The sequence below is a fragment of the Saccharothrix longispora genome, from assembly GCF_030852425.1.
Classification (GTDB): Bacteria; Actinomycetota; Actinomycetes; order Mycobacteriales; family Pseudonocardiaceae; genus Actinosynnema; species Actinosynnema longispora.
This window is the reverse complement of the sequence record NZ_NSDM01000010.1, coordinates 229774-343878: the sequence shown is the minus strand read 5'-3', so window position 1 is coordinate 343878 and position 114105 is coordinate 229774. Positions and strand designations below refer to the sequence as shown.

General features: G+C 73.7%; 106 protein-coding genes and 3 pseudogenes (1 of these 109 only partly in view). 52 read left to right on the top strand and 57 right to left on the bottom strand.

From position 1 onward, the window contains the following. Together CKY47_RS23870 and CKY47_RS23865 are read right to left on the bottom strand one after the other, a co-directional pair. A protein-coding gene (locus tag CKY47_RS23870; RefSeq protein WP_306748260.1) for a cellulose binding domain-containing protein crosses the window boundary here: on the bottom strand, positions 1–503 show its beginning. Its footprint begins 517 nt before the window's first position; the window shows 503 of its 1020 coding nt (coding positions 1–503); the start codon lies at positions 501–503; the stop codon falls past the left edge of the window. A 368-nt stretch (positions 504–871) separates the two neighbouring features. After that, positions 872–2200, bottom strand: coding sequence for a glycoside hydrolase family 6 protein (locus CKY47_RS23865; RefSeq protein WP_306748259.1), 1329 nt, complete (start codon positions 2198–2200; stop codon positions 872–874). 713 nt (positions 2201–2913) lie between these two features. Here CKY47_RS23865 and CKY47_RS23860 point away from each other — a divergent pair. Next, complete coding sequence (locus CKY47_RS23860; RefSeq protein WP_306748258.1) at positions 2914–3936, top strand: LacI family DNA-binding transcriptional regulator; 1023 nt, start codon at positions 2914–2916, stop codon at positions 3934–3936. Between the two features lie 18 nt (positions 3937–3954). Here the strand turns inward: CKY47_RS23860 and CKY47_RS23855 are convergent, their stop codons facing one another. The 4 genes from CKY47_RS23855 to CKY47_RS23840 all read right to left on the bottom strand — a co-directional run bounded on the left by CKY47_RS23855 (position 3955) and on the right by CKY47_RS23840 (position 8844). Then, on the bottom strand, positions 3955–4806 hold the full coding sequence (locus CKY47_RS23855) for a sugar phosphate isomerase/epimerase family protein (RefSeq protein ID WP_306748257.1): 852 nt from the start codon (positions 4804–4806) through the stop codon (positions 3955–3957). 8 nt (positions 4807–4814) lie between these two features. Next, complete coding sequence (locus tag CKY47_RS23850; protein WP_306748256.1) at positions 4815–5423, bottom strand: substrate-binding domain-containing protein; 609 nt, start codon at positions 5421–5423, stop codon at positions 4815–4817. Positions 5424–5722: 299 nt separating this feature from the next. Beyond that, the gene (locus CKY47_RS23845; RefSeq protein ID WP_306748255.1) at positions 5723–7045 is read right to left on the bottom strand and encodes a CE1 family esterase; all 1323 of its coding nucleotides are present in this window, start codon (positions 7043–7045) and stop codon (positions 5723–5725) included. A 743-nt stretch (positions 7046–7788) separates the two neighbouring features. After that, positions 7789–8844: a LacI family DNA-binding transcriptional regulator gene (locus tag CKY47_RS23840; RefSeq protein ID WP_306748254.1), complete on the bottom strand. Its 1056-nt coding sequence runs from the start codon at positions 8842–8844 to the stop codon at positions 7789–7791. Between the two features lie 92 nt (positions 8845–8936). On the opposite strand from CKY47_RS23840, the gene CKY47_RS23835 reads away from it, so the two are divergent. From CKY47_RS23835 to CKY47_RS23820, 4 genes are read left to right on the top strand one after another with little or no spacing between them, the layout of a single operon-like run. Further along, on the top strand, positions 8937–10277 hold the full coding sequence (locus CKY47_RS23835; RefSeq protein WP_306748253.1) for an ABC transporter substrate-binding protein: 1341 nt from the start codon (positions 8937–8939) through the stop codon (positions 10275–10277). Between the two features lie 2 nt (positions 10278–10279). Next, entirely contained in the window at positions 10280–11110 is an 831-nt protein-coding gene (locus CKY47_RS23830; RefSeq protein WP_306748252.1) for a carbohydrate ABC transporter permease, read from the top strand. Next, positions 11107–11910: a carbohydrate ABC transporter permease gene (locus CKY47_RS23825; RefSeq protein WP_306748250.1), complete on the top strand. Its 804-nt coding sequence runs from the start codon at positions 11107–11109 to the stop codon at positions 11908–11910. Before CKY47_RS23830 ends, CKY47_RS23825 begins: the two co-directional genes overlap by 4 nt. A 21-nt stretch (positions 11911–11931) precedes the next feature. Further along, on the top strand, positions 11932–12948 hold the full coding sequence (locus CKY47_RS23820) for a LacI family DNA-binding transcriptional regulator (RefSeq protein WP_306748249.1): 1017 nt from the start codon (positions 11932–11934) through the stop codon (positions 12946–12948). On the opposite strand, the gene CKY47_RS23815 is transcribed toward CKY47_RS23820, so the two are convergent. Further along, entirely contained in the window at positions 12939–13850 is a 912-nt protein-coding gene (locus CKY47_RS23815) for a hypothetical protein (RefSeq protein ID WP_306748248.1), read from the bottom strand. The two genes, CKY47_RS23820 and CKY47_RS23815, sit on opposite strands and share 10 nt — an antisense overlap. A 251-nt stretch (positions 13851–14101) precedes the next feature. Here CKY47_RS23815 and CKY47_RS23810 point away from each other — a divergent pair, with 251 nt between their 5' ends. From CKY47_RS23810 to CKY47_RS23800, 3 genes are all read left to right on the top strand, one after another. Next, the gene (locus tag CKY47_RS23810) at positions 14102–15325 is read left to right on the top strand and encodes a PP2C family protein-serine/threonine phosphatase (RefSeq protein WP_306748246.1); all 1224 of its coding nucleotides are present in this window, start codon (positions 14102–14104) and stop codon (positions 15323–15325) included. Between the two features lie 201 nt (positions 15326–15526). After that, positions 15527–15862: a M14 family metallopeptidase gene (locus CKY47_RS23805; protein ID WP_306748245.1), complete on the top strand. Its 336-nt coding sequence runs from the start codon at positions 15527–15529 to the stop codon at positions 15860–15862. 480 nt (positions 15863–16342) lie between these two features. Beyond that, on the top strand, positions 16343–17194 hold the full coding sequence (locus CKY47_RS23800) for a hypothetical protein (RefSeq protein WP_306748243.1): 852 nt from the start codon (positions 16343–16345) through the stop codon (positions 17192–17194). 1 nt (position 17195) lies between these two features. On the opposite strand, the gene CKY47_RS23795 is transcribed toward CKY47_RS23800, so the two are convergent. After that, complete coding sequence (locus CKY47_RS23795) at positions 17196–20441, bottom strand: AfsR/SARP family transcriptional regulator (protein WP_306748241.1); 3246 nt, start codon at positions 20439–20441, stop codon at positions 17196–17198. Positions 20442–20598: 157 nt separating this feature from the next. Here CKY47_RS23795 and CKY47_RS23790 point away from each other — a divergent pair, with 157 nt between their 5' ends. Together CKY47_RS23790 and CKY47_RS23785 are read left to right on the top strand one after the other, a co-directional pair. Beyond that, a complete protein-coding gene (locus tag CKY47_RS23790; RefSeq protein ID WP_306748240.1) occupies positions 20599–21726 on the top strand; it encodes a trypsin-like serine peptidase in 1128 nt (375 codons plus the stop codon). Between the two features lie 286 nt (positions 21727–22012). Further along, positions 22013–23143: a cytochrome P450 gene (locus tag CKY47_RS23785; RefSeq protein WP_306748239.1), complete on the top strand. Its 1131-nt coding sequence runs from the start codon at positions 22013–22015 to the stop codon at positions 23141–23143. Between the two features lie 10 nt (positions 23144–23153). On the opposite strand, the gene CKY47_RS23780 is transcribed toward CKY47_RS23785, so the two are convergent. Then, complete coding sequence (locus CKY47_RS23780; protein ID WP_306748238.1) at positions 23154–24299, bottom strand: oxygenase MpaB family protein; 1146 nt, start codon at positions 24297–24299, stop codon at positions 23154–23156. Between the two features lie 204 nt (positions 24300–24503). Here CKY47_RS23780 and CKY47_RS23775 point away from each other — a divergent pair, with 204 nt between their 5' ends. The 5 genes from CKY47_RS23775 to CKY47_RS23755 all read left to right on the top strand — a co-directional run bounded on the left by CKY47_RS23775 (position 24504) and on the right by CKY47_RS23755 (position 30139). Then, a complete protein-coding gene (locus CKY47_RS23775) occupies positions 24504–25445 on the top strand; it encodes a Leg1-related protein (protein WP_306748236.1) in 942 nt (313 codons plus the stop codon). Between the two features lie 93 nt (positions 25446–25538). After that, positions 25539–26336 (top strand): MOSC domain-containing protein, encoded by a 798-nt coding sequence (locus CKY47_RS23770; protein WP_306748235.1) that lies wholly within the window; start codon positions 25539–25541, stop codon positions 26334–26336. A gap of 186 nt (positions 26337–26522) precedes the next feature. Further along, positions 26523–28700, top strand: coding sequence for a cytochrome P450 (locus CKY47_RS23765; RefSeq protein ID WP_306748234.1), 2178 nt, complete (start codon positions 26523–26525; stop codon positions 28698–28700). Continuing rightward, the gene (locus CKY47_RS23760) at positions 28697–29482 is read left to right on the top strand and encodes a class I SAM-dependent methyltransferase (protein WP_306748233.1); all 786 of its coding nucleotides are present in this window, start codon (positions 28697–28699) and stop codon (positions 29480–29482) included. The genes CKY47_RS23765 and CKY47_RS23760 overlap by 4 nt, the downstream gene beginning before the upstream one ends. Positions 29483–29587: 105 nt before the next feature. Next, on the top strand, positions 29588–30139 hold the full coding sequence (locus CKY47_RS23755) for an EF-hand domain-containing protein (protein WP_306748232.1): 552 nt from the start codon (positions 29588–29590) through the stop codon (positions 30137–30139). Between the two features lie 99 nt (positions 30140–30238). Here CKY47_RS23755 and katG read toward each other — a convergent pair whose 3' ends face one another. Both katG and CKY47_RS23745 read right to left on the bottom strand, forming a co-directional pair. Then, positions 30239–32512 carry a catalase/peroxidase HPI gene (gene katG, locus CKY47_RS23750; RefSeq protein WP_306748231.1) on the bottom strand — a complete coding sequence of 758 codons (2274 nt, stop codon included), beginning with the start codon at positions 32510–32512 and terminating at the stop codon, positions 30239–30241. Further along, positions 32509–32964 (bottom strand): Fur family transcriptional regulator, encoded by a 456-nt coding sequence (locus CKY47_RS23745; protein ID WP_306748230.1) that lies wholly within the window; start codon positions 32962–32964, stop codon positions 32509–32511. Before CKY47_RS23745 ends, katG begins: the two co-directional genes overlap by 4 nt. A 341-nt stretch (positions 32965–33305) precedes the next feature. On the opposite strand from CKY47_RS23745, the gene CKY47_RS23740 reads away from it, so the two are divergent. Further along, complete coding sequence (locus tag CKY47_RS23740) at positions 33306–34019, top strand: putative universal stress family protein (protein ID WP_306748227.1); 714 nt, start codon at positions 33306–33308, stop codon at positions 34017–34019. Positions 34020–34107: 88 nt separating this feature from the next. Further along, complete coding sequence (locus CKY47_RS23735; protein ID WP_306748225.1) at positions 34108–34929, top strand: AAC(3) family N-acetyltransferase; 822 nt, start codon at positions 34108–34110, stop codon at positions 34927–34929. 7 nt (positions 34930–34936) lie between these two features. Here CKY47_RS23735 and CKY47_RS23730 read toward each other — a convergent pair whose 3' ends face one another. Together CKY47_RS23730 and CKY47_RS23725 are read right to left on the bottom strand one after the other, a co-directional pair. Beyond that, a complete protein-coding gene (locus CKY47_RS23730; protein ID WP_306748286.1) occupies positions 34937–35200 on the bottom strand; it encodes an STAS domain-containing protein in 264 nt (87 codons plus the stop codon). After that, a complete protein-coding gene (locus tag CKY47_RS23725; protein WP_306748224.1) occupies positions 35188–35943 on the bottom strand; it encodes a SulP family inorganic anion transporter in 756 nt (251 codons plus the stop codon). The genes CKY47_RS23730 and CKY47_RS23725 overlap by 13 nt, the downstream gene beginning before the upstream one ends. Between CKY47_RS23725 and CKY47_RS23720 the strand changes: the two are divergent. Further along, positions 35923–36548, top strand: a pseudogene (locus CKY47_RS23720) (response regulator). The gene CKY47_RS23725 and the pseudogene CKY47_RS23720 overlap by 21 nt on opposite strands. A 35-nt stretch (positions 36549–36583) precedes the next feature. Here CKY47_RS23720 and arsB read toward each other — a convergent pair. Next, positions 36584–37648, bottom strand: coding sequence for an ACR3 family arsenite efflux transporter (arsB, locus tag CKY47_RS23715; protein ID WP_306748223.1), 1065 nt, complete (start codon positions 37646–37648; stop codon positions 36584–36586). A gap of 127 nt (positions 37649–37775) precedes the next feature. Between arsB and CKY47_RS23710 the strand changes: the two genes are divergently transcribed. After that, positions 37776–38456 carry an arsenate reductase/protein-tyrosine-phosphatase family protein gene (locus CKY47_RS23710; RefSeq protein WP_306748220.1) on the top strand — a complete coding sequence of 227 codons (681 nt, stop codon included), beginning with the start codon at positions 37776–37778 and terminating at the stop codon, positions 38454–38456. Between the two features lie 25 nt (positions 38457–38481). Continuing rightward, the gene (locus CKY47_RS23705; RefSeq protein WP_306748219.1) at positions 38482–38892 is read left to right on the top strand and encodes an arsenate reductase ArsC; all 411 of its coding nucleotides are present in this window, start codon (positions 38482–38484) and stop codon (positions 38890–38892) included. 64 nt (positions 38893–38956) lie between these two features. Here the strand turns inward: CKY47_RS23705 and CKY47_RS23700 are convergent, their stop codons facing one another. Next, entirely contained in the window at positions 38957–39622 is a 666-nt protein-coding gene (locus tag CKY47_RS23700; protein ID WP_306748217.1) for a response regulator, read from the bottom strand. Next, the gene (locus CKY47_RS23695; protein WP_306748216.1) at positions 39619–40755 is read right to left on the bottom strand and encodes a sensor histidine kinase; all 1137 of its coding nucleotides are present in this window, start codon (positions 40753–40755) and stop codon (positions 39619–39621) included. The genes CKY47_RS23700 and CKY47_RS23695 overlap by 4 nt, the downstream gene beginning before the upstream one ends. Before the next feature lie 119 nt (positions 40756–40874). On the opposite strand from CKY47_RS23695, the gene CKY47_RS23690 reads away from it, so the two are divergent. Together CKY47_RS23690 and CKY47_RS23685 are read left to right on the top strand one after the other, a co-directional pair. Further along, on the top strand, positions 40875–41621 hold the full coding sequence (locus tag CKY47_RS23690) for an ABC transporter ATP-binding protein (protein WP_306748214.1): 747 nt from the start codon (positions 40875–40877) through the stop codon (positions 41619–41621). Then, entirely contained in the window at positions 41621–44023 is a 2403-nt protein-coding gene (locus CKY47_RS23685) for an ABC transporter permease (RefSeq protein WP_306748212.1), read from the top strand. Before CKY47_RS23690 ends, CKY47_RS23685 begins: the two co-directional genes overlap by 1 nt. 712 nt (positions 44024–44735) lie before the next feature. On the opposite strand, the gene CKY47_RS23680 is transcribed toward CKY47_RS23685, so the two are convergent. From CKY47_RS23680 to CKY47_RS23665, 4 genes are all read right to left on the bottom strand, one after another. Further along, complete coding sequence (locus tag CKY47_RS23680; RefSeq protein ID WP_306748210.1) at positions 44736–45134, bottom strand: ATP-binding protein; 399 nt, start codon at positions 45132–45134, stop codon at positions 44736–44738. A gap of 64 nt (positions 45135–45198) precedes the next feature. Beyond that, the gene (locus CKY47_RS23675; protein WP_306748209.1) at positions 45199–46773 is read right to left on the bottom strand and encodes a PP2C family protein-serine/threonine phosphatase; all 1575 of its coding nucleotides are present in this window, start codon (positions 46771–46773) and stop codon (positions 45199–45201) included. After that, a complete protein-coding gene (locus CKY47_RS23670) occupies positions 46763–46996 on the bottom strand; it encodes an STAS domain-containing protein (RefSeq protein WP_306748208.1) in 234 nt (77 codons plus the stop codon). The genes CKY47_RS23675 and CKY47_RS23670 overlap by 11 nt, the downstream gene beginning before the upstream one ends. Next, a complete protein-coding gene (locus tag CKY47_RS23665; protein WP_306748207.1) occupies positions 46993–47178 on the bottom strand; it encodes a hypothetical protein in 186 nt (61 codons plus the stop codon). Before CKY47_RS23665 ends, CKY47_RS23670 begins: the two co-directional genes overlap by 4 nt. A gap of 143 nt (positions 47179–47321) precedes the next feature. Between CKY47_RS23665 and CKY47_RS23660 the strand changes: the two genes are divergently transcribed. The 5 genes from CKY47_RS23660 (at position 47322) to CKY47_RS23640 (ending at position 51961) form a co-directional block, all read left to right on the top strand. Next, on the top strand, positions 47322–47738 hold the full coding sequence (locus CKY47_RS23660) for a hypothetical protein (RefSeq protein ID WP_306748206.1): 417 nt from the start codon (positions 47322–47324) through the stop codon (positions 47736–47738). A gap of 269 nt (positions 47739–48007) precedes the next feature. Further along, positions 48008–49057, top strand: coding sequence for a cellulose binding domain-containing protein (locus tag CKY47_RS23655; RefSeq protein ID WP_306748205.1), 1050 nt, complete (start codon positions 48008–48010; stop codon positions 49055–49057). A gap of 208 nt (positions 49058–49265) precedes the next feature. Further along, complete coding sequence (locus CKY47_RS23650; protein WP_306748203.1) at positions 49266–49553, top strand: putative quinol monooxygenase; 288 nt, start codon at positions 49266–49268, stop codon at positions 49551–49553. Positions 49554–49967: 414 nt separating this feature from the next. Further along, positions 49968–51308, top strand: coding sequence for an NADP-specific glutamate dehydrogenase (gene gdhA / locus CKY47_RS23645; RefSeq protein ID WP_425566451.1), 1341 nt, complete (start codon positions 49968–49970; stop codon positions 51306–51308). A gap of 101 nt (positions 51309–51409) precedes the next feature. Then, a complete protein-coding gene (locus CKY47_RS23640) occupies positions 51410–51961 on the top strand; it encodes a carboxymuconolactone decarboxylase family protein (protein ID WP_306748200.1) in 552 nt (183 codons plus the stop codon). On the opposite strand, the gene CKY47_RS23635 is transcribed toward CKY47_RS23640, so the two are convergent. Next, positions 51943–53367, bottom strand: coding sequence for an amino acid permease (locus CKY47_RS23635; protein WP_306748199.1), 1425 nt, complete (start codon positions 53365–53367; stop codon positions 51943–51945). The genes CKY47_RS23640 and CKY47_RS23635 overlap by 19 nt on opposite strands. Before the next feature lie 245 nt (positions 53368–53612). On the opposite strand from CKY47_RS23635, the gene mbhE reads away from it, so the two are divergent. The 7 genes from mbhE to CKY47_RS23600 are packed head-to-tail and all read left to right on the top strand — an operon-like array spanning position 53613 to position 59287. Further along, positions 53613–55895, top strand: a complete 2283-nt coding sequence (gene mbhE, locus CKY47_RS23630) for a hydrogen gas-evolving membrane-bound hydrogenase subunit E (protein WP_306748198.1) — start codon at positions 53613–53615, stop codon at positions 55893–55895. Next, on the top strand, positions 55892–56356 hold the full coding sequence (locus CKY47_RS23625; protein WP_306748197.1) for an MnhB domain-containing protein: 465 nt from the start codon (positions 55892–55894) through the stop codon (positions 56354–56356). Before mbhE ends, CKY47_RS23625 begins: the two co-directional genes overlap by 4 nt. Continuing rightward, a complete protein-coding gene (locus CKY47_RS23620; protein WP_306748196.1) occupies positions 56353–56808 on the top strand; it encodes an NADH-quinone oxidoreductase subunit K in 456 nt (151 codons plus the stop codon). The genes CKY47_RS23625 and CKY47_RS23620 overlap by 4 nt, the downstream gene beginning before the upstream one ends. Beyond that, the gene (locus CKY47_RS23615) at positions 56808–58190 is read left to right on the top strand and encodes a complex I subunit 5 family protein (RefSeq protein ID WP_306748195.1); all 1383 of its coding nucleotides are present in this window, start codon (positions 56808–56810) and stop codon (positions 58188–58190) included. The genes CKY47_RS23620 and CKY47_RS23615 overlap by 1 nt, the downstream gene beginning before the upstream one ends. A 13-nt stretch (positions 58191–58203) precedes the next feature. After that, a complete protein-coding gene (locus tag CKY47_RS23610; RefSeq protein WP_306748193.1) occupies positions 58204–58695 on the top strand; it encodes a Na+/H+ antiporter subunit E in 492 nt (163 codons plus the stop codon). Between the two features lie 5 nt (positions 58696–58700). Continuing rightward, positions 58701–58970 (top strand): MrpF/PhaF family protein, encoded by a 270-nt coding sequence (locus CKY47_RS23605; protein WP_306748191.1) that lies wholly within the window; start codon positions 58701–58703, stop codon positions 58968–58970. Beyond that, positions 58967–59287, top strand: a complete 321-nt coding sequence (locus CKY47_RS23600) for a monovalent cation/H(+) antiporter subunit G (protein WP_306748189.1) — start codon at positions 58967–58969, stop codon at positions 59285–59287. The genes CKY47_RS23605 and CKY47_RS23600 overlap by 4 nt, the downstream gene beginning before the upstream one ends. A gap of 63 nt (positions 59288–59350) precedes the next feature. Here the strand turns inward: CKY47_RS23600 and CKY47_RS23595 are convergent, their stop codons facing one another. The 5 genes from CKY47_RS23595 to CKY47_RS23575 all read right to left on the bottom strand — a co-directional run bounded on the left by CKY47_RS23595 (position 59351) and on the right by CKY47_RS23575 (position 63374). Beyond that, on the bottom strand, positions 59351–60523 hold the full coding sequence (locus tag CKY47_RS23595; protein ID WP_306748188.1) for a TerC family protein: 1173 nt from the start codon (positions 60521–60523) through the stop codon (positions 59351–59353). Positions 60524–60700: 177 nt separating this feature from the next. After that, positions 60701–60997 (bottom strand): DUF3040 domain-containing protein, encoded by a 297-nt coding sequence (locus CKY47_RS23590; RefSeq protein ID WP_306748187.1) that lies wholly within the window; start codon positions 60995–60997, stop codon positions 60701–60703. 58 nt (positions 60998–61055) lie between these two features. After that, positions 61056–61553 (bottom strand): TraR/DksA family transcriptional regulator, encoded by a 498-nt coding sequence (locus CKY47_RS23585; protein WP_306748186.1) that lies wholly within the window; start codon positions 61551–61553, stop codon positions 61056–61058. Between the two features lie 154 nt (positions 61554–61707). Beyond that, entirely contained in the window at positions 61708–62340 is a 633-nt protein-coding gene (locus tag CKY47_RS23580) for a TNT domain-containing protein (protein WP_306748185.1), read from the bottom strand. A gap of 146 nt (positions 62341–62486) precedes the next feature. Continuing rightward, complete coding sequence (locus CKY47_RS23575) at positions 62487–63374, bottom strand: helix-turn-helix domain-containing protein (protein WP_306748184.1); 888 nt, start codon at positions 63372–63374, stop codon at positions 62487–62489. Between the two features lie 130 nt (positions 63375–63504). Here CKY47_RS23575 and CKY47_RS23570 point away from each other — a divergent pair, with 130 nt between their 5' ends. After that, the gene (locus CKY47_RS23570) at positions 63505–64371 is read left to right on the top strand and encodes an oxidoreductase (protein ID WP_306748183.1); all 867 of its coding nucleotides are present in this window, start codon (positions 63505–63507) and stop codon (positions 64369–64371) included. Between the two features lie 102 nt (positions 64372–64473). Here CKY47_RS23570 and CKY47_RS23565 read toward each other — a convergent pair whose 3' ends face one another. Beyond that, positions 64474–67203: a hypothetical protein gene (locus CKY47_RS23565; protein ID WP_306748182.1), complete on the bottom strand. Its 2730-nt coding sequence runs from the start codon at positions 67201–67203 to the stop codon at positions 64474–64476. 127 nt (positions 67204–67330) lie between these two features. Further along, the gene (locus tag CKY47_RS23560; RefSeq protein ID WP_306748181.1) at positions 67331–67696 is read right to left on the bottom strand and encodes a DUF1330 domain-containing protein; all 366 of its coding nucleotides are present in this window, start codon (positions 67694–67696) and stop codon (positions 67331–67333) included. A gap of 181 nt (positions 67697–67877) precedes the next feature. On the opposite strand from CKY47_RS23560, the gene CKY47_RS23555 reads away from it, so the two are divergent. Beyond that, positions 67878–68225, top strand: coding sequence for a helix-turn-helix domain-containing protein (locus CKY47_RS23555; protein ID WP_306748180.1), 348 nt, complete (start codon positions 67878–67880; stop codon positions 68223–68225). A gap of 12 nt (positions 68226–68237) precedes the next feature. On the opposite strand, the gene CKY47_RS23550 is transcribed toward CKY47_RS23555, so the two are convergent. The 6 genes and pseudogenes from CKY47_RS23550 to CKY47_RS23525 all read right to left on the bottom strand — a co-directional run bounded on the left by CKY47_RS23550 (position 68238) and on the right by CKY47_RS23525 (position 71641). Then, positions 68238–68828 (bottom strand): ClpP family protease, encoded by a 591-nt coding sequence (locus tag CKY47_RS23550; RefSeq protein ID WP_306748179.1) that lies wholly within the window; start codon positions 68826–68828, stop codon positions 68238–68240. Beyond that, a complete protein-coding gene (locus CKY47_RS23545; protein ID WP_306748178.1) occupies positions 68825–69451 on the bottom strand; it encodes a ClpP family protease in 627 nt (208 codons plus the stop codon). Before CKY47_RS23545 ends, CKY47_RS23550 begins: the two co-directional genes overlap by 4 nt. A 187-nt stretch (positions 69452–69638) precedes the next feature. Continuing rightward, entirely contained in the window at positions 69639–70127 is a 489-nt protein-coding gene (locus CKY47_RS23540) for a ricin-type beta-trefoil lectin domain protein (protein WP_306748177.1), read from the bottom strand. A 232-nt stretch (positions 70128–70359) separates the two neighbouring features. Then, positions 70360–70815 (bottom strand): annotated as a pseudogene (locus CKY47_RS23535) (hypothetical protein). Between the two features lie 3 nt (positions 70816–70818). Beyond that, positions 70819–71410, bottom strand: a pseudogene (locus CKY47_RS23530) (molybdopterin dinucleotide binding domain-containing protein). 33 nt (positions 71411–71443) lie between these two features. Beyond that, positions 71444–71641, bottom strand: a complete 198-nt coding sequence (locus CKY47_RS23525; RefSeq protein WP_306748176.1) for a hypothetical protein — start codon at positions 71639–71641, stop codon at positions 71444–71446. Positions 71642–71753: 112 nt separating this feature from the next. Here CKY47_RS23525 and CKY47_RS23520 point away from each other — a divergent pair, with 112 nt between their 5' ends. From CKY47_RS23520 to CKY47_RS23510, 3 genes are read left to right on the top strand one after another with little or no spacing between them, the layout of a single operon-like run. After that, the gene (locus tag CKY47_RS23520) at positions 71754–72425 is read left to right on the top strand and encodes a winged helix-turn-helix domain-containing protein (RefSeq protein WP_306748175.1); all 672 of its coding nucleotides are present in this window, start codon (positions 71754–71756) and stop codon (positions 72423–72425) included. Then, positions 72425–73786, top strand: a complete 1362-nt coding sequence (locus CKY47_RS23515) for a sensor histidine kinase (RefSeq protein WP_306748174.1) — start codon at positions 72425–72427, stop codon at positions 73784–73786. The genes CKY47_RS23520 and CKY47_RS23515 overlap by 1 nt, the downstream gene beginning before the upstream one ends. Beyond that, positions 73783–74010, top strand: a complete 228-nt coding sequence (locus CKY47_RS23510) for a hypothetical protein (protein ID WP_306748173.1) — start codon at positions 73783–73785, stop codon at positions 74008–74010. Before CKY47_RS23515 ends, CKY47_RS23510 begins: the two co-directional genes overlap by 4 nt. 61 nt (positions 74011–74071) lie before the next feature. Here the strand turns inward: CKY47_RS23510 and CKY47_RS23505 are convergent, their stop codons facing one another. Genes CKY47_RS23505 through CKY47_RS23495 form a run of 3 tightly spaced genes read right to left on the bottom strand, consistent with a single transcriptional unit; the run spans position 74072 to position 75094 of the window. Further along, positions 74072–74260 carry a hypothetical protein gene (locus tag CKY47_RS23505; RefSeq protein ID WP_306748172.1) on the bottom strand — a complete coding sequence of 63 codons (189 nt, stop codon included), beginning with the start codon at positions 74258–74260 and terminating at the stop codon, positions 74072–74074. Continuing rightward, positions 74257–74715, bottom strand: coding sequence for a hypothetical protein (locus CKY47_RS23500; protein ID WP_306748171.1), 459 nt, complete (start codon positions 74713–74715; stop codon positions 74257–74259). Before CKY47_RS23500 ends, CKY47_RS23505 begins: the two co-directional genes overlap by 4 nt. Positions 74716–74719: 4 nt before the next feature. Beyond that, entirely contained in the window at positions 74720–75094 is a 375-nt protein-coding gene (locus tag CKY47_RS23495) for an ATP-binding protein (protein WP_306748170.1), read from the bottom strand. A gap of 288 nt (positions 75095–75382) precedes the next feature. Between CKY47_RS23495 and CKY47_RS23490 the strand changes: the two genes are divergently transcribed. The 3 genes from CKY47_RS23490 to CKY47_RS23480 are packed head-to-tail and all read left to right on the top strand — an operon-like array spanning position 75383 to position 76670. Next, complete coding sequence (locus tag CKY47_RS23490) at positions 75383–75601, top strand: hypothetical protein (RefSeq protein WP_306748169.1); 219 nt, start codon at positions 75383–75385, stop codon at positions 75599–75601. Next, positions 75598–76074, top strand: a complete 477-nt coding sequence (locus CKY47_RS23485) for an SRPBCC family protein (protein ID WP_306748168.1) — start codon at positions 75598–75600, stop codon at positions 76072–76074. Before CKY47_RS23490 ends, CKY47_RS23485 begins: the two co-directional genes overlap by 4 nt. After that, a complete protein-coding gene (locus CKY47_RS23480; protein ID WP_306748167.1) occupies positions 76071–76670 on the top strand; it encodes an acyl-CoA-like ligand-binding transcription factor in 600 nt (199 codons plus the stop codon). The genes CKY47_RS23485 and CKY47_RS23480 overlap by 4 nt, the downstream gene beginning before the upstream one ends. 19 nt (positions 76671–76689) lie before the next feature. On the opposite strand, the gene CKY47_RS23475 is transcribed toward CKY47_RS23480, so the two are convergent. Next, positions 76690–77283, bottom strand: a complete 594-nt coding sequence (locus CKY47_RS23475; RefSeq protein ID WP_442638270.1) for a pectate lyase family protein — start codon at positions 77281–77283, stop codon at positions 76690–76692. Positions 77284–77331: 48 nt separating this feature from the next. Between CKY47_RS23475 and CKY47_RS23470 the strand changes: the two genes are divergently transcribed. Continuing rightward, a complete protein-coding gene (locus tag CKY47_RS23470; RefSeq protein ID WP_306748165.1) occupies positions 77332–77520 on the top strand; it encodes a hypothetical protein in 189 nt (62 codons plus the stop codon). Here the strand turns inward: CKY47_RS23470 and CKY47_RS23465 are convergent. Next, positions 77517–77768: a hypothetical protein gene (locus CKY47_RS23465; protein WP_306748164.1), complete on the bottom strand. Its 252-nt coding sequence runs from the start codon at positions 77766–77768 to the stop codon at positions 77517–77519. The two genes, CKY47_RS23470 and CKY47_RS23465, sit on opposite strands and share 4 nt — an antisense overlap. Positions 77769–78481: 713 nt before the next feature. Here CKY47_RS23465 and CKY47_RS23460 point away from each other — a divergent pair. Next, positions 78482–79417: an acyl-CoA desaturase gene (locus tag CKY47_RS23460; protein WP_306748162.1), complete on the top strand. Its 936-nt coding sequence runs from the start codon at positions 78482–78484 to the stop codon at positions 79415–79417. 25 nt (positions 79418–79442) lie between these two features. On the opposite strand, the gene CKY47_RS23455 is transcribed toward CKY47_RS23460, so the two are convergent. Continuing rightward, entirely contained in the window at positions 79443–80069 is a 627-nt protein-coding gene (locus tag CKY47_RS23455) for a MerR family transcriptional regulator (RefSeq protein ID WP_306748160.1), read from the bottom strand. 17 nt (positions 80070–80086) lie between these two features. Then, positions 80087–81073, bottom strand: a complete 987-nt coding sequence (locus CKY47_RS23450) for a hypothetical protein (protein WP_306748159.1) — start codon at positions 81071–81073, stop codon at positions 80087–80089. Positions 81074–81749: 676 nt separating this feature from the next. Here CKY47_RS23450 and CKY47_RS23445 point away from each other — a divergent pair. Further along, positions 81750–83291 carry an acyl-CoA carboxylase subunit beta gene (locus CKY47_RS23445; RefSeq protein WP_306748284.1) on the top strand — a complete coding sequence of 514 codons (1542 nt, stop codon included), beginning with the start codon at positions 81750–81752 and terminating at the stop codon, positions 83289–83291. A gap of 50 nt (positions 83292–83341) precedes the next feature. Here the strand turns inward: CKY47_RS23445 and CKY47_RS23440 are convergent, their stop codons facing one another. Beyond that, positions 83342–84121, bottom strand: a complete 780-nt coding sequence (locus CKY47_RS23440; protein ID WP_306748158.1) for a TetR/AcrR family transcriptional regulator — start codon at positions 84119–84121, stop codon at positions 83342–83344. Positions 84122–84202: 81 nt separating this feature from the next. On the opposite strand from CKY47_RS23440, the gene CKY47_RS23435 reads away from it, so the two are divergent. Beyond that, positions 84203–85369: a carotenoid oxygenase family protein gene (locus CKY47_RS23435; RefSeq protein WP_306748157.1), complete on the top strand. Its 1167-nt coding sequence runs from the start codon at positions 84203–84205 to the stop codon at positions 85367–85369. 225 nt (positions 85370–85594) lie between these two features. Here the strand turns inward: CKY47_RS23435 and CKY47_RS23430 are convergent, their stop codons facing one another. The 3 genes from CKY47_RS23430 to CKY47_RS23420 form a co-directional block, all read right to left on the bottom strand. Further along, positions 85595–86386 carry a TIGR03084 family metal-binding protein gene (locus CKY47_RS23430; protein ID WP_306748156.1) on the bottom strand — a complete coding sequence of 264 codons (792 nt, stop codon included), beginning with the start codon at positions 86384–86386 and terminating at the stop codon, positions 85595–85597. Positions 86387–86524: 138 nt separating this feature from the next. After that, entirely contained in the window at positions 86525–86998 is a 474-nt protein-coding gene (locus CKY47_RS23425) for a flavin reductase family protein (RefSeq protein WP_306748283.1), read from the bottom strand. Positions 86999–87096: 98 nt separating this feature from the next. Further along, positions 87097–87252, bottom strand: coding sequence for a hypothetical protein (locus tag CKY47_RS23420; protein ID WP_306748154.1), 156 nt, complete (start codon positions 87250–87252; stop codon positions 87097–87099). 299 nt (positions 87253–87551) lie between these two features. Here CKY47_RS23420 and CKY47_RS23415 point away from each other — a divergent pair, with 299 nt between their 5' ends. Beyond that, entirely contained in the window at positions 87552–88550 is a 999-nt protein-coding gene (locus tag CKY47_RS23415) for a DUF1702 family protein (RefSeq protein ID WP_306748153.1), read from the top strand. 130 nt (positions 88551–88680) lie between these two features. On the opposite strand, the gene CKY47_RS23410 is transcribed toward CKY47_RS23415, so the two are convergent. Next, positions 88681–89427: a helix-turn-helix transcriptional regulator gene (locus tag CKY47_RS23410; protein ID WP_306748152.1), complete on the bottom strand. Its 747-nt coding sequence runs from the start codon at positions 89425–89427 to the stop codon at positions 88681–88683. Between the two features lie 307 nt (positions 89428–89734). On the opposite strand from CKY47_RS23410, the gene CKY47_RS23405 reads away from it, so the two are divergent. Further along, positions 89735–90304 (top strand): DUF5987 family protein, encoded by a 570-nt coding sequence (locus CKY47_RS23405; protein WP_306748151.1) that lies wholly within the window; start codon positions 89735–89737, stop codon positions 90302–90304. Next, positions 90301–91935 (top strand): FAD-dependent oxidoreductase, encoded by a 1635-nt coding sequence (locus CKY47_RS23400; protein WP_306748150.1) that lies wholly within the window; start codon positions 90301–90303, stop codon positions 91933–91935. Before CKY47_RS23405 ends, CKY47_RS23400 begins: the two co-directional genes overlap by 4 nt. A 92-nt stretch (positions 91936–92027) precedes the next feature. Here CKY47_RS23400 and CKY47_RS23395 read toward each other — a convergent pair whose 3' ends face one another. The 7 genes from CKY47_RS23395 to CKY47_RS23365 all read right to left on the bottom strand — a co-directional run bounded on the left by CKY47_RS23395 (position 92028) and on the right by CKY47_RS23365 (position 102168). Further along, positions 92028–92831, bottom strand: coding sequence for an AfsR/SARP family transcriptional regulator (locus tag CKY47_RS23395; protein WP_306748147.1), 804 nt, complete (start codon positions 92829–92831; stop codon positions 92028–92030). Positions 92832–94522: 1691 nt separating this feature from the next. Beyond that, entirely contained in the window at positions 94523–95569 is a 1047-nt protein-coding gene (locus tag CKY47_RS23390) for a carboxymuconolactone decarboxylase family protein (protein ID WP_306748145.1), read from the bottom strand. Between the two features lie 13 nt (positions 95570–95582). Then, positions 95583–96761, bottom strand: a complete 1179-nt coding sequence (locus tag CKY47_RS23385; protein WP_306748143.1) for a class I SAM-dependent methyltransferase — start codon at positions 96759–96761, stop codon at positions 95583–95585. Positions 96762–96794: 33 nt separating this feature from the next. Next, positions 96795–98174, bottom strand: coding sequence for a cytochrome P450 (locus CKY47_RS23380; protein ID WP_306748142.1), 1380 nt, complete (start codon positions 98172–98174; stop codon positions 96795–96797). Further along, positions 98171–99202 carry an enediyne biosynthesis protein gene (locus CKY47_RS23375; protein ID WP_306748141.1) on the bottom strand — a complete coding sequence of 344 codons (1032 nt, stop codon included), beginning with the start codon at positions 99200–99202 and terminating at the stop codon, positions 98171–98173. The genes CKY47_RS23380 and CKY47_RS23375 overlap by 4 nt, the downstream gene beginning before the upstream one ends. Positions 99203–99210: 8 nt before the next feature. After that, positions 99211–101172 (bottom strand): CRTAC1 family protein, encoded by a 1962-nt coding sequence (locus CKY47_RS23370; protein ID WP_306748140.1) that lies wholly within the window; start codon positions 101170–101172, stop codon positions 99211–99213. A 6-nt stretch (positions 101173–101178) separates the two neighbouring features. Next, entirely contained in the window at positions 101179–102168 is a 990-nt protein-coding gene (locus tag CKY47_RS23365; protein WP_306748139.1) for a DUF1702 family protein, read from the bottom strand. Positions 102169–102535: 367 nt separating this feature from the next. On the opposite strand from CKY47_RS23365, the gene CKY47_RS23360 reads away from it, so the two are divergent. The 3 genes from CKY47_RS23360 (at position 102536) to CKY47_RS23350 (ending at position 109446) form a co-directional block, all read left to right on the top strand. Continuing rightward, entirely contained in the window at positions 102536–108364 is a 5829-nt protein-coding gene (locus tag CKY47_RS23360; RefSeq protein ID WP_306748138.1) for an SDR family NAD(P)-dependent oxidoreductase, read from the top strand. 7 nt (positions 108365–108371) lie between these two features. Next, positions 108372–108812 (top strand): acyl-CoA thioesterase, encoded by a 441-nt coding sequence (locus CKY47_RS23355; RefSeq protein ID WP_306748137.1) that lies wholly within the window; start codon positions 108372–108374, stop codon positions 108810–108812. Positions 108813–108903: 91 nt separating this feature from the next. Continuing rightward, positions 108904–109446, top strand: coding sequence for a carboxymuconolactone decarboxylase family protein (locus CKY47_RS23350; protein ID WP_306748281.1), 543 nt, complete (start codon positions 108904–108906; stop codon positions 109444–109446). Between the two features lie 107 nt (positions 109447–109553). On the opposite strand, the gene CKY47_RS23345 is transcribed toward CKY47_RS23350, so the two are convergent. From CKY47_RS23345 to CKY47_RS23330, 4 genes are all read right to left on the bottom strand, one after another. Further along, on the bottom strand, positions 109554–110570 hold the full coding sequence (locus tag CKY47_RS23345) for an NAD-dependent epimerase/dehydratase family protein (RefSeq protein ID WP_306748136.1): 1017 nt from the start codon (positions 110568–110570) through the stop codon (positions 109554–109556). Positions 110571–110641: 71 nt separating this feature from the next. Continuing rightward, positions 110642–111070: an SgcJ/EcaC family oxidoreductase gene (locus CKY47_RS23340; protein WP_306748135.1), complete on the bottom strand. Its 429-nt coding sequence runs from the start codon at positions 111068–111070 to the stop codon at positions 110642–110644. Positions 111071–111101: 31 nt separating this feature from the next. Then, a complete protein-coding gene (locus CKY47_RS23335) occupies positions 111102–112283 on the bottom strand; it encodes an acyl-CoA dehydrogenase family protein (protein ID WP_306748280.1) in 1182 nt (393 codons plus the stop codon). Positions 112284–112532: 249 nt separating this feature from the next. After that, positions 112533–114029 (bottom strand): FAD-binding oxidoreductase, encoded by a 1497-nt coding sequence (locus CKY47_RS23330; protein ID WP_306748134.1) that lies wholly within the window; start codon positions 114027–114029, stop codon positions 112533–112535. Between the last annotated feature and the right edge of the window lie 76 nt (positions 114030–114105).

The following is a 114105-nucleotide window of genomic DNA, read 5'->3' as shown; positions in this document are numbered from 1 at the left end:
GTGGCGTCCGCGAACCGGATCGGGATGATCGTCGAGACGAACACGTCCGCCGACGGCGCCTGGGCGGTGATCTTGTCCACCAGGGCCGACAGGCGCCTCGGCGCGCCCGCCGGGTCGCTGCCGTACATGTCGTTGGTGCCGATGTGCAGCAGGACCGTGCGCGGCGCGTGGGCGCGCAGCCAGTTCACGACGTTGGCGTCGACCTGCGCGATGGTCCAGCCGGGGTGGCCCTCGTGGTCGCGGTCCGGCATCGAGGACGGCCCGTCGACCGCCGATCCGACGAAGTCGACGTCGCGCCCGGCGGACCGCAGCTTCGCGCCCAGGTCGAGCCGGTAGCCGCCGCTCGAACCGCCCTGGGTGATCGAGTCGCCCAACGGCATCACGCGCACCGGTGCCGCGAGCGGGGCGGCGGCGTCCCCGGTGGCAGGAGCCGCGAAGGCGGGCTGCGCCGTCAGCAGCACGGCCACCAGCACACCGGACAGCACCTTCAGCGGGCTCGACATGGTGAGCCTTCCCGGGAGACCGAAGTGGACCGGGTCGCGGTTTCCCTGCGTCGTGTTGACGGGTCACTTCGAGCAATGTAACCAGGCCACTACAGTCGGTCAAAGCTAAATTTGTGAGCGCTAACTTTTAGCGGAACACGGACGACTGTCGAATAGCTCATTCGAACTGGCCAGATAAGTGCAGGTAGAGCGCGACCGCCTGGAGGAAGACTCCGTTCGGCGGAGCCGAGGCGTACGTCTCCGAGCGGTCGCTTTGTGAACGTGCACAAAGGGGTACGGACCCCGGCGGGGGCAGCGCACGCGAAGGGTCCCCGTCCGGAGGAGGCGATGCTTCCGGACGGGGACCCGGCTCGGGGCTGGTTACGGCCTCAGGAGCACGCGGTGCCGTTCAACGACGGCGAGGAGAACGGAGGCGTGGTCCCGCTGTAGTTCGCGTTGTACCCGATGGTCACCGACGCACCGGTCGCGAGCGTGCCGTTCCAGGACGCGTTGCCGACGCGGACCGCGTCACCGGTGTCGGTCCACGTCCCGTTCCAGCCCTGCGTGACGGACACACCCGGCGCCGAGAACACGAGGGTCCACCCGTTGATCGACGGCCCCCGGTTCCCGATCACGATCTCGCCGCTGTACCCGCCCGACCACTGGCTGACCACCCGGTGGCTGACCGTGCAGCCGCCGCCCGGGTTGCCACCCGTGCTGGTGGTGGTCGTGGTGGTCGTCGTCGACGTCGGCCCCGCCGCCATCGCCAGCTCGTACGCGCGCTGCGGCACGAACTGGCCGGCCTGCGCGATGCAGCCGTCCGCCTCGCCGGGCAGCTTCACCCACAGGAACGCGGCGATCTGCGCGTCCCCGGTGTTGGTGGTGCTGGGGATGCCGATCGCGCGCCCGGCCGGGTCGCACCACTCCTCGCCCAGCGGGCCGTTGCCGTTGCGGCTGGTGTCGATGACGGCCTTGAGCCTGCTGTCGCCGAGCGCGTTGAGGATGGCCTTGGTGTAGGACACCTCGGCGGAGGTGGTGCGGTAGTTCGACACGTTGCTGGCGATGCCGTCGGCGCTGTTGGAGACGTCCGCGGCGCGCAGCCGGTTGGCGGCCTCCGACGGGGAGAGCCACGCGGAGTTGCCGATGTCGAAGTACACCTTCGCCTGCGACGACCCGGACTTGAGCTTCTTGCCCGCGTAGGCCATCGAGGCCCTGGTCTGGCTCTGCTGGTCCGCGTTCTGGCAGTTGCTCATGATCGGCAGCACGTCCGGTTCCAGGATGATCGACGCCGGGCGCCCGGCGAGACCGGCCGCGACCTCGTCCACCCACGCCCGGTACGCCTGGTGCGACGGGGCGCCCCCACCGCTGGCGCCACCGCAGTCGCGGTTCGGGATGTTGTAGACGACCATGATCGGGATCTTCCCCGCCGCCGCCGCCGCGCCGACGAACGAGCTGACCTCCGAGCGCACCGACGAGGTGTTGGTCGTGGTGTACCACCGCGCCTGCGGCACGTTGGCGATCCGGTCGCGGATCACCGCCGCCCGGGAGTCGCCGGGGTTGGCGGCGACCCACTTCGCGCTGGAGTTGGAGGTGTCGACGTAGAAGGCCGAGTCGGCGGCCTGTGCGGTCGTGCCACCGCCCACGGCCAGGGCAGCGGCCCCGGTCACGAGCGCGATCGAGAGCACGGACGCGGACGCTGCCCGCTTCCTCCGCTTCATGGGATCTCCTGTCAGGGTGCCGGGTGAGCGTTCTGGACGGGGACGGCGACTGGCGCGCCTCCGGTCACGAGGCCGGGGAGGGGGCAGCGGCGCCGCCGCGTGCCGTGTTCGTTGCTCTCATCCGATGTCCTCGCAGCGTCGTTGCTGTGTCAGGTGGGCGCGTTCGCCCTGGGAGCGCTCCCAGACGTGTGGTCGCCGAAGGTCATGGCCACACGCGAAGGGATTCGACTTCGAGTCAATCTAGCCATGCCGGATGAGGCAGTCAATTGCCGACTGAGCTAAATATGTTAGCGCTAACTTTAGCACTCTTTCGTATACGACAGCGAAGAGCCACCGCTGAATCAGTAGCTTGTTAACGCTCACATCACAGCGGTCCCCGGGAGTCGCATCCGGTCGCCCGGTCGTCCACCGCTCGACGGCGGACCGGCCGACGGCCGGGAGCCGAGATCCGGCCCGACCTCGTCACCGGTGCGATGAGTAGTACTCAGTCGACGGCATCGACCTGCTCTCCGATCCAAGAGCCCGAGAGCTTCGGGCGACCTCGCCCACGCAACTCCGCGAAACTCGACGTGCCTGCTCTCTTGACGACGTGGGAACCCGAGGGCTGTCATGAGTAACCGTCGGGACCACGCTCGGATGAGTCGGACTCTTGGCGGCTCTTGGCGGAGAACGGGAGGTCCACCTTGGGCTCACGACGGGTCACGCTCGCGGATGTGGCCAAGGTGGTCGGCGTTTCCCAGACCACCGTGTCCCTGGTGCTGTCGGGGCGCGGCCGCGACCTGCGGATCTCCGAAGGCGTGCAGCGTCGGGTCCGCGAGGCCGCGGCGGAGATGGAGTACCGGCGGAACCGGTCCCCGGTGGGGCGGCACGGGACGAGGACGCGGACGATCGCGTTCGTGTCCGACTCGGTCTCCGGCTCGCGGGTCGCCGGCGACGTGGTCGGGGGCGCGCTCGCCGCGGCCCGCCGGCACGGCGTGACGTTGCTGTTCGGCGAGACGGAGGGCGACGCCCGCGCCGAGCGGGCGTTGATCGGGACGATGCACGACCACCGCGTGGACGGCATCGTCCTGGCCGCGGCGCACACCAGGACGAGCAGCGTCCCGGCCGGGCTGGCCGTCGGCGCCGCGGTGCTGCTCAACGTGCTGCCCTCGGAGCCGTCACCGCTGCCCCGGGTCCTGCCCGACGAGGTCCAGGGCGGGCGCGCCGCCGCGCGCGTGCTCCTCGACGCGGGCCACGGCGAGGGCATCCACGTCGTCGGCGCCGGCCCGGACGGCGACGTCCCCTTCGGGCGGACGGCCGCCCTGGACCGGCTCACCGGTGTCCGCCAGGCGCTGGGCGAGGCCGGCGTCGAAGTGGAGAGCGGGCGCCCGTGCCGGTGGTGGTTGCCGCAGCACGGTTTCGAGGCGACGCGCGACCTGCTGCGCGCGGAACGCCCCCGCGCGCTGGTCTGCCTCGACGACCGGCTCGCCTTCGGCGCGTACCAGGCGTTGCAGGACGCGGGTCTCAGCGTGCCCGACGACGTCTCCGTCGTCTCCTTCGGCGACCACCCCGTCGCCTCCTGGCTCCGCCCCGGCCTGACCACCGTCGCCTTCCCGCACCACGACCTCGGGGCGAAGGCCGTCGACCTCCTCCTCTCCCCGTCCGAGCAGCACGGCGCGGACCGGTCGTGCGGGGGCACGGCCCACCACGTCCCCATGCCCGTCCGCGGCAGGGGCTCCGTGGCGCCGCCGCGCTGAGGGACCGGTGGGGCGCGCTCACCACCGGAACGGCGCGCCGGCGGCCCGCAGGAACGCCAGTCCCCCGGTGGTGAGGGCGTCGGGCGAGGCGGCCAGGGGCCGCCAGATCGAGGCGGCCGTCGCGATCGCGGCGTTGTCCGGCGTGAACGACTCGATGCACAGCGGGCCGCGGTAGCCGGCGTCGGCCAGCGCCCGCAGCAGCGCGGGCCAGTCCTGGTGGTCCTCCCCCGGCGTGCCCCGGTCGTTGGCGCACACCTGGACGTGTGCGATCCGCGCGCCCGCGGTCCGGATGGCCTCGACCGGCGAGGACTCCTCGATGTTCATGTGGTAGGTGTCCAGCGCCGGCCCGCACCCCTCGTCGGACAGGCCGTCCAGCGCCTCCAGGGCCTGTTCGACCGTGTTGAGCAGGCTGTTCTCGTAGCGGTTCAGCGGCTCCACCGCCAGGCGCACGCCCGTCGACGCCGCGTGCTCGACGACCGGGGCGAGGTTCTCGCGCAGCTCGGCGTAGACCTCCGGCCGGTTCCCGACGCGCCAGGTGCGGCCCACCGGGCCGTACGCCGGCCCCGCCGCCACACCGCTGCCGACGACCGCCGCGACGTCCACCACGTGCCGCAGGTAGTCCCGGGTCCCGGCGACGGCGCCCGCTGCGAGCAGGTCCCGGCCGGGTGGCATGACGAGGCACACCGCGGCGCCCAGGCCGAGGTCCGCCAGCAGGTCCGCCGCCCGGTGCGGGTCCCAGTCGCCGGGGTTCTCCACCGGCAGTTCGACGACGTCGAAGCCCCAGTCGCGGATGCGCGGCGCGAGCCGGGCCAGGACGTCGTCGGTGAGCGGTGACGCCCAGACCCAGGTGCTGACGCCGATGTCCCACACGCCCGCGCCTACTTCCACGGACCGGGGTAGCCCGGCATCGACTCGCAGCCGCACATGGCGTAGTGCAGCGGCGGCATGTCGTCCCGGATGAAGTCCGCGACGTCGGCGCCGGTCACCTCCGGCTGGGGCAGCACCCACTCCCGGGGCACCGGCTCGCCCGCGAGGACGCGCAGCGCGGCGATGACCGGCGTGCGCCACTGGAACGTGGGGTAGGTGGGCGCGATCGCGGTCATCCCCTCCGCCACCCAGGTGCGCAGGAAGTCCTGCTGGTCCTCACCGACGAACGGCGGGATGGGCGCGCCCGCGTCCTGGAACGCCTCGACCGCGGCGACGGCGGTCGCGCCGGCGTCCATCCACACGCCGTCGATCCGGCCCTCGCGCTGGAGGTAGTCGTCGACGACGGCCTTGGTCCTGGCCGCGTCCCCGTCGGTGCACTCGACGCCGACGACGTCCAGCCCGCTGTCCGCGAAGATCTCGCTCGCCGCGGCCCACCGCTGCTCCAGCACGTCCACACCGGGCAGGAGGCGCAGCGCCAGGACCTTGCCGCCCGACGCCACCTCCTCCAGGAACTCGGCGCCGTCCGCGCCGAACGCGAACCCGCCGATCGGGTGCCGCACCGCGACGGGTCCTCGTCGGCACCGTAACCAGCGACGATGTGGAGCGTCAACGCTCAAAACTGCAAAAATTGTTAGCGCTAAACGTCCGGCGTAACGCTCAGACTTGTTCTTGTGCCGGCAGATTGCGATTGTCTAATGTGGATTCGACCAGATCGGTGCCGCAGAGATGTTGTCGTTCACAAGCCGTCGGTCGAGACGGTGGCGACCACGCGGTGGTCCCCGAAGACGTCAAGACCCCGGGGGCGGGACCGTCGTCGGTCCCGCCCCCGGGGTTCCGATTCCCGGGTTCCGCTCCCCGGTCAGGCGATCGTGCAGGCCGCCCCGTTGAGCGCGAACGACGCGGGCGCACCCGGGTTGCCGGTGTGGGTGGCCTGGAAGCCGATGCCCACCGAGGCGTTCGGGGCGATGTCGCCGTTGTACGCCGCGTTCCTCGCCGTCACCTGGCCGGACGACGGGGAGTACGTCGCGTTCCAGCCCGAGGTGATGGTCTGCCCACCCGGCAGCGTGAACACCAGCGACCAGCCGCGGACCGGCTCCGAGCCGGTGTTGGTGATCGTGATCTCCGAGGTCAGACCACCGTTCCAGGCGTTGACCTTGTCGGCCACCCGGCACGAGGCGTCACCGGGCGGGTTCGTGGTGGTGGTCGTCGTCGTTGTCGTGGTGGTCGTCGTGGTCGTGGTCGTGCTGCCCGGCGGGGTTCCCTCGAACTGGGAGAAGAACCTCCAGACCTCGCCCTTGGTCCACGACCTGGCGCCGTCCTCGCAGGCGCACCCGTCCACGGCGCCGGGCAGGTGCCCGCCGTCGAACGCGGCCCACACCACCGGGTACCCGGCGCGGCACCCCTGGTACGCGGTCGTGACGTGCGTCAGGCTGCCCGCGGCGGGTTCCCGCGGGGTGGTGGCCGTGCAGCCGTTGTTCCGGACGAACCTGTCGCGCAGCGACCGACCCTGCGAGATGTCGAGCACCGTGTCGCCGATGCCGTGGATGCCCAGGTAGGCGACGGGCTGCGTGCCGCCGTTGCAGCCGCTCAGCTGCGCGCCCCCGAACACGGCCACCGCCCGGAAGACGTTCGCCCGTCCGCACGCCAGCGCGTAGCTCATGCCGCCGCCGTAGCTGAACCCGGTCGCGAAGCGCAGCGCCGTGTCGACGCAGAGCTCGGCCTCGATCCGCCTGAGCACGTCGTCGACGAACGTGACGTCCTGGTCACCGGTGTTGGGCCACGCGTTGTCGATGCCCTGGGGCGCGACGAGGATCGCGCTGTTGTTCGACTGCTCCTGCTGCCCGTAGTAGGACCAGGCCGCGCCGCCGCTCCCGCCGGAGGCGACGTCGTTCGCCGTGCCGTGCCACCAGTGGAAGGCGAAGATCAGCCGGTACGCCCTGGTGTTGGTGTAGTTGTCCGGGACGCGCAGGATGAACGTGCGGTTCCGGCCGCCGCTCTGGATCGTGTGCGTCCCGCTCCGCAGCGCCGGGGCCTTGCCGCACCCGGCGGTCGTCGCCTGGGCGCCTGTCGACGTGGGTGCCGCCGCCGCGCCGAATCCCGTGCTCAGCGCCGTGACGCTCGCCGCGAGCGCCACCAGCGCCACGGCCCCGGCGATCAACCGGGAGGTTCTCTGCCTCGACATCACACGACTCCTTCCGCCGTTCTACCGGCGAGGTGGGTGCGCCGGCGGCGTCGGTGCCGGCGGCGTCGGTCGAGCGGGTTCGGCAGCCGGCGTCGGTCCGGGTGGACCGACGCGGGTGCCGGTCGGCGCGCGCGAAGGCATTGGACCGCCACCGGAGAACGGGTGGCGGCCTCCGGGCCGTCGAGCCCGGGCTCCACCCGGCCACCGGTCGGGATCGAGGCGTTGCGGGGCGCGGTGCGCGCGCTCACCCGCCCCCGACCGGGGACACCCGCGCGTCCCGCACCTGCCCGACACCGGGCACCCGGGACCGCCGACGCCGGGAGCGACGCGGGCGGGATCGACGTGCGCGGTCGCATCGAGGTCTCCCCACGTCGTCGTCGACGGTCGGCCGGCCCTGGCGGAGCCGGCCGACCGGGAGGGCGCCGGAACCGGACACAGGTCCCGACGCGAGGAATGTAACCAGGCGGACACACCGCGTCAAAGCTAAAGATGTTAGCGCTAACTTTAGCTGAACCGAAGAATCGCAACGAAATTTTCGATCACTTCGTTGACATACACCCAGGTAGAACGAAATATTTCGAAACGAGCCGCCATTCGGAGCAGTTGGCCGGCTTTGCCCATCTGCGATGCCTTGTGAGCGTGAACAAACGGATGGCACACTGCGTGTCACCAGGACGTCACGGGTCGAGGGAGCGCTCGCGACCACCCTCCGGGGCCGCCGGTCCCACCGGGTCGGAGCGTCGTCAGGAGGACCGCACGCGCACCGAACCGCCCTCGCGCAGCGGCATCGGCACCCGGTGGACGGCCGGCGACCTCCCCGTGCGCCGACGCCGTTCGAACAGGTCCAGCAACACGTCCACCGCGCGCACACCCAGTTCGTGGTGCGGCAGGGCCACGGTCGTCAGCCGCGGACGCATCCAGGAGGCGATGGGATGGTCGTCGAACCCGATCACCGAGACGTCGTCCGGCACGGACAGACCGGCCTCGCCCAGCGCCTGGTAGGCCCCGAACGCCAAGCGGTCGTTGAAGCACACCAGCGCCTCGGGGCGGTGGCTCCGCAGGATCGCGCGGGTGGTGTCGTAGCCGTCCTCCGGCATCCACCTGGGACAGCGGTGCGCGCCGGCCGGCTCGACGCCCGCCTCCGCGAACGCCTGGCGCAGGCCGATGAGCCGTTCCACGGCGGCGACGCTGTTGGGCGGGATGTCGTCCAGGTCCGGGCCCGCGCCGATCAGGTGGATGCCCGACCGGTGTCCCGCGTCGAGGATCGCCCGCGCGGCCGAGCGGCCCGCCCGCACCTCGTCGGGCAGCACCGAGGGGACGGTCGAGCGGGACGCGGGCATGGCGTTGAGCAGCACGGCGGGCCCGTCGCCCAGCCCTTCCGGGACGGCGACCGACCTGGTGTACATGGCGGCGAAGACGATCCCGTCCACCTGCCGGTCGTGCATGGCCTCGACCAGCGCCCGCTCCACCTCCGGGTCACCCCCGGACTCGCCGACGAAGAGCATGGAGCCGCGCCGGTGGGCGGCGTCCACCGCGCCCTTGATCATGTTGCCGGCGAGGCCGGACGAGGCGACGGTGTCGGACACGAAGCCGATCGTCCGCGTGCGACCGGTGCGCAGGCCCACCGACAGGGTGTTGCGCCGGTAGCCCAGCTCCTGCGCGTTGGCCCGCACCCGGCGTTCCGCCTCTTCGGAGATGCGCAGCTCGCGCGCGCGTCCGCTGAGGATGAGCGACGCGGTCGTGCTGGACACGCCGCTCGCCGCCGCGACGTCGGCCAGCGTCACCCGCCTCCGCCCCACCGGGGACCACCTCCCGATCCGCGACCCCAGCACGATCCGTCACGATTTCGCGACGCTAACACGATTTAGCAGGTCCCAGTGAGGAGAACGCGATGCAGCGCCCGGATATCCGCCGCGCCGTGACGGCGGCAGCCGCGTTGACGTTGTCCGTCGCCGGCTGCACCGCGCCGGGCTCCGACGCCGTGCCCACCGCGGCCACGGCGGGCACGGCCGCGGCCCCCTCCTGCGGGGTTTCGCCGGTGACGTTGCGCGCCCGCTTCGAGACCGGCTTCCCGCTCGCCAGGGCGTTGGCGGACGAGTTCACCCGGCAGCACCCGAACGTCACGTGGGACATCCGGGAGGAGCCGTTCGACGTCCTCACCCGCAACGCGCCGCGCGTGCTGGCCGACGAGCCGCCGGACCTCATGCGCCTGCCGCAGATCTCCGACGTCGCGGGCGCCGGGTTGCTGCTGGGCCTCGACGGCTACGCCCGCCGGTTCGGGTGGGCCGGCCGGCCGCCCTCGCAGACGCGCCCGCTGCGCGTCGGGAACGGCGGCCGGCCGCGCGGCGAAGGTCCGCTGTACGCGACGGGGTTGTCCACCAGCGTGACGGGGTTCTTCTACAACAAGGAGCTGGCGGCGCGGATCGGCGTGCGCGAGCCGGGCACCCTGGCCGAGCTGGACGACGCCCTCGCCCGCGCCGCGCGGGCGGGCATCACCCCGCTGGCGGGGTTCAACGGCGGCGCGACGGGCGGGTTGACGTTCCCCCTGCAGAGCCTGATGGGCGCGTACGGCTCGACGAGGGCGATCGACGACTGGACGTTCCAGCGGCCCGGGGCGCGGATCGACACCCCGCCCAACACCGAGGCCGCGCGGCACCTGGCGCGCTGGCTGGCCGCCGGCTACTTCGACGCGGACCTCAACGCCACCGACTACGCGCGCATGGTGGACCGGTTCGCCTCCGGCCGGGCGCTGTTCATGGTCAACGGGGACTGGGAGTCCGCCGCGCTCGACCGCCGCATGCCCGGCCGCGTCGGGTTCTTCCTCACGCCGCCGCTGACCGCGGGCGCGCCCCGCGCGGCGATGGCCGGACCGCCGTCGTTCGGGATCGCGGCACGGGCCGCGCACCCCGACTGCGCGGCGGTGTTCCTGGACTGGGCCGCGTCGGACCGGGCCGCCCGGGACCTCGTGGTGCGCGTCGGCGGGGCACGGCCCCTCGGGCCGGTCGACCCGACGCTGCCGGTCGAGCCCGGTTCGGTCACCGCCGCCACGTTCGCGGCCACCGACGAGGTGCTGGCGGACGACGCGGCGATGGACTTCATCGCGAACGCCACCGGCTCCGTGTACGCCAGGAGCTGGACGCCCCGGTTGCAGCAGCTCGTGGAGGGCGACCTGACCCCCGAGGGGCTGCTCGCCGGCGTGCAGGCCGACTACGTCGCCCAGACCGGGGGCTGAGGGTGGCCGGCCGCCGGCTCGGGTGGCTGTTCGTGCTCCCCGCGCTCGCCGTGTACGGGGTGTTCGTGCTGCGACCACTGGCGCTGACCGCCCAGTACTCGTTGTACCGGTGGGACGGCGTGGGACCGTCGACGTGGGTCGGCTGGGACAACTACGCCGCCGTGTTCACCGACCCGGACCTGGTCGCCCCCCTGGCGCACGCGCTGCTGCTGGTCGTGGCGTTCGCCGCCGGGCCGGTCCTGCTCGGCCTCGCCCTGGCCGCCGCGGTGCGGCCGGGTCCTTCGCTGGTCCTGCTCCTGCCGCAGGCCGTGCCGCCGGTCGCGGCGGGGTTGGCGTGGAGCGTGCTGCTGTCCTCCACGGGCGCGGTGAACCGGTCGCTGGAGGCGGTGGGGCTCCACGGGGTGGCGCGGACGTGGCTGGGCGACTCGTCGACCGCGCTCGCCGCCGTGGGGGTCATCGGGGCGTGGGCGCTGCTCGGGACGTGCGCGCTGCTGCTGTCGGCGGGCGTGCGGCGGCTGGACCCGACCCTGTACGAGGCCGCCCGCCTGGACGGTGCGGGGCGGTGGGGGGAGTTCCGCGCGGTGACGCTGCCGGGGGTGCGCCGGGAGGTCGGCGTGTGCGTGGTGATCACCTCGGTCGCCGCCCTGTCGAGCTTCGACGTCGTGTACGTGACGACCCTCGGCGGACCCGGCGGTGCGACGTCGGTCCCCGCGCTGGAGGTGTTCCACCTGGCCTTCACGGAGCGCCGGGTGGGCCTGGCGTCGGCCCTGGCCGTGGTGCTCGTGGTGCTGGTGCTGGCCGTGGTCGCCCCGGTGCTGCGGTGGTCGCGGTGAGGGCCGGGGTGCTCGTGCGCGTCGGGCTCGCCGTCGTGACGGTGCTGCCGCTGGCGGAGCTGTTCCTCACCGCCCTGCACCCGCCCGGCACCTATCCCCCGGGCCTGACCTGGCCGGACGACCCGCACTGGTCGAACTTCGCGCTGGCGTTCCGGACCGCGCTGGTGGACCGGGCGCTGCTGTCGGGACTGGTGGTCGTGCTCGCCGTGGTGCCCGCGGTCCTCGTGCTGTCCACCGCGGCCGGCTACGGGCTGGCGCGGCTGCCGTTCCCCGGTTCCCGCGCCGTGCTCGGCCTGTTCGTGGTCGGGCTGGTGCTGCCCCGGGAGGCGATCGTCGTCCCGCTGTACCAGCTGGTCCGCGACCTGGGGCTGCTCGACACGACGGCGGGGCTGGTGCTGCCGCTGATCGCCGTGCACCTGCCGTTCGGGGTCGTGTGGATGCGGACCCACTTCGCGTCGGCGGACGCCGAGCCGGCCGAGTGCGCCCGCGTGGACGGGGCGGGCCCGTGGGCGGTGTTCCGGCACGTGCACCTGCCCCCCGCGGGCGACGCGCTGCGGTCGTCGGCGCTGCTGCTGTCGGTGTGGACGTGGAACCACCTGCTGTTCGCCCTGGTCCTGGTCGACGACCCCCTGCGGCGGACGGCGGCGGGCGCGCTCGGCGCGTTCCAGGGCCGCTGGGGCACCGACGTGCCGCTGCTGTGCGCGGGTGCGCTGCTGATCACCGCGCCGGTGGTCGTGCCGCTCGTCCTGCTGCGCCGCCGGTTCGCCGACGCCCTGGTCGCGTGGGCCTCGGTCCGCTGACCCGATCGAAGGAGACTGTCCGTGAAGCCCACGCCCGACATCACCATCGCCCAGGTGGCCGCGCTGGCCGGGGTGTCCACCACCACGGTGTCGAAGGTGTTCAACGGACGCGGTGACGTCGCGGCGGGCACCCGTGCGGCGATCGAGGAGATCATGCTGACGCACGGCTACCGACCGCGGACGCGGTTCGTCACCGCCCCGCTGCTGGAGCTGGTCCTGCACGGGCTCACCGGCCCGTACGCGATGGAGGTCATCCGGGGCGCCGCCCGCGCCGCCGAGGCCCACCGCGTGGCCGTGGTCCTGTCGGACCCCGGTGGTCGGCCGGCACCCGGCGACACGTGGATCGAGGCCGTCGTCTCCCGCCGGTCCCGGGCCGTCGTCTCGGTGCTGTGCGCGCCGACCGCCGAGCAGCGCGCCCGGCTGGCGGGCCGCGTGATCCCCGTCGTGCTGGTGGACCCGATCACCGAGCCCGGTCCGGGGGTGGCGGCGGTCCACGCGGCCAACCGGGAGGGTGGCCTGGCCGCCACCCGGCACCTGCTGGAGCTGGGGCACCGGCGGATCGCGGTGATCACCGGGCCCGCGGGCGCGCTGTCCGCCCGGGAGCGACTCACCGGCTACCGCGCCGCCCTCGACACCGCGGGCGTCCCGCTGGACCGCGCCCTGGTCCGCGACGGCGCCTACCAGGTGGAGAACGGTCGCCGGCACGCGCACGAGCTGCTCCGCCTGCCCGACCCGCCGACGGCCGTGTTCGCCTGCAACGACGCCCAGGCGCTCGGTGTCTACCAGGCCGCCCACGACAGGGGCCTGCGCGTGCCCGACGACCTGAGCGTGGTGGGCTTCGACGACCTGCCGCCCGCGAGGTGGGCCACGCCGGGTCTCACCACGATCCGCCAGCCCTTGCGCGACATGGCCGCCGAGGCCACCCGGCTGGCGGTCCTGAGCGCCCACCACGGGTCACCGGCGCACCACCGGGTCGTCCTCCCCACCGAACTCGTCCTCCGCGCCAGCACCTCACCGCCGGCCCCCCGTCAGTTGTAGGGCATGGTCGGGAACCAGCCGAACCCGAAGATCGCCGGGACGCGGACGTCCCAGTACACGAGGAGGAAGACGCCCAGGGCGATGAGCAGCGCCGAGCTGACGACCGCGGTGCGGTGCTGGTTGCCGCCGAACCACCGCAGGAACCGGCCCTTGGTGACCAGGGCGAGCACCGTGAACACGATCACCGCGAGCAGGATGTTGCCGATGGACTGGAGCACGAACGTGCCCGCGCCGTACAGCGGGTTCCCGGACTCGACCGCGGAGCGGAACAGCTTGATGAACAACGGGTAGGGGCGGCCGATCAGGAACGCGCCGACCAGCGCGCCGAGCACCACCACCCGGGCGACCGGGCGGGCGCGGAACAGGTCGGGCACGACGCCGAGGGCCGCGAGACCGAGGTAGGTCAGCGCCAGGCCGACGACGCCGAACACGACCGCCGACTGCACCAGGCGCGCCGGCATCGCGCCGACGGTCGCGGTGGACAGCTGGGGCAGGCTCGTGCCGACGAGCACGCCGACCGCGCCGTAGACCGCCGACACCCCGACCATGCCCGCGGTGAACCAGCCGAGGGGGCGCGCCAGTGCCCGCGCGGTGCCCGACGCCGCCCCGCTCGCCTGGCTCATCGGTCCGATGGACGCGGCCATGGCGATGTTGCACGCGGTGAAGGTGCCCGCGAGGCCGGAGACGAACGCGAACGCCAGACCCGCGGCGGTGCCCGCGATCGACGCGGTCGCGGCGTCCTCGCCGAGCAGCGCGTTGGCCACGTTCGCGCCGATCACGTGGTCGACCAGCTCGTAGGACCACAGGACGGCCAGCAGGACGCCCGCGGCCGCGCTGCCGAGCACCAGCCGCCCGGGTCTGGTGGGACGAACGGTTCCGGCGACGGCCGGGACTCGGGCCATGGCGCACACCTCACTCGGCTCGACCAGCGGATTCCGTCCGATCGAGTCTGCTGGGCCGTGCGCCGGTGGGACCACTCCCTGGTTGCCGTGGCTGCGGGCCGGTCGTGGCCGGAGCGCCCGGACCACCACGCGTTCGGGCACACCCGTTCCGGGTACCCTGAGTCGTTCGACACCGGCTCACATGGCATCCATCACACGTTCGTGCTGTTCGCTCGGTGTACGCGCGGTCGAGACGTGGACGGGGGTGCGGGATGGGCGGTCCGCAGGTGTCGACCCGGCGGCTGCGCGTGCTGGAGGCGATCACCGACGGCGCGCTCAGGGAACTCGACCTGGACAAGTTCTTCGAGGTCCTGCTGTGGCGGGTGCGCGACCTGTTCGAGGTCGACACCGTCACCGTCCTGCTGACCGACGCCTCCGGCGAGCAACTGGTGGCCAGGGCGGCCTCCGGCTTGGAGGAGGAGGTCTTCCAGGGCGTCCGCGTGCCGGTCGGGGCGGGCTTCGCCGGGCAGGTGGCCCAGCGCCGGGAAGCGGTGCAGGTCGACCACGTCGACGAGTCCACCGTGGTCAACCCGCTGCTGTGGCAGCGCGGCCTGCGGACCCTGCTGGGCGTGCCGATGGTGACCCACGGCGACCTGACCGGGGTCCTGCACATCGGCAGCACCACCACCCGCCGGTTCACCGACGAGGAGATCGACCTGCTCCAACTGGTCGCCGACCGGTTGGCGATGGCGGCGCACGTGCACCGCTCGCGCTCCGAGCGGGCCGCCGCCACCCTGCTCCAGGACAGCCTCCTGCCCTCGCGCCTGCCCGCCGCCGACGGGTGGGAGATGGCGGCCCGCTACGTGCCCGGCACGGACAGCGGCGTCGGCGGCGACTGGTACGACGTGTTCCCCCTCCCCGGCGGGCGCATCGGCCTGGTGATCGGCGACGTCGTGGGCAACGGGCTGCCCGCCGCGATCGTCATGGGACGCCTGCGCAGCGCGCTGCGCGCCTACGCCCTGGAGTTCGCCGATCCCGCCGAGGTGCTCGGCAAGCTCGACCGGAAGGCCAGCCACTTCGAGAGCAGCACCATGGCCACGGTCGCCTACGCTGTCATCGACACGGCGACCTGCCGCATGGACCTCGCCCTGGCAGGCCACCTGCCCCCCGTGCTCGCCGCGCCCGGCCGGCCGGCCGCCTTCGTCGACGCCCCGATCGGCCCGCCCATCGGCTACGCCCTCGCCGTCACCGGTCGCCGCGGCGCCGTCGTCGACGTGCCGGACGGCGCGCTGGTCGCGCTGTACACCGACGGCCTCGTGGAACGCCGCGGGCAGGACCTCGACGGCTGGCTGGAGGTGCTCCGGGAGGCCGTCACCCCCGTGCCCCCCGAGACGGCGTGCGCCCGGATCATGACCACCCTGGTGAACGACCGGCCCGCCACCGACGACGTCGCCCTGCTGGCCGTCCGGCACTGCCCCGCGGTCGACCGGCCCTGACACCTGTCCGTTTCCTCCTGCCGCGCACCCGGTGCCGATCAGCCGGACGACGCGGCGTGGACCGACCGCCGTTCCCCGGCGACATGCCCGTGGTGACGTTCCGGACACGGATGAACACCGTCGGTAGACCCTGGTGGTGCGTGCGGTGCTCCACGCTCGCGTTCGGCGTGGCGGCCGGCACCGGTGACGACCACGGGCGTGATGATCACGGTCCACAGCTACGGCGACCTGATCATGCGGGCGTGGGGCTGGACGTGGAACGCGAACCCGAACGCGGCGCTGTTGGCGGCACCGGGTGGGAAGAGGGTGGCGTCCACCGGGTACGCGGTGGTGGCCGAGGGCGACACGACCGGCACGACCGGCGACTTCGCCTACGGCGACCCGGGTGTCGCGAGCTACACGTTCGAGATCGGGTCGGGCAGTGCAGTTGCGAGGGTTCCTGCCGGAGCACTCGTGCGTGGACAGCCTGGTCCGGCCGAAGAACAAGGGAGCGTTCCTGACCGCGGCGAAGGCGGCGAAGGCCCCCTGCGCGGCTGATCCGGTCGTGCGTCACCACCCCACGCCCGGTACCTCGGCGCGGGGTGGTGGGGGGACACCGCCGGGGCGGTGGTGGCACGACGCGCGCCCTGCCAGGACCCGGAACCTCGACGTTCGTGGCGTCGCGCTCCGCTCCGACCGGGCCGCGGGGGTGTGCGGGAGGTCATCCGCGCAGGGACGGGGAAGCCGCCCCGTGCGGTGTGGGCCGATCATGCGATCCCGCCGCCGATCGGCGCAACGACTTTTCCGGCGGGCGGCCCACCCGGACACGGGTGCGGCCACGTCACCCGGGGTCGGCCGGAGCCCCGCACGTCATCCTCTCCCCAGGCCCCGGCGCGACCGTCGCGGGGTGGAACCCGGCCCGTCGTGACCGCGCCGACGGGTCCGACCACCCGACTTTAAGACCACCGTAACCGCCGTCCCCATCCTGGGCACCGTGACGCCGCGGGCTCTGCCGCGGGTGAGAGGAGCAGGGGTTCGATGAGCGGGACGACGTGGTGGAAGCGGGTCGCGGTGGTCGGGTTCGCGCTGGGGGTCGCGAGCGGGGTGGTGGGCACCGCGCACGCCCGGGCCGCGGGCCAGTCCGTCGGCGTCCGACTGGTGGAGGCGGTCAGCGCGGCCACCACCCCCGGCAAGTCCGTGACGGCCTGGTGCCCGAGCGGCACGAAGCTGTACTCGGCGGGCGGGGCCGTCCGGGACGCGTCCGGGCAGGTGGCGATCGACGCCGTCCGGCCGTTGCCCGACCTGTCGGGCGTCGTGGTGAGCGCCCGGTCGTTCGGGGCCACGTCGCCCTGGGTCGTGCTCGCCCGCGCCGTCTGCGCTCGCGGCAACCCGGTGCTGGTGCGCCCGGACGGGTTCGGCGCCGCGCAGGTCGCCGTCAAGGAGGACTCGGTCTCCTGCGAGGTCCCCGGCAGCCTGACCGGCCTCGGCGGCGAGGTCGTGGGCTCCGACCCGGCGGACCCGGCGGCCCTGTACGGGCTGGTGCCCGACGCGGGCCTGACGACGGCCACCGCGAAGGCGGCCGGGCCGGCGGAGGCCCCGTGGGCGGTGAAGGCGTGGGCGATCTGCGACCCGGCGAAGGCGGGCCTGCTGGTGCGCGAGGTCGCGAAGGGCGACATGTCCGGCTCGTTCGAGCAGACGGTCACCGCGACGTGCGCCGACGGCTACCAGTACACCGGTGGCGGCGCCTCGGCGTACGGCAACGCGACCGACTCGCTGACGGTCGCGGTGGCGTGGCTGCCGGACCCGGACTCGGGCACGATGACGGCGATCGGGACGAAGGGCGCCAGCCCGTGGGGCATCGAGGCGTACGCGATCTGCTCCAAGGGGTGAGTCACCCGGCGCGGAGCGGCGCGGGATCGGGGAGGGGGCTCGGCTCCACGTCGATCTCGCGCATCCGCGACACGTAGGTCCGGTAGCGGCGGCGGGCCTCGCCGTGGCTGCCCGACGCGGTGAGCGCGCGCACCAGCGCCAGGTGCGCGGTCTCGTCGTAGCAGTCGCGCTCCAGGACGCGCAGGCAGTACCGGCTGGTCGCGACGTGGTCGCCGGACGCGGCGGCGTGGCCGGCCAGCGCCGAGGCGACCTGGAGGTAGGTGAGGCGGGCGTCCTCGCGCAGTTCCGCGGCCCAGTCGGCGTAGGGGTCCTCCTCCAGGAAGTCGCCGGTGTAGGCGGTCTCCGCCGAGGCCAGCAGCGCCGCCGGCCCGCCCGTCAACCCGGCCCGCGCGTCGGCGAGGAACCGGATCACGTCCACGTCGACGACGGTCGGGTCGAGGCGCACCTGGTCGTTGTCGGCGACGATGCCGTGCCCGTCGCCGCGGTCGGGGTCGAGCACCAGGCGCGCGGTGGACAGCGCCACCGAGAACCGGTTGGCGACCCGCTCCGGCGGCTCGTCCGGCCACAGCAGCGCCATCAGCGCCTCGCGGGTCGCGGGCCTCCCCCGCCGCGCGACGAGGATCTTGACGAGGTCGCGCGCCTTCTTCGACTGCCACGCCGTGGCCGGGACGGTCTCGCCCCGGCGCAGCACCCGGAACCCGCCGAGGGTGCGGATGGACACGGCGGGGCCGGTCGACCGGCCGCACGCCCCGGCGACCGACGCGGCCTCCGCGACCAACCCGCGGGCGCCGAGCCGGGCGGCGGCCTGACCGGCCACCGTGACCAGCGCCAGGCCGTCCGCGCCGCCGAGCACCCGTGCCCTGGCGATCGACACCTCGATGCCGCCGAGGGGGTTGCCGATCCCGGCCCACGCCGCCGCGGCCTGGTCCAGCAGCGACAACGCCTCGTCGCGACCGGCCTCGTCGCGACCGGCCGCGGCCCGACCGAGCAGTTCGAGCGCCGCCGCGCCGGCGGCCCGGTCGCGGCGCCGGGCGGCCACCGCCTGGGCCTGACCGGCGTGGGCCGCCGCCTCGTCCGGTTCGCCGCGCGCCAGCGCGAGGCGCGCGGCGGCCAGCAGCGCCGCCGGGTAGCCCAGGCCGGTGCCGCAGGACAGCGCCCGGCGCACCAGGTCCTCGGCGGCCCGGGGCTGCTCGTCGGCCAGCACCCGGGCGAGCCCCGCCAGGGCGGGCACCAGCTGCGGCACGGCGTCGTTCTCCTCGGCGAGCCGCACCGCCTCGGCGAAGGCGTCCCGGGCCAGCGCCCGCTCCCCCCGGAGCCGGTGGACCTCCCCGAGCGACTCCAGCGCCAGGCTGGCCAGCCGCGATCCCGTCCTGGTGTAGACCTTGCGCGCCGCGTGCAGGTCGGCGGCGGCCTCGTCCAGCCGCCCGAGGCCCAGCCACGCCGCGCCCCGGTTGTTCAGCGCCAGCGCCCGGTAGCTGGTGAACCCGGTCAGGTCGGCGAGCCGCAGCGCGGTCTCCAGCTCGGCCAGCGCCTCCCCGTGGTCCGCTTCGTGCACGAGGTGCGCCGACCGGTTCACCCTGATCCTGATCTCGGCCAGCACGTCCCCGGCGAGCTGCGCGTGCGCCAGCGCCCGCGCGTAGTGGTCGGCGACCGCCGAGCGGTCGCCCTCCGCGTCGGCGACCATGGCCAGCACGGTGTGCGTGGCCGCCAGCGCCGCGTCGTCGCCCGCCTCCTCGGCCAGCACCGTCGCGGCGGCGACCTCGGCCCGGCTGGCGGCGACGTCGCCGCGCGCCCAGTGCGCGCTCGCGGCCAGGCCGCGCACCCTGGCCTCGGCCGCCGGGTCCGCCCCGGTGGTCGAGCACTCCCCGCAGGCGGCGAGCGTCCGGTCCGGTGCGCCGCTGAAGTAGTGCATCGCGGCGATGCGGGCGGCGAGCGCCGGCGGGGTGGGCACGCCGCGCGGGGTGGCACGCCGCAGGCACGCCAGGGCCGGTCCCCACTCGCCGCGCACCTGGTGCGCCACGCCGGCCAGCTGCCACGTGACCGGGTCGCGCTCGTCGGGCGGGATGGCGTCGACGGCGGCGGTCACGGTGTCCGCGCCGCCGCGCTGGAGCAGCTCCTCGCCGTGCGCGGCCAGCAGCGCGCCGACGGCGCGGTGGTCGGCGAGCCCGGTCAGCGCGGCGAGCGCCTCCGCGAGGTGGCCCCGGTCGGCGAGCCACGCGGCGGCGGTCGCGCCGAGCCGGCGCCGTTCGGCGGGGGACGGCGGGGTGCGGCCGGCGACGAACGCGCGCGCCAGCGGGATCAGCCCCAGCCAGCCGGGGTGCGGGATCAGCCGCTCCACGAACAACCCGCGGGCCAGCAGGTCGTCCAGCACCGGCGCGGCGTCGGCGAACCCCAGCGCGACCAGCAGGTCGGCGTCGAAGCGGTCGAACAGCGCGGCGGCGGCCAGCAGCTCGCGGACCCGGCGCGGTTCGCGGTCGAAGACCTCGTGGGCCAGGTAGTCGTACAGCGCGCGGTCGTGCGGCGCCGCCGCCGCGGGCGGCACCGGTCCGGCCGCCGGGTCCGGCACCCGCGCCCCGGCCGCCATCCGCACCGCCACCGGCCACCCGCCGGAGAGCCGGTGCAGCTCCGCGGCGGCGCGGTCGTCGGGCAGCAGCTGCCGGGTCTCCCCCTCGGTGAACGCGAGCTGCGCGGCGGAGACCTCCAGCGGCCCGCCCGGCCCGGCCGGCCGCCGCACCGGGAACGGCGGCGGCTCCCGGCTCGACAGCACCACGCGCAGCGCCGGCGGGGCCTGGAGGCACAGCGCCTCCAGCAGGCCGCACGTCCGGTCGTCGCGGCCGATGACGTGCAGGTCGTCCAGCACCAGGAGCACCTCCCGGCCGCCCGCGCCGGTCGTGGCCTCGGCGACCGCCTCGCACAGGGAGGCGGCCATGGCGTGCACCCGGTCGGCCCGCCCGGCCTCGCCCGCGTCCTCGTCGTCGGCCAGCACGCCGGGCGGTCGGAAGCGCAGCGCGGGCAGGGCGGAGCGCAGGGCGGCGGCGAGGTTGGCCAGCAGCGGCTGGGCGGAGCGGTCCTCCTCGGTGAGCGTGTGCCAGGCGACCGGGGCCCGCGCGGTCCAACCGGCCAGGAGCGTCGTCTTGCCGTAGCCGGCGGGCGCCACCACCGTGGTGATCCGGCCGGCGCGCGCCGCGGCCAGCAGGTAGTCCAGGCGAGGCCGCGCGACGGCGTCGGTGGTCGCGGGCGTCGTCACACGCTATCCATGCCACACCCGGGCCGGTCCGTGCGCGCTGGGCGGCGGATTCACCCGATGTGATCAACCCCGGCCGCCTTATGCCGGCGCTAAGGCCACCCGAAGGTCCGTGACGACCGTGGTGCACGACCACCTGAACCGGTCTCCGGAGGGGAACATGAGGAAGCAACACGTGTCGGCACGAGCGGTGGTGCTGGTGCTGGCCGCCGCACTGGCGCCGCTCGCGACCACGTCGGTCGCCCGCGCGGAGGACCCGTGCGCCGACCGGCCGGCCACCGAACTGGACCGGCGCGGCGACTGGCGCTGCGTCGGCCTGGCCACCTACACCGACCCGACCGCCGAACCGGTGGCGCCCACGCTCGGCGACGAGGAGGCGGCGCGGTTGGACGTGGCCCGGCCGGCGGACTGGGAGCTGGGCGTCGCGGTCTCCCCCGACGGCCGGCTGTACCGGCAGACGGCGCTCGCCCCGCGCGGACCGGACGAGACCCGCCCGGTCAACCCGACCCCGACGGACGTCGTCCCCGAGGTCGGACCGCAGTGGGCGGACGGCGGGATGGGCACCCGGACGATCTTCGGCCCCGACGACCGGCTGCGGCGGTCGGCGACCACGAGCTACCCGTGGCGGGTGGTGGGGTCGATCTCCTCGCCGGGCGCCACGACGTCCAACTGCTCGGGTTCCCTGATCGGACCGCGCCACCTGCTCACCGCCGGCCACTGCATCCACCGGGGCAGCGGCGGCAAGGACGAGGGCTGGTACCCGAACCGCAAGGTGGCGCCCGGCCAGGACGGGATCGGCACGTACCCGAACGGGCTCAAGAACTCCCACTGGTACTTCAGCGTGTCCGGCTGGTTCGACCACGGTGACGCGGCGTACGACTACGCCATGGTCGTGCTGGAGGACCAGCGCTCCACCGCCGGCCTGGGCTGGTTGGGGTGGCGGTCCAACGGGCACTGGGGCGAGCACTGGACGGCCGGCTACCCGATCTGGTCCCACGACTGCGCCGACTCGCCGTCCGCCGACGGCCAGTGCGACAACCACCAGTACGGCGACAGCGACCCGACGTTGCTCGTGCTGTCCAAGCAGATCAAGACCCACGTCGACGTCCAGGGCGGGCAGAGCGGGTCGCCGGTCTACGAGCGGGACGGTGACGACCGGCGCGTGACCGGGGTCATCGCCTACCACGGCGGCAACTGGGCCACGCGGGTCACGGCGGCCCGGGCGAACAACTTCTGCGACTGGATCAACGCCCACCCCAGCGCCTTCGCCGGCCATCCCTGCGAGTAGGACCGGTCACCCGCGGCGCCCTCCCCGGCGGAGGGCGCCGCGGAACCGTCGTCGGCGCATCGGGGTGAACCGGGGTCGCGGTTCCTTGACCTCCGTCGAAGCCCTTGGCAATACTGGGTTTTCCGTCAACGAGAGGGCGCGATGAAATTCCTGAGGATGCTCCTGCGCCGCCGGCGTTCCACCGACTCCGGCTACTACGCCTACCCGGCGGTGTGAGCCGCTCCCGCCCGGACCGCCTCGACCGGTGGTCCGGGCGGAGGCGTGACCGGACGGCGGGCGGGGAGCGATGACCGACCCGCTCGACGCCCTGGCCTCGGCCGCGAGGTCCGGTGACGGCGTCACCCGGCTCGGACGCGGCGCGTGGCTGGTGACCGACCCGGCCGAGACCGAGCGCCTGCTGGCGAGCAGGGACGCGGTCACCGGCCGGACCGACCGTCCCACCGCTCCCACCTCGTGGGGCCCGGACGGCCCGGCCACCTGGATGGCGGTCCGCCGCGCCATGCGCCCCCTCTTCACCACCGCCCGGATCACCGCGTCCCTCCCGGTGGTCGCGGAGCAGGCCGGCGGGATCGTCCCGGGCTGGCCGTCGCCCGGTGTCGTCGACGTCGGGGACGAGACCGTCCGCGTGGTGTCCGCCGTCAACACCCGGCACCTGCTGGGCGGACCGTCGCGGGTGCTCCCCCCGCTGCTGGAACGGGAACTGCTCCTCGCGGGTCCCCGGCCCACGCCGTTCCGCCGGCACCGACTGCGCCGCGCCCAACGCGCCACCTACGACGCCGTCCGCGACGCCGTCCGCGACGACGTCCGCGGTCCACGCGCGGGCCTGCCGGCGGTCCTGCTCGGCCAGGGGTTCGACGAGCACGCGGTGACGCTGGCCCTGCGCGCCATGCTGCTGTCCGGCCACCACGTCCCGGCCACCGCGCTGGCCTGGGCCCTGCACGAGCTGTCGACCCACCCCGACGTCCAGCGGGACGCCCGCGCCGAAGCCACCGCGCACCCCGACCCGACGGCCGACCTGCCGCTGTGCCGGGCGGTGATCCGCGAGGCGCTGCGCCTGCACCCGCCGGTCTGGCGGCTGCGCCGGCGGTTGGCCGCGCCGGCCCGCGGCCTGCCCGCGGGCGCGGACCTGCTCTTCAGCCCTTACCTCAACCACCGCGACCCTGGCACCTGGTCCGAACCCGCCGAGTTCCGACCGCGGCGCTGGAGCGCCGACTTCCGACCGGCTCCCGGCAGCTACCTCCCCTTCGCGCTCGGCCCCCGCACCTGCCCGGCCTCGCACCCGGCCCTCGCGCAGCTGACCGTCGTCCTCGCGACCGTGCTGAGGACCCACCACCTCGTCCCCCACGGCTCGCCGACCCCCACCTTCGACGTCCTGCACGCCCCCCGCCGCCTCCGGCTGCGCCTGCTCCCGGTGTGACCCGGCGCGGTCAGGTCGCGTCCCCCCGGCCCGGCGCCGGGCACACGCCCGCCTCCGTCCACCGCTCCCGCAGGTCTGCGGGGATGTGGAGGGTGGTCGACTGGCCGTCGGTGAGGGTGCGGACGCTGCCCCCGAGCAGCAGCGCGCCGGCCTTGTCCAGGATCCTGGTGGCGAGGGCGCTGTTGTCCTCGGAGCGCTCCAGCGCGCGGACCAGGCGGGTGCCCGCCCGCGCGACGCCGGCCCAGGCCCGCGAGCGCGGCACCTCCATCCAGTCCGCGACCTCGGGGGCGACGACCTGGCGGATCATCGCGGCGACGATGCCGTCGAAGAGCTTGCCGGGGAACAGCTTCTCGTAGAGGGCCAGCAGGTCGCGGGTCAGGGACACCCCCTCGGGGGACGGCCCGTAGGCCACCTCGACGAGGGTGGCGCTCAGCTCGCGGGCCTCGTCCACGGACTCGGGCAGGGCCCCGACGGGGATGCCGAGCATGGCCCCGGTGACGCGCCAGACGTAGTAGTAGTCGGCGGCCTCCTGCTCGGTGACGGAGATGCCGATGCGCCGCATGCCCTCGAGGACCTGCACGGAGAAGATGAGCAGCGCCCCGACCATGTCCTGCTGGCAGACCGGGACGCCGTCGGCCTCGACGTCCCACCGGCCGGAGGTGGTGAGGAAGTGGCGGACGGCGGCGTGGATGAGGCGGGTCTTCTGGATGGTGGGCACGAACGCCCCGCCCCGGCCGAAGGCGTCGCAGCCCATCATGTTCATCACGAACTGCGACGTCTCGGACAGCCGCCGGTGCGGCTGGTTCAGCCCGTGGGTCAGGGTCAGCACCCGCGAGGCCCGGGGCTGGGCGTAGCAGTTGACCATGGCGCCGAAGGTCAGCACGGAGGCGACGTGCACGCCGTCGTCGACGAAGAAGTCGTACGCCCGCGCGATGCGGTCCAGGTCCGCCCACGGTGGCGGGTCGTCGGTGGCGACCAGGAACTCCCGCACCACCTCGGGCAGGTCAGCGGGGATGGGCTGGTCGTTGGCGCGGAAGTGCTCCAGCACGGCGTTGACCGCACCGACCCGGCCGGTGGCCACCAGGTCGGCCACCACGGCGTCCGCGAGGGGATCGCCGAGGAACTTCAACTCGTCCACCGCAGCGGCGTCGATCACGCAGCGCCCCCTTCACCGTCGGAAACACCCAGTCCACTCCGCGTCACCGCCGAGCGCCAGGCACACGATCCGGTGATCCCCGACCGGAGCGCGGCCCCGCTGGGTGGACTTTCCGCATCGGGCGGCCTCCGGGCGGGGCATCCGCCTCCGGCGAACGGGTGCACCCGCACAGGTGGACGCGGCCGGCGCGGAAGAATGCCGGGCATGGCCCACCCCGACGAGTTGGCGGCCCTGGACCTGCACCCGGTCTGGACGACGGCGGAGGACCCGGCGGGGGCGTTCGACCCGTTCCGCTTCGAGCAGCGGATGGCCGCCTACCGGCTGATGATCGACAACACCAACCCCGCCGAGCGGTTCGGCGCCGACAACCGGCGCAACCCGCTGTGGGGCCTGGCGTTCCAGCACCAGTGGCAGTTCCGCACCGGTCGGCTCGGCGCCGGCTGCCGGCAGGACGGCCGGATCGACCCGGACTCGCCGTGGGGCTACGGCAACTACGCGCTCTGCGTCGTGCCGTGGCTGGCCGCGGCCGCCGCCGGGGTGGTGCCGGCCCTCCCGGTCGCGGACCCGCCGGCCCGCTCGCGGTTCCGGTACGTGGTGAGCGGGGTCCTGCCGGACGAGTTCGTCGGCGCCGTGGACGACTGGCGCGCCTACTTCACGCTGGTGGGCGGGGGCGGCCCGGCCGACCCGGAACCGGCGCGCACGGCCCTGTGGAAGGCGCACAAGACGTGCCTGGACATGGTGGTCGGCGTGCTCGCCGAGGTCGACACCGCACCGTGGCCCGAGTTGGAGGTGGAGTTCCTGCGCGGCTGGTGCCGGATGGTCGACTACCTGTGGGCGGCGGCCTGGCCGACGGACTTCGACTTCATGACCGCGCACGGCCTCGACGTGCTGCCCGAGTCGGTGCTCGCCACGCGGGAGGACGTGCGCGCGCTGCCGGCCAAGGCCCGCGGCAACGTCGTGAACGTCCTCCGGCTGGCGACCACCCCGAGGTGGCGCTACCACCTGGACCTGCTGCTGTGGAAGCGGGTCATGCGCACCCGGGAGGCACGGGACCGCGTCCTGCCGCTGCTGGACGCGGTGTTCGACCCCCGCCCGGAGAACACCGCCGAGCGGCGCAGGCTGCTCGGCTACCTGCTGCGCCCCTGACCGGGCAGTCCGGGCGGTCCCGCCGAGGAGGTCCGGTCGGGGCTTCGCGGCGAACCGTGGTGCCGGGTCGGTGGTGCCCGGTACTTTGGCGGCATGCCAACGGTTTCCGCGCTGACGTTGTACCCGATCAAGGGGTGTGCCGGGGTCGTCGTGGAGCGGGCCGAGGCCACCCCGACCGGGCTGACCCACGATCGGCTGTTCGCCCCGGTCAAGCCGGACGGGACGGTCCTGTGGCAGGGCGAGGCGCCGCTGCTGGCCGCGGTCCGGGTCCGGGTGCTGCACGGGGGCGCGAAGCTCGCGCTGAGCGCGCCCGGCGCCGGCGAACTGGTGCTGGACGCGGAGGCGGACGGGCCGGTCCTGCCGGTGGACGTGGAGAAGTGGCCGGGGTCCGGGATCGACCTGGGCGACGACGTCGCGGAGTGGCTGTCCGGAGCGGTCGGCAAGGAGGTCCGCCTGGTGCGCGAGCCGGACCGGGCCGGCCGGGCCCGCGCCGGGGTCGACCCGACCGCGCTGCTGGTCCTCTCCCCCGCCTCGCTGGACGGCCTGAACGCGCGGATCGCGGAGCGGGGCGCGACCCCGGTGCCCATGGACCGGTTCCGGCCCAACATCGTGATCAGCGGCTGGCCCGAGCCGCACACCGAGGACCGGGTGGCCCGGATGGCGGTCGGCGGCGCCGGGATCGGCTTCGGCGAGTTGGCCATCCGCTGCGCGGTCACCCTCGTCGACCAGACGACCGGGGCGCGCGTCGGCCCCGAGCCGCTGCGCACCCTGGCCGACTACCGCCGCGAACCCGACGGCGTCAGCTTCGGCCTGAAGGCGGCCGTGCTCACCCCCGGCGTGATCGCCCTCGGCGACGACGTCACCGTCACCGAGTGGCGGCGACCCCGGTGACCGCCGGCGACGTCCGCCGGCGGCGGGGACCGCGACCGGCGACCGGAACGGCCCGGTAACCCGATCAGGTTCTCTTGGCGGGCTCACGCCCGCGCGGGCCCGGCGGGTCGCGCGGGGTACGTACGTTGCACCACGGCGGCCACGTTCCCGCGTGGCCCCGTCGTGCCACCGGGAGGACCCGCCGCGATGCCGCTGCCCTCGCCCGACCTCGTGCGCTCCGCGCCGTTCACCGTCCCCCGCCTGCGCCTGCCGTTCGACGCGCCGCCGACGCGGCCCGACGCCGAACCGCTGCGGGCGCGGGCCATCCGGTGGGGTGAGCGGCACGGCCTGATCGGCCCGCGGGGCAGCGCGCGGCTGGCGGGGACGTCGCTGCTGGGACTCGGGGTGGCGCTGGCCGGGACCGCGACCGGGGCCGGGGCGTCCGTGGTGGTGGACTGGTTCCTGTGGGCGGTGGTCCTCGACGACCGGGTGGACGACGGCCCGTGGGCGGAGGACGGGGCGCTCGACCGGTTCACCGCGGCGGTGGAGGCGATCACCGGCGGCCGGGGAGGCCCACCGGCCGACGACCCGATGCTGGCCGCGCTCGCCGACGACCTGTGGCCGCGCACGGTCGCGCTGGGCGACGAGGCGTGGGTGGAGCGGCTGCGCGGTCACCTCCTGCGCCACCTCGACGCCCAGCGGGAACTGGTGCGGGCGCGGGGCACGGCGGCCGACCTCGGGGTCGGGGACTACGTGCGCGTCCGGCGGCACGCCTTCGGCGCACTGGTGTTCTTCGACCTGATCGAGGCGGGCGACGACGCGGCGCACCCGGCCGCGCCCTGCCGGTCGGGGTGCCGGGACGCCCTGCGGGAGCGGGCGGCGGACGTCGTGTCCTGGACCAACGACATCCACTCCGTGGCGAAGGACGCCGTCCTCGGGGAGCGGTTCAACCTGGTGACGGTCCTCGCGCGGGAACGCGCCCTCGGCGTGCAGGGCGCGGTCGACGCCGCCCACGGGATGCTCGTGGCCGCCGTGGACGACTTCACCGCCGCCAAGCGGCGCCACGCCGCCTGCGGCTCCCGGGTGGCGGAACGGCTGGAGCAGGTGATGGGCGCGTGCGCGGAGTGGCACCGCACCGCCTCCCGCTACCACCTCCGGGCCGGCGGCCACGCGAGCGCGCACACCGGCGAGGTGACGCCGACCCTGAAGTCCCGGCAGTTCGAGGTCGACCCCCACCCGCTGTACGCGCTGCTGCGGACCACCCGCCCCGTCGCGTACGACGAGCCGACCGACACGTGGCTGCTGAGCCGGTACGCCGACGTCCGCGCCGCCTTGACCGACCCCCGGTTCACCAACGCCAACTACGGCTGGCAGATCGCCCCGCTCCTCGGGCACAGCATCGTGTCGATGGACGGCCGCGAGCACGCGGCGCACCGGGCGCTGCTCACCCCCGCGTTCCGCAGCAGGGCACTGGCCCTCATCCAGGCGTCCATCACCGAGGTCGCCGCCTCGCTGGTCGGGGAACTGCGCGGCGGCGACCGCGCCGACCTCGTCACCGCGTTCGCCACCCCCCTGCCGATCAGGGTGATCGCCCGCGTCCTCGGCCTGCCCGCCGACACCCCGGAGCAGGTCGACCGCGTGCGCGCCTGGACCGGGGTCGGGTTCTCCTACCTGGCGAACTACCGCCAGGACCCCGGTCTGCTCACCCGCGGCCCGGCCAACCGCGACGACTTCTACGACTACCTGCAACCCCACCTGGACGCCCGCCGCGCCCGCCCGGCCGACGACCTCATCTCGGCGATGCTCGCCTCCACCGTCGACGGGCGGCCGCTGTCCGACGAGTACGTCCGGGGCTGCTGCGCCGTCCTGCTGACCGCCGGCAGCGAGACCAGCACGGCCGGCCTGGCCAACCTGGTCGTCAACGCCCTCGACGAGCCCGGCGTGCGGGACGCCGTCCGCCGCGACCCCGCCGCCGCCGACCGCGCGCTCGCCGAGACCCTGCGCCGCGACGCGCCCATGCAGCTGGTCCTGCGCCAGACGTCGGAGGCGGTGGAGCTGCCCTCCGGCACCGTCCCCGCGCACGCGACGGTCGCCTGCCTGATCGGGTCGGCCAACCGCGACCCGGAGCGGTTCGACCGGCCCGACGACTTCGACCTCGACCGCGCCGACGGGATCGACCGCGAGTACAGCGCGGCCTCGTCCCACCTCTCGTTCGGCGCGGGCCGCCACTACTGCCTCGGCGCGCACCTGGCCCGCGCCGAGCTGACCACCGGCCTGCGCGTCCTGCTCGACGCCTTCCCCGGCCTGCGCCGGCCCCCGGGGCCCGCGCCCGCGCCGACCGGTTTCGTCAAGCGCTGCCCGCCGCGCCTGGACGTGCTGCTGTGAGCACGACCGGGTACGGCGCCAGCCACGTCGCCCACCACACCCCCGGCGAACACGCCCGCCTGGGCACCCTGGAGGCGGCGTTCGACCCCGGCACCACCCGGGTCCTGGCCGGCCTGCGCCTGCCGGAGACCGCGTCGTGCCTCGAACTCGGGGCGGGCGCCGGGTCCGTCGCGGCCTGGTTGGCCGCCCACCGGCCCCGCGGGCACGTGGTGGCGACCGACACCGACACCCGGTTCCTGCGGTTCCCGCCCACCGCGCCGGTGCGGGTCGTGCGGCACGACGTCGTCACCGAGGACTTCCCGCCGGGTTCCTTCGACCTCGTCCACGCCCGCGCGCTGTTGAGCCACCTGCCGGACCGCGACCGGGTCCTCGAACGCGCCGCGCGCTGGGTCCGCCCCGGTGGCCTGCTCGTCGTCGAGGACCTGTGCGTGCAGGTCGTCGACTCCTCGCCCCACCCCCTCCTGCGGAGGGTCGCCGAGGCCGGCGAGCGCCTCTTCCACACCACGGTCGGCACCGACCTGCGCTGGGCGCACGCCCTCCCGCGCCGGCTGCGCGGCGTCGGCCTCCGCGACGTCCGGGTGCGGACCACGCCGGGCACCGTCGGCGACGGCAGCGCCACCGACGCCTTCTGGCGGGCCACCCTCGACCAGTCCGTTCCCGCCCACCTCGCCGCGGGTCTCCTCGGACCGGGGGACGTCGAGGCCGTGCGCGCCCTGCTCGACACGCCCGGTTTCACCGCCACCGCCCTGACCATGGTGACCGCGTGGGGCCGGCGCGCGTGACCACGTGCACTCGGCCGGGTGAAACACCCGCCGCCCCGCTGCGCGGGTCCCGGTCCCGGGCCACCATCTGCGGGGATCGAGCCGGTCTACGAAGGAGAACGAGCTGTGACCACCACCGTCACCTCCATCCTCACCCGCAAGCTGAACCACATGTTCCGCATCCTGGACACCGATCAGGACGGCCACCTCACCGCGCGGGACATGCCCGCCATGGCCGACGCGCTGGCCGTGCCGTTCGCCGAGCAGCCGGAGAAGGTCGAGCGGCTGCGCGCGGCGCTCCTGCACATCTGGGAGGCGCACCTGGAGCGGATGGACGAGGACGGTGACGGCCGCCTGACCGCGGCCGAGTACGAACTCGGCGTCCGCACGGCCCTCGCCGAGGACGCCGACGCGCTCCTCGACTCGCTGAACGACACCGTCGCCGCCTGGTTCTCCCTCTTCGACGCCGACGCCGACGGCTACCTCGAACTGGAGGAGTACGTCCGGCTGGGCGAGGCGCTCGGCGTTCCGCCGCAGGACATGAAGACGGCGTTCCGCCGCCTCGACCGCGACGCCGACGGCCGCCTGCCACCCTGTGAGGTCCGCGAGGCCGTCGTCGAGTACTTCACCAGCGAGGACCCCGAGGCCGACGGCAACTGGCTCTACGGTCCCCTGTAGACGGCGGGCGAGGGGGTGGCGCGACCGTCCCGGGGGACGGGGAACGGGCGAGCCCGGCCGATCACCGGAGGATCGGCCGGGCTCGTCGGTGGAGCGGGATCAGGCGAGGTCGAACCGGTCGAGCTCCATGACCTTGGTCCAGGCCGCCGCGAAGTCGGCCACGAACTTCTCGCGGGCGTCGTCACTGGCGTAGACCTCGGCGAGGGCGCGCAGCTGCGAGTTGGAGCCGAAGACCAGGTCGACCGCGGTGGCGGTCCACTTCAGCTCGTCGGTGGCCGCGTCGCGGATCTCGTAGACGCCCTCCTCGGACTCCGACGCCTTCCACCGGGTGCCCGGCGAGAGCAGGTTGGCGAAGAAGTCGTTGGTGAGCACGCCGGGCCGGTCGGTGAGCACGCCGTGCCGGGTGCCGCCGTGGTTGGCGCCGAGGGAGCGCAGGCCGCCGACGAGGACGGTCATCTCGGGCGCCGTCAGGTCGAGCATGTAGGCGCGGTCGACGAGCAGCACCTCCGGCTGGAGCTTCTCACCGGGGCGCACGTAGTTGCGGAAACCGTCGGCGCGCGGCTCCAGCACCGCGAACGACTCGACGTCGGTCTGCTCCTGCGTGGCGTCGGTGCGGCCCGGGCGGAACGGCACGGTCACCTCGACGCCGGCCTCGCGCGCCGCCTCCTCGACGGCGGCCGAACCGGCCAGCACGATCAGGTCGGCGAGCGAGATCTTCGCGCCGCCGGCCTCGTTGAACTCCCGCCGGACGCCCTCCAGGGTCTCCAGGACCTTGGCGAGCTGCTCCGGCTGGTTGATCTCCCAGTTGCGCTGAGGCTCCAGGCGGATGCGGGCGCCGTTCGCGCCACCGCGCTTGTCGGTGGACCGGAAGGTCGCGGCCGAGGCCCAGGCCGTGGTGACCAGCTGGGTTGTCGTGAGGCCGGACTCCAGGACCTTCGCCTTGAGGGCGGCGATGTCGGCGTCGCCCACGAGGTCGTGGGCGACGGCCGGGACCGGGTCCTGCCACAGCTGGGGCTCGGCGACCCACGGGCCCAGGTAGCGGCTGACCGGACCCATGTCGCGGTGCAGCAGCTTGTACCAGGCCTTGGCGAACGCCAGCGCGAACTCGTCGGGGTGCTCCAGGAAGCGGCGGGAGATCTTCTCGTACGCCGGGTCGACGCGCAGCGACAGGTCGGTCGTCAGCATCGTCGGCTTGTGCTTCCTGGACGGGTCGTGGGCGTCCGGGATGATCTCCTCGGCGTCCTTGGCGACCCACTGCTTGGCGCCGCCGGGGCTCGTGGTGAGCTCCCACTCGTAGCCGAAGAGGATCTCGAAGAAGCGGTTGCTCCACTGCGTCGGCACGTCGGTCCACGTCACCTCGAGACCGCTGGTGATCGTGTCCGCGCCCTTGCCGCTGCCGTGGGTGCTCAGCCAGCCCAGGCCCTGCGCCTCCAGCGGGGCGCCCTCGGGCTCCGCGCCCACGTGGCCGTCGGCGACCGCGGCGCCGTGCGTCTTGCCGAAGGTGTGGCCACCGGCGATGAGGGCGACGGTCTCCTCGTCGTTCATCGCCATCCGGCCGAAGGTCTCGCGGATGAAGTGCGCCGCCGCGGCCGGGTCCGCGTTGCCGCGCGGGCCCTCGGGGTTGACGTAGATGAGGCCCATCTCGGTCGCGCCGACCTCGGGGGCCATCTCCGAGTCGCTGACGTAGCGCTCGTCGCCCAGCCAGGCGTCCTCCGGGCCCCAGAAGATCTCCTCCGGCTCCCAGACGTCCTGGCGGCCGAAGCCGAACCCGAAGGTCTTGAAGCCCATCGACTCCAGGGCGACGTTGCCGGCGAGCACGAGCAGGTCGGCCCACGAGATCTTCTGGCCGTACTTCTGCTTGACCGGCCACAGCAGCCGGCGCGCCTTGTCGAGGTTGGCGTTGTCCGGCCAGCTGTTGAGCGGGGCGAAGCGCTGACCGCCGTCACCGGCGCCGCCGCGTCCGTCGTGGATGCGGTAGGTGCCCGCGGCGTGCCAGCTCATGCGGATCATCAGACCGCCGTAGTGGCCGAAGTCGGCCGGCCACCAGTCCTGCGAGGTGGTGAGGACCTCGGCGATGTCGCGCTTGAGGGCCTCGACGTCGAGCTTGGCGAACTCCTTGGCGTAGCTGAAGCCCTCCCCCAGCGGGTTGCCCTTCGGGGAGTGGGCGTGCAGCACGGAGAGGTCGAGCTGGTTGGGCCACCAGTCCCGGACCGTGCGCGGGCGGCCACCCGTCTTCGGGGTCGGCGAGTCGATCGCCGGGTTCTCGCTCTCGCTGCCGTGCGCGGTCACGGAGTCGTGCGCGACCGGGCAGCCGACCGCGGCCTTCTGGTCGACGCCCTGCGCGCTGGAGGGCGTTGCCTTGGGGTCGGTCATGGACTTCCTTCCGACTGGCGGTTCATTGGCGGTGTGTCATCGGTCGAGCAGTCGGGGCAGGTGCCCCAGAAGACGACCTCCGCCTCGTCGACCACGTAACCGTCGTCGTTCGAGGCGGTGAGGCAAGGACTGTGGCCGACGGTGCAGTCGACGTCCGAGATCGCGCCGCAGGAGCGGCACACCACGTGGTGGTGGTTGTCCCCCACGCGCGACTCGTAGCGGGCGGTCGCACCGGCGGGCTGGATGCGGCGCACCAGGCCGGCGTCGGTCAACACCCGCAACACGTCGTAGACCGCCTGGTGGGACACCTTGGGGTGATCGACCCGCACCAGGGAGATCACCGTCTCGGTGTCGACGTGCGGGTGGTCGCGCAGCGCGGCGAGCACCGCCAACCTCGGGCGGGTCACGCGCAACGGGACCGCCCGCAGCTGCGCCTCGAAGTCGGACGTCACGCGAGAACCCTAAGACTGTTGTCTGGAACAAATCAAAATTACTTCCGTCACAACACTCTCCGCACACGAACGGCTACGCAGTCCCGAATCGTTGTGTTCACCGTGGATCGTGACCTCCCACCGCGGTGTGGCGTGGCGTCGATCCACGACACCCTACAGAGATCGACTTCGAGGTGGTGTCGGAACCACGAAGCCGTCCGCCCGCGACCTCGGCGGACGGAGGCGCGTCGATCGACGCGCCGCGGTCGCCACGGGGAACCGCCCCACCACGGCACTCACCCGAACGGGTGTGATCGGCCGCGGCGGCTAACCACTGGCGGCCCGCGGCGATGTAACGACCCGTGACAGGTATCGCTCCGCGCGCCGCCGCGGTGGACCCGGCACCGCCGCCCGACCGCGCCGCGCACGTCCTCCTCCGGACGTCGGTCGACGACCTCGACGCCCTCTCGTGGGCGGAGTCGTACGCGCGGCGGCGCGGCCTCGGCATCGTGGTGGGCTCCGGCGACCCGGTGACGGGCTCCGGCGTCGCGGACGTGGTCGTCGTGAACTCGCGGACCGACGAGGACAGGGCGCTCGCCCTCCTCGTGGCCGCCTCGGCGCGGTGCCCGGTCGTCGCGGTTCCGCCCGGCGGGACGTGGCGCGACGACCTGCCCGTCCTGGTCGGCGTCAGGGGCGATGGGCCGTCCGAGGCGACGCTGCTGTCCGGTTTCGCCCTGGCCCGGGTCCTGGGCGCCGGTCTGCGCGCGGTGTGCTGCACCCGCGAGCCCGCCACCGCCACCCCGAGGGCACGGGCCGCCGCGGGCCTGGTCGACCGGTGCGCCCGACGCCACCCCGACGTGCCGGTCGACACCAGGGTGGCCAGGTCGCACCCGGTCACCGGCCTCGCCCGCCACGCCGGGTCGGCCTCGCTGCTCGTCGTGGGCCGCACCTCGGCCACGGGGAGCCCCACGAGCCGCCTGCTGCTCGACCGCTGCACCCGCCCGGTCGCCCTGATCGGCCCCCTGGTCGGCTCGCCCGGCGCGGCCGACGGGACGGCGGTCCTCCCCACCGCGTGACGGCGGCACGCCGGGCGACCCTCGCGCCACGGGTGCTCCCGCGCGAAAGGGCGTGCGGCGCGGACGCGGTGGTCCCTATCCTGCGGCGATGCGGACGCCACCCCCCGGTCCCCTGTGCACGCGGGAGTCGATCGCCGCCCAGCTCGGCGAGGTGGGCCTGCGCCCCGGCGACACCGTCCTCGCGCACTCCTCGCTGCGCTCGCTCGGCTGGGTCTGCGGCGGGGCCCACGCGGTGGTCCTGGCGCTGCTCGACGTCCTGGGCGAGGACGGGACGCTGGTGGTGCCCACCCAGTCGGGCGACAACTCCGACCCGGCGGAGTGGCGCAACCCGCCCGTGCCCGAGTCGTGGTGGGCCGACATCCGCGCGTCGATGCCGCCCTACGACCCGCGCACGACCCCGTCGAGCGGCATGGGCGTCATCCCCGAGGTGGTGCGCACCTGGCCGGGGGCGCTGCGCAGCGCCCACCCGCAGACGTCGTTCGCCGCCGTCGGGCCGCGTGCCGCCGAGGTCGTGCAGGACCACGCCCTCGACAGCCGGCTCGGTGAGCGCAGCCCGCTCGCGCGGTTGGAGGCGCTGGGCGCGCACGTCCTCCTCCTGGGCGTCGGCTTCGGCTCCTGCACCGCGTTCCACCTGGCCGAGTACCGCCTCCCGGCGCCGGTGGAGGCGGACAGCTCCTTCGCGGTCGCCGCACCCCGGGGCCGGTCCTGGACGACCGTCCGCGACGTCGCCGTCGACGGCGACGACTTCGCGGAGCTGGGCGCGGCCTTCGTCGGGGCGCGGCCGGTCCGCCACGGCCGGGTCGGCGCGGCCGTCACCCGGCTGTTCCCGCTGGCCGAGGCCGTCGCGTACGCCGAGGTGTGGCCGGCGGGGCGCCGCACCGGCCGGCGGGCCGCCGGGACGCGTCCGTAGACCGCGCTCAGGGCAGGACGCCCCGTTCGCGCAGGTGCTCGCGCGCGTGCTCGATGGCGTCGGGCGTGTGCTCGAACGCCGGCAGGCCGAGGGTGCCGAGTGCCCGTCGGTGCTCGTCGCGCACACCCGAGACGAGGACGGTGACACCGCGGTGCTCCAGCCGCCGCACGGCGTCGCGCAGCACGACCACGCCGGTGGCGTCCACGGCCGACAGGCGGGACATCCGCAGGATGACCACCTCGACCGGGGTGATCTCCGTCAGCTCCAGCAGGAAGCGGTGGGCGGCGGCGAACAGCAGGGGGCCGTCGAGCCGGTAGGCGACGATGTGCTGGGCGAGCAGGGCGCGTTCCTCCTCGCGGTGGTCGCCGGTTCCAGCGGCACCTCCTCCAACCGGGCCGCCCGGGACACGGCGCGCAGGGCGAACACGCCCGCCGGCAGCAGGCCGGCGATCACCGCGGTGACCAGGTCCAGCGCGAGCGTCGCCACCGCGGTCAGCACCAGCACCGCCGCGTCCGGGCGACCGGCGCGGGCCAGTGCCCGCACCGATCCGACCTCGACCATCCGGGCGGCCGTGGCGAGCAGGACGCCGGCGAGCACGGCGAGCGGGAGACCGGCCACCCACGGGGCGGCGACGAGCACGATCAGCAGCAGCACCGCGGCGTGGGTGAGCGCGGCGAGCCGCGAGGTCGCGCCGGACCGGACGTCGACCGCCGTGCGGGCGATGGCGGCGGTGGCGGGCACCCCGCCGAACAGGGGTGCGACGAGGTTGGCCAGGCCCTGCCCGAACAGCTCGCGGTCCGGGTCGTGGCGCTGGTTGACGCTCATGCCGTCGGCGACGGCGGCGGACAGCAGGCTCTCCAGCGCGGCGAGCGCGGCGACCGCCACCGCCGGGGGCAGCAGCGACCACAGCGTCGACGCGTCGAGGAACGCGAACGAGGGGGCGGGCAGCGAGGCGGGCAGTTCGCCGATGCGGGCCGCCGGCAGCGCCGCCCACTGGGCGACGGCGGTCGCCACGACGACGGCGGGCAGCTCAACAGCGACGACGACCTGGAGGTGGTCGGCGAGGCCGGGTCGGTGGCCGAGGCGTTGGCGCGGGTGCCGGGCAGCGGCGCGGACGTCGCCGTGCTCGACGTGCGGCTGCCCGACGGCAACGGCATCGAGCTGTGCCGCGAACTGCGCTCGCGGCTGCCGGGGCTCACGTGCCTGATGCTGACCTCGTTCACCGACGACGAGGCACTCTTCGACGCCATCATGGCCGGCGCGTCCGGTTTCGTCCTCAAGCGCATCCTCGGCCACGACCTGCAGAACGCCGTGCGCACCGTCGCCGCCGGCGGATCACTGCTCGACGCCCGCTCCACCGCCGCCCTGCTGGACCGCATCCGGCGCGAGCGCGACCAGGGCGACCCCACCCGCTCGCTCACCGAGCAGGAACGCACCGTGTTCGACCACATCGGCGAAGGCCTGACCAACAAGCAGATCGCCGAGAAGGTGTTCCTCGCCGAGAAGACCGTCAAGAGCTACGTCTCCCCCTCCTCGCCGAACTCGGCCTCGAACGCCGCACCCAGGCCGCCGTGCTCGCCACCGAACTCCGCAGGCCCGCACCCTCGAACGAGGAATAACCCGAGGTTCCGGTCGGCTCCGGCCGACCGGAACCTCAGGTGGTGCTCCAGCGCTTGCGCAGCCACAGGCTGACGTAGACCAGGCCCACCAGCACGGGGACCTCGATCAGCGGGCCGACCACGCCGGCGAGGGCCTGGCCGGAGGTCACGCCGAACACGCCGATCGCGACCGCGATGGCCAGCTCGAAGTTGTTGCCGGCGGCGGTGAAGGCGAGCGTGGTGGTGCGCTCGTAGGACAGGCCGGACGCCTTGCCCAGCGCGTAGCCGCCGACCCACATCACGGCGAAGTACACCAGCAGCGGCAGGGCGATGCGGGCGACGTCGAGCGGCTGGGAGGTGATCCGGTCGCCCTGGAGGGCGAACAGGACGACGATGGTGAACAGCAGGCCGTAGAGGGCGACGGGGCCGATCCTCGGCAGGAAGCGGGACTCGTACCAGTCCCGGCCGCGCGCGCGTTCGCCGAGGCGGCGGCCGAGGTAGCCGGCGGCGAGCGGGATGCCCAGGAAGACGACCACCGACAGGGCGATCTCCCACGGGGAGAAGTCCAGCGACGTGGTGTCCAGGCCCAGCCAACCGGGCAGCAGGTCGAGGTAGAACCAGCCGAGCACCCCGAACATGACGACCTGGAACACCGAGTTCAGCGCGACCAGGACGGCGGCGGCCTCGCGGTCGCCGCAGGCCAGGTCGTTCCAGATGATGACCATGGCGATGCAGCGGGCCAGACCGACGATGATCAGACCGGTGCGGTACTCGGGCAGGTCGGCCAGGAAGACCCAGGCCAGCGCGAACATCAGCGCCGGGCCCAGCACCCAGTTGAGCACCAGCGAGAGCAGCATCGTCCGCCGGTCGCCGGTGACGGTGTCCAGCTTGTCGTAGCGGACCTTGGCCAGCACCGGGTACATCATCAGCAGCAGCCCCAGGGCGATGGGCAGCGAGACCCCGGCGACCTTGACCGAGTCCAGCACGCCCTGCAGACCGGGGACGAACCGGCCCAGCGCGAGACCGGCGACCATCGCGACACCGATCCAGACCGGCAGGAAGCGGTCGAGGAAGGACAGTCCGCCCAGGACTTCCGACCGCTCTGGGGTGCGCGCGCTCACCAGGTCCTCCGGCGAGGCAGACCTTCACCACGACGGGCGTCCAACGCCCCGTCCATCGACAACTCCACGATCCGACCGCCTCTTCGCCCGATTGACGTTCCCGGCACAGTCAACCATGATTGAGTCAATGACTACTGACTGGTCTCCGGACCTGGTGGGACGAGCGCGTGTGCACGCGGCCCTGGGCGAGCCCGCCCGGCTGGCCGTCGTGGAACTGCTGCTGCTCGGCGACGCCTCCCCCGGCGAGGTCGGCAGGGCCCTCGCGCTGCCCAGCAACCTGCTCGCCCACCACCTCAAGCTGCTGGAACAGGCGGGCGTGGTGGAGCGGTCCCGGTCGGAGGGCGACCACCGGCGCACCTACCTGCGCCTGCGCACCACCGCGCTCACCGGTCTCGTGCCCACGGACCTGCGCACGGCGCCGCGCGTGGTGTTCGTGTGCTCCCACAACTCGGCCCGCTCGCAGCTCGCCGCCGCGCTGTGGGAGCGGCACAGCGACGTGCCCACCGCGAGCGCCGGGACCCGGCCCGCCGAGCGCGTGCACCCGCTCGCCGCGGCCACCGCCCGCGCGCACGGCCTGTCCCTGGCCCGCGCCCGGCCCCACCACCTCGACGACGTGCTCGACCCCGAGGACCTGGTCGTGGCCGTGTGCGACAACGCCCACGAGGAACTCGACCCCGCCGACCACCGCCTGCACTGGTCCGTGCCCGACCCGGCCGCGGTCGGCACCGAGGACGCCTTCGACCGCGCCTACCGCGACCTGGCCGACCGCGTCGAACGCCTCGCCCCCGCTGTGCGCACCACCCCGTGACCCCCTCCGACCGAAGGACGACCCGTTGAGCCGTAAGCCCGAGGTCCTGTTCGTCTGCGTCCACAACGCCGGCCGCTCCCAGATGGCCGCCGCCCTCCTCCAGCACCACGGCCTGGGCCGCGTCGAGGTCCGCTCCGCCGGGTCCGCGCCCGCCGACCAGGTCAACCCCGCCGCCGCCCGGGCGCTGGCCGAGTGGGGCCTGGACATCACCGCCGAGGTGCCCAAGAAGCTCACCGCCGAGGCCGTCGAAGCCTCCGACGTCGTCATCACCATGGGCTGCGGCGACACCTGCCCCGTCTTCCCCGGCAAGCGCTACCTCGACTGGGTCCTCGACGACCCGGCGGGCCGGGGCGTGGAGGCCGTGCGCCCGATCCGCGACGACATCGACCGCCGCGTCCGCGCCCTGCTGGCCGAACTGCTCGACCAGACCGCCTGACCGAGGCCCTTCACCGGCGGCGCGCCCACGGCCGTGCCCGCCGGCCGTGGGCGCGCCGGGCCCGTCACCGCCCCCGCACGACACCCGTCCGCCACGCCCACGCCGCGACCTCGACCCGGTTGCGCGCGGACAGCTTGCGCTGCACGTTGCCCAGGTGCGTCTTCACCGTCGCCACCGTCACGTACAGCTCGGCCGCGACCTCGTCGTTGGTCCGCCCCAGCGCCACCAGCCGCACCACGGCCAGTTCGCGCTCGGTCAGCGGCTCGTGCGGCGCGCGCTCCGGCGGCTCCTGCACCCCCCGGTCCGGCGCCAGGTGGGACAGCAGCCGGACGGTCACGTTCGGCGAGATCATCGACGCGCCCGTCGCCGCCGCGCGCACCGCCTCCACCAGCAGCGCCGGGGACATGTCCTTCAGCAGGAAGCCGCACGCGCCGTTGCGCAGCGCCCGGTACACGTACTCGTCCAGGTCGAAGGTCGTCGCGATCAGCACGTTCAAGGGGTCGCGCGTCCCCGGTCCCGCCAGCAGCCGGGTCGCCTCCAGGCCGTCGATCCCCGGCATCCGGATGTCCAGCAGGCACACGTCCGGCCGCAGGCGCCGCGCCTCGGCCACCGCGGACTCCCCGTCGCCGACGCTCGCCACGACCTCCATGTCCGGCTGCGCGCCGAGGATCATGCCGTACGCCGAGCGCATCATCTCCTGGTCGTCGGCGATCAGCACCCCGATCGTCATGCCAGCGATGATGGCAGACGGGCGGTGACCCGCCAGCCCGCGCCCGACGGCCCGGCGCTCAGCGTCCCGCCCACGGCCTCCACCCGCTCCGCCAGACCCACCAGCCCGAACCCGCCGCCGGACAGCACGGGCACGTCCGCCACCCGCCCGTCGTTCGTCACGCTGACCTCCAGCTCACCGTCGTCCAGCCGGGCGTCCACCCGCACCCGCGTCACGTCCGCGGCGTGCCGCAGCACGTTGGTCAGCGACTCCTGGACGACGTGCCGCACGGCGTCGAGCACGTGCGCGGGCGGGCGGGCCCCGCGCAGGTCGTCCGACACGGACGCGACCGCGCGCGGCGGACCGGGGAAGTCGCGCACCGCCTCGCCCAGCACGTCCGCGAGCAGCCGCCGTTCCTCCGGCGACCGCTCGTCCCGCAGCACGGTGATCATGCCGCGCATGGACGCCAGCGCCTGCGACCCGGTCTTCTCGATGGCCTCCAGCATGGCGTCCAGTGCCTCCGGTGACGGCGGCATCCCGGCCGCCGTGGTGTACCGGACCGCCCTGGCCTGCGCCACGATCGCGGTGACGTGGTGGGCGACGAAGTCGTGCAGGTCACGCGCGTACTCCAGGCGCTGCTCCTGCTTCGCCAGCGCGTGCAGGTCCGCGCGCCGGCGCTCGTGCAGCCTCAGGTACAGGCCGAGCAGCACCATGAACAGCATGCCGAAGCCGATCAGGCCGACCAGGTCGGGGACGAAGGCCCGGTTGTCGGTGTCGAGCCGCACCGGCAGCACCGCGGCGGCGACCGTCAGCAGCGGCACCTGCCACAGCAGGTGTCGCACCGGCCGGAGCATCACCACCCGCACGACCAGCCACGAGAACGCCGCCAGCTCCACGACCCCGAACGTGTTGTCCAGCCCCACGGGCACCTGGTGGGCCACGACCGTGAACGCCACCGACACCAGTGCGGCAGGCGTCACGAACCGGGTCCGGGACAGCGCGAGCGCGGGGAGCACGCCGCACACCGCCAGGCCGACGCCGCCGGGCACGCGCTCGGCCGAGCAGACCTCCACGACCAGCGCGACGAGCGCGACGGTCCCCACGACGAGCGTCGTGAACAGCTGCGCGGGCGGGACCCTCCTGATGCCGGGCATGGCAGAACGCTACGACAGCGTCCTCACGGGACACCTCGACCGAAAGGCGGAGACGGGGCGGTCCGGGTCCACCGCACGGTCGATCCGCGCGGGGCGACGCGCGGACAGCATTGCCCACCGTGACGGATCAGGTGGTGGCCGAGGCGGAATCACTCGGCAAGGTGTACGGGCACGGCGGGAACACCGTGGTCGCGCTGGACGGTGTGTCCGCGCGCTTCCGACGGGGTGAGTTCACGGCGGTGATGGGACCGTCAGGATCAGGCAAGTCGACGTTCACGCACTGCCTGGCCGGTCTGGACGCCCCGAGCAGCGGCAGGGCCAGGATCGGCGGGATCGACCTCGGCTCGCTGTCCGAGCGGGAGCTGACCAGGCTGCGCCGCGAGCGCGTCGGTTTCGTGTTCCAGTCGTTCAACCTGCTGCCCACGCTCACCGCGTGGGAGAACGTCGTGCTGCCGCTGTCGATGTCCGGGCGCGAGCCCGACGCGGCGTGGGCGGAGCGCATCGTGGGGGCGATGGGCCTCGCCGACCGGCTCGACCACCGGCCCGCCCAGTTGTCCGGGGGTCAGCAGCAGCGCGTGGCGTGCGCCCGCGCCCTGATCACCCGGCCCGACCTGGTGGTGGCGGACGAGCCGACCGGCAACCTGGACTCCCGGTCCGGCGCCCGCCTCCTCGACCTGCTGCGGCTGTGCGCGCACGAGTGGGACCAGACCGTGCTGATGGTGACGCACGACCCCGTCGCCGCGGGCTACGCGGACCGCGTGCTGTTCCTGGCGGACGGCAGGCTCGTCGACAGCATGGAGCGACCGACCGCGGACCGGGTGCTCGACCGGATGCGCCGGTTCGACGCGGGGCAGGAGGTGCGCTGATGTTCCGCCTCGCACTGCGCTCGGTGCTCGCCCGCCGATCGCGCTTCCTGCTGCCGGCGACCGCGGTCGTGCTCGGCGTCGCGTTCGTCGTCGGCGCCCTGCTCTACACCGCGTCCGTCCGGGCCTCGATCACCGCGTCGCTCCCGGCGCCGGGCGTGGAGGTCACGACCCTCGACACCCTCGACCCGGGCGTCTTCGAGGCGGCGCGCGGCGTCGCGGGCGTGGCCACCGCGACCGCCTACTCGCAGGGTCGGGCGTTCGTCGTCGACCGCGACGGCGCGCTGGTAGGTCCGCCCGGCGCGGCGGTGGGGGTGAACCGCGTCGAGGGCGAGCACCCCACGGTGTCCGGGCGGGCGCCGTCCGGGGGCGGGGAGGTCGCGCTCGACGAGTGGACGGCCGAGCGCACCGGCTACCGGGTCGGCGACCGGGTCCGCCTCGTCGTGACCGGGACCACCCGCGCGTTCACCGTCTCGGGTGTCGTCTCGGCCAGGTCGCCGGAGACGGCGGCGGGCGGCACGCTCGCGGTCTTCGACCCGGGCACGGCGCGGGAACTGTTCGGCGACACCAGGATCGCGCTCACCCCGACGGCGGGCACCTCGGAGGCGGCGCTCGCCGCGGCCGTGCGGGAGGTGGTGCCGTCCGGCACCTTCGTCGAGGTCGTCGGCGCCGGGACCGCCCTGGCGGGCACGGGGAAGCTGACCTCGATCCTGCTCGGGTTCGCCGCGGTGGCGTTGTTCGTCGCGGTGTTCGTGGTCGCCAACACCTTCACGATGCTGGCCGCCGCCCGCGGCAGGGAGCACGCGCTGCTGCGCGCGGTGGGCGCGGACCGCCGCCACGTGACGCGCATGGTGCTGGCCGAGGCGCTGCTGATCGGCGGGGTGGCGACGGTGCTGGGCTACGCCCTCGGCGTCGGCGGGGCCGTCCTGCTGGGCGACCTGTTCGCGGTCACCGAGGGGCCGGCCGGCCCGGTGGACGCCTTCGCGCCCGAGGCCGTGCTCGCCGCGCTGGGCGTGGGCCTCGGCGTCACGGTGGCGGCGGCGTGGCTGCCGGCCCGCCGGGCGGCCTCCGTCCCCCCGGTCGCCGCGCTGCGCGCGGGTGTGCCGCCGCCCGTCAAGTCGTTGCGCCGCCGGAACGCCGTCGGTGTCGTCGTGACCGCGGTGGGCGTCGCCGTCACGCTCGCCGCGGCCGGCAGCCAGGACCTCGTCTACCTCGGCGCGCCGCTGCTGGTGATCGGCCTGGTCGTGCTGACCCCGCTGGCCGCCGCCGGCCTCACCGCCGTGCTGCGGCGTCCGCTGGTCGCGCTGACCGGCATCCGCGGCAAGCTCGCCGTGGAGAACGCCCGCCGCAACCCGCGTCGCACCGCCTCCACGTCGAGCGCGCTGATGGTGTGCCTGGCGGTCTGCGCCGCGGTGACCGTGCCGATCGTGTCGGCCGACGCGGACGCCGTGCGGGAGGCGGACACCGGTGAGCGCGCGGACGTCCGGATCAACGCCATCGAGTTCGCCGAACTGGCGCCCGACCTGCCGGAGCGCGTCGCGGCGATCCCGGGTGTGCGGGCGGTCACCCCCGTCACGCCCGGTCTGCTCCGACTGCCCGACGGGGACTCCGTCGCCTTCGCCGCCGCGGACCCCGGCGCGCTGGACGACTTCTTCGGGATCACCGCGCGCGAGGGTTCGCTGGACGACCTGGCGGGTGGTGTCGCCGTCACCTCGGAGGCGGCGCGGCAGTACGGCTGGCGGCTCGGTTCGGTCCTGTCCGGCGACTCGCGCGGGACGCCGCTCTCGGCGACCGTCAAGGCGGTCTTCGACGCGCCGCGCGGGTTCGACCACGAGGCCGTGCTCCCGGCGGACGCCCTGCCCGACCGCTCGCCGGGCACCGTGCTGGTCCAGTCCGCCCCGGACGGCGCGGAGGCGTTGCGCGACGCGATCAGGACCACCCTGGACAACCCGACGGCGGTCGTCCGGACGCACGCCGACCACCTGGAGGCGGTGGGCGCGCAGTACGCGGAGTTCCTCGCCGTGCTCTACGCGCTGCTGAGCGTGTCCGGGCTGATCGGCGCGCTCGCGGTGGTGAACACGATGACGATGTCCGTGCTGGAGCGCACCAGGGAGATCGGCCTGCTGCGCGCGGTCGGGCTCGACCGGAAGCAGGTGAGGTCGGTGCTCCGCCTGGAATCACTGGTGGTCGCCGCGCTGGGCGCCGTGCTCGGTCTCGTGGCGGGGTGCGTGATCGGGGTCGTGCTGGTGCGGAGCCAGGGCGGTATCGACGTCGTCGTGCCGTGGGGCAGGCTCGCGGTGCTCGCCGCGGTCACCGCGCTGATCGGTGTGACGGCCGCGCTGCTGCCCGCGCGCCGGGCGGCCGGGCTCCCGGTGCTCGACGCGCTGCGCAGCGACACCGAGTAGGACCACGTCGCCGGGCACCCCGCTCGGTCGCCCCACCGCATCGGGATGTCCGCCGGCACGCCCGGGTCGTCGGCCTCGACCGGGTACCGGGCCGGCGGGCCGACCGGGGCCTTGGTGGGGACCGTCCGCGCCTGCCCGACGATCCCGGCGTGCGGGGCCGAGGCGGTGCCCCGGCGCGGGTGGCGGTCGTGGAGGTCGGCGGCCATCTCGTCGGTGACGGCCTCGGAGGCCGCGCCGAAGTCCGGCGCCGTGCCGGTGGCGACCAGCCGGCACGGCAGGCCGCGGCGCTGCGCGATGCCGGTGGGGGTGTGCAGGGCGATCGCCGCCCACACCCGGTCCGCGGTGTCGGCGTCCTCGAACCGGTCCGGCCGCCGGGCGCCCGCCTCGACCGGGCCGAGGTCGTGCGGGGTCGCGGCGAAGAACAACGCCCGGGGGTCGTGCTCCTCGTGCCCCCGGACGTCCCAGCGGTCCACCGGGAACTCCGCGCAGGCGTACGCGCGGATGCCGTGGTCGACCACGGCCGGGGACACCGAGGTTCGCGGGAAGCCCGGCGCCTCGCGGGCGAACGGTCCGGTCGGCGTGGCCGGAACGGCGTCACGGGTCGATCGTGGTGCCGTGCCGAGCCGCTCACCAGCGGCTGGAATGCCGTCCACCGACGGTTCCCGCCACCGCGGTCGGGCCGACGTCCGGGATGTTCCGCCGGCCCGCGGCGTCAGGCGGGGTTCGGGACGGTGGCCCACACGGTCTTGCGGTCGGGCCGGCGCCGCACGCCCCACGCCGAGCACACGCTGTCGATGACGACCAGCCCGCGCCCGCGGGTCGTCCCCAGCGCCGACTTCCCGAGTCGCAGGACCGCGTCGGACGCCGCGTCGTCCACCTCGACCCGCACCGCGCCGTCGGCCAGCGGCACCACGCTCACCGCCAGCAGCCCGCGCCCGTGGTCGTAGGCGTTCGACACCAGTTCGGTGATCACCAGCTCGACGTCGCAGACCAGGTCGGCGGACGCGTCGCGCAGGCGCGTCCGCACCCACTGCCGCAGCCTGGACAGGGGTGGTGGCTCGTGCGGGGAGAAGGCGAACCCGCCGTTCGACCCGGGCGTCTCGGTGTTCACACGTTCCCGGGCTCTCCCTGCTCGTGCCGGCGTTCGTCTCGGCACGCGGTGCGGCCGATCGGTACTACCCGGTGGGGGCGGCGGCCAAACCCCGCGGCGGCGGAACGGCCGGTCGGGCGGTCAGCACCAGGGCGGCCTGGTCGTCCTCGCCGACGTTGCCGCCGGTGAAGTCGGCGACCGCGGCGATCAGGGAGTCGAGGGTGTCGCCGGCGGTGGGGCGGGCGCAGCGGGCGAGGGCGGTGTCGAGCCCCTCGTCGTCGAACTGGGCGCCGTCGGGGGCGCGGGCCTCGGTGATGCCGTCGGTGACGAGGACCAGGCTGTCGCCGGGGTGCAGGTCGATCCGGCCGACGTCGAAGACGGGGTCCGGGGTGACGCCCAGCAGCATGCCCCGGGTGCTCGACGCGATCACCGTGCCGTCGGCGCGCAGGACGCGGGGCACGACGTGCCCGGCGCGGATCAGCTCCGCGGCGAGGTGGCCGCGGCGGTCGTCCAGGTGCCCGTGGACGAGGGTGACGAACCCGGTGCCGTGGCCGCGCGGGCGCTCGATCAGGGCGGTGTTGACGGCCCGCACGACCTGCCGGGGGTCGGGCAGCACGCGGGCGATGGCGCGGGCGGTGTTGCGGACCAGGGCGGTGGTGGTGGCGGCACGGGCGCCGCGCCCGCACACGTCGCCGATCAGGAACGCCCAGCGCCCGTCGGGCAGCGGGAAGACGTCGTGGAAGTCGCCGCCGACCTCCAGGCCCTCACCGGCCGGGTGGTAGTGGGTGGCCACGTCGGCGCCCGGCACCGCGGGCAGGTCGGGCAGCAGCAGCCCCGCCTGGAGGTCGTGGGCGAGACGGGTGCGCTCGGTGTACTGGCGGGCGTTGCGCGCCGCCAGCGACGCGCGGGACGCCAGGTCGCGGAAGTCGGCCCAGGACGGGTCGCTCGCGATGTCGGTGACGACGACGGGGCTGCGCCGGTGGGCCGCGGTGCCGCAGGAGCCCACGCCCTCCCCGATGGCGATGCCGTCGACGGCCCGGTTGTAGAAGTCGGGCAGGCTCGGCGCGGCCCCGTGCCGCAGGTGCGCGCCGTCCTGGTCGGCCAGCAGCACCGACACCAGCGTGTCGGGCACCAGTTCCTCGATCACCCGCGCCATGCCGTCCAGCACGTCGGCCGGCATGGCGCGGGTGATCTGCTCCAGCAGAGCCCGGTGCTCGGCGGTCAGCCGTTGGGCGTGCTTGACCTGCGTGACCTCCACCCCCAGCACCGTCACGCCCGTGACGATGCCGCCCTGGTCGCGCCGCAGCTCGTAGACGAGGTCGAAGTACGCCTCGCGCTCGCGGCCCGCCTCGCCCAGCACGATCCGCGCGTCGCGAGCCGAGCAGGGGCGCCCGGTGCGGTAGACGCCGTCGAGCAGGTCCAGGAACCCCTGCTCGGCCAGTTCCGGCACCAGCTGCGCGATCGGGAGCCCGGTGCGCGCCCGGTCCCCGCCGCCGATGGCCTCGAAGAACGCGTCGTTGGCCGCCTCCACCATGTGCGCGGGTCCCGACAGCAGGGCGAACGCGGCGGCGGACCGCCCGAACAGCGCCCGGAGGTCGGAGGTGTCCGGCGGTCGTCCGGGCGCGGGGTCGGGTCCGGCGACCCGGTCGTCACGAGCCATCACCGTCTCCGCCCGTCGTCGCGCCCACCTCGTCACCGACGTCGGCACGCGCGGCGCTCGCCACGTCGGGGAAGACGTGGAGCACCTGGTCCAGCCCGGGGAGGGACAGCGTCTTGAGCATCCCGGCGGGTACTCCCGCCAGCCTCAGGACGGCCCCGCGCGCGGCCAGCACCTGCCCCAGCCGCACCAGGCCCGACAGGCCGGACGAGTCGCAGAACGTCACGGCCCCAGGTCGACGACGACCGCGTCACCGCCGTCCGGCAGCCCGTCGGTCGCGTCCTCCAGCCGCACGACGCTGTGGTGGTCCGGCTCGCCGCGCAACCACAGCACGACCGCTCCCGCCTCCCGCCCGCTCCGCACGGAGAACACCAGTCGCAGCCTCCACCCGACCGTTCCGAAGTCCACCTCGATCGTAATGAGCGGAGCGGCGTTCCACCCGCGACGGGACGGTCGTCGCATCCCGTGTCGGCGACCCGGTCCGCGAGGCCGACGCGTGCAGTACGGTCGGGACGAGCCCGGGTCGGGCCGGTCGAACCGGAGGTGTCGGGATGATCGCCACCATCACAGGCGCGTGCCTCGCGCTGGTCCTGACCGCCGCCGCGCTCGTCCGCCTGCGCGGCCGGTGGGCGGTTCCCGGGACGACCGGCCGGGCGCTGCGGTGGGTCGCGGTCGCGGTGACGGTAGGGATCGCGGTCGCGCTGTTCCCGGTGGTGTGGTCCGACAGCGGCGGCGCCACCGCCTACCTGCTCGGGGTTCCGCTGGTCGTCGTGGCGGCGGTCGTGGTCGCCGACCTCACCGGCCGCGCCGCGGGGGTGGTCACGGCGGTCGCGGCGTCGGCGCTGCTCGTCTGGGCGCTGGTGCTCGGCCTCGGCCCCGGCGTCTACTTCGCGCTGCCCGCGCTGATCCTCGGGCTCGCGGTACCGGCCTCCGTCCGGCCGCGCCACCCGGAGGCGTCGGGCGTCTGAGCCCGGTCCCGCCGCCGACGCCTCCGCGCAGCGCCATGCGAGACGAGGACGTCGGCCGGTCGGGTGAATGCCCGTCCGTTCGCGGCCGGGGCCGTTGACCTCCGGCGTGCGCGGCCGGATGGTGCGAACACCCCCGGGAACGCTCCCGGCGTCGTCCGCCGCTCCAGGGCGGCCGTCGTCACGGCGACCGAGGCGCGAAGCGACCCCCCGCTCGTTCGGGCGCCGGCCCCGTCGCGAACGGCGGCGCCGGCGCCGGGAAGGGAACGACCATGTCCCGCAGATCCCTGCTGTCCCTGCTCGTGGCGGCCGTCGTCGCGGCGCTGGGCGTCGTGGCGGCCCAGCCGCCGTCCTCGGCGGAGGTGCGGTACCGCATCATGCCGCTCGGCGACTCCATCACCGCCGGGCCGGGGTGTTGGCGGGCCCTGCTCTGGGACCGGCTCCAGCAGGCCGGCTACTTCAACGTCGACTTCGTCGGCAGCCAGACCGGCGGCGGCTGCTCCGTGCCGCACGACGGTGACCACGAGGGGCACGGCGGCCACTCCGCCACCGGCATCGCCGCCCAGGGCCTGCTGCCGGCGTGGCTCGACGCCGCCGAACCCGACATCGTCCTGATGCACCTGGGCACCAACGACATGTGGGGCGGCCACATCCCGCTCGACTCGGTCCTCGCCGCCTACTCGACGCTCGTCGACCAGATGCGGGCCGAGAACCCGTTCGTGAAGGTCCTGGTCGCGCAGATCATCCCGATGGAACCCGCCGGCTGCGCCGAGTGCGCGGAACGCGTGGTGGCGCTCAACGAGGCCATCCCCGCCTGGGCCGCGGGCAAGACCACGCCGCACTCCCCCGTCACCGTGGTCGACCAGTGGACCGGCTTCGACGCCGCGACCGACACCGGCGACGGCGTGCACCCGGTCGACTCGGGCTTCCGCAAGATGGCCGACCGCTGGTACCCGGCCCTCGCCGCCGCCCTCGGCGACCCCCACCCCACCCCGCCCGTCACGACCACCACGACGCCCCCGCCGAGCGGCGCATGCACCGCGACGCACCGCGTGGTCAGCCGTTGGAGCGGCGGTTTCCAGGGCGAGGTGACCGTGCGCAACGACACCACCAGGATGACGAGCGCCTGGACCACCACGCTCACCCTCGCCGCCGACCAGCGGATCACCCAGGCGTGGAACACCACCGTCACGCAGGACGGCACGACGGCGACCGCGCGCGACGCGGGCTGGAACGGCGCCCTGCAACCGGGCGGGTCGAGCACCTTCGGCTACCTGGCCACCGGGACCGACGCCCCCGCGGTCGGCTGCACCACGGGCTGACCGCGATCCCCGATCGTCCCGCCCGCTCGACCGGACCCGCCGGAGGCACGCCTGTCCGGTGTGCCGGAGCACCGCCGCTCGGGTCCGATGTGGACGGTCGGGGCCGCGCCCGCCCGGGGCGGGTCCGGCCCCGACCGGAGGCCATACTGTGCCCCGACCGGCGGCCATACTGTGCGGCAGCCGATGCGAACCGACGGAGGAGCCGCAGATGGTGATCGTCGCAGGGCACGTGGTCGTCGACCCGCACCGACGCGAGTCCTACCTCGCGGACTGCGTGAGCGTGGTCCGCGAGGCGCGCGACGCGCCCGGCTGCCTGGACTTCTCCGTCACCGCGGACCTGGTGGACCCGGGCCGCGTCGTGATCTTCGAGCGCTGGGAGTCGCAGGCGGCCGTCGAGGCGTTCCGCGGCAGCGGCCCCGACGACGGGCAGGCCGCCGCGGTGCTCGCCGCGTCGGTGGCCGAGTACGACGTCGCCGACGCGCGCCCGCTGACGTGAGCCCCGTGCGGGGAATCCCGCACGGGCCGGTTCAGGCGCCGCGCCCCGGCAGCGCGGCCACGCGGCCGGCCTCGCCCGGACCGAGCCGCCGGTGGATCACCAGGGCTTCCCGCCGGCACCCGGTGTCGCCCCGGGCGGGTACGGGCGGTCAGGGCGAGGTCGGCCTCGCCGGCGGACGGGCGTGCGGCGGCGGTGGGCGTCGACGGGAGGGCCCGTGCTGCGCTGGTCCGCGCCGCGCCCGCTCCTCGATCGGGCGGGTATGTGACAACGCCGAGTCGGCCCGGTGAACACCACGTGACAGGGCTCACCACGATCGGGTTGGTCCCCGCCTTCCACCATCGGGTGGAATGCCTGGTGGCGGGGTGGATACCCCGGTGTCACGACGACGGGTGATCGAGGAGTGGGCGCGTGCCGATCCTGGACGAGAAGTTGGGCGACATCTACGACGAGGTGCTGCGGCGGAACCCCGGCGAGGACGAGTTCCACCAGGCGGTGCGCGAAGTCCTGGACAGCCTCGGCCCCGTGGTCGCCAAGCACCCGGAGTACACCGACGCCGCGGTGATCCGCCGGTTGTGCGAGCCCGAGCGGCAGATCATCTTCCGGGTCCCGTGGGTCGACGACTCCGGGGCGGTGCGGATCAACCGCGGCTTCCGGGTGGAGTTCAACTCCGCGCTCGGCCCGTACAAGGGCGGCCTGCGGTTCCACCCGTCCGTGTACCTGGGGATCGTCAAGTTCCTGGGCTTCGAGCAGATCTTCAAGAACTCGCTCACCGGCATGCCGATCGGCGGCGGCAAGGGCGGTTCGGACTTCGACCCCAAGGGCCGCTCCGACGGCGAGGTCATGCGCTTCTGCCAGGCGTTCATGACCGAGCTGTACCGGCACATCGGCGAGTACACCGACGTGCCCGCCGGGGACATCGGCGTCGGCGGTCGGGAGATCGGCTACCTGTTCGGCCAGTACAAGCGCATCACCAACCGCTACGAGTCCGGCGTGCTGACCGGCAAGGGGCTGACCTGGGGCGGTTCGCAGGTGCGCACCGAGGCCACCGGCTACGGCACCGTGTTCTTCGCCGAGGAGATGCTCAAGGCGCGCGGCGACTCGTTCGACGGCAAGAAGGTCGTGGTCTCCGGCTCGGGGAACGTCGCCATCTACGCCGCCGAGAAGGTCGCCCGGCTCGGCGGCACGGTGATCGCCTGCTCGGACTCCAACGGGTACGTGGTCGACGAGCACGGCATCGACCTCGCGCTGCTCAAGGACGTCAAGGAGAAGCGCCGGGCCCGCATCGCCGACTACGCGGAGGTCCGGCCGGGCGCCCACTACGTCGAGGGCGGGTCGGTGTGGGACGTCGCCTGCGACGTCGCGCTGCCCTGCGCCACGCAGAACGAGCTGAACGGGCGCGACGCCGCCACGCTCGCGAAGAACGGCTGCGCGATCGTCGCCGAGGGCGCCAACATGCCGTGCACCCCGGACGCGGTCCGGCTGTTCACCGACGCCGGCGTCCTCTTCGCGCCGGGCAAGGCGGCCAACGCCGGCGGGGTGGCCACCAGCGCCCTGGAGATGCAGCAGAACGCGTCGCGGGACTCCTGGGGCTTCGAGCACACCGAACGGCGGCTCGCCGACATCATGCACGGCATCCACGACCGCTGCCTGGAGGCCGCGGACCTGTACGGCAAGCCCGGGAACTACCTGGCCGGGGCGAACATCGCCGGTTTCATCCAGGTCGCCGACGCGATGCTCGCCCTCGGCGTGATCTGAGCCGCCGACCGGCCGGACCGCGTGCTCCCGGTGCGGGACCACGCAGTCCGGCCGTCCGCGGGTGATCCGCGCCGGGGTCGACGGCGGTTAGCGTGGTGGTCATGGCGCACATCGACCTCGGCGTGGACGAGACGCGGTTCCCCGGCATCACCGGTCCGATGAGGTTCCGGCCCGAGACGGCCAAGCCGCTCAACGAGCTGGCCGAGGTCCTGCTGCGGGCGCCCCACTCGCTGCCCGCGGGCGAGCGCGAGCTGATCGCCGCGTACGTGTCGGGGTTGAACGACTGCGACTTCTGCTGCACGTCGCACTCGGCGTTCGCCGCCGCGCAGCTCGACGAGGGCCTGACGCTGGTGCAGCAGGTGCGCGCGGACCTGGACGCCGCGCCGGTCCCGGAGAAGCTGAAGGCGCTGCTGCGGATCGCGGGCGCGGTGCAGCGGTCGGGCCGCGCGGTCACCCCGGAGCTGGTGGAGGCGGCGCGGGCACTGGGCGCCACCGACGTCGAGATCCACGACACCGTGCTGATCGCGGCGGCGTTCTGCATGTTCAACCGGTACGTCGACGGCCTGGGCACGTTCGCGCCGGAGGGACCGGGCGGCTACTACGCCGAGTCCGCGCGGCGGATCGTCGAGCACGGCTACACCGAGTCGGTGTAGTCCTCGACCCCCCGGCGCTCCCGGGCCGCGCGGTCCTCCCGGGCCGCGCGGCGGGCGCGGACCAGCGGGTAGGACGCCAGCACCAGCAGCACGAACGGCACGCCGACCTGCCACGCCGGACCGAAGGCCGCGGAGAAGGCCGAGGCGGCCAGCACGAGCACCACGTACAGCATGCTCAGCACGGCGGTCACCGGCGCGCCCGGCAGCCGGACCGCCGAGGGCGGCAGGCCCGCGCGGGCGCGCCGGAACGCCAGGTGGGCGACGAAGATCAGCAGCCAGGCCGTCATGCCGCTGAACATCGCGATGCCCAGCAGCACCGGGAACGCCGTGTCGGGCGACAGGGCCGCCGCCACCGCCGCGACGGCCAGGCCGGCGGTCGAGGCGAGCACCGCGTTCACCGGGCTGCCCCGGTCGGTCACCGCGGCCAGCCGGCGGGGCGCGTAGCCGTCCAGGGCCAGCGAGTGCGCGGTGCGGGACGCGAGGTAGAGGGTGGTGTTCGCGGCGGACAGCGCGGCGGTGAGGATGACGAGGTTCATCAGCCCGGCGGCCGCGGGGATGCCGATCGTGGCGAACAGGCCCACGAACGGGCTCTCCGCCACCCCGTCGACCGCCGCCGCCTCCGTCCACGGCACGATCGCCACGATGATGCCGGTGGCCAGCACGTAGAACAGCGCGAGCCGCAGCACCACCCGCCGGGCCGCGCGCGGGATGTCGCGGGCCGGGCTGCGCGACTCGGCGGCGGTCATCGCGACCGACTCCACGCCGCCGTAGCTGAACGTCGCCACGGTGATCGCCAGCACCACGCCCGCCAAGCCGTTGGGCGCGAACCCGCCGTGGTCGGTCCACGCCGACAACCCGACCGCGTCGCGCCCCGGCAGCCCGAACACCACGTACAGCACGCCGAGCACGAGGAAGACGACCAGCGCCGTCACCTTGATCATCGCCAACCAGTACTCGACCTCGCCGAACAACCGCACGGCGGCGACGTTGACCGCGAGGATCACCAGCGAGAACAGGCACACCGCGGACCACAGCGGCACCTGCGGCCACCAGTACCGGACGTACAGGCCGGCCGCGACGACCTCGCCGCCGACCGTGATCACCTGCGTCGCCCAGTAGCACCACCGCTGGACGTACCCGGTGAGCGGACCGGCGTACCGCGCGGCGACCGCGCCGAACCCGCCCGCGTCCGGGTGCACGACCACCATCTCGGCCACCGCGTAGGCGACGGCCACCGCCGCCAGCGCGCCGACCAGGTAGACCAGCACCACGGCGGGGCCGGCGGTGGAGATGGCGAGGCTCGACCCGAGGAACAACCCGGTGCCGATGGTGCCGCCCAACGAGATCATGCCGATCTGGCGGCCCGACAGCTGCCGCAGCAGGCCACCGCTCGTGTCGTCCGCCACAGCGTCCCCCGTGCTCGTCCGTCCGCGAGCGGACCGCGCGCGGGCAGCGAGACAGTGCCGGCACCGGCGCGGCGGCGCCATCGGCGGTCCCGACTCCGATACGGCTGACCGAAGAACGGCCGCGCGGCACACCCGAACGGATGACCGCGTCCGCGTGCGCCGCACGACCCCGCCGAGGCGGCCTGCGGACCCGGTCGGCATCCCGTACGTTCCGGGCAGTCGACTTCCGGTCGGAGGAGTGGCCCGTGGTCGTTCGCGGTGACGTGGACACCCCCGACGGGGGTGCCGGGCGCCCGGCGCCCGACTGGCAGGGGTGGGTGGCGTGCGTCGCCGCGGTCGGGGGGTTCGCCCTGTGCCTGCTCGGCCGGCACGCCGGCGGCGGCGCGTTCTCGGTGCCGTGGGCACCCAGCCTGGACCTGCGGTTGAGCTTCGCGCTCGACGGCCTCGCCGTGCTCTACGGCCTGCTGGCCACCGGTGTCGGCGCGCTCGTCTTCGCCTACGGCACCCGTTACCTGACCCTGCACCTGGAGCACGAGCGCCGCGCGGCGGTGGAGCGGTGGCGGTTCTGGCCGTGGATGGCGTTGTTCGCGGTGGCGATGGTGGGGTTGGCGACCGCGCAGGACCTGGTGCTGGTGTTCGTCTTCTTCGACCTGACGGCGGTGTGCTCGTACTTCCTCATCGGCTTCGACCGGTCGAAGCGGGCGGCGCGCACGGCGGCGTTGATGGCGCTGCTGGTCACGGTGGTCGCCGCGGTGGCGATGCTGGTCGGCGCGGTGCTGCTCCACGCGGCGCACGGGACGTTCTCGATCCCGGAGCTGCTGGAGCGGGCGGACGGGTCGGCGACCACCACCCTGGCGGGCGCGTCGCTGGCGGTGGCCGCGTTGGCCAAGAGCGCGCAGGTACCGCTGCACTTCTGGCTGCCGAGGGCGATGGCGGCGCCGACCCCGGTGTCGGCCTACCTGCACTCGGCGGCGATGGTCGCGGCGGGCGTGCTGGTGATCGGCCGCGTGCACCCGCTGCTGGCGCGCAGCGAGGCGGTGCTGACGGGGCTGCTGGTCGTGGGCGCGTCGTCGGTGGTGGTGGGCGGGGTGCTGGCGCTGCGGCAGGACGTGCTCAAGCAGGTCCTGGCGTACTCCACGATCTCGCAGTACGGCTACGTGGTCGTGTTGTACGGGGTGGGCGGGGCCGAGGGCAACGGCGCGGCGGCGTTCTACGTGCTGGCTCATGGCGTGGCCAAGAGCGCACTGTTCATGACCGCCGGGGCGGTGACGATGGCGACCGGCGAGGACCGGTTGTCCCGGCTGGGCGGGCTCGGGCGCCGCGCCCCGGTGCTCGCGGTGGCGGCCGGCGCGGCGTCGGCGACGCTGGCGGCGCTGCCGCTGACGATCGGGTTCTTCAAGGACGAACTGCTGTTCACCGCGGCGCTGGCGCACGGTCCGCCGACCTCGGTGCTGGCGGTCGTCGCGGCGACCCTGACGTTCGCCTACGTCGGGCGCTTCTGGGCGGGCCTGTTCCTCGGTCCGCCGCGCGGGCGGGTCGACGGGATGTCCGGTCTGCTCGTCGCCCCGGTCGTGGTCCTGGCGGCGGTCGCGGTGTTCGGGGGTGTGGTGGTGGAACCGTTCGCGCGGCTGGCCTCCGACGCGGCCGGCGTCTCGGCCGGCGGGCCGGTGGCGCTCTCCCCCGCCTACCACCTCGACGCCCGGCCGGAGAACCTGATGGCGGTGGCGGCGTGGGTGCTGGGCGGCCTGCTGCTGGCCCTGCCGCGGGTGGCGGACCGGGTGGCGCCGGCCGTGGCCGCGGCGGGAGAGCGGTGGGGGCCGCGCCGGGCCTACGAGGCGGCGCTGCACGGGCTGGGCCGCCTGTCGGCCGCGCTGCACGACCGTGAGGTGCGGGACCTGCGCACCAGCATCGCCGCGGTGCTGGTGCCGGCGGGGGTGCTGATCGGGTTGGCGTTCGCCGCCACGCCCACCGCCGGCGCGTACGTCGTCGGCGCGGTGGTGGGCGCCGACTGGCTGATCCTGCCGCTGCTGGCGGTGGTGGTCATCGCGACCGTGCTGATCGCCAGGGCCCGGTCGCGGGTGGCCGTGGCGCTCGCGCTGGCGGTGGTCGGTTTCGCGCTGGCGGCGGTGTACGCGCTGGTCGGCGCCCCGGACGTGGCGCTGGTCGCGGTCGTGGTGGAGACCATGCTGACACTGGTCTTCGTCGCGGCGCTGGCGCGGATGCCCAGCGAGGACCCGGTGCGCGACCCGGTCGTCCCGGTCCGCCCCGGCCGGCGCCGGCGCGACCTGCCGGCCGGTGGCGTCGCCGGGCTGGCCGTCCTCGTGTCGGTGTGGGGTTTCCTGTCCCAGCCCGCGGCGGACAGCGTGTCGGCGGAGCACGTCCGGCTCACCCCGGACGCGCACGGCGGCGACGTGGTCACGGTGATCGTCGCCGACTTCCGCGGCCTGGACACGCTGGTCGAGATCACGGTGCTGCTGGTCGCGGTGGTCGGCGTGGCCACCCTGATGCGGCGGGGGAGGTTGTGGTGAGCGCGCGGGAGGAGCACGTCCCGCCGGACTCGGTGGTGCGGGTCGTCGCCCGGCTGCTGCCCGGACCGAGCCTGATGGTCGCCGCCGCCCTGATCGCGAAGGGGTACGCCGAGGTGGGCGACGGGTTCGCCGCCGGGGTGATCGTCGCGCTGGCGGTCGCGTTGGTCTACGTGGCGCTGGGCGCCGAGGGCGCGGAGGCGGCGCTGCCGGTTCTGCGCCACGCCCCGGAGCTCGCGGTCGGCGGCCTGCTGCTGGCGCTGGCGACCGGGTTCTTCCCGCTCGCGCTCGGCGAGCCGCCGGTGAGCCACCGGCCCGCGCCGGGCGAGCACGTCGTGAAGGTGGGCGCGCTGGAGCTGTTCACCCCGCTGCTGCTCGACCTCGGGGTGTTCCTGCTGGTGGTCGGCGTGCTGACGACGTTGCTGCACCAGCTCGGGCGACCGCCGGGGGTGGGCGGGCGGTGATCCTCGCCTTCGCGCTCGCCGCCGCCGTGCTGTTCGGTTCGGGCGCCTACCTGCTGCTCAAGCGCGACCTGGTCCGGATGGTCGCGGGCATCATGCTGATCTCGCAGAGCGCCGTCGTCACGATCATCGCCGCGAGCCTGGGCCGGGGGCGGGCGGCGATCGGGGTGGGGCCGGGCGACGAGGTGAGCGACCCGCTGCCGCAGGCGCTGGCGCTGACCGCGCTGGTCATCGGGCTGGCCACGGTGGCGCTGCTGCTCGCCCTGGTGCACCGGGCGATCGTGGTGTTCCGGACCGCCGAGCAGGACGAGCTGGCCGCGACGGAGGCCGAGCACGAGGCCGGGCTGGAACGGGAGCGGCAGGCCGACCTGGAGGAGACCGGGACCGGCGAGGAGGCGGAAACCCGCGTGGGGACGGAGCCCCGCGCGCGGGGTGAGCGCGGGCGGGACCGCTGATGCTGCTGTCGACGGCCCTCCTCGTGCCCTGGGTGACGGGCGCCGTGCTGGTCGCGCTGGACGGCCGCCGGCGGGTCGTCGCCTGGCTCGCGGTCGCCTCGCTCGCCGCCACCCTCGCCGTGCTGGGCGTGCTCGCCGCCGACGTGTTCACCGAGGGCGCCCGGGAGGTCGTCACCGGTGGCCGGCCGGCCGGCGTGGGCATCGTGCTGCGGGCGGACGCCCTGGGTGTCGTGTTCGCGTCGCTCTCGGTCCTCGTGCTGCTGGCGGCGGCGGCCCACGAGGCCCTGGGCGGGGTGCGGTCGCGGACCTTCCCGGGCCTGGTCGTGCTGCTCGGGGCCGGGTTGACCGGCCTGTTCGTCACGGCCGATGTGTTCTCCTTCTACGTCTTCTTCGAGTTGGCGATGACCGCCTCGTACCCGCTGAGCGCCTACGGGGGCAAGCGGCGGCAGCTGCGGGCGGCCGTGGTGTTCACCGCGGTCAACCTGCTGGGATCGTTCATCTTCCTGCTGTCCGTGGCCGGCGCCTACCGGGTGACCGGGGCGCTGGCGATGGACCGGGTGGCCGAGCAGATGCCCACCGTCACCCCCAACGCGGCGCTCCTGATCGCGGCGGGTTTCTTCATCGCGTTCAGCGTCAAGCTCGGCCTGTTCCCCTTCCACTTCTGGCTGCCCACCGTCTACGCCGGGGCCCGGCCGGCGGTCGCGGCGATCCTCAGCGGCGCCGTGGCGAACATCGGCGCGTACGGCCTGCTGCGCTTCGGCGCGGACCTGTTCCCCGAGCAGTTGCGGCACGCCGGCGTCGCGCTGGTCGTCCTGGGCGCGGCGTCGATCGTCTACGGCGGGGTGCTGGCGGTGGCGCGGGGCGACGCGGCGGAGATGCTGGCCTACTCGGCGATCGGACAGGTCGGGTACGTGCTGGTGGCGCTGGGCGTGGGCGGGTCGGTCGGCCTGACCGCCGCCGTGCTCTACAGCGTGGTCAACTCGTTGAACAAGGCGCTGCTGTTCCTGGTCTCGGGGATGCGGGGCGCACTGGTCGCGGCCGCGTTCGCGGTGGGGGCGCTCAGCGTGGCGGGCGTGCCGCCGGCGGCGGGGTTCGTCGGCAAGCTGGAGCTGTTCCGCACCGGGGTCGTGGCCGGCAGCGTCGCCCTCGTGGTGCTGCTCCTGGTCGGCGGCGCGCTGTCGCTGGTCTACCTGTTCCAGGTCTACCAGCGCCGCTTCTGGCGTCCGGACCCGTCGGCGACCGGTGCGGCGAGCCCGTTGCCGCAGCGGCTGTCCGCGGCGGTGCTGGCGCTGGTCGTGCTCGCCGTCGGGCTGTGGCCGGAGCCGCTGCTGGTGATCGGCGGCCACGCGGTCGACGCCCTGCTGGCCGTGGACACCCCATGACGACGGAGGTCGGATGATCGCCCTGCTGCTGCGCGTGCTCGTGCTCACCTCGGTGTACCTGCTGGCGTTGACGAGCCTGCACCCCGGGGACGTCCTGGTCGGGCTCGTCCTGTCGAGCGCGCTCGTGGTCGTGGCCAGACGGGTCCGCCCGCACGAACCGCTGCCGCCGCGCGCGGAGCTGGGTCGTCGGCTCGCGGGTGTGCCCGCCCTGGTCGGCGGGACGCTGGTGGACCTGGCGGTGGGCACGTGGCGCACCGCGGCCTGCCTCGTGGGCCGCGGTCCTTCGGCGGCGGGGCTGGTGGAGGTCCCGATCCCCCGCGGAGGACCGGCCTCGGCGGCGGCCTGGGGGGTGCGGGTCGGCTTCGTGCCGGACACCGTCGTCGTCGAGGTCGACGAGGAGCGCGGCCGGATGCTGCTGCACGTGCTCGACGCGCGCGACCCCGACGCCGTGGTAGCCGGGCAGCTCGACTCCTACCGGCGGCGGCAGCGCCGCGTCCTCCCCTGACCGCCATGCCCGCCTTCATCGTGGTCCCCGCCCTGTTCTGGGTGACGCTGCTGCTGGTCGGCGGCGGCCTGGCCCTGGTGCGCGCCCGCGACGTGCTCCAGCGCGTCGTCGCGCTCGACCTGCTGGCGGTGATCGTCATCGCGCTGCTGGCCCTGCTGTCCTGCCTGCGAGGGCAGGCGTACTACTTCGACGCCGCCGTGGCGCTCGCCCTGCTGTCCTTCGTCGCCACCGTGGCGACGGCCCGCTACCTCGGCTCCGGGGGTCCGTTCGGATGATCTCGATCCTGCTCGACGTGCTCGGCGGCGCTCTGCTGCTGATCGGCCTGGTGCTGCTCACGATCAGCCTCGCCGGCGTGCTGCGCCTGACCGACACCTACGTCCAGCTGCACGCCCAGGGCCTGGCCACCGGACCGGGGGTGATCGCCGTCCTGGCATCCTCGATCGCGACCGAGGACGCGACGATCATCACCTTCGCCGTGCTCGCGATCGTGTTCGTCGCGCTCACCTCGCCGGTGTCCGCGCACGCCATCGCCCGCGCCGCGCACCGCCGCGACGGCCGCGACGCGCGCGGGACCCACCCGGGGCCGGGGTGACGGCGAGGGCGGGGACCGGGTGTGAGGGGCGCCCCGGTCGTGGCCGCGGACCGGGTCGTCCGGCTACGTGCCGGCGTGCGCGTCGTGGGCGCGCTTGAGCAGGGTCACCAGCTTCTCCTCTTCCCGGATGCGGGCCCGGTACTTCTCGGGGAGCTGCTTGAGCGTGGCCTCCTCGGCGAGCAGCACGGCGAAGATTTCGGCGCGGCGCGCGGGGTCCACCTCGATGTCGAGGTACTCGACGGCGTGGCGCCGGGCGGAGGCGATCACGTTCTGCGCCCGGCCCCACGGGCTGGTCATGGACGCGACGACGGTGACGACGAGGACGCCGATGATCACGCTCAGGGACAGCGGGGTGCTGATCTCGACCACGTCGACCGGCTGCCCGTCGTTGATGAAGGGCACGTTGTTCTCGTGCAGGGCGTGCAGGACGAGCTTCACGCCGATGAACCCGAGGATCACGGCCAGCCCGTAGGCGAGGTAGACGAGCCGGTTGAGCAGCCCGTCGATGAGGAAGTACAGCTGGCGCAACCCCAGCAGCGAGAACGCGGTGGCGGTGAACACGAGGTAGACGTTCTGCGTGAGCCCGAAGATCGCCGGGATGGAGTCCAGCGCGAACAGGATGTCCGTGCCGCCGATGGCGATCATGACCAGCAGCATCGGCGTCATGGCCCGCTTGCCGCCCACGGTGGTGAACAGCTTGTCGCCGTCATAGGTGTCGGTGGTGCGGACCAGTTTCCGGGCGAGCCGGATCACGACGTTGTCCGCCGAGCGGCTGTCCTCGCCCGACGGCTTGAGCAGGTTGCCGGCGGTGAGCAGCAGGATCAGGCCGAAGACGTAGAAGACCCAGGCGAACATGTCGATGAGGGCGGCGCCGAGCAGGATGAACCCGGTGCGGGCGATCAGGGAGAAGACGATCCCGAACAGCAGGACCTTCTGCTGGTCGGCGCGGGGCACCTTGAAGCTCGACATGATGATCAGGAAGACGAAGAGGTTGTCCACCGACAGCGCCTTCTCCGTCACGTACCCGGCGAAGTACTCCGTCCCCATCGCCGAGCCGCCGAAGACGAACACGGCGACCCCGAAGAGGAGGGCGATCCCCACGTAGAGGGTCGACCACACCGCCGCCTCGCGCAGGGTGGGCACGTGCGCCTTGCGCACGTGGACCAGGAAGTCGAACAACAGCAGGCCGACGATCCCGGCGACCGTGAGCCACCAGACGACTTGGGGCACATCCACTGGCTCTCGTCCGCCCTTTCCGCACCGACGTTGTGGCCCAGAGGACCACAGGGCGTCGTCACCCGCAACCGCACGGGCCGCCGACCACCGGGCGGGCCGTCGTCGGGCCGGAGTGCCCGGCCGGGGCGCGGCCCGTCACGGCCTTCCGGCGCGGTCCGCCCCCGGCGGCGGGTGCGGTCACTCGCGGCGCTCGTGCCGGGCGGTGGTGTCGGGGAGGTCGCGGACCAGCCAGACCAGTGCCGCGATGACGGCGTAGGGCAGCGCGCCCACCGGCGATCCCGCCAGCAGCACGAGGACGGCGACGCCCGCCGCGAGGACGACGATCACGGAGCTGATCCGGGGGCGCGTCGGCCGTGCCGCCGGGGCGGCCTCGTCGAGGGCCCGGAAGGACCGCCCGAAGTCGGGGTCGCCGGCGGTCAGCCGACGTTGGGTCTCGAGCAGGGTGTCCTGTTCGCGCTCGCTGAGCACATCCACCTCCTGGGTACGGCCGGGCAACCGACGTGACGGCGCGACGCCCGACGACCCCGAGGGGTCAGCCCGCGGCGACGGTGCGGCGGGTGCCGTGGTGCCGACGTCCGGCCGTGGTGCCGCGGGCGGATCGCGGGCGCCGGGCGCGCGGTGTCCGGGCGGCCGCGTACGCCGCCAGTTCGTGCTGCGGGATCGTACCGGGGTCGAGGCCGTCGACGGGGGTGAGGTGCTGCCGGCAACCGAGGCACCACCGCGTCGTGGGGATGGTGCGCAGCAGGCGGAGCGGGATGTCCTCCCGGCAACCGCGGCAGCGGCCGTAGTCGCCGGTCTCGACGAGCGCGAGCGCGATGTCGACGTCCAGCAGCGCCTGACGGGCCGCGTCGGCCACCGCGAGGGCGACCTCGCGACGTGCCGCGTCGCCTGCCGGGGCCGCGGACGAGCGGGCGAGTCCGACCAACTGCTCGAGCCGGAACCGGCGCTGCCGCTCCAGTGCCGCCCGCAGCCCGGGCAGGTGGTCGGAGGGACGGCCCCCTGACGCGCCGCCGCGTTCCGCACCTGTCATGACCACCTCCACGCCGTGCCGTCCGTTGCCGTCCTGAGTCCAGGATGACGCCGACGGCACGCGAAGGCTTGTCCGGAACGGACAACCCGGGCCGGCCCCTTTGTCGCTCCCCCACAACACCCCTTGCCGCGCCACGGAAAGCCGCGACCAGGCGTCAGCGCAGGCGTTGCAGGTAGCCGTTGTCCAGCAACCACAGCACGTCCAGCCGCTCCGGCGCGCCCGGCACGAGCGCGCCGCGCAACTGGTACTGCACGCCGCCACCGGCCTGGCCGAACCACGGCGCGATCGGACCCGCGTCGACCTCGAAGTCCGCGGTGACGCGGTAGACGTGGTAGTTGCAGTCCTCCGCCGGGACGCCGACGAGGTTCTGCGGCGGGATGGAGCGGCTGGTGTAGCGCAGCCCCCGAGGGGCGAGGAAGGCGCCGTACTCGCTGCCGTAGCGGTCGACCAGCTCACCCTCCGCCAACGGCTCCCGCCACGTGATCGGCTCGCCGGACGGGTCCAGCTCGTACCCGTCCCGCGGCGGGTAGCGCCACGACCCCGCCGCGTCGTCGTAGTAGGTCGACAGGAACTCCTCCTCGCCGAGGGACCCGGTGCGGCTGTAGCCGACCAGTTGCCGGCCGACCTCGCCGAACACGGGCAGCCGCTCCGGCCCGAGCCTGCGGTCGTCGTGGTACAGCTCGGCGGAGCACTCGGCGGGGTCGGCCGGCGCCGCGTGGGCGGGAGGGGCCGACGCCAGGGCCGTCGCCAACAGGACTGCCGACAGGACGGTGGTGAACCTGCGCACCGGAGGACCTCCTCGCGCTCGACGGCCGGACCCCGGGGACGCTAGCGCCGTCCCACCCCGCGGCCGCAGGCGCCGACGGCGGGTTCACCCGACCGTCCACCCGGGACAACCCCGTCGAGTGCACCGCCACCCCCGGACAGGACAGGTCACGCCCCCGCGGAACGCCCCTCGACGAACACCGAGCGGGTCGCGCGCAACGACGCCAGCAGCTCCAGCCGGTCCGCGTCGGCACTGCCCGGCTCGGCCGTGAAGACCAGCATCACCGGACCGGGGTTGCCGGGCAGCGGGTAGGTGTCCCGGTCCAGGACGACGTCCCCCACCTCCGGGACCCGGAAGGTCTTGGTGCCGCTGACCGACTCGCGCACGTCGTGCCGCGCCCACAGCCGCCGGAACTCGGCGCTGCGGATGCTCAACTCGCCCACGACCGCCGCGGCCCGGGGATGGGTGGGGTCGGCGGCGACGGCGGCGCGCATCATGCCGATGTAGTCCAACGCCTGCCGCTCCCAGTCCGGACAGCTCCGCTCCCCGGTCACCGCGTCGTCGAACAGCAGCAGCAGCATGTTGAGCCGGTCGGGCGAGCGGTCGCCCGGGTCGCCGAGCAACGCCTCCGCCACCGGGTTCCAGTCGAGCACGTCGAGGTGCCTGCCCAGCACGACCGCCGGGGTGTCCACGACCCGCAACAACCGACGCGTGCTCTCCGGCACCCGCTCCGGAGCGCGGTCCACCCGGCCGGGCACCGGACGACGAGCGGCACGGGCCAGCGCGAACAGGTGCCGGCACTCCTCCTCGTCGAGCCCCAGCGCGCCGGCGATCGCCTCCAGGACGTCGTCGGACGGGCGCACCTCCCGCCCCTGCTCGATCCGCTGGTAGTAGTCGGTGCTCAACCCGGCCAGCAGCGCCAACTCCTCCCGCCGCAACCCACTGACCCTGCGCCGCCCACCCGGCTCCAGACCGACCTCGTGCGGACGCAGCCGGCCGCGCCGGGCGCGGAGGAAATCACCGAGCTCACGGGCGTACGGGTGACCACTGCTCATGCCCCGAGTCTCCCCCTCCCCCGCCCACCCCGGGTAGGTCTGCCACACCCCGGCAACCGAGACCGACCCAACCCGCCCGAACCGCCCCTAGCGTCGTCGGCGCACCACACCGACACCCCGGGAGCAGCAGATGACCACGTGGACCGCCGATCACATCCCCGACCAGCACGGCCGCACCGCCGTCGTGACCGGCGCGAACTCGGGCCTCGGCCTCGTCACCGCCACCGAACTCGCCCGCCGCGGCGCCCACGTCGTCCTCGCCGTCCGCGACACCACCGCCGGCCGGCGGGCCGCCCGCGACATCGGCGGCGACCTCGACGTGCGCGAACTCGACCTGGCCTCCCTCGACTCGGTACGCGCCTTCGCCGCGAAGCTCACCGCCGACCACCCGTCGATCGACCTGCTGGTCAACAACGCCGGCGTCGTCCTGCTCGGCCCGCGCCGCACCTCCGCCGACGGCTTCGAACTGCACCTCGCCACCAACGCGCTCGGCCACTTCGCACTGACCGGCCTCCTGCTCGACACCCTCGCCGCGGCACCGCGGGCCCGCGTCGTCAGCCTCAGCTCCATCACCCACAAGACCGCCCACCTCGACTTCGACGACCTCATGTCCGAACACGGCTACCGCGCCGCCACCGCCTACGGCCGCTCCAAGCTCGCCACCACCGTCTTCGGCCTCGAACTCGACCGCCGACTGCGCGCCACCGGATCACCCGTCACCAGCGTCCTCGCCCACCCCGGCCTCACCCGCACCAACCTGACCCCACGGGCCTGGGCGCACCAGGGCCGGCGCGGACGACTCATCGCCCGCGCCGGCCTCGTCCTCACCCAACCCGCGCGACAGGGCGCACTGCCCCAACTGCGCGCCGCCACCGACCCCGAGGTGCGCGGCGGGCGGTTCCTCGGACCGTCCAGGCTCTGGGAGACACGAGGCCCCGTCACCGACGCCCGACTCAGCCGGGAAGCCGCCGACCCCGCCGTCGGCAGACGACTCTGACCGGCGTCGACCACCCCTGACACCGACCACCCCTGACACCGACCAGCCCCGACCCCCGCCCCACCGGCCGCGCGGACGACAACGCCCGCGCGGCCACCGGCGTCACCGCCCGACAGGCACACCATCCGCCACCGAACCGACCACCGACACACCCGGCACCCCCGGCGTGAGCGGCACGAGGTCGAAGCGGACCCGCTCCACCGACTCCACCTCCGCATCCGGCGCCGTCAGCACGAACACCTCCTTGTCCGACTCCCCCGCCCGGAAGTACGCCGTCACCGACACCCCCGTGCTCGACAACGCCCGCGACGGCAACGGCTCCTCCCGGGAAACCCGCTGCCGGAACCACACCTCGTCGACATCCGTCGTCGACAACTCCACCCCCTCCGGCGCGACCGCCCGCCCCTGGACCGTGAAGTTCGAATCCGCCACCGACGACAACGCCACCCGCCAGACCAGGGTCCCGCCCTCCACGACCTCATCGGTCACCGGCGTGGCCACGATCGTCGGCGGCGGATCGTCGTTCGGCACCGTCAACCTGTCCACGTGACGACCCACCACCACCCCCCGCACGGCCTTCACCAGCACCGAACGCCTCACGTCGAAGCTCCACCGGGTATTGCCCACCACCCGCACCGGAACCTCGACCACCCGCTGCCCCGGCCCGACCACCACCACCTGCTCCACGTACCCCGCGCCACCCGCCTCCTGCACGAACACCCGCACCGCACCCGCACCGCCACCCGTGACCGACACCGGGAACCCCACCGTCCGCGTCCCCGAGTCCCCTTCCTCCACGGTCAACGCACCCACGTCCACCCGCGGCAGCGCCACCGGACGCGGATCGGGCAACCCCGGCGCCCAACCATGGGCGTCGACCAACCACGCCTGCCCCGAACCACCACGCGGCACCAACTCCAACCCCGCCACGCGACGCAGGTCCACCCCGCGCGACGGCAACGGCACACGCACCTCCTGCGCCCAGTTCGCCGACAACCGCGCCGTGGCCGGCAACCCGTCCACCACCACCGACCCCAACACCGCACGACGACCCGCCGCATCGGTCACCGCCACGTCGAAGCGGCTCCCCCCGGTGTTCGGCGGCACCGCCAACCTCAACGCCAACTCCCGCGACCCCGCCAACGACACCGGCGCACCCGGCCGCACCGTCCCCACCTCCCCGTCCGCGGCCCACCGCAACGCCACCGCGAACCGCCCCGACTCCGGCACGATCCGGTTGAACCGCACGAAGTGCGGCGACGGACGACCCACCGCCGGATCGACGCACGCCACCGCCGGATCAGCCGACACCTGCGCGCACACCCGCGCCGACCCACCCGCCGACGTCACCTCGTCCGGCACCACGAACGCCGACCGCGCACCACCCACCGCGTGCGCCAACACCCGCACCGGATCAGCCGACGGCGCACGAACCCCCGACCCGTCGAGCAACGGCAACACCCGCCGATCCCCCGACACGAACAACCGCGCCGCCGCCGCCACGTACGTCGCACCCGCCACCTGCTGCTGCTCGGCCGTCAACCGCGTCGCCGTCCCCGGCGAACACACCGCGTCCACCCACGACACCGGGAAATCATCCGACGCCGGAGCCTCCGCCTGCCCCGGCGTCCACTCCGCGTTGAAGAAGTTGTGGTTCGCGCCCACGAAGTACAACGCGCTGTGCAACGCCGCCCCCCGGCTCACACCCCGCGTCCCGTCCACGAACAACTGCCCCTGCAGATCCGACACGTCCCCGTCACAACCCGGCAGGATCGTCACCGACGGCACGTCCGGCGCCGGGTTGTGCCCGAAGATCGTCGGACCGATCAACACCGTCCCCCGCACGGTCCACCGCACCGGACCGTCGAACCCACCACCCGGCGGCGGCGGCGCGACGCTGTCGACCGCCGCCCGGTTCACCCCCTCACCACCGCGCGAATGCCCCACCAGCAACACGTTGTCCAGATCCGCCACCGGCGCGGCGCGAACCACCTCCGGCGCGGAACCCCGACCGGAACCCGCCCACTCCGCCCACTTCGCCAAGTGCGCGCGCACCAACGCCGACCGCGCCCCCGCACCCGCCTCCACGTCCAACACGTCGTGCGCGTTGACCGCGTTCGCCGACACCGACACCGTCACGTACCCCTGCGACGCGAGCAACCGCTGCGCCCGGAGGTACCCGCGATGACTCGGCACCGGCTTCGCGGACACCGGGCAAGGCCACTCCAACAGCACCACGGCCCCCTCGTAGCAGGTGGCGTGCCGACCGTGCAGGAACAACGCCAACGGACGCCGCCCCGGCGCGTCGACCGGCGCGACGACCACGCCCTCCACCTCCAGCGGAACCGGATAACCCGGCACCGCGACCGGGTCCAGCGCGTACTCCCCCGTCCGCGTCGAGAACCGACCGGGCCTGCCCGGATCGACCTCCCCCGCGGGCGACAACGCCGGCAACACCGCATCCACCGCGGCCGACGGCGGCGCGGGCTCCTCGACGTCCAACCGCCGGCCCGACAGCCGCACCTCGAGCCCGTCCACACCACCCACCGACACCGCGTCCAAGGTGTACGTGCGCAGGTCGGCGGACGGCCGCGGCACCCCCAGGAACCGGTCGCCGTCCCAGAACTCGACCGCGGCGCCACCCGGCGGCACCGGCGCGGACGCCGTCCACGCCAGCCGCCCACCACCGACCGACCACCCCGGCTGCGACTGCGACGGCGACGGCGACCCCGGCGGCGACCCCGGCGGCTGCCCCACCCGAGCCGTCGCCGTGCTGGGAGCCGCCAGGGCCGCCACCACCAACACGGGTAACAAGAGTCCCATCGAGCGCATGCGCGATCCCCTCCCGAACCGACCGACGGCCGACCAGTTCTAGCGAGGGCGGACACCGCGCAACAAGGGTTTCCGAAACTGTTGCGGCCCCACGGCCACAACACTTCCCGAAGGTCCCTCCCGCCCCCTACCCCCAGGGACTGGTGGCCTGGAGCACCGCCTCGCTCAGCGCGACCGTCCGCAGACGGGTGACCTCCTGGTACTCCGGATCGGCGACCATCCGCGCGAACGCCGCCCGATCGGGGTAGCGCACCACGACCACCGCGTCCCAGCTCTGCCCGTCCTCCGCGACCAGCACCGTGGACCCGGTGCCCGCGTACAACACCTCAGCCCCGTAACGGGGCAGGAACGTCCTGGTCAGGTGGCGCGCGTACTCCCGGTAGGACTCGACACCGCCCTCGGCGAAACGCAGCAGGTTCAGCATCACCACCGGCCCACCCGGGTCCTCGACGAGCAGTCGTTTCAGGTCGGCGCCACGCGGGTCAACAGCCATGCGCCCGATCATGACCTCCTCCCCCGCTCACCGCATCGGTGCGTCCACCGGTGTGAAAATCTTTCGTCTACACTGAAGTCACCAACCTCTTCCACGCCGCTGACGACGGCGCGCGGCCGATCGTGTTTCGCCTGGAGTGGAAACCGGCCCCGCATCCCGGCGCCCACGTCAGGATGGCCGCATGACGGACATCATCTCCCCCCACCGGAAGCACCCCCGCGCACCCGGCCCCGGGCCGGAGCCGTTGTGGCGTGAAGTGCTGGGCCGGAGCCTGCGCGCGGCCAGGGAGGAGCGCGGCAGCCGCCTCGTCGACATCGCCGAGCGGGCCGGGCTCTCGCCGCAGTACCTGTCGGAGATCGAACGCGGCCGCAAGGAGCCCTCCAGCGAGATGATCGCCGCGGTCACCGGCGCGCTCGGCCTCGACCTGGCGGACCTGCTCACCGGGATCGCGGGGGACGTCCGGCGGCACCGGGGCACGGGCCCCGCGCTCGGACGACGCCCCGCGGGACCCGTGCTCATGGCCGCCTGAGACCCCGCGGTGTCAGGCCCGGTGTTCGAGGACGTGGTCCGCCAGCCCGTAGCCGACCGCCTCCGCCGCGCCGAACACCCGGTCCCGGTCGGTGTCGTGCCGCAGCTGCGCGACGGCGCGACCGGTGTGCAGCGAGAGGATCTCCTCCAGCTGGGTGCGCACCCGCACGACCTCGTCGGCCTGGAGGATGAGGTCGGGGATGGTCCCCCGGCCGCGCGCCGCGGGCTGGTGCAGCACCACCCGGGTGTGGGGCAGCACGAAGCGGTGGCCGGGCGCGCCCGCGGCGAGCAGCACCGCACCGGCCGCGACCGCCTGGCCGACGCACGTCGTCGCCACCGGCGCCTTGATGTAGCGCATGGTGTCGTAGAGCGCGAGCATCGCGGACGGGTCGCCGCCCTCGCTGTTGACGTAGAGGTTGATCTCGCGGTCCGGGTTGTCCGCCTCCAGGTGCAGCAGCTGGGCGATCAGCGCGTTGGCCACGCCCGAGTCGATCGCGGTGCCGAGGTAGACGATCCGCTCGGACAGCAGGTGCGAGTAGACGTCCATGACCCGCTCGCCGCCGATACCGCGGGTGATGACGTTGGGGATGGTGTAGGTGCTCACGCGCGCGCTCCCGTCGCCGAACCGAGCCCCAGTTCGTGCGTGCGCACGGGGACGACCTGGTCGAGGCTGTCGACGACGTGGTCGATGAAGCCGTAGTCGCGCGCCTGCGCGGTGGTGAACCAGCGGTCGTGCAGGGAGTCGGCGAAGATCCGGTCGATCGACTGGCCGGTGTCCTGCGCGATGATCCCGAGCACGGTGTCGCGGGTGTGGCGCAGGTCGTCCGCCTGCACCTCCACCTCGACGGCCGATCCGCCGATCCCCGCCGAGCCCTGGTGCATCAGGATGCGGGCGTGCGGGAGGGCGAAGCGCTTGCCCGGTGTGCCCGCGGACAGCAGGAACTGCCCGGCGCTGCACGCCAGCCCCAGCGCGAACGTGGCCACGTCGCACGGCACGAGCCGCATCACGTCGCGGATGGCCAGCATCGCCGGGACCGAACCGCCCGGCGAGTGGATCCACAGCGCGATGTCCTCGCCGGGGTCCTCACCGGCCAGGGAGAGCATCTGGGTGGCGAGCACCGTCCCGTTGTCGTCGTCGAGCGCGCCGTCGAGGACCAGCACCCGTTGGCCGAGGAACCGTTCCCGGAGCCGGTGGTCGAACAGCGGCCGCTTCTCGTTGTCGGTCATGCCCCGACGATGCCGGTGCGCCGCCGCGGTCCGCCGGTCCCGCTGCCGTGGGCGGATCGGCTCTCGGCAGGGGCGGTCGTCCGCCGTGCCGGCGACGGCGGGGAACGGGCACCGGGGACGGGCGCCGGGGACGGGCGCCGGCCGGATCGGGGGAACCGGCGCCGATCCGGCCGGCATCACCGGTCCGCTACTGCTCGTTGACGTACCAGCGCTGGTCGATCCGGGCGAAGTCGCACTCCTCCAGGCGCGGGCTGCGCTCGTGCCCGTCGTAGGTGACGCAGGTGCCGAACTCGTCGTTCACGAACACCCGGGAGTCGCCGCTGCCCTCGCGCCACCACCGCTGCCCCGGGTCGTCGGCGTCGCACTCGCGGCCCTTGAGCACCCCGCCGACGGCGGCGGCGCAGAGACCGGTCGCCACGTTCTCGATCAGGTTGTCGTCGCTGCCGAGGCTCCAGACCTGCCGCCCGCTGCCGCGGTAGTCCTCGGCGATGATCGGTTTCGTGTCCCGGAGCGTTTGCAGCCACACGTCCTCCGAGCCGTTCGCGCTCTCGATCACCGCCACGGTCGCGTCCTGCCGCGTCGGGTCCTGCGCCGTCGCGTCCGCCCCGGCCAGGGGTGCCCACACCGCCACCGAACCCGCGACCACCAGCGCCAGCAGCGCCTTCCGGAATGCCATGGACCTCACCCCCCGCACTTGTCCGGGCCGTGGCCCGGATCTCCGAATCCGTCGGTCACCAGTAGAACCGGACCGCGGGGGCAGGCCGACGAACACGACGCTCACGGGTGAAAGACCACCTGCTACGGCAAGGCCGGAAGCCCGTCACCACGCGGGGTGCCGGTCGGTGCGACCGAACACGTGGTCCCGCGTCATCACATCGCGGGATCGACGCGGTGACGTCGTCGTGCCCTCACCGCGCCGCGGTGGGGGCCTGGGGCGCCGCCTGCTTGATCCGCGTGCGCAACCAGGTCGGTTGGCGGGCCGGTCCTGCTCGCAGGAGGCGACGACGGCGATCAGGTCGCGGTCGCGCAGCCCCTGCGCGGCCTGGCCGACGACGGTCCAGGTGATGTCGGTGAGGCTCGCCAGGGTGTAGAGGTCCTGGAGGTCGCGCAGCAGGCCGACGGGACCGCTGCGGGTGTCCAGGCCGGTGGCGGTGCAGGCGCTCGGGTTCTTCCTCGCGGTGCTCGCCGTAGCGCTCGACCACCGGTGCCAGGGCCTCGGCCTGGCGGTCGACGCGGGCGGCGAGGACCTCGCGGGTGTGCCGCACGTCGGGTTCCCCGCCGTGGCCTCGGCCGACCTCGCGGAAGGCGTCGGCCGGCGTGGTCAGCGAGGGGTGCAGCAGTCCCAGGTAGGTGGCCAGGTGCACGGTTCAGCCCTTTGGCGCGGGGTGCGGCACGTCGGGGGTCCGCTCGGGGACCGGTGGCGGGGCGGGCGGGCCGGTGGGCGCCACGTCCTCCCGGACGTCGTCCTCGCCCGCGGTGGCCGGCACGCCGGCGGGGTCGTGGGGCGCGGAGGCCGTGGTGATGGGCGCGGGCGCCGGTCGCGTGCCGTCGCCGATCCTGGTCACGCGCACGGCGGCGACCTTGAACAGGGGTTGCTTGGACACAGGGTCCCACTCGGTCGGGGTCGGCTCGTTGGCCGCCCGCGCGTGCCGGTCGCCGCCGGTGTCCCAGTAGCCGTAGTGGAAGGGGACGAACACCACGCCGTCACGACCCTCGGGCCCGAGCCGGCCGTGGTTGACCACGTCACCGGCCGACCGCGCACGCCGACCATTCGGCCGTCCTTGACCGCGATGTCGCAGCCGCAGCCGTTGCCGCACAGCACGCACGCCGACCGCACCCACCGGTCCACGTCGGACTCCGCCAACCCGCGATCCAGCGGAGGTCCACCCGCACCGGCCACGGCGCGTCCTTCGCGTGCGGCGTGCGGGTGCCCCGGATGTCCGCGATCCGGTCGGCCATGCGATCCCTTCGTCGGTCCGGCGCGATGCCGGGTCACGCCCCGGTCGCGTCGTCCCGGTCGTCGTCGGGCGTCCCGCGGTCGCCGCCGTCCCGCGGGTCGTCGGGCGACGAGTCCGGCTCGCCGAGCCCTTCCTCCTGCTCGGTGGCCGGCTTCGCCCCGCCGGCGCGCACGGCTTCCTCCTCGGGACCCGCCCCGGTGATGTCGTCCAGGTCGGGCCGGTACCCCGGCAACCGGTCCTCGAACGCGGACGCACCGGGTGGGCGACCTTGCGATCGGCTTGCGTTCGGGGGTGGGACCGGCCATCGTGAGGCGGCACCGCCGTTCCACCCGGAAGATCGGGGTATGACCCTCTCCGTGCTGCTGGTCGAGGACGACGAGCACATCAGGCAGGCACTGGGCCTCGCGCTCGACGACGAGGGCTTCACGGTCACCGACGCCGTGTCCGGCGAGGACGCCCTCGCGCTGCTGGGGACCGCGGTGTTCGACGTGGTGCTGCTGGACCTGATGCTGCCCGGTGTGGACGGCCTGGAGGTCTGCCGCACCATACGCGCCCAGGGCGACCTGCCCATCATCATCGTCACCGCCCGGACCGACGCGAGCGACGTCATCGCCGGCCTCGAAGCGGGCGCCGACGACTACGTCACCAAACCGCTGGTGGCGTCCGTCCTGGCCGCGCGGATCAGGGCGCTGCTGCGCCGCACCGGCCGCCAGGACGAGCTGATCAGGGTCGGGGACCTGGAGGTGCGCCCCGAAGCGGGCACGGTGACGCGTGCCGGCGCGGAGGTGCACCTCACCAGGACGGAGTTCCGCCTGCTGGTGGAGCTGGCCTCGGCCGACGGCCGGGTGGTCAGCCGCGAACAGCTGCTGCAACGCGTGTGGGGGTACGACTACTTCGGCGACACGCGGCTGCTCGACGTCCACATCCGCCGCCTGCGCCGCAAGGTCGAGCCCGAGCCCGACGACCCGACGCTGATCACCACCGTGCGCGGCACGGGCTACCGGCTGGACGGCTGATGCGCCGGCTGTCGCTGCGCTGGCGCGTCGCCCTGGTCCTCGGCATCGGCTCGCTGCTGCTGACCAGCGCGCTCGCCGTCATGGTGTGGAACCTGACGTCGGGCTACATGCAGCGCCAGCGCGAGCAGAGCGCCACCCGGCAGGCCGAGGTCAACGTCCGCCTGGTCGACGAGGCGCTGCGCACCGGCTCCGACGGCCTGGAGGACCTGCTGACCGGGTTGACCACCGGCCCCGACTCCACCGTCCTGCTCTACCGGCCCGGCCAGGTGCTCACCAGCGGGCGGCAGATCGACCCGCGGGTCCTGCCCGAGGAGCTGGTCGACCTCGGGCGACGCGACACGCCCGCCTCCCAGCGGCTCGTGGTCGACGGCATCCCCGTCCTGGCGGTCAGCCTCCCGATCGACTCCACCGACGGCGCCTACGTCGAACTGGCCCCGCTGGTGGAGCTGGACCGCACGTTCCGCTTCCTCGGCATCCTGCTGATCACCGGCGCCGTGGCCGGCGGGCTGCTCGGCGTCGCACTGGGCTCCTGGGCGGGCCGGCGGGCCCTGCGCCCGCTGACGGAGCTGACCAGGGCCGCGTCCCGCGTCGCCGGCGGCGACCTCAAGGCCCGGCTGCCGCAGCAGGCCGACCCCGACCTGGCGCACCTGGCGACGACCTTCAACTCCACCGCCGACGCGCTGGAGCAGCGGGTGCTGCGCGACGCCCGGTTCGCCGGTGACGTCAGCCACGAGCTGCGCTCCCCGCTGACCACGATGGTCAACGCCGCCGAGGTGCTGCGCCGCCGCCGCGCCGAGGTGCCCGGCACGGCCGGCCGCGCCCTGGACCTGCTCACCTCCGAGGTCGACCGGTTCGCGCACATGGTGGTCGACCTGCTGGAGATCTCCCGCGCCGACCAGCGGGCCGAGGACACCGACCTGGAGACCATCGACCTCGCCTCGCTGGTGGACAACGTCCTCGACGCCCGCACGTGCACCGAGGTCCCCGTCCGGTCCAAACCACCCGGTCCCCGGGTCCTCGGCGACCGCCGCCGCCTCGACCGCGTGGTCAACAACCTGCTCGACAACGCCGAGCGCCACGCCGGCGGACCGGTGCGCGTCGCGGTCCTCGAACGGGACGGCCGCGCCAGGCTGGAGGTCGACGACGCCGGACCGGGGGTGCCGCCCGAGGTCCGCGACCGCATCTTCGACCGCTTCGACCGGGGCACGCGGGCCGGCAGCCGCGGCACCGACACCGGCAGCGGCCTCGGCCTCGCCCTGGTCGCCCAGCACGTCCACCACCACGACGGCGCGGTCTGGGTCGAGGACCGACCCGGCGGCGGCGCCCGCTTCGTCGTCGAGATCCCGGAGGTCGACCAGTGAGGACCACCCCCACCCCGCTCGCCATCGCCGCCCTGCTCACCGCCGGTGCCCTGCTCACCGCGGCCTGCGGTGTCACCCCCCAGCGCGAACCCCGACCGCTGACCACCACGACGGTCCCCGCCGCCACACCGACCGTGACCGAACGCCCCGACCCGACCTCTGCCACACCGACGACCACCACGTCCCCCAGCGCCACCGCGGTTCCCACCACGTCGGCGCGGTGACCGGGTCACCGGGGCGTCGCGGTCCCGACTGGAGCCCCGGGGGCGGTGGGACGTGGTCGGTTCACGCCGCGCACGAGTGGCAGCGGTGTGGTCCGATCGGCCGGTCCCGGCCCGTCCAGCCGTCCGCGACGGCCTCGTGCCACAGCACGACCCACTCCTCGCGCCCGCTGTCGCCGCCGTACCCGCGACCGCAGTCGTCGCAGATCAGCAGCAGGGCGACAGCGCCGTGCCCGACGGGGATGGCGGTCACGGCGAGGTGGTCGACTTCCCGGCCGGGCACGGCGGCGAGGCGGGGCGTGCCGCCGCGGAACGCCCCCGCAGGAGCAGGGCGGCGGCCAGGGCTGCGAGCACGGCGACGACGCAGCCGACCGCGAACCCGTTGATCCCCATGACCGGCAGGCCGCCGGGGTGCCCGTCGCCGACCCGCGCGGAGACACCGGCGAGGCACAGGCCCAGCACGCACAGCAGCGGTCCCGTCCACGGCGCGTCGAAGGGCGCCATCGCGCCCACCAGCGACACGACGACCACGACCGAACCGGTGAGCACTTCGCGCACGCCGCCGGTGATCCCGGTCCCGGCCACCGCGGCGCCCAGCGCGAACGGGGAGGCGATCAGCCACAGGCCCACCACGAGCAGCAGCGAGTGCAGCACCGCGCACCACGCCGAGGCCCGGTGCGCGACGGCGGGGAGGAGCACTTCCGGCACGTCGTCAGTCCTCGAAGAGGAGTTCGGCCCACACGGTCGTGGTGCCTGCCCGGGACGTGACGCCCCACCGCGCGGACAGCGCGCCGACCAGGAGCAGACCGGCCGCCGGCCGCCACGGTCGGAGCCTGCCGACGGTGTGGTCGCGCGCGCTGACGACCAGGCTCTCCCCCCGCCGGTTCAGCAGGAGTTCGAGCACGTACGGCGGGGCGCCGTGCCTCCGGGCGTTGTCGAACAGCTCACCGGCGACGACCTCGACGAGGCGGACGTCCTGCTCCGACCAGCCGTCCAGGCGTTCGCGCAGCCACCTGGCGACCTCGGCGGGCGGCATCGCGTCCGCGTCCTCGACCACCAGGACCGCGGTGTCGTGACCGGCCGTCACCGCGCGCCTCCCGTGACGTCGAGCGCGCGGGGCGCGGGTGCGCGGCGGGGGTTCTGCTGGGAACACACCCCCCAGCATTCCGCGCCCGCTCCCGCGTGCACCTGACGAAATCCTTGCGATCGGGCAGCCGGCACCGGCTCGGCGGCGGTGGACCGCACCGTCCGAACAGGACAGCGGGTGGACGTCCGCCCGTGGGCGCGACGTGGGTGATCGTCAGGTAGTCGTCAGGTCGAGGCCCCGCGCCTTCCCGGATAATGGGCGGTGAATCCGGACAAATCGGGAGGCGTCATGACCGTGGACGGATACCGACGGGAACCCTGCTGCCGGGAGGCGCTGACCCGGCTCACCGCCGAGTTCCGCGGACGGGTGCCCAAGGGGGTGGTGGCCTGCACCGTGCTGGAGGCGCGCCACGACCTCCAGGGGCAGATCCGACCCGGGGCGCTGGCCGAGCTGCTGCACCGCTTGGCCCACCACCGGCTCGACGCCATGGTCTCGGCGCGGACGTGACCGTGCCGCCCGCCGAGCGCACGAGGTCCATGCCCGTCGACGCGGAGGCGGTCTTCGAGGTGATCACCGACCTCGAAGACCTGTCGTCCTGGCTGCCCGCGGGGGTGGAGGTCGACTGCTACGGCGCCCACCTGGTCCGGCTGTGGGTGGGCGGCGAGGTCGTCGAGAGGCGGATCGCGGTCGACTGGGAGAGCCTGGGCGTCACCTGGGGCGATCCGCACTCCCCCACCTACACCGGCGCGGTGCGCGTGCTGCGCGTCGCGCCGGGCCGCAGCGCCGTCACCGTGCGCCTGACCGGCTCGGCCGGGTTGCCCCCGTCGAGGCTCGACGACTGGCTCGTCCGGGCGCTCGACGAGTTGGCGCTCGTGGCCGGTGTCCACGCCGGGCCGCGAGGGGCCGGCGGGCGCGGGGCGCACCGCAGGACCGGTCCGGACGCGCCGCGCCGCCCCCTGGAGGTCATGCTTGACCGGTGACCACGGACCAGACCCGGCCCGCCGGGGGTTTGCGCGAGCAGCGCAAGGCGCGCACCCGCCGCGCGATCCAGGAGCACGCCCTGCGCCTGTTCCTGACCAAGGGCTACGACGACACCACGGTCGAGGAGATCGCCGCGGCGGCGGGCGTGTCCCACATGACGTTCTTCCGCTACTTCCCCACGAAGGAGGCGGTGGTCGAGGACGACGACTACGACCCCCTGATCGCCGGGCTGGTGCGCGGGCGGCCCGCCGGGGAGGACCCGATGACCGCGCTGCACGGCGCGCTGCGCGCGGGCCTGGACGCGGTGCTCGCCGCCGACCGCGACGCGGTCTACACCCGGACCCGGCTGGTGGTCACCACCCCGGCCCTGCGGGCGCGGCAGTGGCGCAACACCGACACCACGCAGTCGCTGCTGGCCCGGGCGCTGGCCGACCGCGAGGACCGGCCGGTCGACCTGCGGCTGCGCGTGATCGCCGCGGCCGCCACCGCGGCCCTGATCACGGCCCTGACCGCCTGGGTGGACGACGACGGCGTCGAGGACCTGCGGGTGCTGGTCGACCAGGCGTTCGCCGCGCTGGCGGACGGTGCCCCCTAGCACCTGCCGTCCGACTCCTTCATGCCCGTGTTCGCCCCGCCGTCCGTCCCACGATGCCCGGCACGCAGGCGGTCTGGTCGAGCGCGTGGCCGTAGGGGATGGAAACGGTGGTGGTGGGCCTGGGGTCGGGACCTGCGGGGTTGGTCTCCTCGTCGGGGCTGGACCAGGTCACGTTGTCGAAGGTGTTGCCGCTGACCTGCCAGTACCCGGCCTCGTCGGTGTAGAAGGTGCCGAGGGCGTTGTGCGAGTCCTCGAAGTAGTTGTTGTCCACCTTCGCCTTCGCCCCGGCCCGGGAGTTGATCCCGGACTCCTCGAGGCCCACGTGGTGGTTGTTGCACATGTGCGCCGTGCCGCCCCGCAGCAGGGGCGTGCGGGAGTCGATGTTCTGGTGCAGGTTGTGGTGGTAGGTGACGAACCCGTTGGAGCGGTCGCTCTCGCTGGACCCGACCAGTCCCCCGCGGCCGGAGTTGCGCAGGGTGCTGTAGGACAGCGTCACGTACTGGGTGTCGTCCTTCATGTCGAACAGGCCGTCGTAGCCCTCCGACTCCCCGCCCGACGCCAGCAGGGTGACGTGGTCGACCCAGACGTTGCGGACGCTGCTCTCCATGCCGATGGCGTCTCCGCCGTTGGACGTGGGGAACCCGACTTCTTGACGTTCCGGATGGTCACGTTCCGGATGATGATGTTGCGGGACTCGCGGATGTGGATGCCCAGCTGGTCGAACACGGCGCCGCCGCCGACACCGATGATCGTGACGTTGCCGATCCGCTTCAGCTCGATCACACCGGCGGCGGTCGAACAGCTGTTACCCGAGACCTTGGCGGTGTTGCCGTGGTTGATGGTCCCCTAGACCTCGATGGTGATCGGGGTGTCCTTGGCGGCCCGGCCGCACAGGGCCTGGTGGATCTGGGTTCCGGAGGTGGCGCGGACCGTGATCCCGCCCTGACCGCCGGTGGTCCCGCCGTTCCGGGACGCGTAGCCGGTCGCGGCGCCGGCCGCCGCCGACGCCGGCGACATCGCCAGGGCCGCGCCGGCCGAGGTCGCGAGGGCCACCGCGGCCACGACCGCGGGAATCCGCCGTGCGACTGCTCGTTTCATTTCGTCTCCTGCGTCGTCGAAGGTCGAGCGGTGCTGTCGCATTCACCGGTACCGGGCGGTTCGGCCACGACCTGATGACGCCTCCGTCGATTCGGAGGATCAGCGCGGGCGCAGACCGGAAAGCGCTTGTCCCAAGCCAGAGGCCGGTCTTGACCGTGTCAATCCATCCTGATCCCCGTTCACTAATGTTCACGACTTCTCCGGGCGGGCCATTATCCGACCGGTCACGTACATGAACATCCGGTTCCGATACGTGAATTCGCACAAAGGCATACCGGTGCCCCGGGGTCGCGGGCGGACCGGTCGTCGAGAACGGTGCGGCCCCACCCCGGAGGGGTGGTCCCGAACCCGAGGCGGACGCAGCCACCGTGGACGGACCGCTGCTCCCCACGGTGTCGGCGACCCCTGGCGTCGTCCGCGCCGGCCGCCGGCCGACCGCCGAAGGGGATGCCTTCGGCCGGCGGGCACCCCCTTCGGCCGAGTGGTCGACCGACCGTGAAAACAACAGGGGAATCCCCCTATTCGCAAGCGGATCGACATTCCCGCACTGCCGGAAAAGTCGCCGAGGTGTAGACTGACCTCATCCGGCGAAATGCACGACGGAACCGCAGAGGGTGCCCGATCCGCCGGTTGACCAGCCGCAACCCATTCATTGCGACACGCTCGCGCACGTGTGCGGTCCGCGTCGCACCTCGTCGAGTGAGGCAGTGCCTATGACCAGCACACCGTTACCCCTCGCACCGAAACCGATTCTGGACGAACCGCGCACCCGGACCGAACTCCTGGTCATCCGGCTTTTCCTGGTGATCCCGTTCATCGCGCTCGTCGCCGTCGTGCCGCTCACCTGGGGGTGGGGGCTGAGCTGGGTGGACCTGGCGCTCGCGGCGGTCTTCTACACGGTCTCGACGCTGGGCGTCACGGTCGGCTACCACCGGTACTTCACGCACGGCGCGTTCAAGGCCAAGCGCGGGCTCCGCGTGGCGCTGGCCATCGCCGGCGGACTGGCGGCGCAGGGACCGGTGATCGGCTGGGTGGCCGACCACCGCCGTCACCACGCGTTCTCCGACCGCGAGGGCGACCCGCACTCGCCCTGGCTGTTCGGCACCTCGCCGGCGGCCCTGGCACGGGGGTTCTGGCACGCCCACATGGGCTGGCTGTTCGGCCGGGACACCACCAACGTCGACCGGTTCGCACCGGACCTCGAAGCCGACGACGACATCCGCGCGGTCGACCGGCTCTTCCCGCTGTGGGTGGCGCTCAGCGTGGCGGCGCCCGCGCTCCTCGGCGGTCTGATCACGATGTCGTGGTGGGGCGCGCTGACCGCGTTCCTGTGGGCCGGCCTGGCCAGGATCTCCTTCCAGCACCACGTCACGTGGTCGGTGAACTCGATCTGCCACATGATCGGCGACCGGCCCTTCGCGTCGCGGGACCGATCGGCCAACTTCTGGCCGCTGGCGATCCTGTCCATGGGCGAGTCCTGGCACAACTCCCACCACGCCGACCCGACGTGCGCCCGCCACGGCGTGGACCGCGGGCAGGTCGACGTCTCCGCGCGGGTCATCCGGATCTTCGAGAAGCTCGGCTGGGCCTGGCAGGTCCGGTGGGCGCGCCCGCAGCGGCTGGCCGCGTTGCGCGTGGACGCGCGATGAGGGTTCGGCGAGGGGTGACAGCGGGTCAGGGCGGGTCCCGGTCCACCCGGATCGCGTCGTGGGCCAGCCTGCGGACCGCGACGAGGGCCGCCGCGCCGAGCGCGATCGACACCACGGCCCGTTCCGCGCACTCGGCCGTCGCCCCCGCGTTGGCGATCTGATCCGCTTCGGCCTCGGCGACGATCCCCCCGGCCCGGAGGTAGGCGGCGAGGACCCCGTCGTCCGGCGGCAGCCCGGCCACCTCCATGGCCACCAGGACGGACACCAGGTCGTCCACGTCGGCGTGCACCGCGTCGACCCGCCAGCCGCGTGCCTCGAAGGCCGCGACGAGCCTGCGCCGCCACCGCGCCCGGCTCTCCTCGTCCCCGACCACGCCCGCGGCGCACGAGCGCCAGGAGTCCGCGCCCGGCACCCTGGGCGGGCGCGGACCCCGCCCGTCCGGGTCGCCCGTGAGCTCGGCGACCGAGGCCAGGGACAGACCGCCCACGTCGATCAGGGCCCGGATCACCCGGAGCCTGCGGACGTGGCTCTCGTCGTACCTCGTCTGGTTGGGCCCGGTGCGCTCCCCCGCGTGCAGCAGGCCGGAGCGCAGGTAGAACTTGATCGTCGAGATGCCGACCTCGCTGCGCCTGCTGAGTTCGCTGATCCGCACGATCCGTCCCCTCCGGATCACGCCCAGGGCGCGGTGGGGTACCACGGGATCAGTTCGCGGCGGGCGAGCAGCCGCACGTCCCAGTACAGGAACGTGAAGACGCCCACGGTGATCAGCGCGGCGGCGGTCAACGCGGCCGTGCGCGAGGGCTTCTCGGTCAACCAGCGCTGCAGCCGGCCGCCGAGGAACAGCGCCATGACCACGAACAGCACCGCGAGGATCACGATGTTGCCGATCGACTGCAGGCTGAACGCCACCGCCCCGTACAGCGGGTTCCCGCTCTCCGCGGCGTCCCGGAACATCTGCCGGAACAGCGCGAACGGCCGTCCGATGAGGAAGGCCCCGATCAGCGCGCCCATGACCACCATCGGGGCGTTGGGGAACCGGCGGGCGAGGCGGGCGAACGGGTCGCGGACGAACCCCAGGGCGGCCAGGCCGATGTAGCACATGGCCAGCCCGATCACGCCGAACACGACCATCGACTGCACGCTCCGCGCCGACAGCTGCCCCGGTGCGTTCGGCGCCGTGGAGAACTGCGGCATCCCGGTCCCGACCAGGCCCACCAGCGCGCCGTAGAGCACCGAGACCGCGAGCATGCCGACCGAGAGCCACAGCAACGGCTTCAGCACGCGCCTGACCCGGTCGGCGCCACTCGTCGACTCCCCGAGCATCGGCGCCACGGAACCGAAGGCGGCGATGTTGCAGGCGGTGAACGTCCCGGCGACACCCGAGACGAACGCGAAGACGATCCCCGCCCACGCGCCGACGATCGGGGTCTCCTTGGCGTCGTGCCCGAGCAGTGCGTCGGCGACGTTGTCGCCGATCGTCTGGTCGACGAACTCGGCGGACCACACCACCGTGAGCAGGAACCCGGCGAGGGCGCTCAGCGCGACGACCAGGCCGCGGCGCCGGGGGAAGTGGCCGTTGACGAACGCGGACGTGGCCAGGGGCGTCCCCGACCCGCCGGACGTGCCCACGGCACCCGTGGTGCTCCTCCCGCGCATGGCGACCCCCTTCGTCCGACCTGGTCGGTCCCGGAACCCGTGTGCGTCGACGACCGCGCCCACCCGCGGCAGGGGGTGGGTCACGCGTCCTCCACATGATGCGCGAGGGCGATCACGCGGCACGTCTCCAGGCGTGCGCTCCGGTCCCGACCGCCGCACTGCCCGGAACAACCGGTCGCGGACACGGCGCTCTCGGAGAAGACACCGGGAGGGGGTCGGTGCAGGCTGGGTCGGTATGACGTCCGCGGAGGAGACCCAGGCGATCGGGGATGTGGTCGGATGCTGGTGAGCGTGACCGGTGGGACCGGGTTCACCGGTTCCGCCTCCACCGCGGCCCCCGCGGCCGCGGGCCACCGGGTCCACGTCCTCGCCGGGAACACGTCGGCCGCGGACGTGGCCCGGACGCCCGGCGCGCGGCACGTCCGCGACGCCGCAGCCGTCCACACCGGACTCCACGCCGCACCCGACGGGGGACGACACCGGTCCGCGGCGGGTCACCACGTGGCGCACCTCCTGGGAGACTCGGATGACTGACGTGTCGGATGTCGGGATCTGGCGGCGGAACACCTCGGACGAGGTGGAGTCGCTCGACTTCGTGCCCGAGCCGGTGACGAGACGCCCGCCGCCCCCGGCGGTCCCCGGGCCGCCGATCCCGAGGATGCCCGCCCCGCGCACGATGGCGTCGATCCGGGAACGGCTCGCCGAGTTGCGGGAGCGGGTGCTCGCCGGGGACGCCGCCGGGGTCGAGCGGCAGCACGCGCTCGGCAAGAGGACCGCGCGCGAGCGGCTGGACATGCTGCTGGACGAGGACTCCTTCATCGAGATCGACCTGTACCGGCAGCACCAGGCCAGGGGCATGAAGATCTCCGAGAACCGGCCGCACTCCGATGGCGTCGTGGCGGGCTCCGGCACGATCCACGGCCGTCGCGTCTTCGTCTACTCGCAGGACTTCTCGGTCTTCGGCGGCTCCCTCGGCGCGGCGCACGCGTCGAAGATCCACAAGGTGATGGACCTGGCGATCGCGACGGGGTGCCCGATCATCGGGCTCAACGACAGCGGTGGCGCCCGCATCCAGGAGGGCGTCATGGCCCTCGACGCCTACGGCGGGATCTTCCGGCGCAACGTGGCGGCGTCGGGGATAGTGCCCCAGATCAGCGTCGTGATCGGCCCGTGCGCGGGCGGGGCGGCGTACTCCCCCGCGCTCACCGACTTCACGTTCATGGTGCGCGACACGGCCAAGATGTACCTGACCGGTCCGGACGTGGTGGAGGCTGTCAGCGGCGAGCGGGTGACGCACGAGGAACTCGGTGGCGCCGAGGTCCACGGCAGCCTGTCGGGGGTGGCGACGTTCGTCCACGACGACGAGGAGTCGTGCCTGGAGGACGTGCGCTTCCTCGTCTCCCTGCTGCCCGGCAACAACATGGACGGGCCGCCGGAGGGCGAGCCCGTGGGCGCGACCTCCGACGTGCGGCCCAGGCTGGCCGAGATCGTACCCCCCGAGCCGAACAAGCCCTACGACATGCGCGCGGTCGTCGCCGAGCTCGTCGACGACGAGGAGTTCCTCGAAGTGCACGAGAACTGGGCGCGCAACATCGTCTGCGGGTTGGCCAGGATCGACGGGCAGGTGGTCGGCGTGGTCGGCAACCAGCCGATGGCCTTCGCGGGTGTGCTGGACTCCGCGGCGGCGCAGAAGGCCGCCCGCTTCGTGCGGTTCTGCGACGCGTTCGGCATCCCCCTCGTGACCCTGGTCGACGTACCCGGGTTCCTGCCGGGCAGCGAGCAGGAGCACGGCGGCGCGATCCGGCACGGGGCGAAGCTGCTCTACGCGTACTGCGAGGCGACCGTGCCGCGCATCCAGGTGATCATCCGCAAGGCCTACGGCGGGGCCTACATCGTGATGGACTCGCGTTCCATCGGCACCGACCTCTCCCTGGCCTGGCCGACCAACGAGATCGCGGTCATGGGCGCGGAGGGCGCGGTGAACGTCCTGTTCCGCAGGGAGCTGGCCGCCGCGGCGGACCCGGTCGCCCTGAGGGCCGAGCTCATCGCCGAGTACACCGAGCAGCTCATGCACCCCCGCTACGCCGCGGAACGCGGACTGGTCGACGACGTGATCGACCCCGTCGAGACCAGGGCCGCCGTCGCCCGCGGGCTGCGGATGATGGCGACGAAGCGGCGGACGGCGCCCGCGCGCAAGCACGGCAACGTGCCGCTGTAGCCGACCGGAGGGCGGTCACCACCCCGGCGCACCCGCGCGCCCGGGGCGGGTCACGGCGGTGTGCCGGGAAGGCCCGCCGGCCCCGTGACCGCCCGTGCCCGGGTGGTGGCCGTCGTGCCCTCCGCCGCTCCCGAGCCGGTCTCCGCCGGGGCGCCGGGGGCTCCGGCCTCGACCAGGCCGTCGAGCTCCTTCGCGATGCGCCGCTTCGACGACCGCACGGACCTGGTGGCCGCCGCCGGGGTGTCTCCCACGCCGACCATCAGCGCGACGAGCTGCGACTCGAACAGGCTCGGACCGTCGTGGGTCGTGGTGAGGTAGCCGCCGAGTTCGAGCGTGACCAGGCCGTGCGTGGCGATCCACATCTGGTGGGCCACCAGTTCGGGGTCGGCGGTGCCGAACCGCCCGGCGCCGACGCACCTGGCCGCGCAGGCGACGACGTTCGACAGCGTGTACCGACCGTACTGGCGGTCCTCGTCCGTCAGGGAGAAGCCCGCGAGCGACGCGCCGCCGAACATCACCCCGTACAGGTGGGAGTTCTCCAGCGCGTTGATCCGGTACGCCCGGCCGAGCAGCGCCATGTCCGCCACCGGGTCGGAGGTCTCCCGGACCGAGGTCAGGTAGCGCTGGAGCCGGGCGAAGCCCTCGTGCACCATCTCGCGCACGAGTCCGGACATCCCGCCGAAGTGGGTGTAGACCGCCATCGTCGAACTCCCCGCGTCGGCGGCGATCCTCCTGGTCGACAGCGCTTGGGGGCCTTCGGCCGCCAGCAGTCGAGCGGCGATGTCGACGAGCGCGGTGCGTGCTCTCGGGTCCGAACGGCGTGGGCTCACTTGACAAGGTTACATCACAGCGCTATTTTATCCATAATACCGTTATGCTTTCTCGGTCCAGTACCGGCCGGAGGTACCACCGTGTTGACCAGGACCAGGGAACTCACGCCGCTCACATCGCTCGCGTCCACCGCGATCGGCCGGCCGACGTCCGCCGACGCGCTCCCCGTCGAGGGGCACCTGCCCGACGACCTCCGGGGCTGCTTCCTCCAGTCCCGCCCGCACCCCTCGCGCGGCGCGGGGGCGGCGTTCGGCGGGGCCGAGCTGATCACCGGCGTGCGGATCGGCGACGGGACGGCGCGGTGGTACCGGGCGCAGGCCCCCGGGACGTGCCCCTCCGCCGGCGCGGTGCCCGCACCGGCCCCGTGGGCCCGTCCCGGCGCACCGGGGACCAGGCTGCTCGCCCAGCCGGTGCAGGACCCGGCGACCTGCCAGTGGCACACCATCGCCACGACCGCGGGCTCGACGGTGGCGGAGCACCTCGTCATCGGCCGGTCGGGCGCCGCGAGCCCCGCCCGGTCGTTCTCCCTCGGCGCGCCGACGCTGGTGACGACCCTCGCCCTGACCCGCGATCACCTCGTGGTCTTCGACCTGTCGGTGGTCCACGACCGCGCCGCCGAGCTGGTGGGGCTGCGCCCGCCCTACTCGTGGCGCGCGGACAAGCCCGCCCGCATCGGCCTGCTGCCCAGGAACGCCGAGCACGCCGAACCGCGGTGGTTCCCGGTCGCGCCCGGCTTCACCTCCCAGGCGGTGAACGCCTTCGAGGAGGACGGGAAGGTCGTCGTGGACGCCGTCCGCCACGACGGCGCGTTCGACGGCGGACCGGCTCCGCGCCCCCACCTGGGGCGCTGGACCCTCGACCTGGCCACGGGCGCGGTGACCGAACGACGACTGGTCGAGGCGGTCGACACGGCGGGCATCGACCCGGCCGCCTGCGGCCGCGCGCACCGGTACGTACACGGGACCAGCGGCCACACCGTGTTCCGGCACGACCTGCGGACGTCCACCTCGCAGGTCCACGACCTCGGCGCCGGTCGGCGCGGGGGGCGACCGGTCCTCGTCGCGGGCAGGACCGGTGATCGGCTCCTCGTGGTCGCGGAGGACCCGGGTCGGCGGAGCAGCGCCCTGCTGGTGTTCGACGCGCACGACCTGGCGGCCGGCCCGTGCGCGTCGATCCGGCTGCCCGGGGCGTTCCCCGCGGTGGACAGGACCACCTGGCGGTCCGACGAGGAGCGGAGCCCCTGGTAGGCGCGATCGGCGGGCCGCTCCGGCGCGGGGCGGCCCGGCCGCCCGCCGGGAACCGCGCGCCACCCGGTGCACGACGACCGAGGTCGCCGTCCCCGACTCGTGTGAACGCGTCGGCGACGGCGACCTCGGTCGTCGTGCGGCGGTGGTGCGCCAGGAGAGGAGAAGTCGCGGGGTCGACCCCCGCGCACTCCGGGGTGGCGGACCGCGTCGGTGCGGGAGCGCCCGTCAGGCCTTGAACTGGCCCGGACGCCTGCCCTCACCGGCGGGACCGCGGTAGGCCTGCGCGATGTCCAGCCAGGCGTCGGCGTCCGGGCCGGTCGCCGTGAGCGCGAGGTCGTCGCGGTGGCGGCGGCGCGTGGCGAGCAGGCACAGGTCCTCGGCGGGACCGGTGATCTTCTGCTCGGCCTCGACCGGCCCGAACTCCCACGTGGCCCCCGACGGGGCGGTGAGCTCGAACCGGAACGGCGCGGACGGCGGGGTCAGGCCGCGGGCCTGGTAGCCGAAGTCCCAGGTGAGGGTGACGAACAGGGCGAGCCACCACAGCCGGTCGGTCCGCTCGCGGGTGACGCCGAGCGCGTCGGCGACGTCCTGGCCGTGGGCGAACATCTCCATCATGCCCGCGGAGGCGAGCACCGCCGGCGGGAGCGGCCGGACCAGCCAGGGCACCACCTGGTCGGCGGGGACCGCGGCCAGCGCCTTGATCGCCGTGTCGGTCTCGCTGCGCCAGCGCGCCCGCAGCGCCTCGGGCGCGTAGCCGGCGTACTCGGCGAGCGCGGCGTTGACCGCGCCGTCGAAGTCGCTCGCGGCCTTCGCCGCCATGGCGCCGAAGAGCTCGGCGTCGGAGGCGGCGGTACCGGCGAGGCGGAAGATGAACGCCAGGTGCGCGACCTGGTCCGCCACCGTCCACCCGGGGGCCGGGGTCTCGCGCCGCCACGCCGCCTCGTCGATGCCGGTGATGAGTTCCTCGAACTCCTCGGCCTCGGCGGTCAGGTCGGAGATCACGTCTCGCTGAGTCACACGCCTCTTCCTCTCGCCCGTCGCTTGCGTCCATCCCGAGGATGACCGGGACGGGTCGCGCTGTCTTCTCGGTGCATGCCGTCCGATGTGGGGGGTCCGCGACCGGCCGGTCGCGAACGCGGGTGCGGCCGGAGCCGGTCAGGCCGACCTGGCCGCGGGCGGTGGGTCGTACCGGTGCATCCGGCCCCCCAGGAACAGCAGGGCCTCGCCCGTCCCGCAGCTGGCTTCCCGCACCAGGCCCAGGAAGATCGAGTGGTCGCCGCCCTCGTAGACCTCCTGGAGGTCGCACTCCAGCCACGCGAGGGAGCCGGAGAGCAGCGGCACGCCGGTGTGGCGCCCCGGGAACCAGTCGACCTGGTCGAACTGCGCCATGCCCTCCGGACGACCTCGGCTCGCGAAGTACCGCGCCAGCCCCTCCTGCTCACCGCCGAGCACCGAGACGCCGAACCCGCGCGCGTCGAGGATCGTCCGGTGCATGCGCGCGGTCCTGGCCACGCAGCACAGCACCATCGGCGGGTCGAGCGAGACGGACGTGAACGCGTTCGCCGTCATGCCGTGCGCCTGCGCACCGCGTGCGGTGAGCACGGTGATGCCCGTGGTGAACCGCGCCATCACGTCGCGCAGCTCGCGCTTGGCCGCTTCCTGGTCCGCGGCGGTGCGCAGGACCGCCACCGGGTCGCCGCCCTGGTGCGCCTCGTGCTGCCCGGCGCTCACCAGGACCCCCGCGAGTCCGCGGCGGGGGTGCCCGGTGGCACCGCGTGGTCTTCGGTCCTGCGCGTGCACGCGATCCGCTTCTTGCCCCTGGCCACCAGGCCCTCCCGCCGGTCGACGATCCGCACGCAGTCGGAGGCGGGCTCCACCAGCATCTCCGAAATCCGCCTGCCGCAAGGACATCAGGCAGGAAGTGCGGGTGCAGTCCCGGTGTTCGACACCGCCCGACTGACGAACCTCAGCGTGCAACAGGGTTCGACGACGGTGCCACTCCCCCTGTGCGGCAGGGCGCGGCCGGTGACGCCGGGCTGACGAGCCGCCGTCGGCGCATTCCGGGATATCCCCGGCGACCGCGCACCGCCTTACGCTGCCGGGAGAAGCACGGTGGACGAGCAGGCGGTGCGACCCGAGGCCGAGGTGCCGGAAGCACCCGAGGAGAGCTGGGAGGACCGACATGGCGCCGATCCTGGGAGGGCTGCGCAGGTTCGCGCTGACCCCGGAACTGCGCTCGGTGACGTTCGCCGAACGCGGCTTCCCGGCCGCCGGGACCCCGGCGGCCGAGCACCTGGAGTCGATCCCGCAGTCGGTGATCTGCGGTTTCGAGTGGGGCATCGAGCAGCGCACGCTCTGGGACGTCGAGCGGCGCCTCGCGACCGTGTCGCCCGAGCTGCGCGGGTTCGCCTACGAGGGTGCGGCGATGGCGTACGCGGTGCGCGACGCGATGGCGGGTGGGAAGGGCACGCGGACCAAGGAACTGCTGGAGGGACCAGGTCTCCAGCACCTCTTCCTCACCTACATCGGCATCGGCTTCGCGATGGCGCGGCTGCCGAGGCCGTTGTGGCGCAACATCATGCCGGACCTCGAAGGTGTGCCGTTCTTCCCGACGATGAGCTGGCTGGCCGTCGACGGCTACGGGTTCGACAAGGCCTACTTCCACACCGCGCGGGTGGTCGACGCGCAACGGCCGTTCAAGCCCTACCCGTGGACCGGTCGCGCGGACTACTTCCCGCGTGCCGCCGACCAGGGCGTCGGGCGTGCGCTGTGGTTCATCCAGGGCGCGCGGCCCGAGGAGGTCGCCGCGGCGGTCGCCGCGTTCCCGGAGGCGCGTCGCGCCGACCTGTGGAGCGGAGTCGGCCTCGCCGCCACGTTCGCGGGCGGCTGCCCGGCCGAGGGGCTCACCAGGCTGGTCGCGCTGGCGGGCGAGCACGCCGACGAGGTCGCGCTGGGCGCGGTGTTCGCCGGCACCGCCCGCACCGCGGCGGGCTACGTGCCCGAGCACAGCGCACTCGCGGTGGAGGCGCTCACCGGCGGCTCGGTCGAGGAGGCGGTCATGCTCGCCGCCACGGTCGCGGTCGAGCCCGGGGACGTGGGCCCCGGCGAGAGCCCGGCCTACGAGCTGTGGCGCGAGCGGATCAGGGAGCACTTCCGGCGCTCCGCGTCGAAGGCCGCGTGAGCACGGCCCGCACCCCGCCCCGAGTTCCCGCAGTCCCGTGGTCCCCGTGGTCCCGCAGCCCCCCGCTCCCCGGAAAGAGCGAAGCCCCGCCCGGCGACGTGCTGGGCGGAGCCTTCTCCCCAGTGATCTGTCAGGCCACCGTCGGGGTGGTTTCCGCGATCGCGCGGTAGGCCACGGTGCTGATGGCCACCATCGCCTCGTCGAGCTGTGCCAGCAGCGCGGGCGGGTCGAAGATCGACTTCCGCCGCAGCCACACGTCGAGGGGGCGCACCGGCCTGCCCTCGGTGACCTTGATCGGGCCCGACACGGAGACGTACGCGTCGTGGTCCGCGTCGATGCCGATCCCGGCGCCGACGGCGCGCGCGATGAGGTACCACGTGCCGTCCGGCACGTCGGCGATGGCGAACTCGCCCGCGCCGTCGAGCGTCGCGTGCCGGACCGGGAGGCCCTGGGCGATCCGGTCGGGGAACAACCCCATCACGACCCGGCTGGGCAGGAACTCCGGCGGGTGGTGCAGGGTCCCGCGCAGCACCGGGTACCGCCCGAAGCCCTGCCGGCCGGTGCGCGGGTGGTCCTCCAACGGGGCGACGTACCCGCAGTTCTTCCGGTACGTCGTCGGCGAGACACCGACGCTCAGGCGGAACCGGGAGCTGAAGGTGCCGATGCTGTTGTAGCCGACCACGTGGCTGATGTCCGCCACCGTCAGCGAACTCGTCAGCAGCAGCCGCTTGGCCTCCTGGAGGCGCAGCGCGGACAGGAAGCGACGCGGCGAGATCCCGGTCACCCGCAGGAACATCCGTGAGAAGTGGAACTTGCTGAACATGGCGGTACGCGCCATGTCGTCGATCGTGATCGATTCCCCCAAATTATTCCGCATAGCGCGAATTACTCGTTCGACCGACTCCACAATAGAACCGTCCATAATTCCGCCCGATCACTCGAGAGATTGACCCAACCGCTCGGCCCGGTCGACCGTAAGTTGGCGCGAATTTGTGCGCAACCACCTTCCGCACCGGCTCGACAGCGGGACCACCCATGCTTCAGCGGCGATCCACAACGACTCAACAAACCGTGTTCCCCCAGGTGAGCAGCACCACACGCGGGGGTCGCACGGGGAGAGATGCATGATTGACAATCGGCACGCAGGATTGAAAAATCGGCTCGCGACCCAGACAGGAGGACCCGTGGGAGCAGTCGCAGAATCGGACGACCAGGTCCAGAAGAGCACCTTGGAAGCCTTTGCCGACACAATTCTCCCGGGCGTCAAGCGCAGCCCGGACGACCGTGCGATCGCCGGTGTCTGCGACGATCCCGGCGCCGTGGAGGCCGGTGCGCTCGAACTGCTCAACGACCCGGCGACGGGGGTCGCCGCCGGACTCGGTCCCCTGTCCCAGGCGCTCAACGCGCACGCGGTCGCGTACGCCGGCGAGCACGGGCTGGCCCTCGACGAGGACGTACCTCCCTTCGTCGCGCTGGACTACGAGAACCGCGTGGCGCTGGTCGAGCGGCTGACCTCGCCGGGACACCCGGAGCAGAGCGGCTGGGTGCTGCTCGCGATGTTCAGCAACATGGCCTTCGACAGCGCCGCGCACCTCAGCACGGGCGAGGCGATCGCCAACGGCCACCCCGGCCTGCTCCAGATGGGTTTCGCCAAGCCGGACAGCGATGGGCTGTGGCGATTCCCCGACTTCAGCTATGGCCGGGAACTGGCCAAGCGGCACCCCGAAACGACGGAATCCGGGAGCCCGGCATGAGTGCGGTGGAGAGTACCGACGTCCTGATCGTCGGCAGCGGCTTCGGCGGGTCGATCACGGCCTACCACCTCGCGGCGGGAGGCGCGAAGGTCGTCGTCCTGGAACGCGGACCGTGGTTGGAGGGCAAGGACTTCGACCACGACTACCTCCTCGGCAAGTCCTACACGCGGGTCTTCGACTTCGTGGCCGGGGACGGGATGAGCGTCCTCGGCGGGAACTGCGTCGGCGGCGGCAGCGTCGTCTACTTCGCCGCGCTGCCGCGCGCACCCAGGTACGTCTTCGAGCGGCAGGGTTCGATCGGCCGCCGCGTCTGGCCCGCGGCGATCACCCGCGACACCCTGGAGCCCTGGTACGACCGGGTGTCCGAGGTGCTGCCGGTGAGCCAGCAGAGCTGGGACGACATCAGCTACGCGGGCGGGTTGTGGGCGGCGGCGTGCAACCACTCGGGCCACACCGCGAACCCGGTGCCGGTGGGCATCGACACCGCCAAGTGCACCAACTGCAACTGGATGATGGCCGGCTGCCGGTTCGACGCCAAGCGGTCGATGCTGTTCAACTACCTGCCCGCGGCGCTCTCGCACGGCACGGAGATCCGGCCGCTGCACGAGGTCCAGAAGATCTCGCGCAACGAGGACGGCGGCTACCGCGTCCACTACAACAACATCGACGAGGTCGACTACCGGGTCGCCACCGGCAGCGGCGTGATCGACGCGAAGATCGTCATCCTCGCGGCGGGCGCGGGCGCCACCCCGGTGATCCTCCAGCGCTCCGAGGAGGAGCTCGGCGCGATGCCGCACGGCGTCGGCCGCTACTTCTCCGGCAACGGCGAGCGCCTCAACACCGCGATCATCAACGAGGAGCGCGTCGGCGAGGTGCTCGGCCTGCGCAGGCCTAACGGTGCGGTGTACGAGGCCAACCAGATCGGCAAGGGTCCCGTCGTCGCGTGCTGGGACAACGTGGACGGCAGCAAGCCCGAGTACTCCCGCTTCTCCATGGAGCAGCTCTACTTCCCGCCGGGTCTCGGCACGATCCTCGCCCAGGTGCCCGGCAAGAGCGGCGCCACCTGGTTCGGCAAGGAGAAGAAGGAGATGCTCAAGCGCTGGAAGTCGTGGCTGACCATCTTCCTCATGACCGAGGACGACAACGAGGGCGTGTTCGGCCCGCCTCCCCCCACCGGCAACGCCTACCGCATCTCCCAGCAGATGCTCGGCAAGGGGCCGCTGCGCTACGACCCGACGCCGAACACGCTGCGGGGCTGGGCGGAGGCCGACGCGGCGGCGAAGGAGATCCTGGAGAAGGACGGCCTCGCCACCGTCGCCCCGTGGACGAACGACCTGGTGGGTGCGTACACGGTGCATCCGTTGTCCTCCTGTCGGATCGGGGACGATCCCGCGACCTCGGCGCTCGACGACCGCCACGAGTTGCGCGGCCATCCCGGCATCTTCGTCACCGACGGATCCTCCGTGCCGACCGCGCTGACCGTGAACCCCGCGCTCACGATCGCCGCGCTCGCGGAGCGCGCCGTGCCCGGCATCATCGAGGCGGCGCGGAGCCGCGGCGTCGACGTGACCTACGGCGCCCCGCTGCCCAACGGGGCGGCGAGCCGCCCGGTGACCGGTTCGGCCGCGTGACCCTGACCGGTTGAGCCGACCTCGTCGGCCGGACCCGGGTGGTGCTCGTCGCGACCGCGACGGGCACCACCCCGCGGTGCCGGCCCGGCGGGTCAGGCCTTGAACATCACGGACCTGTCCTCGACCGAGGCCTGACCCGTGAGGATCGCGTGGTGCAGCTGGCGCACCCAGGGCGACGGCTCGACGCCCGACTGCTCCACCATCTCGTCGCGCAACCTGCGGTAGACCGCCAGCGCCTGGCTCTGCCTGCCGCTGCGGTACAGCGCGACCATGTGCTGCACGTGGAAGTTCTCCTGCATCGGGTACCGCGCGCACAACGTCGCGAGCTCGCCCAGCAGCTGGTGGTGGCGGCCGAGCGCGAGGTCGGCCTCGATGCGCAGGTACAGGTCGCCGAGCCGGTTCTCGTCGAGGCGCATCGCCTCGATCGCCAGCTGCGGCCCGAGCGGCACGTCGGCGAGCGCGGGGCCGCGCCACAGGCGCAACGCCTCGGCCAGCGTGCGGGACGCGCGTTCGTGGTCGCCCTCGTTGACCGCCTGACGCCCGGCGGCCGAGAGCTCCTCGTAGCGGAACGCGTCCACCGCGCTCGGCTCCACGTTCAGCAGGTAGCCGGTCCGCCGCGTGATCAGGATGTCCTTGGACGTCAGGCCGCCGTGGCGGGCGAGCGCCGTGTCCAGGTTCCGGCGCAGCTTCAGGACGTAGGTGCGCAGGGTGGACACCGCGGTGCGGGGCGGGTTGTTGACCCAGATCTCCTTGACGAGGGCGTCCGCCGTCACCACCCGGCCGGCGTTGAGCGCCAGGACCGCCAGGAGCTGGCTCGGTTTGCTCGCGGTCGGCACGATCGAGACACCGCCAAGATCGACTGCAAGAGGGCCGAGCACGACGATTTCGATTCGCATGTACATTCTCCCCAGAATTTTCTTTTGATTTCACACTGAGCCGATAACCACGAACCTACTTTCCGATTCGGCGAAGGGCGTCCACCGAGTGGTCGGGTCCCCGCGGAACGCGCGGGACACGCTTGGTCGTCCGGGCGGAACGGGTGTCACGTCCACCGATCAGGCCGCGCCGGGGCCCTCGCGACGACGGGAGGGAACCGGTGGACGGCCCTCCGCGACGCACCACGCGCGGGGACCAGGACGTGCGATCCGGGCTCGACCCGGCCCGACCGGCGGCCACTCGTGGCCGGTTTCGCGGCGGACCCGCCTCGGTGGTGCACCCCTCTGCACGCGGCGGTGCGCCGACCGCCGCTCCCGCCGGGTCGCAGGTCCGTCTCGATCATCGCGCTCGCCTCCGTCAGCCGACTCCCGACGGTCACCCATCTTCCGGAAGCCGCTACTGACTTTCCTTCGGTCCGCTATCGAGCGGCGATAGGAAGCGCAATAGATCGCCTATGCATTTTGTCCGGACATGGTTGCACAGTTCCGTCCTCGACGAAGTCCATTCGGCCAATTGGGATGGGATCCGATCCGCGCACCACTGTTCGATCTTGGCCGGTGGCGGACTCGGAAGATCGGGATCGTGGCGGCGCCGAACCGTCGCCGCCGCCGTTCACCAGCGGTGATCGACGCGATCGGGACAGGAGGCGCGGTCCGGGCGGAGTTGAATGTGACAATCCCTCTAGTTTCTGATCGGTCGACAGCCCCTTCCATCGGGGTGCGAGCCGGGAAACGTCGGTGTCCGAGGCGTCGATCCGGCCGACGCCCCGGCGTCGCGGGACGCCCGCACCGCTCCCGCGTCCGGCGCCCGACCGGCCGGTGCGCACCGCTTCCCGCTGGTCAGAGGGGATTCCGGGCCGTTCCCCGACTGCCGGACGACGCCGGGGACGGTTCGCGACCGGGCATCCGGAGGGGGCGACCACCGGGCAGGCGGTGCGCGGTCGGCGACGCGCCCCCGTTGCCGCGGAATCGCGAGCCGGAGGTGCCCGCGCCGGCACGACCGACCCCGTGGCCGATCTCCACGACGTTCAACGGCACGGGCGCGGGAAGGCGCTCGGTCTTCCCGGCGCGGATCGCCGGCGGGAAACGCCCCGGCCGAACGCCGGTGGCCGGGAAAATCCGCGGGAAGTGGAATTCGGCGAACACCGCCGTTCCTCGACGGCCTTCCCCACGACTTTCTCCACCAGTCCTCCTATCGCCTCGGAGACGAGCGCGCCGCGGGACTTCGGGACCCCGCGTCAGGCGCCCCTCGTCCGACTGCGACGGCGCGCTCCGGCCGGACCGGACGGCGAGCGGGCACCGCCCCACGGGCACCCCGCCGCACGACCCGGACCGCCGAACAGCGGCTTCGGCGGACACGGACGACGCGGCCCCGGCCCCGCACCCCGCCGCGAACGGACCCACCGCCGATCGACGACGCCGTCGCGGAACCGGGCCGGCCACCCGACAACCCGCGGACGGGACGACCTGCTCGCGGCGGACCGGTCCGACGGACCCACCGCCGTCCGCGACGTCCCGGTCCGCACCGACCGGGTTCCGCGAGCACGCCGCTCCCATTCGGGAAAGGCCCGGAGGGCGTCCTCCGGGCCCTTCCCGGATTGCCCGGTGAACGACGCGTGGACTTCCCCGCGGCGATCCGGTGGGGCTCGGGGTCACGTCCCGGGCGACGAGTTGCCCACCACGTCGGACCTGCCCCCGGCGAGCCAGGTGCTGACCCGCCGCGCCGCCGCCATGCTCGCCCACGCGGTCAGCTCGACGAGCGTGTCGTCGCCGGGCGCGGTGCGCCGGAACTCCTCGACGACCGCGTCGTCGACCTGGTAGGAGGCCAGGGCGACGAGCAGCGCCAGCTTGCCCGCCGCCCGGTCGGCCGGCGGGAGCGTGGCGGTCAGCTCGTCCGACCACGACCTGCTGATGCCCGGCGCTCCCCCGTCCCAGGTCGACAGCCGCGCCCCGACGAGCGCGCGCACGCTCTCCGGCACGGACCGGGCGCCCGCCGCGTCGACCTCGGCGTAGGCGCGGGCGAACGCCTCGGCGACCACCGGGTTCGACCGGGCCCAGTCGAGGTCGCCCGGCAGCGGCGCCGCGGGGAGCAGGTCCAGCGACTCGCCCGCGACCGGGCCGTGCGCACCGGGCCGCATCACCCCGCCGAGCACCTTCCTGGCCTTCGGCCTGGCCGACTCCGGCACGTGCGACGGGAGGGGCGAGTCGCCGAGGAAGACGTTCACCACGCGGTTGTAGTAGTGGAAGGCGACCGCGACGCCGATCAGCTCGGCCGCCTGCTCGGGCGGGAACGGCGCCGCGACCCGGGCCCCCGCGGACGCCGACGCGCGCGCCCACTCGGTCACCACGTCCCGGCCGGCGCCGGCGGCCGGCAGGGCGTCCAGCGTCATGCCGTGCACGTCCGCGCAGTACGGGCAGGAGTTGGCGAGCGACACCCCGGTGGCCACCGCCTCCTTGTCCGCCCGCTCGGCGACGCCGTCCGCCAGCAGCGTCTCCCGCAGGACCATCCACGACGCGGCCAGCGTCCCGGGGGACGCCGAGTGCAGCGCGACCGGCGGCGCGAGCATCTTGAAGTCGCGCTCCACCTGCCGGTACACCCGCGCCACCAGTCCCGTGGCGTGCCGGCGCTTGACCACGCGCACGTGGCGGGTGTCGTTCAGCGACCGGCGCACCGCGAAGCGGACCAGCACGGCAACCATGACCACTCCTCACTCAGGCGGAAGGGGTCGCGCGGGCCAGCACGGCGCCGACGACGAAGTCCGGGTACTGCTCGGCGATCGCGTCGACGTCCGGGAGGACCCGCACGTCGCCGAGCCCGGCGGCCTCGAAGGTGGCCCGCCAGGCGGCGGGCGTCAGGAAGCCGTGCGTGGGCCGCCGCACCGGGTCGGTGGCGACGTCGGTGAAGCTGTCCAGGAAGTCGAAGATGACCTCGGCGTGGATGGGTCGCGAGAATTTCGTCGGGCGGACGCACTCGGACACCACGACCGTGCCGCCGGGCTTGAGCGCCTTCGCCGCCTCGCGGACGACGAAGTCCATGTCGTGCGCCACGTGGAAGCAGTTGACCGCGTAGACCACGTCGAACGTGCCCGGCTCGACCCCCTGCGGCTCCCACGGCAGCGTCATGTCCACCCGTGCCGGCTCCACGACCGTGGACGGGGACGCCGCGGCCTTCGCCGCCCGGTCACCGTGCCGGGCGAACGTCTCCGCCACCTCGGTGAAGCGGTAGCGGGTGATCGCCGGGCCGAGGGTCCGGAGCACGTGCTCGGCCGCGCTGCCGCAGCCGCCGCCGATCTCCAGGACCTCGAACGGGCCGCCGTCCGGCGGCACGAGCCGCGACAGCGCCTCGGTGCCGACCGCGTTGTTGATGGCGTAGAGGAGGTTGTCGTTGGAGAAGTACTTCAGCCACAGCGGCAGCTTGTCGGGCGCGAAGAGGATCTCGTCGCCCGACGCCTCACCGGCGAAGAAGCGCTTCGCCTCGTCGACCAGCGTCCGCAGGATCTCCACGGCCACGGCGGCCCCCGGCTCGCGCTCGGCCAGCTCGGCCGCGACCGTGTCGAAGTCGGGCGCCGCCGTCCCGCCGCGGTAGTAGCGCCCGTCCTCGCGCTCGAACACGCCCGCGAACGTGAGCTTCTCGTACAGGAACGCCAGCGGGACGGTCCTGCGCCAGGGGATCGACAGGTCCTTCTTCGCCTGCTGGACCGTGATCCCCGACGCCGTGGGCAGCGCGTCGATCGAACCCAGGATGCGGTGCGCGGTCGCGTCGACGAGGCGCGAGAACGTCTCGTTCGCCGCGAGGAAGCGGAACGAGAAGAGGCCGCGGACCCGCTCGTCGGCGATGGCGGCGCGGAGCTTCGCGAACTCCGCCGCCTTCGGGTGCTCGGGGTTGGTCATGGTGTTCACCGACTTTCCGGGAGGTCGGACCGCTCAGGCCGCCCGGCTGGTGGGCGCGGGCCAGTCGCGGACGGTCATGGGGAGGCCACCGCCGAGGCGGAGCGACATCATGGGCTCCGGCTTGACCCGGTAACCGGGCACCGGTTCGAGCTTCAGGTCGCGCATCAGCGTGGAGATGATGAAGGCGGCCTCCATCGTCCCCAGGTGGTTGCCGACGCAGAACCGGGGGCCGGCGCCGAACGGGATGTGCGCGTAGCGCGGCCGGTCGGTCTGGACCCCCGGTTCGAACCGCTCCGGGATGAACCGCTCCGGCTCCGGCCAGTACCTCGGGTGCCGGTGCAGGGTGTACGGGCAGATCAGGACCTCGGCGCCGGCCGGCACGCGGTAGCCGCCCACCTCGTCCTCGGCGAGCGCGCGCCGGGGCAGGATCCACACCGGCGGGTGCAGGCGCATCGCCTCCTGGAGCACCATGTTCGTGTACCGCAGCCTGGTCAGGTCCGCGTAGGACGGGCGGCGGTCGCCGTACACCGCCACCGCCTCCTCGTGCAGCCGCTCCCGGACCTCCGGGTGCCTGCCCACGAGGTCCAGCGTCCAGCCGACCGTGCTGGCCGTGGTCTCGTGACCGGCCAGCAGCAGCGTCACCAGCTCGTCCTGCATGCGGCGGTCGGCGACCCGCCGGTCGCCCTCCTTGGCGGTGGAGGCGATGAGCCGCGTCAGCACGTCGTCCCCGGACTCGACCGGGTTCGCCTTCCGCTGCGCCACCAGGGCGCCCACGATCCGCTGGAGGTCGCTCCGGGCCCAGCGGAACGCCCGCTGCCCCTTCAGCGGGAGCCACCGGGGGATCATGCCGAGCGTCTCCATCTCGAACATGGCCTGGTCCTGCACGGCCTCGAACGAGTGGCCCACCGAGTCGAACTCGCCGAGGTCGGCGTCGAGCAGCGTCCTGCCGAGCACGCCGAGGGTGAGCGCCGTGACCTCGGACAGCACGTCGACCGGTCGGGCGGCGCCCAGGTGGGCGCGCAGCCGCGCGACCAGCCCGAGCGCCTCCTCGACGATGACGTCCGCCTGGCCCGCGATCCGCTTGTGCTGGAACACCGGCTGGATGGTGCGCCGCTGCTCCTTCCACAGGTCGCCCTCGCTGGTCAGCAGCCCGTCGCCCAGCGCGCGCTTGGCCTCGGTGTAGCCGATGCCCTTGTGGTAGTTCGCCGCATTGTCCGCCAGGACGTGCTTGGCGTGGTCGGGGTGGTTGAAGATGTAGAGCTTCTTCGGACCGATCGCCACCCGCACCGCGTCGCCGTACTCGCGGACCGCCTCGCTCATCAGGCCGAGGCGGTCCGCGCGGAGCTGGCGCAGGATGCCCAGGGCCGCCCGCCTGGGCGGCCCCGGGGGCACTCGGCCACCGCTCGTCGTCATGCCACGGCCGGGCGCGCGGCGTGCTTGCCCGCCGAGTCGCCGTTCTCGGAGACCACCACGATCGGCGGCGCGGCCTCGTTCTTCGCCTGCTCGGCCGCGGCGCGCTCCTTCGCCGCCTTGTCCACGAAGTGCAGGCCCCACAGGAACATGCCGCGGACCAGGCACACGAGCGCCGTGGCGATGAACAGGCCGTAGGCGATGTGCATGACCATGAACATCCCGTAGGCGACCGCCACGCCCGCGCCGAACGCGAACTGCGCGGCGGGCTTGGACGGCGTCGTGCCGGGGTCGGTCACCATGTAGTTGGTGTAGAGGATGAACGCCACGCCGGTCATGACCGCGAGCCCGCCGGGGATCGACGTGTCGAACAGGATGCCGCGGACGATCGCCTGGAGCGCGAAGAAGCTCAACCAACCGAAGATCAGCCACATGCGGTCGGTCAGCTTCGCGTTCAGCATCGTGCCCGTGATGATGATGATGCCGGGCAGGATCCAGCTGCCCCAGTCGTTCAGGCCCTCGGTGAAGTGGTACGGCGGCGCGATGCTGCCCCACGGGAACAGGATGAGCACCATCAGGATCCCGAAGTTGGACGGGTTCATGTAGTGCCGCAGCCTGCCGCGCACCGGGGCGCGCAGGATCCACTTCGCCGCCACCGCCAGGGTGACCGCGAACATCATCACCCAGATCCGGTCGTTGACGTAGATCAGCATGTTCAGCGCGATGGCGGTGATGTGCGTCGGGAGCAGGAACTCCACCAGTCCCTTGAAACCGCCGCCCGCGTAGCGGGGCGCCCGCCCCTCGACCTTGGCGCCGATGGTCTCCAGCGCCAGCTCGACCGCGTAGCCGGTGGCGACGGCCACGAAGGGCCAGATCCACGGCTGCTCGAACCCGAGGAAGAGGTAACCGGCGGTGTTGAAGATCGTGATCGAGATGGCGAACCTGCGGAGCGCCTTGATCACCTTGGGGTTGTGCTGCGGAGGCCCCCCGGCGGGCGGCTTCCCGTTGAGCTTCGCGTCCTGGACAACCATATCCGTCCTCACTTCTCCTCGGCCGAGTCGCCGAGCACGAACTCGTGCTTGCCCTGGCCGAGCTCGAACTCCTGCTTGTGGACCTCGCCCTGGCGGTCACGCCACTCCAGGCACACCTGGACGTCGCCCGCCGCGTCACCGAGCCCGATGTGGACCTCGGTGCTGCGCTTGCCGCCGTGACCGCTGCCGCCGTCGACCCGCTGGACGTACTTCTTGCCGTCGGCCGTGGTCACCGTGACCTGCGCGCCGGTGGCCGGCGAACCCGGTGCCGGCGCGGCGCCGGTGCTCGGCGCCTGCTCGCGGGTCAGCGACAGGTTCAGGTAGCCGCCCGGCTCGGGCGCCTCGTTGTGGTAGTACACCGGCTCGTCGAACTGGCGGGCCACCGCGAAGTCGAGCAGGCCGTCCCCGTCCGCGTCGCCGGTGGCGATGCCGCGGGTCGGGATCGGCACGGCCAGCCCCAGCTCGGGCGCCAGGTCGGTGTAGCGGCCGTCCTCGCCCTTGACGAAGAAGTGCAGCGTCTCGCTGCCCGCGAGGTCGTCGCCCGCGTTCGTGTTGGGCCAGAAGAACGGGTTGGACACCAGCGCGTCGTTGGACATCGCCAGCTCCTGGAGCTGCGGCCAGCGGTTCGTGGCGCCCCGGACGAAGCCGTTCGTCACGGCGATGTCGAGTTCACCGCGGTTGGTGAAGTCGGCGAGCTTGTTGTCCCACGACCAACCGGACCACGCGGTGCCGTTCTCGCCGCTGACGTCCTCGAACGGCGCCGTGCCGTCCCGCAGCTGCGCCTGGAGGTCCGTCTTGTCCTTGGCGGTGTTGACGTAGTGGAAGTTGCTCTCGACGATGCCCCACCCGACCGTCAGGTTCGACACGAACAGGTCGTAGAGGCCGTCGTGGTCGGTGTCGCCGAAGTCGACGCCCATGCCCTTGAACGAGTCGTCGCCGATCCGCTTGGACTTCGGCGTGCCGGGGGTGCGGCTCGTCTTGACGTTGGCGAAGCTCACCTTGCCCGGCTCGGACCTGTTGTGCAGCAGCCGGTCCTGGCCGAAGTCGTTCGCGATGTACAGCTCGGGCAGCAGGTCGCCGTCGACGTCGTTGGCGCTGACCGCGAGGGTCCAGCCGTTGCGGGCCTCCTCGGGCAGCGCGTCGTCCGGCACCGCCTCGAAGTCCACGGTCGGCTTCGCGCCCGCCGTCGCGCCCTTGCACAGCAGGATGTGCTTGCCGCCGCCGTTCTGCGCGTGCGACAGGGAGTGGTTCATCTCCACTCCCCCGTCCTTGGTCGGGTCGAGGACCGGGCTGTCGGGGAAGTAGTTGCCGACGAAGATGTCGTCGTGGCCGTCCCCGTCGAAGTCCGCGACCGTGGCGGCGTTGGAGTTCCACTGCGGGCCGTCGTAGCGCCCGTCCGGGCCGGCGTTGTCGCCGGCCACCGCCTCGACCGCCACGAACGCGTCCGCGGACAGGTCGGTGCGGTCCGCCGTCTGCAGGTGGATGACCGGGGTGCGGCCCCACATGTAGATCAGCAGGTCCAGCCTGCCGTCCTCGTTGAGGTCGGCGGGCACGCAGCCCATCGGGGCCATCACGTCGTTGACCGGCAGCGGGTCCGGGGTGAGCTCGAACGGCTGGTACCGGTCACCGCGCTCGTCTGGGACCGGGGTGACGATCACCTGGTCGGTGCGCGGGTCGACCACGCACAGGTCGTTGGGCAGGCCGTCGCCGTCCAGGTCGTTCATCGCGACCGCGGCGCCGACCGAGGAGATCCAGGCGTCGATGTGCTTGTACGCCTGGTTGACCGGTCGGATCGACTGCTGCTTGTCCGACGCGGGTAGCGCGACCCCGTGCTCGGCGAACCCGTACTTGGCCGCCATCTCGTTCCTGGTCTCCGCCGAGCTCTGCGGCAGGCTGACCACGAAGTAGGAAACGACGACGACCACGAGCGCGATGACTCCGGTCAACTGCCTGCGCAGCATGCCAAACATCTCTGTTCACACCTCCGTGGTGACGAGCGCGTCGGCGAGCCGTTGCCGCCAGACCTCGTACGCCGGTTTGTCGCCGCCCGCCCGGTGGTCGGGGCGGCATTCGTCGGCGAGCCCCGCCGCCTCCTGCGGGGTCATGCCGCAGAACACCCTGGTGGCCAGGACCGAGTGCGCCGGGACGATGCCGGCGCGCACCCGCGCGTGGGCGGCGAACGCGCTGCCCTGCGCGAGGTTGCCGCGGTGGTCGCCCGCGCGGGCGACCAGCGTGCGCAGGTCGCGCTCGGCCGCGGCCGGGTCGTCCCCGCCGCCCGCGTAGGTGGCCGCGAGCCCGATCCCGCTCCACAGGTCGTCGCGCCGCGCCGCGGGGAACGAGTCGACCAGGTCGGCGACCAGGACGGGGTCGGTGCCGCGGACGAACCACGAGGCGCGGCCGATGCCCTGGTCGATCGCGTGGTTGGCGTAGTCGCCGTGCGGACCGCCGGGCCACGGGAACTTCGGGTCCTGGTACTGGGCATCGACGTACCGGGCCGTGTGGAAGTAGGCCTGGTGGAAGCCGTAGCCGTCGAGCACCAGCGGCGCCAGCACCGGGTCCAGCGACGTCGGCTTCGGCCAGCGGAAGCGCGGGAGCCGCGCCATCGCCCAGCCGATCCCCACGTAGGCGAGGTACTGGTACCTCGCGCCCACCGGGGTCGCCAGGAACCGGCTGACGTTGTCCGAACGGCCGAACGGCAGCCCGTCGAGCATCGCGAGGCCCATGCCCGCGCCCTCGTAGGCGAAGCCGCGCAACCAGTCGGGCAACTCCTCCACCCGCGCCTCGGCCTCGGCCGGCGTCCGCGCCTCGACGGCGTGGGCGTAACCGGTGAGGAATGTCTTCCCGACGGTCTCGAGCCGTTCCTGGGCAGCCGGGCTTTTCTTGTGGAAGCCGCGCTTGTCAAGACTCGTCTCGGCGGTGCTCGGTGTGAGAAGGCGTCGCCGCAGCGCCCGCCATGAACTGGTCAAGTCATTCCCCTAACCATCATCGGGAACGGCGTGGTGATTTCCGCCGTCGATCGTCACACGACGTCGGACCGCTTACGACTTCAAACGTGCTGGATCGCACCCGCGGCGGGCCGGCGACGGGACGCGCGACACGGGGGCGAACGGACAATGGACATCACACATATCCACCGGCGTGCGGACGCACCCTTTCGACGCGCTCGGACGGCACACGGGGAGATGGCAGGCGCCGCACCACTGAGGCAACCTCGATGGGAAAGAACGCGCGTCGAGGACTGTCGTCGGACTCGGCTTCCTGCCGCGTGTGCGGCGCGGCGCAATTCTGCGCGCCGATTTGAGCCGAGTGGTCGTCGAGAATGGGCGGTACAGGTTGAGCACCGAGCGGATCGCGATCGTTGGCATCGGGCTTCGTTACCCCGACGCCTCCAGCACCCAAGACCTCTGGGAGAACGTCCTGGCCGGGCGCCGTGCTTTCCGCAGGCTGCCCGACCAGCGAATGAACCAAGCGGATTACTACTCGCCGGACCGGAGCGCACCGGATCGCTTCTACTCCACGAAAGCGGCGGTGCTGCGCGACTTCGAGTTCGACCGGCTCAAGTACAAGGTGGCGGGCAGCACCTACCGGTCGACCGACCTCACCCACTGGCTGGCGTTGGACGTGGCGGCGAACGCCCTGGCCGACGCCGGTTTCCCCAACGCGGAGGGCTTGCCGCGGCAGGCCACCGGCGTCGTCCTCGGCAACAGCCTCACCGGCGAGTTCTCGCGGGCGAACCTGATGCGGCTGCGCTGGCCGTACGTGCGGCGCACGCTCGCGGCCGCGCTGTCCGCGAAGGGCTGGGACGACGACGAGACGGCCGCGTTCCTGCGCGACCTCGAACCGGCCTACAAGGCACCGTTCCCGGCGATCGACGAGGACACCCTCGCGGGTGGGCTCGCCAACACCATCGCGGGCCGGATCTGCAACTACTTCGACCTGCGCGGTGGCGGCTTCACCGTCGACGGCGCCTGCTCGTCGTCGCTGCTGTCGATCACGACCGCGGCCAAGGCGTTGAGCGACGGCGACCTGGACGTCTGCCTCGCCGGTGGCGTGGACCTGTCCATCGACCCGTTCGAGGTGATCGGGTTCGCCAAGACCGGCGCGCTGGCCACGGGCGAGATGAAGGTGTACGACGCCGACTCGAACGGCTTCTGGCCGGGTGAGGGCTCCGGCGTCCTCGTGCTGATGCGCGAGGAGGACGCCATCGCCCGCGGTTCGCGGATCTACGCGTCGATCGCCGGCTGGGGCATGTCGTCGGACGGCAAGGGCGGCATCACCAGGCCCGAGGTCGCCGGCCACCGCCTCGCCATCAGCCGCGCGTACGGCCGCGCCGGGTACGGCGTGGAGACCGTCGCCTACTTCGAGGGCCACGGCACGGGCACCGCCCTCGGCGACGCGACCGAGCTGGAGGCGATCGGCTCGGCCCGGCGCGAGTCCGACCCTGACGCCCGGCCGGCGGCGATCAGCTCCCTCAAGGCCAACATCGGCCACACCAAGGCCGCCGCGGGTGTCGCCGGCGTGATCAAGGCGGCGCTGGCCGTGCACCACCAGGTCATCCCGCCGGGCACCGGGAACTACGAGCCGCACCCGAAGCTCACCGGCGACTCCCCTGCGCTGTACGTGCCGCGCGAGCCGGAGCTCTGGCCGGCGGACCAGCCGATCCGGGCCGGCGTGTCGGCCATGGGCTTCGGCGGCATCAACACGCACATCGCGCTGGAGCAGGCGCCCGGCACGACGCGGCGCGCGGAGCTGCGGAGCGGGACCGCGGAGTTGACGGGCAGCAGGCAGGACGCCGAGCTGCTGCTGTTCGACGCCGCCGACCACGCGGAGCTGCGCGAGCGGCTCACCGGGCTGGTCGACGTGGTGGCCAAGCTGTCCTTCGCGGAGCTGGGCGACCTGGCCGCGGAGCTGTCCGGTCGGCTGGCGGGCGGGCCGGTCCGCGCCGCGGTGGTGACCGGCAGCCCCGAGGACGCCGTCGGCAAGATCGCGCGGCTGGTCGCCGCGATCGCCGCCGGCGAGACGCGCCTGGCGACGGCGGACGGGGTGTACCTCGCCGAGGGGACCACCGCGCCGAAGATCGCCTACCTGTTCCCGGGCCAGGGCTCCGGCCGCGGCGCGGTCGGCGCGATCCGCCGCCGCTTCGCCGAGGCGGAGGCCGTGTTCGCCGCGGCGGGCCTGCCGTCCGGTGGCGACCAGGTCGCCACCGAGGTGGCCCAGCCGCGCATCGTCGCCGGGTCGCTCGCGGCCCTGCGGGTGCTGCGCGGGCTCGGCGTCGACGCCGACGTGGCGGTCGGGCACAGCCTCGGCGAGCTGACCGCCCTGTCGTGGGCCGGCGCGCTGTCCGACGAGGACGTGCTGAGGTTGGCGAAGGCGCGTGGCGAGGTCATGGCCAACGCCAGCCGCGGCGGCGGCGCGATGGCGGGTCTCGCGACCACGCCGGAGCGGGCCCTGGAGCTGTCCGCCGACGAACCGGTGGTGATCGCCGGGTACAACGGGCCGAAGCAGACGGTCATCGCGGGCGACGAGGCCGCGGTGGGCCGCGTGTGCGACCGGGCGAGGGCCGCCGGTGTCACCGCGAACCGGATCAACGTCTCGCACGCCTTCCACTCGCCGCTGGTCGAGCCCGCGTCGCGGGCGCTGACCTCGCGGCTGACCGAGTTCGCGTTCGCCGAACCCACCCGCGCGGTGGCGTCCACGGTGACCGGCGACCTGCTCGAACCGGGCACCGACCTGCGCGAGCTGCTGCGCGACCAGGTCCTGTTCCCGGTGCGGTTCCACGAGGCCGCCGCGAAGGCCGCCGGTGACGCGGACCTCGCGGTCGAGGTCGGTCCCGGGCGGGTGCTCGCCGGCCTGCTGCGGGACATCGCGCCCGGCACGCCGGTGCTGTCGGTCGACACCGACAACACCTCGCTGACCTCCCTGCTGTCGGTCGTCGGCGCCGCCTTCGCGCTGGGCGCCGCGGTGGACACCGGCGCGTTGTTCGCCGGCCGGGTGATCCGGCCGCTGCCGCTGGACGGCGGGTTCACCTTCCTGACGAACCCGTGCGAGACCGCCCCCGACCTGGCGGTCGAACTCGGCGAGCCCGGCACCTCCACCACCGGGCAGGGGTCCGCGGCGAGCGGGCAGGCGGCCGGGGAGGGCGCGACCGGTGGCGACGGCCCCAGCACGCTCGACCTGCTGCGCGAGCTGGCCGCCGAGCGCGTCGAGCTGCCCCTGGAGACCGTGGCCGCGACGACCCACCCGCTCGACGACCTGCACCTGAGCTCCATCACCGTCGGGCAGCTCGTCAACGACGTCACCAGCCGGCTGGGCCTGCCCACGCTGGAGGCGACGACCAGCTTCGCGACCGTGACGCTCGGCGAGCTGGCCGACCTGATCGACGAGCTGGCCGAGTCCGCGCAGGGCGGGAACACCGGCCGCGACAACGAGGTGGCCGGCGTCGGGCAGTGGGTGCGGCCGTTCTCGGTCGACTACGTGCCGGCGCGGGCCCCGAGGGTGGAGGTCGGCACCGGCCCCGCGGGCACCTGGCGGGCGTTCGCGCCGGCGGGCCACCCGCTCGCGGAGCGGCTGCGGGTCGCGCTCGACGAGGCGGGCATCGGCGACGGTGTGCTGCTGTGCCTGCCGGACAGCGGCGAGGAGCACGTCGGCCTGATGCTGGCCGCCGGCCAGGCCGCCACCGCGGCGCCGCCGGGCACCCGGTTCGTCGTGGTGCAGCACCGGTACGGGGCCTCCGGCCTGGCCAGGACCGCGTTCCTGGAGGCGGACGGGTTGGCGACGACGATCGTGTCGCTGCCCGACCTCGCGCCGAAGACCGCGGCGGAGATCGACGAGGCCGTGCGCAAGGTGGTCGTCGAAGCGGCCGCCACCACGACGTTCAGCGAGGTCCGCTACGACGCGGACGGCCGGCGGACGGCGCCGGTGCTGACCGTGCTCCAGTCGCCCGCCGAACCGCGCACCGGCACACCGCTGGACAGCTCGGACGTGCTGCTGGTCACCGGTGGTGCCAAGGGCATCACGGCGGAGTGCGCGCTGGTCATGGCCGTGGACTCGGGCGCGAAGCTCGCGCTGATCGGCCGGGACGCCCCGGCGGACGACGAGGAGATCTCGGCCAACCTGGCCCGCATGGCCGCGGCGGGCGTGGCGTGCCGGTACGAGCGCGCCGACGTGACCGACCCCGAGCAGGTCGCCGCGGCGGTCGCCCGGTTCGAGGCCGCGCTGGGCCCGATCACCGGCGTCATGCACGGCGCGGGCCGCAACGAGCCGGCCGCGCTGGGCAACCTGACCGAGGAGCGGTTCCGGCAGACGCTCGCCGTCAAGATCACCGGCCTGCGCTCGGTGCTCGACGCGGTGGACCAGGACAGGATCAAGTTGCTGGTCACGTTCGGCAGCATCATCGGCCGGGCCGGGCTGCGCGGTGAGGCGCACTACTCGACCGCCAACGACTGGATGAGCGAGCTGACCGTCGACTTCCAGCGCGCGCACCCCGGTGCGAGGGCGTTGGCGATGGAGTGGTCGGTCTGGTCGGGCGCCGGGATGGGCGAGCGGCTGGGCGTCGTCGAGGCGCTCGCGCGGGACGGCATCACCCCGGTCTCGGTCGAGGAGGGCCTGCGGGTGCTGCGCCAGGTGCTGGCCGACGCGTCGGCCGGGCCGGTGGTGACGATCACCGGCCGGTTGGGCGGTCTCGCCACGCTGCCGCTCGACACGAGCAAGGAGCTGCCGCTGTCCAGGTTCGTCGACCGGGTGCTGCTGCACTACCCGGACGTCGAACTGGTCACCGAGGTGGAGCTGTCCGCGGGCAGCGACCCGTACCTGTCGGACCACGCGCTCGACGGGGACCTGCTGTTCCCCGCGGTGGTCGGCATGGAGGCGATGGCCCAGGTCGCGACGGCAGTGCTCGGTCGCACCGGGACCCCGCTGCTCCAGGACGTCGAGTTCCTGCGGCCGATCGTGGTCCGGCCCGGTTCGACCACGACCGTGCGACTCGCGGCCCTGGTCCGGGACACCGAGACGGTGACCGTGGCCATCCGCGCGAAGGACACCGGGTTCAGCGCCGACCACTTCCGCGCGACGCTGCGGTTCCCGAGGCCGGCGCCGCCCGACCAGGGCACGACGAGGGCGGTCACCCAGCTGCCCCCGGTGCCGCTCGACCCGATCACCGAGCTGTACGGCGGCGTGATGTTCCAGGGCAAGCGGTTCCAGCGCGTGCTCGGCTACCGTCGGGCGAGCGCCCGCCACGCGGTGGCGGACCTGTCGACCACCTCGCCCGCGCCGTGGTTCGCCGCCTACCTGCCGCAGGAGCAGGTGCTCGCCGACCCCGGCACCCGGGACGCGGTGATGCACGCGCTCCAGTGCTGCGTGCCCGACGCGACCCTGCTGCCGCAGGGCGTGGACCGGCTGTACCTGGCCGAGCCGTCCGAGCAGCAGGTCGAGTACGTGGTGCTGGACGCGCACGAGCGGTCGCAGGACGGTGACAGCTACGTCTACGACATCGACGTGCTCGAACCGTCCGGCCGGGTGGTCGAGCGCTGGGAGGGGCTGATGCTGCGCGCCGTGCGGCAGAAGGACAGCTCCGGCCCGTGGGTGCCGGCGATGCTCAGCGGCTACCTGGAGCGCGCGCTGGAGCGGGTGCTCGGCGGCGGGCGCGCGGTCGTCGTCGAACCGGACCCGCGGACGGGCGAACCGGCCGACCGGCGGACGCAGACCCGGCTCGCCGCGAGCCGTGCCCTCGGGCGGTCGGTGGAGGTGCGGTACCGGCCGGACGGCAAGCCCGAGGTGGACGGCGCCTCGATCTCGGCGTCGCACGGCGCCGGGGTGAGCCTGGTGGTGACCGGGCCCGGCACGCTGGGCTGTGACGTCGAGGCGGCCACGCCGCGCAACGACTGGGACTGGGTGTCCTTGCTGGGCAAGAACCTGTTCCGGGTCCGCGACCTGGTGGTGGCCGAGTCCGGGGAGGACCCGAGCACGGCGGGCACCCGGCTCTGGTCCGCGCTGGAGTGCCTGCGCAAGACCGGCACGACGACGCGGGACCTCGTGGTGGACCGGATCACCCCGGACGGCTGGGTCGTGTTCTCCACCGGGGACGTCCGGGTCGCCACCTGGGCGACCACGCTCAACGACCTGTCCGACCCGGTCGTGTTCGCCGTGCTGTCCGAGGGGAGGTGAGAGGCCGATGACCGGGTACTACGAGCTGCGGCACCGCGTGGGCTTCGAGGAGACGAACTTCGTCGGCAACGTCTACTACTCCCACTACCTGCGCTGGCAGGGCCACTGCCGGGAGAAGTTCCTGCTGGAGCAGGCCCCGGCGGTGCTGGCGGAGATCGTGCACGACGACCTCAAGCTGTTCACGCTGAAGGTCGACTGCGAGTTCTACGCCGAGATCGCCGCCTTCGACGAGCTGAGCGTGCGGATGCGGCTGGAGGAGCTGACGCAGACGCAGATCGCGTTCGCGTTCGACTACGTCAAGCTCCAGGACGGCGCGGAGACGCTGGTGGCGAGGGGGTCGCAGCGGATCGCCTGCATGCGCGGCCCGAACAACAACACCGTTCCCACGCGGGTGCCCGCCCAGTTGCGGGAGGCGCTCGCACCGTTCAGCACCGCGCAGGTCGCGTAGCCGGCCGCACCGGGTCCGGACGGGTGCCGGCCACGACCGCCGGCACCCGTCCGGACCCGGCCCCTTACCACCACGAGCAGTGAGGGAATCCATGGCGCACATCGACCTCGGAGTCGACGAGACCCTGTTCCCGGGGATCAGCGGCCCGCTGCGGTACCGCCCGGAGACGGCCAAGCCGCTGATGGAACTGGCGGAGGTGCTGCTGCGCGGCCCGCACCCGCTCACGGCGGGCGAGCGCGAGCTGATCGCGGCGTACGTCTCCGGGCTCAACGAGTGCACCTTCTGCTGCGGCTCCCACTCCGCGTTCGCCGCGGCGCAGCTGGACGAGGGCATGGAACTCGTCGACCGGGTCCGCGCGGACCTGGACACCGCACCCGTCCCGGAGAAGCTGCGGGCGCTGCTGCGCATCGCGGGCGCGGTGCAGCGGGGTGGCCGCGGTGTCGGCGCGGAGCTGGTCGACGCCGCCCGCGCGGAGGGCGCCACCGACCTGGAGATCCACGACACCGTGCTGATCGCGGCGGCGTTCTGCATGTACAACCGCTACGTCGACGGCCTCGCCACGGTGGTCCCGGCGGACCCGGCGGCCTACGCGGACACCGCGCGGCACATCGTGCGCCAGGGCTACCTGGGCTGATCGCGGGGTTCCCCGCACCACGTGCGGCGAAGGCGGAGCTCCCGCCGGGGCGTCCCGACGCCCCGGCGGGAGCTCCGCCTTCGTCGTGCCCGGTGCGCGCGGCGCGGTCAGCCGGCGGCCGCGGTCCCGGCCGCCCGGGTCGACAGCAGGCCCTCGCGGTGCAGCCAGCGGACGGTGTCGGCGAAGGTCTCCACCAGCGGTCTGCCCGCACGGCCACTCGCCCCCTCGGCCACCCTGGCCGCACACGCGCAGGTGTAGAGGGCGCCGTACTCGGCCGGGATGTGCCAGGGCCACACCCGCTGCACCAGGCCCGTGACCAGGCCGAGCGGCAGCATCGCCCGCGCCGGCAGGTGCGCGGTGGGCAGCGCGCGGCCGGTGACCTCGCGCAGCAGCGCCACGAACCGGCGGGTCGTCAGGTGCTCGCCGGGACCGAAGTGGCGGTTCCCCTCCGGTCCTCCCCCGCCCAGCAGCCCCGCGTGCAGCGCGGCGGTGTCGCGGACGTCGCCCACCGGCAGTCCCCCGGTCGGCCAGATCGGCATCAGGCCGCGCAGCGTGTTGCGCAGCCGGGTGACCTGGTCGCCCAGCTTCGGGTCGTGCGGGCCGAGCAGGGCGGGCGGGTAGGTGATCGTCACCGGCGCCCCCGCGGCCTGGTGGGCGCGGGCGACGGACTCGGCGGCGGCCTTGGCCGCGAGGTACGTCTCGCGCGGGCGGCCGACCGGGGAGTCCGGGCCGAGCTCCCGGCCCGGTGACGGCAGCAGCGCGCCGAAGCTGGAGACGTGCACGACCCGACCGACCCCGGCGCGGCGCGCGGCGTCCAGCACCCGCTCGGTGCCGGTCACGGTCGTCCGGGCGATCTCGCGGTGCGCCCGGCTGTCGAACGAGTAGACCGACGCGGCGTGGAGGAGCGCGTCGGCGCCCTGCGCCAACCTCTCCACGCCGAACCGGTCGAGCACGTCGCCCCGCACCACGTCGACCGCGCCGGGGTCCACCCCCAGCGGCGCGAGCGCGCGGTCCACGGCGGACTCGTCGCGGACGAGCAGCCTGACGCGGTGGCCCGCCCGGAGCACGGCGGCGACGGAGTGCGAGCCGACGTAGCCCGTGCCACCGGTGACGCTGACCAGCATGGAACCTCCCAATGCGGGAAGGGGCCGTTGCCCGCGGCACGGACAACGGCCCCTTCGGTTCGGTCGGGCGGTCAGGCCACCTTGGCGGTGCTCCCGGCGGCGTCCACCTGGTAGCGCGGGGAGTTCTGGTAGGCGGCCAGCTTCCACTCGCCGTCCCGGCGGACCGCGAGCCACGAGGCGCGGATGGCGTTCGCCTCGGTCACCTCGGTCTCACCGGGGTGCAGGACACCACCGAGGCTCAGCAGGAGGATCACGTCCGGGCCGAGGACCCGGATGCTGATCGGCTTGCCGGTCACCTGCGTGCCCTTCCAGCGGCCCGCCCACTCCTTGGTCATCTGCTCGCGGATCTCGTCCCGACCGGTGGACAGCGACCCCGGCAGGATCATGGTCCCGTCGTCGACGAACACGCTCGCGAACGTGTCGGCGTCGTGGTAGGCCCACGCGGCGAGGACCTTCTGGGTCAGGGCCGCGATCGCCGCCTGGTCCGCTTGGGGGTTCATACCGGGTTCCTCCTGGTCTCGGCGTTCCGTGCTAGATGTAGAGCGTGTTGGGCTCCAGGCCGCACAGCACCCGGCCGTAGAGCTCGAAGTTCGTGTTCGGGTGCATCAGGGCGTGCTGGTTGACCGCCTGGATGTCGCGGTTGAACCGCTGGATCGGGATGCCGCTGTAGATCGAGGTGCCGCCGCTCGCGGTGGCGAGGACGTCGATCGCGTCCTTGGCGAGCCGGATCACGCTGCCGACGTCGGCGCGCGTCTTGGCGCGCTCCTCGAGCTTCCACTCGGTGCCCTCTTCGCACTTGCGGTCCACCAGGTTCGACGTGCGCCAGGCGTGGAACTCGGCCTCGTCGATCTTCAGCGACGCCTCGGCCACCTGGAAGTGGGTGATCGGCGCTTCGCGCTGGCTCTCGTAGTTCGTGTAGGTGATCTTGCGGTCGGGGAGCCGTTCGAAGAAGACGTCCATGGCGCCCTTCGCGATGCCCACGATCGCGCCCGTCGAGGACGCGGCCGCGACCGGCATCAGGGGCGCGCGGTAGATCGGGGTGTTCCCGTTGCGCTTGGACGCGGTCTGGCCGGACAGCAGCACCGGCAGCGGGAGCACGCGCTCCGACGGCACGAACAGGTCCTTCGCCACGGTGCTGACGCTGCCGGTGCCGCGCAGGCCGGAGGTGTCCCAGTCGTCGACGACGAGCAGGTCGGACAGCGGCACCAGCGCCATCACCGGGTACGGCTCGCCGTTCGGCGGGACCAGGATGGCGATGATCTCCTGCCACTGCGCGTGGTGCGCGCCGCTGATGAAGCCCCACTTGCCGTTCAGGACGATGCCGCCGTCGGCCGGCGCGGCCATCGCGGACGGGCTCAGCGTCCCGCAGATCCGCACGTCCGGGGTGGCGAACACCTCCTCCTGCACCTCGTCCGGGAACTGGCACGTCATCCAGGTCGGGATCCAGTACACCGACGTCACCCAGGCGGTGGAGGCGCAGCCCCGGCCGAGTTCGGCGGCGACCTGGGCGAGCGTGAGGGTGTCCACCTCGTAGCCGCCGAAGTGCTTCGGGCGCCGCAGCTTGAACATGCCGGCGTCGGCGAGCGCCTCGACCACCTCGTCGTGCAGCCTGCGGTTCTGCTCCGCCCACGGCGCGTGCTTCCGCAGGAGCGGGATCAGGTCCGTTGCCTTGCGCACGAGCTCGTCGCGCGATGGAACCGTGGTGGCCAAGATGTCCTCCAAGCGAAGAAGCGGGCGAGAACGATCACCAGGTCACGCGAGGGCCGGTGCTGGCGTCCTCGGGTTGTCGTGTCCGGATCGTCGTGGTGGGACCACGGGTGGTCCGGCTGTCGTGCTCGTCGTGGTGGCGCGGCCGCTCCCCTGGAGGTCGGGGCCGATCCCCCGGCGGCCGAGCGCGGTCGGGGCGAGGTGGTGGCAGGTGCTGTCGGCCCGCCCGGGGCCGCGCTCCCGAACGGCTCGTGCTCAGGCTCGGACTCGACTCTCCACCACGGCGGACCGGGGTGCATCTCCGCTCGTGCCGTCCCCCGGAGCGGCCACCGCCGTGGCCCCGTCGAGGCCGGGTCCGGGCGTGATCACCTTCCCCGGGTTGAGGATGCCCGCCGGGTCGAGCGCGGCCTTCACCGCCCGGTGGACGCGCAGGCCGACCGGACCCAGCTCGTGGGCGAGCCAGTCCCTCTTGAGCGTCCCGACGCCGTGCTCCCCGGTGCAGGTGCCCCCCAGCGACAACCCGAGCCGCATGATCTCGTCGAACACGGCCCGGCCGCGCTCCACGCTCGACGGGTCGGCCTGGTCCACGACGATCACCGGGTGCAGGTTCCCGTCCCCGGCGTGCCCGACCACCCCCACGAGCACGTCGTGGCGCGCCGCGATCTCCTCGACCCCGACGACCAGGTCGACGACGCGCGACCGGGGGACGGCGATGTCGTCGACCACGAGCCCGCCGCGCCCGTCCGGGTGGCGCGCGGTGGCGAGGTGCTCCATCGCGGGGTGCGCCAACCTGCGGGCCGCGGTCAACGCCTCGGCCTCGACCGCGTCGCTCGCGACGTACAGCTCGCTCGCCCCGGGCCGGCAGCACTCGGCGATCGCGGCCAGCTCGTCCCCGGCGCGGTCGCCGGTGTCGGTCGCGACGAGCAGCATGGCCCCCGCCCCGGTGTCCAGCCCCATCGGCCGGTAGGCCTCGATCGCCCGCAGGTGGGTGCGGTCGAGCAGCTCCACCATGCTCGGCACGTGACCGGCCGCGGTCATCGCGGCCACCGCCGCGCCGGCGGCGGCCACCTCCGGGTACACCGCCACCAGGGTCCTGGCCTCCGCCGCCGCGGGCCGCAGCCGCACGGTGATCTCGGTGATGATCCCGAGCGTGCCCTCCGAACCGACGAACAGGGCGGTCAGGTCGTAGCCGGCGACGCCCTTGGCGGTGCGACGACCGCACCGCAGGACCTCGCCGTCGGCGAGCACGACCTCCAGCCCGAGCACGTACTCGCCGGTCACGCCGTACTTGACGCAGCACATGCCGCCCGCGTTCGTGGCGACGTTCCCGCCGATCGTCGAGGACTCCCACGAGCCCGGGTCCGGCGGGTAGGCCAATCCTTCCTCGGCGGCGGCCCGGCGCAGCTCCGCGTTGACCACGCCGGGCTGCACCACCGCGATCCGCTCCGCCGGGTCGATCTCCACGATCCGGTCCATCCCGGCCAGCGACACGACCACCGCGCCGTCCACGGCGTTCGCGGCGCCCGCCAACCCCGTCCGCGCGCCCTGCGGGACCACCGGGACGCCGTGCGCCGCCGCCACCTCCACGACGGCGGCCACCTCGGCGGTGTCCCGCGGGCGCACCACCACCAGCGGCACACCGGCGTCGCACAGGTCGGCCTTGTCGCGGCGGTGGTGCTCGAGCAGGTCCGGGTCGGTCAGCACCCGGTCCGGCGGCAGCACCGCCCGCAGGCCCTCGACGACAGGTTCCATGGACCCGACCCTAGCCACTGCCGCCGGTACCGCTCCAGACCACGATCCGACACCGCTACGGCGCGCGGGGGACGGG

Excerpts from the sequence above, each read along its gene's own strand:
- CKY47_RS23555 (WP_306748180.1), top strand. The coding sequence starts at position 67,878 with ATGACGGACATCATCTCCCCCCACCGGAAGCACCCCCGCGCACCCGGC.
- CKY47_RS23395 (WP_306748147.1), bottom strand. The coding sequence starts at position 92,831 with ATGCGAATCGAAATCGTCGTGCTCGGCCCTCTTGCAGTCGATCTTGGC.
- CKY47_RS23490 (WP_306748169.1), top strand. The coding sequence starts at position 75,383 with ATGACCGTGGACGGATACCGACGGGAACCCTGCTGCCGGGAGGCGCTG.
- CKY47_RS23640 (WP_306748200.1), top strand. The coding sequence starts at position 51,410 with ATGGCGCACATCGACCTCGGCGTGGACGAGACGCGGTTCCCCGGCATC.
- CKY47_RS23790 (WP_306748240.1), top strand. The coding sequence starts at position 20,599 with ATGAGGAAGCAACACGTGTCGGCACGAGCGGTGGTGCTGGTGCTGGCC.
- CKY47_RS23785 (WP_306748239.1), top strand. The coding sequence starts at position 22,013 with ATGACCGACCCGCTCGACGCCCTGGCCTCGGCCGCGAGGTCCGGTGAC.
- CKY47_RS23610 (WP_306748193.1), top strand. The coding sequence starts at position 58,204 with ATGATCGCCCTGCTGCTGCGCGTGCTCGTGCTCACCTCGGTGTACCTG.
- CKY47_RS23565 (WP_306748182.1), bottom strand. The coding sequence starts at position 67,203 with ATGCGCTCGATGGGACTCTTGTTACCCGTGTTGGTGGTGGCGGCCCTG.
- CKY47_RS23765 (WP_306748234.1), top strand. The coding sequence starts at position 26,523 with ATGCCGCTGCCCTCGCCCGACCTCGTGCGCTCCGCGCCGTTCACCGTC.
- CKY47_RS23735 (WP_306748225.1), top strand. The coding sequence starts at position 34,108 with ATGCGGACGCCACCCCCCGGTCCCCTGTGCACGCGGGAGTCGATCGCC.
- CKY47_RS23770 (WP_306748235.1), top strand. The coding sequence starts at position 25,539 with ATGCCAACGGTTTCCGCGCTGACGTTGTACCCGATCAAGGGGTGTGCC.
- CKY47_RS23370 (WP_306748140.1), bottom strand. The coding sequence starts at position 101,172 with ATGTTTGGCATGCTGCGCAGGCAGTTGACCGGAGTCATCGCGCTCGTG.
- CKY47_RS23585 (WP_306748186.1), bottom strand. The coding sequence starts at position 61,553 with ATGACAGGTGCGGAACGCGGCGGCGCGTCAGGGGGCCGTCCCTCCGAC.
- CKY47_RS23330 (WP_306748134.1), bottom strand. The coding sequence starts at position 114,029 with ATGGAACCTGTCGTCGAGGGCCTGCGGGCGGTGCTGCCGCCGGACCGG.
- CKY47_RS23775 (WP_306748236.1), top strand. The coding sequence starts at position 24,504 with ATGGCCCACCCCGACGAGTTGGCGGCCCTGGACCTGCACCCGGTCTGG.
- CKY47_RS23380 (WP_306748142.1), bottom strand. The coding sequence starts at position 98,174 with ATGACGACGAGCGGTGGCCGAGTGCCCCCGGGGCCGCCCAGGCGGGCG.
- CKY47_RS23450 (WP_306748159.1), bottom strand. The coding sequence starts at position 81,073 with ATGCGCGGGAGGAGCACCACGGGTGCCGTGGGCACGTCCGGCGGGTCG.
- CKY47_RS23345 (WP_306748136.1), bottom strand. The coding sequence starts at position 110,570 with ATGCTGGTCAGCGTCACCGGTGGCACGGGCTACGTCGGCTCGCACTCC.
- CKY47_RS23660 (WP_306748206.1), top strand. The coding sequence starts at position 47,322 with ATGATCGCCACCATCACAGGCGCGTGCCTCGCGCTGGTCCTGACCGCC.
- CKY47_RS23460 (WP_306748162.1), top strand. The coding sequence starts at position 78,482 with ATGACCAGCACACCGTTACCCCTCGCACCGAAACCGATTCTGGACGAA.
- CKY47_RS23350 (WP_306748281.1), top strand. The coding sequence starts at position 108,904 with ATGGCGCACATCGACCTCGGAGTCGACGAGACCCTGTTCCCGGGGATC.
- CKY47_RS23810 (WP_306748246.1), top strand. The coding sequence starts at position 14,102 with ATGGGCGGTCCGCAGGTGTCGACCCGGCGGCTGCGCGTGCTGGAGGCG.
- CKY47_RS23415 (WP_306748153.1), top strand. The coding sequence starts at position 87,552 with ATGGCGCCGATCCTGGGAGGGCTGCGCAGGTTCGCGCTGACCCCGGAA.
- CKY47_RS23675 (WP_306748209.1), bottom strand. The coding sequence starts at position 46,773 with ATGGCTCGTGACGACCGGGTCGCCGGACCCGACCCCGCGCCCGGACGA.
- katG (WP_306748231.1), bottom strand. The coding sequence starts at position 32,512 with ATGACCGACCCCAAGGCAACGCCCTCCAGCGCGCAGGGCGTCGACCAG.
- CKY47_RS23650 (WP_306748203.1), top strand. The coding sequence starts at position 49,266 with ATGGTGATCGTCGCAGGGCACGTGGTCGTCGACCCGCACCGACGCGAG.
- CKY47_RS23685 (WP_306748212.1), top strand. The coding sequence starts at position 41,621 with ATGTTCCGCCTCGCACTGCGCTCGGTGCTCGCCCGCCGATCGCGCTTC.
- CKY47_RS23615 (WP_306748195.1), top strand. The coding sequence starts at position 56,808 with ATGCTGCTGTCGACGGCCCTCCTCGTGCCCTGGGTGACGGGCGCCGTG.
- CKY47_RS23835 (WP_306748253.1), top strand. The coding sequence starts at position 8,937 with ATGCAGCGCCCGGATATCCGCCGCGCCGTGACGGCGGCAGCCGCGTTG.
- CKY47_RS23340 (WP_306748135.1), bottom strand. The coding sequence starts at position 111,070 with ATGAACCCCCAAGCGGACCAGGCGGCGATCGCGGCCCTGACCCAGAAG.
- CKY47_RS23605 (WP_306748191.1), top strand. The coding sequence starts at position 58,701 with ATGCCCGCCTTCATCGTGGTCCCCGCCCTGTTCTGGGTGACGCTGCTG.
- CKY47_RS23445 (WP_306748284.1), top strand. The coding sequence starts at position 81,750 with ATGGCGTCGATCCGGGAACGGCTCGCCGAGTTGCGGGAGCGGGTGCTC.
- CKY47_RS23710 (WP_306748220.1), top strand. The coding sequence starts at position 37,776 with ATGACTACTGACTGGTCTCCGGACCTGGTGGGACGAGCGCGTGTGCAC.
- CKY47_RS23355 (WP_306748137.1), top strand. The coding sequence starts at position 108,372 with ATGACCGGGTACTACGAGCTGCGGCACCGCGTGGGCTTCGAGGAGACG.
- CKY47_RS23695 (WP_306748216.1), bottom strand. The coding sequence starts at position 40,755 with ATGCCCGGCATCAGGAGGGTCCCGCCCGCGCAGCTGTTCACGACGCTC.
- CKY47_RS23570 (WP_306748183.1), top strand. The coding sequence starts at position 63,505 with ATGACCACGTGGACCGCCGATCACATCCCCGACCAGCACGGCCGCACC.
- CKY47_RS23540 (WP_306748177.1), bottom strand. The coding sequence starts at position 70,127 with ATGGCATTCCGGAAGGCGCTGCTGGCGCTGGTGGTCGCGGGTTCGGTG.
- CKY47_RS23515 (WP_306748174.1), top strand. The coding sequence starts at position 72,425 with ATGCGCCGGCTGTCGCTGCGCTGGCGCGTCGCCCTGGTCCTCGGCATC.
- CKY47_RS23385 (WP_306748143.1), bottom strand. The coding sequence starts at position 96,761 with ATGACCAACCCCGAGCACCCGAAGGCGGCGGAGTTCGCGAAGCTCCGC.
- CKY47_RS23600 (WP_306748189.1), top strand. The coding sequence starts at position 58,967 with ATGATCTCGATCCTGCTCGACGTGCTCGGCGGCGCTCTGCTGCTGATC.
- CKY47_RS23815 (WP_306748248.1), bottom strand. The coding sequence starts at position 13,850 with ATGGCCCGAGTCCCGGCCGTCGCCGGAACCGTTCGTCCCACCAGACCC.
- CKY47_RS23400 (WP_306748150.1), top strand. The coding sequence starts at position 90,301 with ATGAGTGCGGTGGAGAGTACCGACGTCCTGATCGTCGGCAGCGGCTTC.
- CKY47_RS23425 (WP_306748283.1), bottom strand. The coding sequence starts at position 86,998 with ATGGCGCGGTTCACCACGGGCATCACCGTGCTCACCGCACGCGGTGCG.
- CKY47_RS23470 (WP_306748165.1), top strand. The coding sequence starts at position 77,332 with ATGGTCACGTTCCGGATGATGATGTTGCGGGACTCGCGGATGTGGATG.
- CKY47_RS23700 (WP_306748217.1), bottom strand. The coding sequence starts at position 39,622 with ATGACGATCGGGGTGCTGATCGCCGACGACCAGGAGATGATGCGCTCG.
- CKY47_RS23410 (WP_306748152.1), bottom strand. The coding sequence starts at position 89,427 with ATGCGGAATAATTTGGGGGAATCGATCACGATCGACGACATGGCGCGT.
- CKY47_RS23420 (WP_306748154.1), bottom strand. The coding sequence starts at position 87,252 with ATGCTGGTGGAGCCCGCCTCCGACTGCGTGCGGATCGTCGACCGGCGG.
- CKY47_RS23575 (WP_306748184.1), bottom strand. The coding sequence starts at position 63,374 with ATGAGCAGTGGTCACCCGTACGCCCGTGAGCTCGGTGATTTCCTCCGC.
- CKY47_RS23655 (WP_306748205.1), top strand. The coding sequence starts at position 48,008 with ATGTCCCGCAGATCCCTGCTGTCCCTGCTCGTGGCGGCCGTCGTCGCG.
- CKY47_RS23865 (WP_306748259.1), bottom strand. The coding sequence starts at position 2,200 with ATGAAGCGGAGGAAGCGGGCAGCGTCCGCGTCCGTGCTCTCGATCGCG.
- CKY47_RS23560 (WP_306748181.1), bottom strand. The coding sequence starts at position 67,696 with ATGGCTGTTGACCCGCGTGGCGCCGACCTGAAACGACTGCTCGTCGAG.
- CKY47_RS23800 (WP_306748243.1), top strand. The coding sequence starts at position 16,343 with ATGAGCGGGACGACGTGGTGGAAGCGGGTCGCGGTGGTCGGGTTCGCG.
- CKY47_RS23465 (WP_306748164.1), bottom strand. The coding sequence starts at position 77,768 with ATGAAACGAGCAGTCGCACGGCGGATTCCCGCGGTCGTGGCCGCGGTG.
- CKY47_RS23805 (WP_306748245.1), top strand. The coding sequence starts at position 15,527 with ATGATCACGGTCCACAGCTACGGCGACCTGATCATGCGGGCGTGGGGC.
- CKY47_RS23845 (WP_306748255.1), bottom strand. The coding sequence starts at position 7,045 with ATGTCGAGGCAGAGAACCTCCCGGTTGATCGCCGGGGCCGTGGCGCTG.
- CKY47_RS23545 (WP_306748178.1), bottom strand. The coding sequence starts at position 69,451 with ATGACCGACAACGAGAAGCGGCCGCTGTTCGACCACCGGCTCCGGGAA.
- CKY47_RS23390 (WP_306748145.1), bottom strand. The coding sequence starts at position 95,569 with ATGGTTGCCGTGCTGGTCCGCTTCGCGGTGCGCCGGTCGCTGAACGAC.
- CKY47_RS23375 (WP_306748141.1), bottom strand. The coding sequence starts at position 99,202 with ATGGTTGTCCAGGACGCGAAGCTCAACGGGAAGCCGCCCGCCGGGGGG.
- CKY47_RS23520 (WP_306748175.1), top strand. The coding sequence starts at position 71,754 with ATGACCCTCTCCGTGCTGCTGGTCGAGGACGACGAGCACATCAGGCAG.